This window comes from Pseudoalteromonas translucida KMM 520 (assembly GCF_001465295.1).
In the GTDB taxonomy this organism is placed as follows: Bacteria; Pseudomonadota; Gammaproteobacteria; order Enterobacterales; family Alteromonadaceae; genus Pseudoalteromonas; species Pseudoalteromonas translucida.
Genome location: NZ_CP011034.1, coordinates 1384115 through 1499457, shown reverse-complemented (window position 1 = coordinate 1499457; position 115343 = coordinate 1384115). Strand labels below are relative to the sequence as shown.

The window sequence follows — 115343 nt, the reverse complement described above, 5'->3', positions numbered from 1 at the left end:
AAACCCGGGAATAAATTTTGATATACTCAGCCCAAGTGATGTAAATCTGCAAGATATGGAAAAAGGCACCATAGATTTAGCAATTAACCGCTTTAATGGTCTACCACGTTCGTTTCACCAGGCTACGGTTTGGCGCGATAACTATTGCTGTTTAACACATCCCAACAATCAATTTTTACAGCAATCGAGCTTAGAAGATTACTTAAAAAGCGAACATATTTGGGTAAACCGTGCAGGTTGGGGGCCAGAGCCCGCAGTTACTAATAAATCTGGTAAGCAAAAGTTAGGCTGGGTAGACGAAGCACTGTGGCAATTAGAACAAACTCGAAAAATACGCGTTTTTACACGCCATTACATGATTGCCAGTTTACTGTGCCAGTCAGATAAGTTGATTGCTACACTACCACGTCGCCAAGCTAAGCTGTTAACTACACATACTAACTTGGTCATCAGCCCTGTGCCTTTTCAAATTGTACCTATTGAGGTAAAAATGATCTGGAGCCCTTTGTTGCATCATGCATCAGCGCATCAGTGGTTACGCAGAGAATTACTGGAATTTGCAAAAACAATTGCCGACAGGTAGTAATACTAGTGCAAAGGTATATAAAATTTACAACGAGTAACTTGCACTGTAAGTGTAGAAAATTACTCGTTTAATTCGCCTCAGTTTAGGCTTTAATGCATATTAATAAGGCTTATAGCGCTGTACACGTTTCAATTGCATCACCCGTGCTACCATCTTGCATATGGCTAAACAGCGTGCCTTCAGAGCCATTACCTGATGCTTTGGTCCAAAACTCATACTTGTCATTCATATAGCGTGCGCCACTGGCCGACACAGCAATCTTCATCTCGTATTCTGTACCTAAATAGTCAACTGTTGCAGTGTCTGTAGAGGAGTAAGTTACCGCTATTGTATTACCACTTTCACACTGATAGTTATGCACTATTACTGCTGTTTGTGCAGTGTTTTTCACGTCGGTATTGCTGTTGTCTTGTAGCTCATTACCACAAGCCGAAAGCATTAATGTGGTGATAATAATAGCAGGAGAAAAAATTTTCATAGCAGTCTCTTTATTGTTAGTTAGTGATTAAACCATTGCCTGAGTTACAAGGTTATTGTTACCTGTTAACTTACTAATAATAGATACTTATACCAATATGGTTAAGCCTGTGTATCTAGTTTTTAAAATTAGCAACTATGGCTACTGTAAGCTAATTAGGCTTAATGTAGCCTTGCTAAACACACTAAAATTCGTAGCAATTTAACAGTATTGATATAATCAATATCAGTTATTGAAAACAACAATTTTATTAATACTAGAGTTAGCGCTAGAGTGAAGTTAAGCCAACTAACTAAGAGTAATAATTATGCAAACTACATCAAGCTTCACCCAACAAGACGGATTGTTTATTAATAGCCATTTTCATCAATTTATTGAGCAGCAGTTATCACCACAAGCGGCGATGCCAAGCGATGATATTTACCAGGTACTTGCCACTTTAGTAGATGAATTTGGCTGTACTTGTCGTAAAACTAAACATAATGCGGATGATGTTTTAGACGTGCAAACACTGCTTAATGCTTATCAGCATAATAATCATCCTTATTGCAATGTAGACTCGCAAACAACAGAGGCCGTTCTTGATGAGCATTGCTGCCAAGTGCCAGCCATTATTGTAGTTGCGTTAATGGATACGCTTAGCGGCACTTTTAATACCGACCAAGATGCACATGCTATTTATCATCGTGCTGCGCAGTTAACTAACCGTGCATGTACGCATCGCGTAAACCTTGTTAACGTATCTGCAGCCTAATAATGGTGTTGTTTAAAAATGCTCGATGACCCTAAGTGCAAAGTCTGTACAACTTAAGGGCATCGAGTTATGAGGCTCAGATAGCAAATCAAACGTAACCTCTCCCGTCGCTAACGTGCGCTCTAGGGCATTTTCTATTAAGTTAGCCGCCTCATGCCACTGCATAAACTTAAGCATTAATACCGCACTTAAAATACTGCTGCTCGGATTCGCTTTATTTTGCCCAGCAATACGCGCAAATGTACCGTGCGTGGGCTCAAAAAATGCTACCTCATTATTTAAATTAGCCGCCGGCATTATGCCTACCCCACCTACTTGTGCACTAAGCATATCGGCTAAAAAGTCCCCATTTTGATTGGTGGTTGCAACTACATCAAATTGCTCTGGGTGCATTAAACACTGCTGTAACATGTTATCGGCTATAACTTCTTTAATTATAAGTGGCGGCTGCCCTTGTCGTGGAATATGTAACCAACGGCCGTTTTCATCGTCAATGGCTTGGAATTCACACTTAGCGAGTGCAAAGCCCCAGCGTTTAAATGCACCATCGGTAAATTTAAGCACATTACCTTTGTGTACTAACGTCAGCGATTCGCTGTTATTTTTTAGCGCATAATTAATTGCGTAACGTACTAGGCGCTCTGAGCCTTCTTTAGAAATATTTTTAATGCCAATTCCGCACTCTTGAGTAAACCTTAAACGCGTAACCCCCATTTCTTCGCATAAAAAATCGAGTACTTTTTCGCTTTCAACACTACCAGCTTGCCACTCTATACCCGAGTAAACATCCTCACTGCTATCGCGCAACACGGTGATATTAGTTAAATAAGGGTTTTTTAACGGCGATGGCAATGCACTAAAGCCCTTTATAGTGCGCATATTGACAAATAAATCCATTTCTTGTCTAAGTGCTACGTTAAGCGAGCGAAAACCGCCACCCAAAGGAGTCGTTAATGGCCCCTTAATCGCTATTTTACATTCTCTCACTGCATTTATGGTTTCTTGTGGAAACCAATCACCATCATATAGTTTGGCTGCTTGCTCACCATTGTACACTTGCATCCAATGAATTTTTCGCTTTGCTTGATAACAATGCGCTATCGCGCTATCAACCACTTTTCGCATTACCGGCATCACATCTTGGCCTACGCCATCACCATCAATGTAAGCAATAATAGGTTGCAACGGAATTTGCCATTGGCCATTTTTTGCTATTTTTATGCTTTGCCCCTGCTCGGGCACATTAATATGTTGATACTGCAAAGCTAACATCCATCAAAAGTACATTACCCTCGATTAAAGCATGTTAAATTAAGCGTGTCTGCAGTTGCTTTTTATAGCGACTATTACAGTAATGAATAGTCAGAACTTACCATTTTATAGCTGTTAATAAATGAGTTTGTGAATTGGCGCAGCTTATAATAATTAAAACTGGAAAAGTAATCTTAGTGTTTTTGCAGGCACTTATTATTTGCAGCCAAGCATTTTAATACGCTTCGCTATTCGCTGTTTTTATAACTTTATAAAAATATTGGTAACCATATTTACTAAAATTTTGTGACTGCTGATTCATAAAACCATGCAAATAAAGTGTTTTTAAACAGCACACATTATTTTTGGTCGATAAATTAGTTATTAATTCATCTACATTAAAGTGCGGTTCAATCCCAGGAAAAATAAATTCACATGGAGAAATGGCATCTATATTTAAATAATTACGTATTTGCGTAGGGTAAAAAGCAATTACTTTTTTAAGGTGCGCCGTTGTAGTGCGCGCTTGTGCCCGCCATGCAGCGCTAGCGCCGGCACTAAATGCAATACAAATAGTGGGTTTGCTTAATTTATTAAAATATTCTTCAAGCTTGGCTGCATATTCATCATGGCCACAGTGTTTAATAAATAACTTATAGTATTCATCTTCATTTTCAAGGGCTTGATTAACTCCATTATAGGGATCAACTATTTGGTTTTCGGCATTAAAGTGCTTAGCTAATTGTTGTAAACAAGGTGTTTTACCATAAATATCGCTGATAACTAGGTATTGCATGATTTCCCTTTTAAGTTATTGATAGTGGCTGTCATAAATAATAAAACAAAAGGCTTGCATATGAAATGCAACTGGGTTACCTTCCCTCTCTGGTTTAAATAAACCACCGCGGTTAACCATTTACCCTGATCCAGTAAGCCCCGCAAAACGTATATTCAAAAGCTAAGTTATTGTACGGCGAGAACCCCTTAAATAATACCGAGATGATTTTATTATCATCGCAAAAGTGTCATAAAGATCGTCAACACTGTAATGAAGCTAAACACAACATCGTTAATTTATTAACTGCATATAGCTATAAAAAATAGCGCAGAATAAATAACAAGAATAAAGTGAGTTTTATTATGTCTTATAAATATAATGGGTCTATGATCCAAATTGCACATCCAGTGCAGTCAATTTCAGTAAACAAACATCGTGTAATTTTTAGTGATACACAAGGTTTAAAAAATGCATTGTTTCAAAAAGCAAGCGATGCGCGTCAATTTGTTAAATGGCTAAAAGCTAGTTAACCTACACAGATTATAATTTGCCTACTTATTTAGCGCAATAATCAAAATTAAATGCCAGCCTTGTTGCTGGCATTTTACTTTTTATCACTTTATTAGCTACACTTAAGGTTAATAAAATAATAGTGGGTAATGTTTGTAATGCTCCGCGCATTTTTAGTCGTTTTTATACTTAGCTTATTCAGCTCGCCAAGCAATGCTAATACCATTAACTGGTTAACGCATGACTTTGCCCCCTACTACATTTTAAATGGGGAAAACAAACGCCAAGGTCGCGACGAAAGCATTATTTCTTTACTCGAAAAGCAACTTCCCCATATTACTTTTAATAGAATACTCATTCCTTCGGGCAGAGTTATTCAAGAACTCTCCAATACCTCAGCCAATACCTGTGCTTTGTCACTGTATAAAAATAGCTTTAGAGAAGAGCGCATTTACTTTACTAATGAAAGCTCCACCACAGGCCTTTCTCCATCAGTCGCTATGCATATTAAGCTCAGTAAAGCACTTAAACTACCTGCAGGTAAAGCGGTGTCGTTAGCCTCTTTAATTACGGCTGATAAGTTAACTTTAGGTATTTCTATGAGCCGCTCTTACGGCAACGAAATAGACACACTTATTAATACCACACCCGATATAAACTTAATTATTAGACCCACCCGAGATAGCTTAGCAAGCCTTACTTATATGCTTAATTTAAAACGCATTGATTTGTTACTAGGTTATCCAAGCGAGCACTACTATTTAGCTAAATCTATGAATTTTGATAAAAACCTAACACAGCGACCGCTTCTAGAGTCGCCTGAGTTAAGTTATGGCTATATAGGTTGCACTAAAAACCAGCAAGGTGCCAAACACATTGCTTTGTTAAATGAACAACTAAAAATAATTAAAAAAACCCAAGCTTATACCCAAATATTAATGCGCTGGTTACCTCAGCATTTAAAAATAAAGCTTAAAACACGCATAGCAGAAACAAAAAACGCCACATAATGTGACGTTTTTATCGACAGTGTTTACTTTAGATATTACTGACGAATACCTTCAATAGATAAACCAATATCAACATGAGTTGATGCAGGGCCTAAATTGTAGTCAATGCCATAATCGGCTAACTTAAGGCTAGTTTCGCCTTCAAAACCGACACGATGACCACCCCATGGATCTTTACCTTCGCCTACTTTATCTATTTCAAAGGTAATGGTTTTAGTAACGCCATGCAAAGTAAACTCACCCGTCACTTCACCAGAGTCGTCGTCATCAAACTTTACGCTGGTACTTTTAAACGTTGCCGTTGGGTATTTACTAACATTTAAAAAATCTTTACCTCGTAGGTGCTTATCACGCTCTGCATGGTTAGAATCTAAACTCGTGGTATCAATGTTTACCGTGATCTGTGATGCGTTTGGTGTTTTTGCATCGTAACTAAATGTACCGTCAAAGGTATTAAAGCGACCGTGTAACCAACTATAGCCTAAATGCTTTATTTTAAAGTTTACAAACGCGTGTGCACCTTGTGTATCAATCACATAGTCAGCAGCGTTTACAGCACTTGCCGATAGCAGCATAGCGCCAGATACCGCGGTACTTAATAGTAATTTTTTCATTGTAATCATCCTTTTATTGGTAAATACCCGTTAACATTAATAGCTAACCTGAGTACAGGTTGGCTATTAATTTTTAGCGTTAATAGGTTTAATCATTCGAATTAAGGTTTTATCTTTATCTATAAAATGGTGTTTTAATGCACCCAGTGCATGCAGTACGGCAAAACCAATTAAAGTGCAGGCTGCGTAATAATGCACTTCCCCAGCAATATCGGCTTGTCCGTCAAATGTAAAGTTTATTGCCGGTACATTGAATAACGTAAATACTTCGATAGCTCGCCCATCTGCGGTAGAAATTAAATAGCCTGCTACAACAATAACCGCCAAAATAACGTACATAATAATATGGGCAGTATGCGCTATTTGGTTCATCGCTTTGTTAGTACCCAGTGGCTTAGGTTGAGTCGAAAAAGTGCGCCATAAAATTCTAAACAAAAACACCGCAGCTAAGGTTAAACCTATGCTTTTATGCAAGTCTAATGAGCCTTTATACCAACTATCGTAGTAGGTAAGTTCTACCATGTACAAGCCAAGGCCAAATAAACCAAAGATAGTTAATGCCATTAGCCAATGTAAAATAATCGCAATGAGCCCATAAGATGCAGGCGAATTTTTAAACATGTCTTTATTCCTTTGTATTATTACGCCTACAATATCGCGCAAGAGCATAAATGAAAATAACATTTACAAACACTTTACGTGCATATACGCACAGAAGTATATTTATGCAGCCAATTTTATTAACTAGCAGGTAATAAATAGAGAATTATGGGACTTGCAAGCGGAGGTTTTTAATAACTACTGGTAATTGTAATCGTTATTAAAAGAGACTGTTTTTGAGTGCTTATTAATAACTATTGAGTAGTATTTTTACTGAGGCTCACATAAATAAGGCTATCAGATGTGACTTGTAGGCAGGTAATTAACCCTTCTTTTACCAGCTCAAGTATTGCAATAAAACTCACCACAGCACCGCTTCGCCCTTCATTAACCGTAAAAAGCGCACTAAATGGTAAAGCCGATTGAGTGTGTGATAACTGCTGCAATATTTGGCTCATACGTTCACGGGTAGAAAGTACTTCGGCGCTAATTAAATGATGCTCTAGAGTTTTAGCGCGTGCCATTATATCGCTCAGGGCAAAAAGTAAATCTTTAAGCTGCACTTCAGGAAACTGCTCAGTAGTATTTTCAGCTACTGGCATAGCAGCATGAGCGACAAAAATATCACGACCTACTCGCGGAATTTCATCTAAGTTTTCGGCGGCTTTTTTAAATTGCTCGTATTCTTGCAAACGTTTAATAAGCTCTGCGCGAGGATCTTCCTCTTCTTCTAGCTCTTTGTGTACGGGCAACAGTAAACGAGATTTTATTTGCGCCAATAAGGCTGCCATGACTAAATACTCGCCCGCAAGTTCGAGTTGAAACTCAGTCATCATTTCAACATAACTCATGTATTGCTCTGTAATACTAAAAATAGACAGTTCGAGTACATCAAGCTTGTGTTTTTTTATTAAATACAGCAGTAAGTCGAGCGGGCCTTCAAACGTTTCTAAAATAATTTCCAGCGCGTCTGGCGGAATATATAAATCAGAAGGTTTATCGACCATGGCTTTACCATGTAAAAAAGCCAGTGGCAGCTTTTGCTGCACTGGCTTTTCAATGGGGGTGCTTATTGGTTTGGTGTTTTCTTCGTTCACTACTTTTTACTCAAACGGACTGGTATCACCACAGCCAACACGCAAAATTTGCACTTCATCTTCAGATAAATCAACCACTGTGGTTGCTTGCTCTGCTAAATAACCACCATGGATAATTAAATCTACGTGTTTATCTAATCGCTCAATAATTTCATCTGGATCTGACTCAGTGTATTCTTCACCAGGTAAAATAAGTGAACACGACATGAGTGGCTCGCCAAGTTCTTCTAGCAATGCACACGCAATAGGATGCGCTATAACGCGTATACCTATGGTTTTTTTCTTGTCGTTTAATAAACGTTTTGGTACTTCTTTCGTGCCTTTAAAAATAAAAGTATAAGGCCCTGGCGTATTGTTTTTTATTAATCTAAAGGTCTGATTATCTACGCGTGCATAAGTAGAAAGCTCAGATAAGTCGCGACACACTAAAGTAAAATTATGGTGCTTTTCTATGCCACGAATACGCTCAATACGCTCTTTTGCTTGTTTATTACCAATATTACACCCTATGGCGTACCCCGAATCTGTAGGGTAAACAACAACGCCGCCTTGCTTAATTATATCGGCAGCTTGTTGAATTAATCTTGATTGTGGATTCTCTGGATGAATATGAAATAGTTGACTCATGTTGCTGCTCCTTCTTGCTTTTCCCAAGCTTGCCAAACGCCGCGGCAATCCTTAGGTAAGTATAGATTTTTACCAAGCTCTAAATAGCTTGTCGGAAAATGAAAATCAGACCCTTGCGAGCATAACAAATCATACTCACGGCTCAACTCGCCTAAAAATTGGCGATCACTTGGTGCTTGCTGAGGCTGAGCAACTTCCATTGCGTCTCCGCCAACATATTTAAACTCAACCAATAATTTACGTAGCCACTTATTAGACATTTGATAACTACTAGGGTGAGCTAAAACCGCCACTCCACCAGCGGCATGAATCGCCTTAATAGCCGTTTGCATATCGCACCAACTACTTGGTACATAACCGGTTTTGCCGCGCCCTAAATATTTTTTAAATACCCCGGGAAAGTTTTTTGCAACACCGCGTGCTATTAAAGCGCGAGCAAAATGCGCGCGAGTAATTTGCGCATCTTTTGCAAGCTCTTTTGCTTGCTCGTAAATATCATCAAAGCCATTTTTAGCTAGGCGTGTACCTATTTCTAATGCGCGAGTTTCGCGTTTTTGCTGTTGCTCTAGCAATAAAGCCGTTAGGTCTGAATTTTCGGTATCAATATTTAATCCCACAATATGAATTTCAAAGCTTTCCCAGCGAGTTGATATTTCAACTCCGGTGATCAGCGATAATGGTAGGTTTTCGGTATCAATAATATGCTGAGCAGGCTTTATGGCCGCCACAGTGTCGTGATCTGTAATAGCAAACACATCTATATTTTTATCAACAGCACGATGCAATAGCTCTGCAACGCTTAGCTGCCCATCGGAATGTGTTGTATGGCTATGTAAATCATATTTTATCAAAAGAAAACTACTTAAAATTAAGTGTGGAAAGTATCGGTAATTAGTATAACAAGTTTTTTAACTAAATTGTTTTTAAATAAACACTTGACATCAAAGCATATGATACGTTTTACTGTAGCCACTTAAAGACACTATAAGCATTAACAATAATGAACAATTCTACTCTAAACACTATTTGGTGGTGGCACTCGTAATTTCCGGGTGATGAATTGTCGTGTCTAACAAATATTCAAAACCCGCAACTGTGCGGGTTTTTTTATCACTAAATTTTATAATTATTTTTTACACGTATCTTTTTAACCAGTAACGACTGGAAAAAATAAAAGCATTAGAGGCTAAAAAACATGAATAACAATCTTACTCTTACACATCGTTGGTGGCGCTTAATTTAGCGGGACGGTAATGATCTGTTTGTAATTTAGATATCGTTATTTAAACCCCGCATTGCACAGCATTGCGGGGTTTTATTTTTTTGAGGGAATGAGGTTTGATTTTTAGTCACATAACTACCACACCAGGTGAAGTAACCAGCATTACGCAAGTACGCGACTATATTAGTAGCCCGCTTGCACTATATAGCGCACTTGATAAGCCAAATTCGCTACTGCTTGAGTCGGCCGAAATTGAGTCTAAAGACAGTGTTAAAAGTTTAATTTTAGTTGATTGTGCACTGCGTATTGTATGTCAGGGTAAAACTGTAACTATTACAGCGCAATCAAATAATGGGCAACAGTTACTAAGCTACTTACATGCTAATGTAAAAAGCTGTGAAGCCACGCTAAACGATACAAGATTAACGCTTGAGTACTTAAACTCAAACAATGATATTGACGAAGCGAGTAAGCTGGTTGCCGATAATGCATTCAGTGCACTGCGCACCTGTATTAATAGTATTAAAAGCACCACCAACAATCCTTTTTCGGTATTTTTAGGCGGTGTATTTGCCTACGACATGGTAGCCAATTTTGAACAGTTAAGTGATGTGCCTGACGGCGAAAACACCTGCCCCGATTACGTGTTTTATTTAGCCGAAACTTTAGTTGTTATCGATCATCAAAAACAAACCACAGAACTTATTGGTAATGTATTTAATGGCCCCGACGTACATGCAAACTGCTTTGAAGTAGGTAAAGAGCTAGAGCGCTTAAATGCCTTATGCGATAGTGCTGCACAATTTAGCGCCAAGATGCAAAGCGGTGAATGCGATGTTGCTGTTGATATAAGCGACGAAACTTACTGCGAGCAAGTAATTAAGCTGAAAAAGAATATTGTAGATGGCGATATATTTCAGGTTGTGCCTTCGCGTACCTTCTCGCTGCCTTGCCCCGACCCACTTCATGCTTATAGCAAACTTAAACAGCAAAACCCCAGCCCGTATATGTTTTATATGCGCGATGAAGACTTTGCTTTATTTGGTGCATCCCCCGAGTCAGCACTTAAATATACTGTGGCATCAAAACAGGTCGAAGTATATCCAATTGCAGGTACTCGAGCGCGTGGCAAATTTGCTAATGGTCAAATAAATCTAGACTTAGACAGCCGCATCGAGCTTGAACTCAGAAACGATCAAAAAGAGCGCGCTGAGCATTTAATGCTAGTTGATTTAGCCCGCAACGATGTTGCCCGTATTAGCGTAGCCGGTACGCGCTATGCAAAAGAGCTATTAAAAGTAGACCGCTACTCTCAAGTAATGCATTTAGTGTCGCGCGTGGTCGGCACGCTAAAGCCAGAGCTTGATGCACTGCACGCATACCAAGCATGTATGAACATGGGAACCTTAGTTGGTGCACCAAAAGTACGTGCTGCAGAACTTGTGCGCCAAACCGAAGGTAAGCGCCGTGGTAGCTACGGCGGCGCTGTAGGCTATTTAACCGGCGATGGCGCTATGGATAGCTGTATTGTTATTCGCTCTGCCTTTGTAAAAAATAATATTGCTTACGTGCAAGCCGGGGCCGGAGTGGTGTTTGACTCAGATCCGCAGTCAGAAGCAAACGAAACCCGTGCTAAAGCACAAGCGGTTATTACCGCTATTAAATCTACTTACGAGGCGGGTTAACATGAGCCAGCAACACCCAATTAAAATTTACTTTTTAGATAACTTTGACTCATTTACCTATAACTTAGTTGACGAGCTAACTATGCTTGGCTGTGAACTTGTTGTTTACAGAAACAATATTAGCGCTGAAGTTATTTTTAATAAAATGTGCCAAGAGCAAGGCCAAGTGCTATTAGTGCTTTCGCCAGGCCCTGGCACACCAAGCAATGCAGGCTGCTTAATGGATTTAATAGCGCTTACTAAAGGTCATTTCCCTATGCTGGGTATTTGTTTAGGCCAGCAAGCTTTAACCCAAAGTTATGGCGGCGTAATTGGCCATGCTGGTGAAACTGTTCATGGTAAGTCGTCAATTATTGATTTAGGTGATCACCCGGTATTTAACGGTATGGGCAGCACTATGCCCGTAGCGCGTTATCACTCTTTAATGGCCACTAAAGTGCCCGATAATATTGCAGTCATTGCCCAGTACCAAGATATTCCTATGGCTATTTATCATCATGATGACAATGCTTTAGGGTATCAGTTTCATCCTGAGTCTATTTTAACCCCAAACGGCGCGCAGCTATTACAGCAAAGCATTGCCTACTTAACCGCTAGCCAATAAAGGAGAACATTATGAGTATACAAGCCAAGCAAAACATGAATGTTCTCAGTGCTAATATGCACAATGCGAGCATTCAAACTGCAATTGAGCAACTGATAAGCAACCAATCATTAAGCTACACGCAATCTAAAGCGCTGTTTGATGAAATAATGCAAGGTAATATGAGTGATATTGAGCTCAGCGCGCTACTTATAGCGTTAAAATCAAAAGGCGAAATCAGCGATGAAATAGCTGGCGCTGCGGCGTCTATGCGAGAAAATGCGCTCGCCTTTAATACTACCAGTAACCAACTTGCTGATTGCTGCGGTACCGGTGGCGATGGCTCTAATACAATTAATATTAGCACTACCGCTGCTATCGTTGCAGCAGCGGCAGGTATTAACATGGTAAAACACGGTAATCGCAGTGTCTCGAGTAACTCAGGCTCTGCCGATTTACTCAAAGCATTGGGCATCAATATTGAAATGACGCCAGCACAAGCTGCAAATTGCTTAGAGCAAACAGGCTTTACTTTTTTGTTTGCACCTCAGTATCACCCAGGCGTACGCCACGCAATGGGAGTACGTACTACCCTTAAAACACGCACTATTTTTAATATTTTAGGGCCTTTGGTAAATCCAGCAGCGCCTGAAGTACAGTTACTCGGGGTATACGACCCCAATTTATGCCTACCTATGGCACAAACATTAAGAACCCTAGGCACCAAACGCGCAATGATAGTACATGGCTCTGGCACCGACGAAATTGCTCTGCACGGCCCAACTACTGTGGTTGAGTTAAATAATGGCAACATTAACGAGTATACGCTTAACCCAAGTGACTTTGACCTTGCAAACTATTCACTTGAACAACTAACCGGTGAAGGCCCACAATACAACGCTAATGTCTCTCTTGCTATTTTACAAGGTAAGGGCAATGAAGCGCATAATGCCGCTATTATTGTTAATGTGGCCGCACTGTTATACCTAAGTGGTAAAGCGCAATCGCTAAAAGACGGCGCACAACAAGTACACACGTTATTAAGTTCAGGGCAAGCCATGAACACACTAAATGCAATTATTGAGGTAAGTAATGGCTAATGTATTAGACAAAATTGTTGCTGATAAAAAATTAGAACTAATTGAGCGCAAAGCCGCTCGCCCACTAGATAGCTTTAAGCACCTTGCGGTGCCTACAACTCGCAGCTTTTATAAAGCACTTGCAGCCCCTGGCATTCAGTTTATTTTAGAATGTAAAAAAGCATCGCCGTCTAAAGGGCTTATAAGAGAGCCTTTTAATTTAACTGAAATAACCTCGGTTTATAAAAAGTATGCCAGCTGTATGAGCGTGCTAACCGACACCAAGTATTTTCAAGGCAGCTTTGATTACTTAGAGTTTGTACGTAGCCAAGTAGAACAGCCTCTTATTTGCAAAGACTTTTTTATAGACGAGTATCAAGTATATATGGCGCGTATTTATGGCGGCGACGCTATATTATTAATGCTCTCAGTACTTGATGATGAAAGCTATAAAGCACTGCATAGCGTTGCTGACTCGTTAAATATGTCGGTGCTAACTGAGGTAAGTAATGAAGCAGAAGTACACCGTGCGCTTGCCCTTGATGCTAAAATAATTGGCATTAACAACCGCGATTTACGCGATTTAAGTACAGATTTGGCCACTACCGAAAAACTACGTAAACTTATTCCGGCTAATAAAGTCGTTATTTCTGAGTCGGGTATTTACACCCACCAAGACGTAAAACGATTAGCACCGCTTTGCGATGGCTTTTTAATTGGCAGCTCACTTATGAGCGAACGCGATTTAGAGCAAGCCTGCAAAAGAGTTATTTTAGGCGATAACAAAGTATGTGGCTTAACACGCAGCCAAGATGCACTTGCAGCGTATGAAAATGGTGCCGTATATGGCGGGTTAATTTTTCATCCTAAATCGCCTCGTTATGTCGACTTAGACTGCGCCATAGAGCTTAGCCAAAGTGCACCGCTTAACTTTGTTGGGGTATTTGTAGATGCGCCTATAGAGCAAGTAGCCCACTACGCAAGTGTATTAAAATTGGCGGCTGTGCAATTACACGGTCAAGAAAGTGACGATTACATTACCACCTTGCGTACACAACTACCTACCGACTGCGAAATTTGGAAAGCACAAGCAATAAAAGATGCACTGCCGACTCCAGTAAACGGTGTTGATCGCATTTTGTACGACACCCACAGCAACACCCAAGCTGGCGGTACAGGTAAAACCTTTGATTGGTCGGTGCTGCGTGATGCCACCACCCCCTTTATGCTTGCTGGAGGCTTAAATCCTGAGAACATTAAAGAGGCACTTTTTCAAGGCGCCCTAGGGCTAGACCTTAATTCTGGAGTAGAACAGTCTCCGGGTAAAAAGTGCCCTAACAAATTACAAAACGCATTTACAAGTATTAGAAATTATTGAGGTTAAAATGAAAAATCCAGCTTATTTTGGCGAGTTTGGCGGTATGTTTGTACCCGAGCTACTTGTCCCTGCGCTTAAGCAGTTAGAAAACGAATTTAATAAAGCACAAAAAGATCCACAGTTTCAGGCTGAGCTTTCAAAATTACTTAACGAGTACGCGGGTCGCCCTACGCCACTTACTTTAACGCGTAATTTAATTAAAAACCCAAAGGTTAAACTGTATTTAAAGCGTGAAGATTTACTGCACGGTGGCGCGCACAAAACTAACCAAGTACTTGGCCAAGCGTTATTAACTAAACGTATGGGTAAAACAGAGGTTATTGCCGAAACAGGTGCAGGCCAACATGGTGTTGCTACAGCACTTGCCTGTGCTCTACTGGGTTTGAAATGCCGTATTTACATGGGCGCAAAAGACGTTGAACGTCAGCAACCAAACGTATTTAGAATGGAGCTAATGGGCGCGACAGTTATTCCGGTAACAGCGGGATCTGGCACATTAAAAGATGCTGTAAACGAAGCACTGCGTGACTGGTCAGCAAATTATCAAGATGCGCATTACCTACTTGGTACTGCAGCGGGCCCACACCCATTCCCTACTATTGTGCGTGAATACCAAAAAATTATTGGCGAAGAAGCAAAACAACAAGTGCTTAAAGCTGAAGGCCGCCTACCAGATGCCGTTATTGCCTGTGTTGGCGGCGGCTCAAATGCCATTGGTATGTTTAGTGATTTTATTAACGAGCCAAGTGTAAAGCTCATTGGTGTTGAACCTGCAGGTAAAGGTTTAGATACACACGAGCACGGTGCCACTATTTGTAAAGGCACTAAAGGTATATTGCACGGCACTTACACCTATATTATGCAAAATGACGACGGCCAAATAGAAGAGTCGTACTCTGTATCTGCTGGTCTTGATTACCCGGCTGTTGGGCCGCAACATGCATTTTTACACGAAACAGGTCGTGCACAATATGTAGCCATCACCGACACCGAAGCACTAGACGCTTTTCAGTCGCTTGCCAAAAATGAAGGTATTATTCCGGCGCTCGAATCTAGCCATGCCCTAGCTTATGCACTTAAATATGCAGAAACGCTAACTGATGAAAGCATTATAGTGGTTAATTTAAGTGGCCGAGGCGATAAAGACTTAGCCCACGTTCACAATGTATTGTCGCAAGGAGGTCAAATATGAGCCAAGTAAATACAGATCGCTACGGTAAAATGTTTGCCACCCTTAATGAGCAAAAACATGGGGCATTTGTACCCTTTGTAACCATTGGCGACCCCGGTAAAGAGCAAAGTATTGCTATTATTAAAAGTTTAATTGATGGCGGCGCTGATGCCCTTGAACTTGGTATTCCGTTTTCAGATCCAATTGCAGATGGACCAGTAATACAAAAAGCGAATATTCGCGCCCTTAATGTACACATTAACACCCAAGACTGCTTTGATATTATTAAGCAAATACGCCAGTACAATGCAGATATTCCAATTGGTTTATTACTGTATTCAAACTTAGTATTTAAACGCGGTATCGACACCTTTTATAAAGATGCTAAAGCCGCCGGCGTCGACTCTATTTTAGTGGCCGATGTGCCACTGCATGAGTCAAAAACATTTAGAAAGGCAGCCATGGCAAACGGTGTAGACCCTATCTTTATTGCCACCCCTAATGCTGATGACGACACGCTTCGCGCATGCGCATCGTATGGCAGAGGTTACACTTATTTACTGTCGCGTGCGGGAGTTACCGGCACTGACGAAAAAGCGCAAATGCCAGCGGGCAACATTGTAACTAAATTAAAAGAATACCATAGCGCACCTGCGCTATTAGGTTTTGGTATTTCAACGCCTGATGATGTAAAAGCTGCATTAAATGCCGGTGCTGCGGGGGCTATTTCTGGCTCGGCAGTGGTTAAAATTATCGAAGCAAACCTTGATGACTTACCTACCATGACAGCGCAATTAAAAGCCTTTGTAACTAAAATGAAAGCCGCTACAGCGCTTTAATTAGCTCCAACGGAAATTAAAAAAGGGCATTTTAAAAATGCCCTTTTTTGTTTTTATAAACAAAGTGTTTAACGGGGAATTAAATTAAAGAAGGTCTTTTAACGTTTTAGAAGCTTTAAACACCGCTTTATTAGCCCCTTCAATTTCAATACTAGCACCGGTTTGTGGATTACGCCCAGTGCGTGCAGGGTAATAGCTTAATGCAAAAGTACCAAAACCGTTTATTTGTACTTGATCCCCTTCTGCAAGCGACTTAGTAATTACTTTTTGTAAACTAGTAAGTGCTGCTTGTGCGTCTTTTTTAGTTAACTCACTTTTTTGAGCCATAGCGGTAACTAGTTGTGCTTTATTCATTGAATGCTCCTAAATACACGCAAAATGAATTAGTTAAGCGTGGGAATTTAACCATAATATAAAATAAAGTCAGGGAGGCTAAGGCTTACAAGGACGCAAGTCAACCCTGCAGCGTTAATACAATTGATATTAGCTGTACATTTATTACAGACATAAAAAAGCCGCGAAATACGCGGCTTAATTAATATTAATCAGTTTTAAAAACCAAATAATTTCAATCCAAAAAACTTAGTTGCAACTGTGTTTATAAATATAGTCGCTAAAATAATTGGAATAAACGTTGAAAGCGAAAAGTTAACATACTTTTCCATAAAGCTGCCTGCATAATTAGGCGAGCCTATGCTCAACTCTTTACTTAAATTTGCTTTTTTCCAGCGGTACATTACAAATAAACACACCATTAAACCGTTAAACGGTAAGATGGTGTCGTAAAATACATCGTAAACCACATCAAAAAAGCTCTTACTTTGACCGCCGTAACCAGTAAACGACGTTAAGCTATCTACCATACCAAACGACATAGTACATAAAACTGTAAGCACGCCTGTGGCTAAGGTTAAAATACCCAATGCTTTTTTACGGCTTATGCCTTTGCGATCGCTTAATGTTGCTGTAGGTACTTCTACAATAGAAACGAGTGATGTAATTGCAGCAAAAAATACTAATAAAAAGAATAAGAACGCCACTGCTGATGCACCAAAGTAACCAATGTCATGTTGCAGTGCTAACAATATTTTAGGAAGGTATACAAATATCATCGATACTGATGAATCAGAAAGCGCCGCAGGATCTGTATTAGGATCAAAGCTAAAAATAGCCGGTAACACCATTAAACCTGCAACAAACGCAACCAATGAGTCGGTAATCGCGACCATTTTTGCACTGCCTACAATATCGTCCTTTTTAGATATATAAGACGCATACGTCATTAAAATACCCATACCTAGCGATAATGAGAAAAATGCTTGCGCTAACGCACCATTTAACACACTGGCATTCATTTTAGAAAAATCAGGAATAATATAATACTTAACACCTGCCATCGCGTTATCTAGCGTTAATACATAACCGACTAACACAATTAACATGACAAATAATGCCGGCATTAAAAATTTAGCCGCTTTTTCTATTCCTTGCTTTACGCCACCTAACAAAATTAAGTTAACAACAAGTACCACAGCTGCCATATAAGCAAATACAGTGTAGCTATTAATAAACAGCCCAAAGTGTCCAGGGTTTGCCAACGAATCTAAATTACCAAGTGCGGTTTGCGTTAAATAGCCAAAAATCCATACGGTAATAACCATATAAAAAACCGCTATCATAAAAGGAGTAAACACAGCTAAAAAACCAGCCAACTTCCATTTTGTATCGTTGTTGCCCAATATTTTGTATGAACCTAGGGGATCTTTTTGCGCTTTACGGCCCATGGCCATTTCAGCCATCATTACGGGTAAACAAATAAATGCGACAAACAAGGCATAGACGAGCAAGAATGCGCCACCACCGTTTTTTGTTGCAGAAACAGGAAAGCCCACTAAATTACCAATGCCCACAGCAGAGCCCGCCGCTGCTAATATAAACCCTAGGCGGGAGCTAAAATGCTCTCTATTTTCACTCATGTATAAACCTTGTTATTATTTATCTTATCCATGGGACTCTAACAGTGTTATACAGCGCTTTTCAAGCAATTACACAGTAAAAAAATATTCTCACTGTAAACAAAGCTGTAAACACTTTTAATTCACCATTTTTCAACGCTATGCTAGTATACGCTTAACTAAATTTAACAAATTTTATGAGATTCTTTATGTTGTACATGATTTATTCAATCGATGTTGAAAACAGCTTAGCACTGCGTAAAGAGGCCCGACCAGCGCACCTTGCACGCTTAAGTGAACTTGATTCGCAAAACCGTTTACTGACTGCAGGCCCGCTTCCGGCTATCGATAATGAAGACCCGAGTGATGCTGGTTTTACCGGTTCACTGGTAATTGCTCAGTTTGACTCTTTAGAGGCCGCCCGAGAATGGGCAGCAGCCGACCCTTATGTTGCGGCTGGTGTATATGAAAACTCAATTGTTAAACCGTATAAAAAAGTATTCCCTGCTTAATAACACATGTACCTAATCCTGAATGATCACACTATAAAATTCAGGGTTTGTTCACTCGTTAATTATTAAACTGTTACCGTAAAATTCTTATTAAGTATTTAATTGAATTTTGGTAACTCGGTTTACTAAACTGAGTAGGTCTGTTCTAGGAGTCCCGTCATGCGCGTATTATTAATCCTCAACTTTTTCGCTTGTATTTGTTTTGCTAATACGCTGCAAGCTAATACAATAACCAAGGTTAATAGTGTTGAGATAAGCAAAAAGAAAGCGGTAGTACTTGCAAAAGAAACCACTGACGGTACGACATTAAAAATTACCGAAAAAATAAATTTTTATACTGTACGAATTTTAAAATCTGACGGCCACGTCGTAGATTTAAAAATAAATAAAAAAACTGGCGAAGTGAAAAAGGATTGATTGATGCGAATTTTAGTTATAGAAGATGATTTACACTTAGCAGATAACCTGCGTAATGCTCTAGAAAAAGAACGTTACAGTGTAGACTTATGCCACGATGGTGAAGCGGGTCTTTTTCATATCACCGAGTACCCTCTGGACATGGCTGTGGTTGACTTAGGTTTACCTAAAATAGACGGGATTGAGCTGATTAATAAAGCCCGTGCTCAAGGCATTACCATTCCTATTTTAATATTAACAGCGCGTGATCGTTGGCAAGACAAAGTAGAAGGCTTAGATGCTGGTGCAGATGACTACCTAACAAAACCGTTTCATGTTGAGGAGCTAATTGCCCGTTGTAATGCACTAATTCGCCGCAGCGCAGGTAAAGCAAACCCAGAAATGACAGCAGGACCAATTAAAATTCATACTCGCTCGCAGCAAGTCTGGGTTGACGATAAAGAGTTAAGCTTAACTGCATACGAATACAAAGTACTAGAATACCTCATGGTTAATCCGCAAAAGGTAATTTCTAAATCAGAGCTTACTGAGCATATTTACGATCAAGACTTTGACCTTGATTCGAACGTAATTGAAGTATTTGTACTGCGTTTACGTAAAAAATTAGATCCTGAAGGCGTATTAAACCCTGTAGAAACACTACGAGGACGCGGCTACAGGCTTAAAAGCCAGTGGTAGCACCGCAAATATCGTTAAAAATAAGGCAAGGATTTATCCTTGTCTTTGTTTTATTAGTCGCCCTGCCTATTTTGTTTTACTCTATAGGCACCGCTTATTATGCCTCTTTGGTTGATGCGACAGAAAAAAATCTCGAAGCTCACCTCTACTCCCTTATTTCTGAAGTCGACTTTACTGAGCGCGGCATTATTATGCCCAGCACTATTTTAACCCCCGAACTTAATAATTTAAATTCAGATACCTACGCAATGATATACCGCGATGATGTACCTATTTGGTATTCTGAGTCGGCGGTGAATGTTAATTTTACGCCAGAATATATTGAGCCCAAAGCGGGCGCTGCTGACTTTAGGCGTGTAGAGTATAATAACACCAGCTATTGGCAACTAAGCTTAACCGTTATTCTCAATAATATTGATCAGTCTGAGCAAGCACGCTTTATTTTACTCAAGCGTAACGACGCGCTAGTAAAGCTTATGGATGGCTTTAAACAAACGCTAGTTGATTGGATGTTTATAATGGGAATAGCAATTGCGGGGTTAATGGCTATTGGTTTTATTTGGAGTGCCCGCCCACTACAGCGCCTAGATAAAGAAATTAAAGCGATAGAGTCTGGCGATATACAAGAAATAAAAGGTTTATACCCTGTAGAGTTACAAACAATTAAAGCTGATTTAAACTTATTACTTGAGTCGCAACAACGCCAAAAAGAGCGCTACAGAGCGTCATTAAGCGACTTAGCCCACGCACTTAAAACACCATTGGCCGTACTAAAGTCTAGTCCATTGGCAAATGATGCCGATGCACAAGAACAACTCGATCGCATTAATGTGATGATCGAGCATCAATTAAAACGTGCTGCTACAGGTGCTTCCGACACTTGGAAAAAACAAACCGTTATTAAACCTGTTTTAGACTCTATTTTAAGCGCTATGGGTAAAGTATACCGCGATAAAGATATTATTTTCGATTGTAAAGTAGGTAAAAAAGATTACTTTTTAGGTGATAAAACCGACCTAATGGAATTACTCGGTAATTTAATTGATAACGCCTGTAAAGCATGTCGCTCACAAGTAACTATTAAAGTAGCGCAAGGTAAAACCCTGTGTATTAGTATTAGCGACGACGGCCCAGGTGTACCACAAGACAAACGCGAATCTCTACTTACCAGAGGCACACGCTTAGATACCTACGAAAGCGGCCATGGTGTAGGTATGGCAATCGTATCTGACTTAGTTAAGTCGTATCGTGGATTACTCACAATTTCTAAGTCTGAGCAATTAGGCGGAGCCAAGTTTATGCTAGAGTTTAATTACCATGAAAAAAAGTAACCCTATAATTTATTCATTAAGCTTAGTTTTATTATTTTTTAGCTCTGTAAGCTTTGCCCAGAAAACATGTAAATTACCTGCTCAAGCAACACCAGAGGTTACTAAGCGTTACATTCAGTGCCTTGATGATCAATTAAATACAGCTAAACAACTGCAAAACACTTGGATCCAAAAGCGCAAATTTGAGTTAAACAAATTAGAATTTGCAACTGGCAATACGCAAATTTTACAGCTGTTTATAAAAAGCATTGCCAGTAACGAAAATTATATTAAGCATAGTTGCCAGTGGCGCTACTCATTAAAGTTACCTAACGCTTTAAGTGCCGCAATAACCTATAAAACCTGCGAGTTATCACTAGTAGAGCAATTTACTTTAGACTTAAAGCGGCCTCTTTAATATTTAAAATAAGTGCTGCGCTATTAATATCGACATGAGTAGCGATACTAATAAATAGTCCAGCACCTTACAATGCAAACCACAAAGGTATAAAGGTTACTATGAGCAAACCCACTACAAATAAACCCGTTATTATTATTGGTGGCGGCTTAGCTGGGTTGTATAGTGCATACCTGCTACAGCAACGCAATATTCCCTACCTATTATTAGAAGCAAAACCACAGTTAGGCGGGCGAATTGAAGCAGCACATGACACTCACAATAGTGCTATTAGTTTTGATTTAGGCCCTACTTGGATTTTTGAGCATCAACCTAAAATTCAACAACTTATTTCGTTATTACGCTTACCTGTATTTGCACAATATACACAAGGCGATGTGTTATATCAGGCAGCGAAAACGCTAAAGCCGCAACAAATAGCCGGTGCAGGCGAAATGCATCTCCTAAGATTAACAGGCGGCATGTACAGCTTAATTAAAGCCTTGTATGAGCAGCTTAACCCAGCTTCAATCCTAACAGAGCATCACGTTGTTAAATTACATAAGCAACAAAATACTTGGCATATAACTGCTAACCACAATGGCGAAGTTAAGCAATTTAGCGCAAAGCAACTAATTGCAGCGCTCCCCCCGCGTATGATAATTCAACACTTAACCCCTGATCTTTGGGCTAACCAAACACTTATAAATCGCTTAACTGCAGTGCCTACATGGATGGCAGGCCAAGCTAAATTTATAGCAACTTTTGAACATGCTTTTTGGCGTGATCAAAACTTATCTGGGCAATGCTTTAGCCGTGTTGGGCCATTAGTAGAGGTTCACGATGCAAGCGCCAGTCATAATGGTCACCCCGCCCTATTTGGCTTTATTGGTGTACCTTACTCAACGCGCAGTACAGTAACCACTGAGCAATTAAAACAAGCGTGTATAGAACAACTTGCTTATTTTTATGGCGATGAAGTATACGCAGCTACAGGATATTTTATTAAGGACTGGGCAGCTGACTCCTATGTGACAAATGAAGATGATAAAACAGGGCCGTCGCAACACCCAGAGTTTAACTACTCGGGGCTAAGCTCACAGTTAGCTAACTTAAATATTCATTTTGTTGGCAGCGAGTTTGCGCAGCAAGAGGCAGGATACTTAGAAGGTGCAATTAACGCAGCAAATACGGCTATTAATGCTTTAAAAGTTTAATAGCCGTAAAGTAATATTTACAGCAAAGTAACATACTACTTTGCTATATCAGTAAGCTCTTCGCCTGTACCTAGTAAAGTTGCCACCCAGCGGCCTTCGTCACTTGCTTCAAGCCCTATTTTAACTATCATAGTTAAAGGTACCGACAGCAACATACCTACAGAGCCTAATAACCAGCCCCAAAATATCAAAGACAAAAACACCACTAAGGTAGAAAGCCCCAGCCCTTTACCTAAAAATTTAGGCTCTACTATATTACCCATCACAGTATTAATAACTAAATATCCAGCTCCCACTAAACCAGCTACTAAAGGGCCTTGCGTTATAAGTGCCAATAATACTGCAGGTACAGCGGCAATAATTGAACCTATATTGGGAATGTAATTAAACATAAAGGCTAATACGCCCCATAATACAAAATAATCGACATCTAAAAACCACAGTAAAGAAGCAGCTAATATACCCGTTCCTAAACTTACTAAGGTTTTAATGGCTAAATAAGAGTTAATTGAGTCTAAAAAACGATTAATTTGTTTCATTTTTTTGTCAGGATCGTTAAGCGCCGAATGTATTTTATAATTAAGTGACGGCCCTTCAAATAGCATAAAAACCACGGTTAAAATAATTAAAAACATATTCGCCATTACCCCACCTAAGCTGGTGAGCATATTGGTGGCAACATCAACCAGTTTACCTGGATCAAACATAGATAATATTTGATCTTTATTAATTAAAATATTGTACTGCGACGCTATATCAACAAGCCAAACAAACTCTTCTTTTAATTTAACTTTAAATTGCGGAAGTTGCTGCGAAAAATCATTAACTGACTGCCCTACCAAGCCGCCAAGGCTGACTCCTAGCCCGACAATAATAAGCACCACAAAAATAACAGCAATGCCTTTGGGAATACGATAGCGAGCAAAAAATTTAATTAGCGGGCTGCAAATAATTGCAATAAACGCCGCTAAAATAAAGGGAATAATAATAGCGCTGGCCGACTTGATCCCTGCGAGCACAATAACCAGTGCAGCAAAAATAATTAAGCTTTTATTTACCCCAGTTAAACTTGCCAATATTATGATCCTTATTATTTTTTATTAGCCTTTAGTGTAAGGCAAAAGCTAATAAAATGAAATATTTACTAAGTGATCATAAAACTGCATTACACGTATAAATTTGCAAAACCAAGCACTAGCGAGTATAAATTTTAAACACTTGCTAGCATTTAAAAAATAAGGCTGTGTTATGCATATTTTTATTACTGGAGCTACTGGCTTAATTGGCCAACACCTTTGTCCTTTTTTAACCCACCATCATAGTATTACTGTACTAAGCCGTAACCCTACAAAAGCAAACGTACTTTTAGGGCATAAAATAAATGCAGTTACCAACATAGACGCGGTTGATTTTAATAATATTGATGTAGTAATTAACCTTGCGGGTGAGCCCATTGTAAATAAGCGCTGGAGTGATAAACAAAAATCGATTATTCGCGAGAGCCGCATTGAGCTAACAAAACAAATATCTGCCGCAATCGCTGCATCCAATACCCCACCGCATACGTTTATATCAGGCAGTGCAGTTGGTTTTTATGGTCGCCAAGGCATTACCCCAATTGATGAAGAAAATAATAAACCCCACGATGAGTTTAGCCACCAGCTTTGTAAAGACTGGGAAAACGCAGCATTAGCAGCTCAATCAGCTAGTACCCGCGTGTGTTTACTGCGCACAGGCATAGTATTAGCAAAAAAAGGCGGTGCATTGAGCAAAATGCTACCGGCGTTTAAGCTCTGTTTGGGCGGCCCTATTGGCAATGGCGAGCAAGGTATGTCGTGGATCCATATTGACGATATGACACAGTTAATATTATTTATTATAAAAAATAAAAATATGACTGGGCCTATTAACGCAACGGCACCAAATCCTGTCAGCAGTAAAGTATTTAGTAAAAGTTTAGGTAAGGCGTTATCTCGACCCGCACTAATTCCTATGCCAGCGCTTGTGTTAAAGCTGTTAATGGGCGAAATGGCTGATCTGCTCATTACCGGACAATATGTTTTACCCCAAAAAGCATTAGAGCATAACTACCGATTTCATTTTTCTGATATTAATTCGGCATTAGAGAGTTTAGTATAAGCACAGTCATTCAGCATTTATAAATTCTTATTTAGTTATAAATACAATGCTTTACAACGATTTTTAAAATTTTATAACAGTATATAATACACGGACGCAGCGAATTGCTCTGCCACTTTATATTTAAGAGTACTTACAACATGCTGCACTTACCGACTATAATTAGCCTATCTTTTATTTTTAACTTACTGATAGGTATACTGTTTATTTCTTTTTACCTGCACAAAAAAACAACTAGCTTTTTGTTATTTGGCGGTGCTTGTATCTCGTTTGCCACCGCTATTTTACTTGTGAGCTTTAAAGAACAGCTAAACCACCCTTGGCTAACTCACTACCTAGCAAACTTATTTATTATACTGAGCCCACTATTACTTGTAATCGGCTTGAATAAGTTTAATAACAAAGCTGTAATAAACTTAACGCCTTTAGCTTACCTTTATGGCTTGTGCGCTTTATTACTCGTGTTTGTATACAATCATGTTTTAAGCCAAATACTAACAAGCTTTATGGTTGCCGTTTTATTTTTATACGGCGCTTTTATTTTATTAAAAACACACTGCGCTGCTAAATTACAGCAACGATTACTTATAATAGGCTTAGTAACACATAGCTTAGTAATGTTAGGACAAGCAATTTTATTGTTGCTACCCTTTATAACCTCAAATAATGATGACTTTAAGCCCCAGTTACACATACTATTAATAGCGCACCTTTTTATTACCACACTCTGTGCTTTAGTTTTGCCTTTTATTATTTTTGCAAATTCAGAGTCTAAGCTTATTAACTTGGCAAACAATGATTCGTTAACGCAATTATTAAATCGTCGCGGATTTTTCTCTACCTGTAAAAACATTAAGGCCAATACAGCCGATAAAAATCATACCCTTGCTTTAATTATGTTAGATATAGATTTTTTTAAGCGTGTAAACGATAAATATGGCCATGATGTAGGCGACCAAGCATTAAAATGGATAGCACAACATATCAGCCAATTATTTATGAATATTGGCATAACGGCGCGAATAGGGGGAGAAGAGTTTGCTGTGTTGCTTAATGGTTATACGCTTGAGCAAGCAAATACCTTGGCAGAGCAATTAAGCGTTAATATTCGTCAGCAACCATTTTATTGTAATGATCAACCCATACCTCTGTCTGTTAGTGCCGGTGTTAGTAGTACCACTATTAACCAGCTAAATTTAAAAGAGCTATTACTACACGCCGACAAACACCTATACCTTGCAAAAGAAACAGGCCGCGACAAAGTAGTTAGCCAATACGATCACACCCTCTTCTCGCAAGCCAACACTTCCGCAATATAATACTTAACCAGAATTCAGGTAAATAAAAAAGCGGCAAAAGCCGCTTTAAGTAATTTTTATAAAAATTATATTTATTTAGTTATCCAAGGTGTTACTTTTATAACATCTGCAATATCAGCTAATTCTTTAGTATCGTCTTGCCAATTATCTGCAACAGCGAAATAGCACACTGATTTTTTACACTCAATGCTTTCATCATCAAAATGCATTGGTTTTTTAAAGGTAACAACTACGCCTTTTTGTTCTGGTAATAAAAACCACATTAATTTACTAACAAAAAAGCCCGATAAATCAGCCAACAGTTCGTCAAGTTCAGTGTGTATAGTAAATAACGACTGTTTAGTAAAACTTAAGCCTTCAAGTTCATTCGCTTCTATTTGTAATTTTAACTGACAGTCATGTATCGGGTTTTGCGGTTGCACCACAATAACGGCTTTGTCTGTATCAAGTTGCTTATCAAAAGGCAGTAATAATTGCGCTTGCTCGGTGTAATTGAGCGGGTACTCGTTATTTTCGGTTAAAATTGTGCCACTTTTAATCGCACAGGCTTCGTTAGTGCCAATATCGCTAATATAAAAATTAACTCGCGCATATTGAAAATCACCTTTATTAACCACTTTTAAGCGATCGTAAAAGCCATCGTACGACATTACAAACTCTCTAGCAGAGGCACTTAATGCTGTAACACTAAGTAGTGTTAACGACAGTGCTGTCACTATATTTAATACACTTTTATTCATCAAAGTAGGCTCTATTTTGGTTAATCATAGTGTTTAGCTCTTCTATATACGCTTCACCACGCTCTGAATACGACATTAAACCCTGCGTTAATAATGTTGCTGCTATGGGTTGTTGTTCTAAACGTAAGTTTTCGCGAATAGATCGCAGCTCTTTATAAGCATTATGGGTGTTTATATTTTTAAAGTAAGAATTAACTGCAGCACGCACCGACTTAAACGCAGCCACTTCATGTGCAGCACCGGTATCGCGTCTACCAGGGACCATACCGCAGCCTTTTGAATAACACCACTGGCCAAAAAAGTTCAGGCCAATACGTGCAAATCGCGATGTTCCCCACGCAGACTCATTAGCAGCTTGCATTAGGGCTAGTTCTTTAGGGATCACGTCTACACGGCGAAGTGCTTGTTTAAGCGTGAAGCTATCTACTGTGGTGGGTAGGTCGTACGACTTTAATATTTTAACAATATCATTGCTTTGTTTTTCGTCTAACGGTAAGTCGTTTTCGAGCATCATTCGGGCAATTTCTAAATTAGCGCGTTGCTGTAAAATCTTTTTATTTTCGGCTTCTACATGCGGTTTAATAAAGTTAAAAAATGCCCGTTTTTTATCTTTTACATCCGCAAACTCAGAAAACTTTGGTAACGTTACACTGTGCAGCGGTTTTTCTTTTTTCTTTTTCTTTGTAGATTGCTCTGAACTTGTTTGCTCATCTGAATCACCCTCGTCACTTTGTAAAAAAGGAAACGCCAGTGCCCAAATAAAAAATGCGGCTAATAAAAACTTTATAATGTTTTTTAACATGTACTCTCTCAATAAAACTTTAAATTATGTATGGGTAATGCACATACATACGAAGCGTTATTATACCTAAGCCACTTTATAAAGGCGAATTTTCACTAACTGCGTAAATACCGTACAACGTGTGCACTCGCAATTTATAGTTCATGGGTATATTCTAACGTTATTAACTAATTACGAGTCAGTAGTATGGACAAACAGTGGCAAAGCCGAATTATAGAACAATATAAACATCGCCCTAATGATAATCGCTCACCGTGGCAGGTTGATCGCTCTCGTATTATTCATGCTGCTGCGTTTAGGCGTCTGCAAGCTAAAACCCAAATTATGGGTATTGGCTTAAACGACTTTTACCGAACTCGCCTTACTCACTCCTTAGAAGTGTCGCAAATTGGCACCGGCATACTGCGCCATTTAAAAGTACAACACAGCGACTTTAGCCATTTTCCGTCAACCGGATTACTAGAAACCCTATGCTTAGCCCACGATATTGGTCACCCACCGTTTGGTCATGGCGGCGAAATTGCACTTAATTATATGATGCGCGAACACGGTGGTTTTGAAGGCAACGCGCAAACGCTGCGTATTGTTGCCAAGCTTGAACCATACAGCGACGGCCATGGTATGAACCTTACGCGCCGTACCTTACTAGGCTTTATAAAATACCCTGCATTTATAAATGAGCTTTGGCACACTATTCCTAAAGCAAACCCTGAGCGCGCATTTATTAAAGCAGACGATTGGCGACCAGCTAAAGGCTTATATAACGATGATGCGGCTATATTCAATTGGATAATAGAGCCCTTGAGTCAAAACGATAAAACCTTGTTAAGCAACCACACGGTAATAGATAAGTACCGCGCTAAAACCTGCTATAAATCGCTCGATAGCGCCATAATGGAGCACGCCGACGATATAGCTTATGCGGTACACGACCTAGAAGATGCCATAGCCACCAAAGTACTCACTCTTGATGATTGGCAAACCCATGCATTACCACAACTGCAGGCGCTTAACTTTAGCTGGTTAAACGACATGCTCGAATCACTCACTTTACGACTGTTTTCAAAGCATGATTTTGAGCGCAAAGATGCCATAGGCGAACTGGTTAATACCTTTATCATTCATATTCATTTAGATGTGCAAAACGAAGCGTTCGAATGCCCTATTTTAAAATACACAGCCAAGCTAGAAACTCAGTACGAAAGTGTACTGCAAATACTTAAACACTTTGTGTTTCAGCGCTTAATTCGCAATCCTAAAATGCAACAAATTGAGTTTAAAGGGCAAAACCTACTGATTGAATTATTTACCGCTTTTGCCAGCGATCCGCTGCGGTTATTACCCGAAACTACGCAAGCTCAGTACATAGAGGCGCAAAAACAAAACCAAGATATGCGTATTATTTGCGATTACCTCAGTGGTATGAGTGATGAATACGCTTATAAAACCTATCAACGGCTGTTTTCACCCGTTCAATAATGAGTGGCTTATAAACGATTAATAAAAAAACCGAGTAAGTTAATTTACTCGGTTTTTTGTGGTTACTTCACTTTGAAAAAGTCGTAATTAAAGTGACTTAACTCCCATGTTATAAAGAGTAAAGCCATACATATCTGCGTACAAATCAATAATTTTACTCGTTGGTGTGCCTGCGCCATGTCCGGCGTTTGTTTCAATACGAATAAGCGTAGGATTTGTACCCGCTTGTTTAGTTTGTAACTCCGCAGCAAATTTAAATGAGTGCGAAGGCACTACTCTATCGTCATGATCCCCTGTTGTTATCATAGTTGCAGGGTATTCTATGCCCGCTTTTACATTATGCAGCGGTGAATAGTTTTTTATGTAAGTAAACATTTCTTTGCTTTGCTCACTGGTTCCATAGTCGTACGCCCAGCCTGCGCCTGCAGTAAATGTATGGTAACGCAGCATATCGAGTACGCCTACAGCCGGCAGCGCTACTTGAAACAAGTCAGGTCGCTGGGTCATAACTGCGCCTACCAATAAGCCACCATTTGAGCCGCCACGTAGAGCTAAACGCTGTTTAGATGTGTACTTTTTGCTTTGTAAATACTCAGCTGCGGCAATAAAATCATCAAATACATTTTGTTTTTGTAATTTAGTGCCTGCATTGTGCCACTCTTTCCCATACTCACCACCACCGCGAATATTGGCCACCGCATACACGCCGCCTTGTTCAAGCCACGCGGCAGTAGTTGGGCTAAAGCTTGGCGTTAAGCTAATATTAAACCCACCATAACCGTATAAAATTGTTGGGTTTGAACCATCTAACTTTATACCGTTTTTGTAGGTAATTATCATAGGTACTTTAGTGCCGTCTTTTGAGTTATAAAACACTTGCTCAGAGGTGTAATCGTCACTATTAAAATCAACCCCAGACTTACGATAAACACCCGACTCTCCCGTAGTTACATCAAACGTATAAGTCGTTCCTGGGGTTTTATAATTGGTAAAAGAGTAATACAGCGTTGTTTGCTCTTTTTTGCCACTAAAGCCACCCGCTGTGCCTACACCCGGTAAGGTAATATCGCGAATTAGCTCACCCTTTTTGTTGTACTGTTTCACTTTTGAAATAGCATCAACCATGTAGTTTGCAAAAAAGGTATCGCCGCCTTTAGTAAGCTTTAATACATTTTCGGTTTCGGGAATAAAGTCTTGCCAGTTTTGCGGACCAGGATCAGCTGCATCTACCGTTACTACTTTTTGATTTGGGGCATTTAAGTTAGTCACTAAAAACAGCTTACTGCCTTCGTTATCGATAACCGATGTATCTGAGTCGGTGTTTCCTACAATAGTCACAAACTCGCTATTTTTTTGAGTTAAGTCTTTAATAAATAGCTTATTACCCGAAGTAGAAGTACTAGCCGAAATAAGTAAATAACGGCCATCATGCGTTACATCTGCTCCTACATAACGATGTTTTTGCTCATCTGTTGCACCAAATACCAGTTTATCGGTTGCTTGATCAGATCCTAAGGTGTGATAGTACACTTTATGCTGATCGGTTTTAGCCGACAACTCACTGCCTTCAGGTTTATCGTAGCTAGAATAGTAAAAACCCTCGTTGCCTAACCAGTCTATACCACTAAATTTCACATCAACTAAAGCCTGTTCCACTTGCTCTTTAGTTTGCGTGTCTATAATAATAATTTTGCGCCAATCACTGCCGCCTTCCGATATTTGATACGCCAGTAATGAGCCATCTTTTGAAAACGACAGCCCCGACATAGACGTAGTGCCATCGTCGCTAAATTTGTTTGGATCTAAAAACACCTCAACGTCACCGCCCTCTTTACTGCGGTATAAAACATACTGGTTTTGCAGGCCATCGTTTTTATAAAAGTAGGTGTAATCGCCCTCGGTAAAGGGAGCGCCTATTTTTTCGTAGTTCATTAACTTTTCAAGACGCTGCTTTAACTTATCGCGATAAGGAATTTGCTCTAAATACGAAAAGGTTACCTTGTTTTGTGCTTTAACCCAATTGGCAGTCTCTGCGCTCATATCATCTTCTAACCAGCGATATGGGTCGGCCAGTGTTTCGCCAAAGTAGTTATCTACTACATCACCCTTTTTAGTTACAGGGTAGTTTACTGAATTTGCTTGGCTCATGGGTGCTTTAGCTTCTTTATTAGTTGCGGTATTAGTTGGCTCTGAGCAGCCGCTAAGTGCTACAAGAACAGCACATGCTAGGGTTTGTTTAAACATTTATCGTTCCATTATTATTGATTTTTAATAGTAGGCCTAAGTTATTAACTTTAAGCAAGTTTGTCTACCTAGATACGTTCAATACCACTTGTCGCTGTAAACAAGTGTAAATTTAGGCTTTAATAAGATTACGCAGCATAAATAAGAGCAATACATGCCCAGCCCTAAATTTAATAGCTTTAAAGCATTTTACCCCTACTACTTAACAGAGCACCGCAATATTACGTGCCGACGCTTACACTTTATTGGCAGCACTTTAGTACTTTTTGTTATTGGCGTAGCGGTACTTAAATCACAATACCGTTTATTGTGGTTGTTACCAGTAATTGGCTATGGTTTTGCCTGGGTTGGGCATTTCTTTTTTGAAAAAAACAGACCCGCTACCTTCAAGCACCCTTTTTATAGTTTGTGGGGCGACTGGGTTATGTTTAAAGATATGCTCATTGGAAAAATAAAGTGGTGAGTTATAGCTAACTTAAACTCTAGATAATAAATTCCTATTATTAATCCCTCACTTTAAAGTAAACATAATGTTTATTGAATGTTATTCAATTGACTGCCTTTGCTGCTTGGGTATATGTTAAAAGCTGTAATTTTAATTAGCTCAATTGTTACTGCAAATTTAACTGAACTAATTTACTGCGTTTTTGAATGAGGGAATCAACATGAATAATAAATTATTATTAAAACTGCAAAAATCAACGCCACTCACGGTATGCGCGCTAAGCGTATCGGCGGCATTACTGGGGTCTATGTACGCATCTGCTGCTGAGCAAGACACCCAAGCCGAAGCAAATATTGAACAAATTAGTGTTATTGGCTCACGCCGACTAGGCCGAACTGTAGAGGACAGCCCAGTTCCAATTGATATTATTGGTGCCGATTCGCTTAAAAACTCAGGTCAAACCGAAACCAACGCCCTGCTTAGTAGCTTACTGCCTAGCTTTAACTTTCCGCAAGCATCACTCACCGATGGTAGTGACCATGTACGCCCGGCTCAACTGCGTGGTTTAGCACCCGATCACACCTTAGTGCTTGTTAATGGTAAGCGCCGCCATAGTAATGCGCTACTTAATTTAAATGGCTCAACGGGTCGTGGCTCATCATCAGTTGATTTAAATGCTATTCCAGCCAATGCGATTGCCAGAATTGAAGTACTACGTGATGGCGCTGCTGCACAATATGGCTCCGACGCAATAGCCGGTGTTATTAATATTGTACTTAAAAGTGCCAGTAGTGGCGGTTCTGTGTCGGCTATCTATGGCGCAAACATGACCGAAATGGATGGCGTGCCTGAACTTAAATCGGTATCAGAAGATGCCAATGGTAATTTAGCCTTTAACGAAGGGAGCGACCGTTCATTAACCGATGGCCAAACGTTAACACTGCAAGGCAATATGGGATTTGAGCTAGGCGATAACGGTTTTTTAAATATATCTACCGAATATCGCGATCGTCATTCAACCAATCGCTCTGACTACGACCAACGTGAAAACTACGCTCGTTTAGATGATGGCTCCGTAAATGGCGCACTCGATCCGCGCGAGTTAACCTGGGATCGCTACAATCATAATTTTGGTAATGGTAATGTAGAAGACTTTTCTGTTTTTTATAACGCAGGATATGAGCTAACAAATAACGCTGAGCTATATTCTTTTGGCTCTTATAGTAAACGCGAAGGCGAAGGTGGTGGTTTTTACCGCCGCGCGCAAGATAATCGTAACGTCACAGAAATTTACCCCGACGGCTTTTTACCGGTGATCACCTCAGATATAAACGACTTTTCTCTCGCATTGGGTGTTAAAGGCTTTGTGAGTGAGTGGAATTACGATGTATCTGCCGTATACGGGCTAGATGACTTTGAATTTGGTGTAATAGATAGCTTAAATACTTCGTATGGGCCAAGTAGCCAAACACGTTTTGATGCCGGTACACTTACTTATGACCAACTTACGCTTAATGTTGATTTTAGCCGCGAGGTTGATGTCGACTTTTTAGCCAGCGGTTTGAACATTGCTGTAGGTGCTGAGTACCGCCGCGAAGGCTACGAAATTCAAGCAGGCGAAGAAGCCTCTTATGCTCAAGGCACATTTGGCCCAGGTGGTGCAGTAACCGATCCGGTGAACGGCCCATTTGGTTCAGCAGGCTCACAAGTATTCCCTGGTTTCACCCCTGAATCGGCAAGCGATAACAGCCGCCATAATGTAAGTTTATACGTAGATTTAGAAGCCTACATTACCGACAACTGGAACTTAACCGTTGCAGCACGTTACGAAGATTACTCTGACTTTGGCGATACCTTAAACGGTAAAATTGCCACACGTTATACACTAACCGAAGATTTAGCGCTGCGCGCCTCAGTATCAACCGGTTTTAGAGCGCCTTCGCTACAGCAACAACATTTTACTTCAGTTGCTACTGTATTTGTTGATGGTGAACCCACACAAACTGGTACTTTTGCGCCCAGTAGTAACGTTGCAAAAGCACTCGGATCACCGGGTCTAGATGCCGAAGAAGCCACCAACTATGGAATAGGCTTTACTTGGTCAACCGACTTTAATTTCAGCTTATCGGTAGATTACTATCAAATACTTATTGATGACCGTATTGTACTGTCGAATAACTTATCTGGCGCCGCTATTGCCGATTTACTCGAAGGTACGGGGGCTAATCAAGGGCGATTTTTCTTAAACGCTATTGATAGTAAAACTCGCGGTGTTGATGTGGTTGCTTCATATAATCTAATTACAGATAACTACGGCGATGTGGCATTTAATTTAGGCTTTAACTATGGCAAAAACCAAGTAACCGACATTATTGCCCCACCTGCAGAGCTGCAAGGCGCTGGGTTTGATCAAGACAACTTATTCTCTGGTAACGAACTACGTCGCTTTGAAGTAAGTACCCCGCGTAATAAATATAATTTAAGCGCGGTATGGACTATGGATGATTGGCGCGCCACCCTACGAAACACTCGCTACGGCGAAACCCAAGATCCATCGGATATTCCAGAGCGTAACGAAGTTTTAAAACCAAAATGGATCACCGACTTAGATGTCGCCTACGCAGTAACTGACAATGTATCGGTAAGTTTAGGTGCTAATAATATTTTTGATGTATACCCAGATCCAACTCGCGACCTAGTTGATGACGTAACTACATTCTCACGCTTATTTTCGTACTCAAGCTTTTCGCCATTTGGTTTTAATGGCCGCTACGTTTACGGCAAAATAGAAATGAGATTTTAATCCACTAAGGTGTAAAGCTATTTAACCTAAACGCTAATTAAATAGCAAAAGTACAAAAGCCACCTAATTAAAGTTAATTAGGTGGCTTTTTTAATAGGTTAAATTAAAAACTAAATTTTAGTTAACCAACCGTGTGTATCTGCAGTTTTACCCCATTGAATATCGTTCAATGCTTGGCGCAGGCGCGCTGTAGTTGGGCCAGCTTCGCCGTTACCAACTTGGTATTCTTTATCATTATGAATAAAGGTGCCCACTGGTGTTAATACTGCCGCAGTACCCGAAAGTGCTGCTTCAGTGCCCGGTTTAGCTGCGCGCTCTAAAAGTTCAGTAACGCTAAAGTTACGCTCGCTTACCGTCATACCTAAGTCTTTAGCTATGGTTAAAATACTATTACGGGTAACACCATGTAAAAACGTGCTATCGAGCGCTTTAGTAATAATTTCGTTGCCATCAATTAAAATAAAGTTAGCTGCACCGGTTTCTTGTACGTCGCCGCCTGGACAAAATAAAATTTGATCTGCCTGATGCTTAGTACGTGCTGCTGAAATTGGTCCTAGTGCACTGGCGTAGTTGCCACCACTTTTTATCATGCCCATGTGCGGCGAACAGCGCATACCATCTTCTTCAAGTAATACGCGCAGTGCCGTTGCACCGCCACTAAAGTAATCACCTACTGGCGATAACAAGGTATATAGCAATGAGCTCATAGAAGGCGCAGCGGCTTTACCAATTGCTGCCTCTGTTCCTATGTGCGTTGGGCGAATATACATAGAGCCCGGTGGTAAAGGCGTTTCATCTGCATATTGGCGCACAATATCAATAATCATGGTTTTTAGCATCTCGCCATCAACACTTGGTAAACTAAGCAATTCAGAACTCTGCTGCATGCGCGCAATGTTTGCATCCATTCTAAAAATATAGACTGAGCCATCTTCATGGCGAAAGGCTTTTAAGCCTTCAAAACATGTGCTTGAATAATGTAAAACGTGAGCGCCAGGATGCAGTTCAAGCTTATCAGAAGGGACAATTGAGCTTTCGCTCCATTTATTATCAGAAAAACGAGCTTGAATCATCTGCGGCATAAACACAGTACCAAATGCGGCCATTTTAATCTCTCTTGTGTGGTCTATTTTTCTCCATTGTATGACAACCAACTACTACTTAACCATAGCAAAACGGCCTGTTTTTAAATTAATTAGAAGAATTTTTTGCATGTAGTGATGGTTATTTAATCAAAAAAGCCATTTTCAACACTTTAATGCAATAATCAGCTAACGCCTTTACGCTAACCGATTATTTAATGCAGGCATTACCGTTACAGCTACTTTATTAATCACTATTTAAAAGAATACCGAAATATACGCTTTAACACCGAGGCATATTGACTAAAAAACCCTCCCGTATTGTAGGCAATCCCTTGCTTTTGCAATACTGCTTGTACTTGCGGTGCCACTTCTTGATAACGCGACGATGGCATATCTGGAAACAAGTGATGCTCAATTTGAAAACTCAAATGCCCGGTTAATACATGAAACCAACGCGGTCCTTTAATATTTGATGAGCCCAATACTTGGCGGTAATACCACTGCCCTTGGCTTTCGTTTACACAGTCTTGTTCTTTAAAAGTGTGGGTTTGCTCAGTAAAGTGACCACAAAATATAATGGTCGACGTCCATAAGTTACGAATTAAATTTGCTACTAAGTTACCCGCTAATACCCACAAAAATAATGGCCCAGCAAGTAGCGGAAATATCACATAATCTTTAATTAATTGGCGCGCGCCTTTACTAAAAAAGCGCTGTTTTAAGGTGCTATGCAATACGGCTCCATCGCGGTGTGGCTTCTTTTTACCTATAAACACGCGCTCGCCTGCCAGTTCGTGATACGACACCCCCCATTGAAACAGCACACTTAAATTTAAATAGGTTATAAATTGCCACGTGTTTTTTAAACGCCATTTAAAATCGTCACTTAGCCTTAATAAGCCATAACCAAAATCGCGGTCTTTACCTATAATATTGGTATAAGTATGGTGCTCAAAGTTATGCACGCGGTGCCAACTTTGTCCATCGCAGGCTATGTCCCATTCATAGTTTTGTGAATTAAGCTGCTTGTCGTTCATCCAATCGTATTGGCCATGCATTACATTGTGGCCAATTTCCATATTATCTAAAATTTTAGCAAGGGCGAGTAACAGCACACCCACAACCCACAGTAATGGCACAATAAAACCAAGCATAAGTAAAATACGCCCGCTCCATTCACATACTCGCTGTTTGCGTACAACAGCGCGAATATAATCTGCATCTTGCTGGCCTACTTTGCCAAGGGTATCCATTTTTATGGCATTTAATTCTTTTTCTAATTGCTCAAAGTTAATGGTTTTCATAATTGTAGCTCCAAATCACTTACCGCTTGGCTTACGCAAAGTTGAATTAACTGCTCGCCGCTATCACTCAATTCACCGGTTTTTAAATTGCGTACCACACCTGACTTTTTAATACATTGGCACTGATGGCAAATACCAATGCCGCAACCGCGTTTAACGGGTAGCTTTTTTTCTTCAAACTGAGTTAGCAAAACATCGTTGCCCAATACCACATGCGCGCCACTGTTAATTTTTACATTAAATTGGCTGTCGTCTTTTAAGCGCGGCAACGCTAAACCAAATGCCTCTTGGTAGTAATTTAAATCATGCTTTTTAGCAAAGTCACTCACCGTTTGCATAAAGGCTGCAGGGCCACAGCAATAAATATCGGGGTTTTCCCATGGTTTAATATTGCTGGTTATGTCGTTTGCCTGCTCGCGCGTTAATAATAAAAACGAAAAATGCGCAAACCGTGCAGCCAGTTCACCCAACTCATCAACACATTGATGCTCAGTTACTTTTGCGTAATACACTAACAACACCTTTTGCGTTGTTTGGCTTAGGTAATCATCAAGCATAGCCAGCATGGGAGTAATGCCCGACCCACCAGCAATAAAAGTGGCCGGTGTATGTGTGCTTTTAAATACAAAGTCGCCGCTTGGCGCAGAAATACTGCACCACAAACCCGCTTTTAAGGTGTTATTTAGTAAGGCTGTAAAACGCCCTTGTGCATTCGTTTTGATTAGTAAACGCACTAAGCCTGTGTTTTTAAATTGCTGAGCGCTTGAAGCCACAGTAAAAACACGCGTTAATAATCGCCCGTTAATTTCAAGGGTTAAACTTATATGCTGCCCAGCAGTATGCTTAGGCCATTGTTTACTTGGCTTAAGTTGCACACTTAAAAAACTGCCATTAAGGCTAACTGTATCAACTACTTGCGCTCTATATTGCCCTGCGCGCCATGCTGGTTTAAACACCTGCATAATTGGCTCTATATAACTGGCAAAACTTTGATGGTGTAAAAACCATTTTGAAAATTGATCTAATATTTGCGTGATCATAAACACTTAATTCTCTATTGCGATTCAAAACACCTTAGGCTTACACGTGTGCGCCCAAACTTTCAGCGCACAAGTGTACGCTCAATTTTTGTGATTTCAACCCTGTTAGAGTAATTATTCAATATTTAGCTGCAGGACTAATTTATACTTTAATAATCGATTTTCCACGCGGCATCGTATGTATACTCAATCAAGCAAATACATTAAAAGTAATTAAGAGAGTAAGCATGTTTTCGATATTTAAATCAGATCCAAGCAAAAAACTACGAAGAGAGTACGACGCAAAATTAGAGCAAGGCATGCAGGCACAGCGTAAGGGCGATATTAAAAGCTACGCTATGTTAAGCGCCGAGGCCGAAAAAATCTGGAGTGAAATAGAAACTCTTGAGGCTAAAAAAGCCAAGTAAATGCATATAGTTAAACGCGGCCCTTTGCATTAAAAACACCGGGCAGCGTTTAGTAAAATAACTCATAAATTCAAACCCTCTTATATACCGCTTTGATATTTTCTGATTACTTTCAAGTAAAAGCAGCAAATAAGTATTAATCAGCCTCCCTACCCCAAAAAAATCACTTAAAAACTTAACTACTAAATAAATCCCACTCAATAAAACCAAATAAATTATTAAGCGACAACTACCGCGCGTTTAAACCGTTTTTATATTTTTCCCTGTAACCTTATTAAAAGCTGTTTTAGGCATAACAGTAACTTACTTTATACCCCTATATAAACAATTGTTTACAAAGGTATTTTTAAGTGAAATTATTGAACAATGTAATACACTCCGTTTTGAGTTGTGATCCCCCCCTAAAAGTGGGATTTATAAGATGTTATATTCTGAGTTCGTCCTATATGTAATCGGTGATAGTAATTTTATAGATGCTAAATATAGCGTTAGTGATTATATCAACGGATATTACAACAACGTTAGGCCGCATCATTATAATGCAGGTTTAGCACCAAATGAATCTGAGATTAGATACAAAGATTCTAAAACTGTGGCCAAATTTTATTGACCACTACAAGGTCACCTTAGAAAAGGCATAATAACTCATCCATAATCTTTAACGCTTTTTAGCTGCTTGTCGTGTACTTTAGAAAGTACTAATAGCGAGCAAATAGCCCCTAATAGTGCTAATCCCATATCTGATTGGGTATCCCAAATATAACCTTGGGTGCCTAAAAACGCTTCGGCATTTTCGCCGCTCAACAATGCCACCCGCCACTCTAGTAACTCATAAAAAGCACTAAAGGCTAAGCATATTGAAATAATAAACGTAATGAGCCACCCTTTGCCATTAACTACATTTTTACGCAGTAAAATTTCGCGTGCTAGTAATGCAGGTACAAAACCCTGAAAAAAGTGCCCTACTTTGTCGTAGTTATTGCGCTCACTGCCAAATAAATTATCGAATAACGGTACTTCAGCATAGGTGTAATGGCCGCCCACCATCAACACAATACAATGCGCTAAAATAAACCAATATAAAATAGGGGTTAACTTAAAGTGTTTATAGGTGCAAAGCATAATTACCACACCAATAATGGCTGGTAGCACTTCTAAAAACCAAGTAAATTGATCTTTTGGGTTTATGCCCGACCAGATCAGCACGCTAAAAAATAATCCGAGCCATATATATTTTATTATCACTTTTTATACTCAACTATAGCTTTATTAAATTTTAGTATTATTTAAAGTTAACTTTTGCTGTTAAACGGTTAAATAAACGCGGAAAAAAGCGTTTAATGGTAGGAGCCCAACCACTTAAGCCTTGGCCAACAATCACTTCATCTTTTTTGCTATTAATAGCGTTAATCATTTTTGATGCGGCTACTTTAACATCCATGCCATTTTCTATAGCTTGCTCAGATTTATTTTGTGCAACACCTTGCGGGTTTAATGAGTTGTGCGCAATCGCGGTTTTTATAAAACCTGGGCAAATTGTTAAACAATGAATGTTATGCTCTTTTACTTCTGCGCGCAGGCAATCCATAAACCCCACCACTGCAAATTTAGTGCCTGAGTAACCGGTTCTTAGTTTAGAGCCTACCTTTCCTGCCACACTACTTATAGCCACAACCGAGCCACTTTTTCTTGCAACCATAGAGGGCAATACCGCTTTAGTTAACGCCACTAAACCAAAATAGTTAACCTCCATTAATTGGCGATACACTTTAAAGTCGTTTTCTAAAAATAAACTACGCTGCGATATGCCGCCGTTATTAATTAAAATATCGATTGCGGGCAACTCATTTATTGCCGCGGTAACTTTACTCAATACTTCTTCGGGCTTTGCTAAATCGAGTGGCAATATTAAATGCCCATCTCCTTTTAGCTCAGCCTTAAGCGCTGTCAGTTTGTCAACATTACGCGCCGATAAAATAACGCTAGCGCCCAGCTCTGCAAACTGTATTGCCAGCTCCTTACCTATGCCCGATGACGCGCCGGTGATCCACACTGTTTTATTATTATAATTCATACATTTTTACCGTATTTTAATGCTTTAGTTACAGCACGTTTGTTATTGTTTTATAGCTTAGTTGGGCCAGCAATATCGGTTACTTGCTGCTCTAGCTTTTTATAACAGCCCAACATAAATAATAGCTCTGCGGTTACATACAAAGGGCCAATAATAAGCCCCGATATATCATCTATAAACGCGGGTTTTTTACCTTCAAAATAATGGCCAGCAAACTGTAAAATCCAACCAAACACAAACAGTCCTACACTAATCGTTAACCAAGGCGTAAATGCCATAGCTGCAATAGGTTGCGCGCCAACAAGTAACATAGTTAATAGCACAGCCATAATAAGGCCCAACGACACACTTAACATTAAATAGTACACAACTGATACAAATACAATAAGTTGTCCACCATCTATAACAAGGCCTCCCAACGGGATCTGAATGCGCGCCAATAAGCACAATACGGCAAATACAATGAGCGGAATGCCTAACAGGTGGGTGAGTACATTGCGTTTTGAGCGGTGATAAAGCCCGTAGTTACCTAGTTGCTGCTGCAGGGTTTTCATTAGTAATCCTTGTTTATTTTTGTTATAAGTTTTTACCTTAGCAAAAGTAAGCACAATAACAATGTAAACTATTCAATATTATGTAAATTAAACAAGTGCAGAAATTATTTTACCCGGCTCATGCTGAGGTTTCATATCCATTCGATCGCGCCCTTGTTGGTATTCTTGCTCAAGCATTTTTTCAAGTTCGTTAATTTTATCTGCAATTACATCAAGATCAGCGCCTTGCGCTTGTAACTCTTTAGTCAGCTCCTCTATTGCCGCTTTTAACTCGTCTATTTTGTCTTTATTTACACCTAAACGCTGATAAACAAGCGCTTCTTGGGCTTTTTCTAAAAATGATTGCTCTTTAGGGGCTGAGTTTATGCCTTTAACATCACTTGTTTTTTCATCAATGGGGGGATTAATTGCCGCAACTTCGCTTGGGCTTGCCGCTTTATTTACACTAGGGGAATTATAGTTACTGTATTGATTTTTAAACGTTATTGTTGTCATTAGCTCAAACCCATTGTTGTGTTACAAGCTATGCAGCAATTTTGGTTCCAACTAAGTAAAAGAGCCCTAACAAAATCTAAACTTAAACCTTACTTAACTTTATTTAAAATAAAACCAAAATAATAAATAAGTTATTAAGGGTGTTTTATAACTATGTATTGATAGCAATATAACTATTATAAGTAGTTATATTGCAACATAACGACTGCTTATTTAATTTAAGTTTTAGGTTCTAAATGTAATGTATGGAGTTCATTACGCACCCATTTTGTATCGAGGTAATGCTCTAAATTAGCTTGGGCAAACTTTAAAAAGCTGCGCGCTGCGTGCGAAATGTGTCTGTCGGTACGCATTACAAAGTACCATTGGCTGGCTATATCGGTGTCGATAACATGCAGTTTTGTATAGCTATTATCACCTTTAGGTAAAACATGATGCGACAGCAAGCTAATTCCCATACCCGACGATACTGCAACTCGTATGGCTTCGTTACTCGCCATTTGTACGCTATCGCTAAGCATTAAACCTCGGCTTTGAAGCTCACTTTCAAATAGCATACGTGTGGCAGATCCGTTTTCACGCAGTAAAAATCGATATGGCATTAAGTCCGCCAACGTTACGTTTTTTTTATTCAATAAAGGATGATTATTAGGCACTATAAATTCTAATGGATTATGTAAAAACCGAGCAGCTTGGGCTTGCTCTAACGATGGTGGGTGGCTAAAAACGTAAATGTCGTCTTCTCCACGCTCAAAGCGGGCTAATACCTCTTCGCGATTGCCTATTTCCAGCGGTAACTCTACATGCGGATGCAAATTACTATAAGGGCCGAGTAATTTAGGCAAAATATATTGCGCCGTATTTACCATGGCAATTTTACATCGCCCTCGCTCGCCTCCACGTAATTCGGCTAAAAAATCTTGGTAATCTTCAAAATGAGCAAACACCTGCTTGCAGGTTCTAAATAGCTCAAGGCCAGCCTCGGTTACCTGTAACTTTTGCTGTTGCATAGTTATTAGTGGCTCTCCTATTTCTTCTTGTAAGCGTTTTATTTGCAGTGAAACAGTAGGTTGCGTTAAATAAAGCTGCCTTGCTGTTTCACTTAACGAACGGGTTTTTACTACACTCATAAACACTTCTAGTAATCTAAACGATATATGCCTTAAATCCATACCCACCTCATAGATAGTTATCTATATATAACCACTGTTCATTTTATTATTTACTATACAAAGTTTTCTCTACAATAGCGCCACTTAATTTTACAGCTAGGAAACACCGTGCCCGATATTGTTGTTATGTTTTTTATATTAGGTTTAATCGCCGGACTTATACACTCTGATCTTGCTATACCCAAAGCCACTTACGAAACCCTAAGCTTACTGCTAATGCTTACTATTGGTTTAAAAGGCGGTATGGTTTTACACGGTAATTTAAATTGGCAGCTACTCCCAGAAATGGGGGCTATTATGCTGCTTGGGGGGCTTATTCCTTTAATGCTGTACCCTATTTTAAAGTACGTTATTACACTTTCTCATGCTAATAGTGCCAGTATTGCGGCGCATTATGGCTCTGTTAGTGCGGGTACATTTGCTGTTGCGCTTGCCTACGCAGAGTCGTCTAGTTTGATTGTAGGCGCTGAAGTAACTTTGTATTTAGTGATGCTAGAGCTGCCGGCTATTATTGTTGGCCTGCTAATATATAGAAAATTTAATAAAGAAAGTGCGCCAACTAAAAAGCTGTCTTTAAAAGCGGTTTGGCACGAAGCACTAACCAATAAAAGCGTTATTTTACTCGTTGGCGGTGTAATTATTGGCATAATGTACGGCACGCAACAAGGTAGCCAAGTTACCAGCTTATTAACTAACGGCTTTAAGGTTGTACTGGCATTATTTTTACTTGAGATGGGTTTAACCGCCGCGCAAACTTTGCGCCCTGTGCCTTGGCATCATTGGAAGTTAGCTTTATTTGCTATTATTACCCCTTTATTTTTGGGCACGCTTGGCGTAGCAGTCGGTACACTTTTACACCTTGAAATGGGTTCAATTGTAGTTTTAGGTAGCCTAGTTGCCAGTGCCTCATACATTGCAGCGCCTGCAGCAATAAAAGCCGCCATTCCAGAAGCGAATATTGGCCTGGCTATGCTCTGCTCTTTAGGTATTACTTTTCCGTTTAATGTTTTAATAGGTATTGGTTTGTATCATCAATTAGCGCTGCTAATGCAGTAATCAAAGGTTTAACTTTAAACTCAGCTGCATAAATTAAAACCGCTCATTTACAACACATAAAAGTAATCGTTTTAAAGGCTGTTACTTTTATTTGTTGTGCCGCAACTATTTAAAACTTAAAAACGCTTACTAATGGTTTGCTCAATGGCTTAAATTTATTGCCTTTACCGCATTAAACCAAGTAAATAAAATAACAAAAACCATACAATTTTAATACGTTTAAAACACAAACACGTCGCAATTGTGCGCTTATTTTACGTAATTGTGCAGTTAAAAATTTATTTTCATTGATTAATAAAAAATCACTTTACTTCCTTTCAAAAGAGTCCTACATTCGCCGCAAAATCAACCAACAATAAATAATCGCCTTAAAACAGAGTCGGTAAACAGCGTTTATTTATGACCTTAAAATCGGATAATTCTAATGATAGAATTCGTTGCTACTAGCAAGTCAAATAACCCGTTAGCACCTGTTATCGGTTTGTCTTTTTTTGCTATAGCTTCTGGCTTTTTAATGAGCCTGATCCCGCTATCGCTATCGGCATTTAAACTCGATGTAGATCTTGCCCCATGGCTAGCGAGTGTATTTTATTTTGGCTTACTTATTGGCGCTACATGCATTGAACGCATAGTAGTAAAAATAGGCCACAGGTTTGCTTTTATTTTATTTCTTAGTTTATTAATTTTAAGTGTTCTTGCTCAGCTAGTTATGCCTAAAGCTGGGGTTTGGTTAATGGCGCGTTTTGTTGCTGGTATGGCCGTTGCAGGTGTATTTGTGGTGGTTGAGTCGTGGTTATTAATGACCAACACGCCTAAAGCTCGTGCTAAACGTTTAGGCCTTTACATGACCTCGCTTTATGGCGGCAGCGCAGTAGGCCAACTTGCTATTGCACCGCTAGGCACAGTAGGCGCTGTGCCGTACTTATTTGTAGTTGGTTTATTATTGCTAGCAATTTTAGCACCGTTATTAATTACATCAGGCCAACCAGATAGCCAAGAGCTACAAAAACTGCCATTAAAAGAAATTAAAACCCTTAGCCGCCCAGCAATATTAGGGTGCTTAGCGTCGGGGCTATTACTGGGGCCAATTTATGGATTAATGCCTGTATATATCGCAGCACAAAGCGAACAGGCTCAAGACACAGGTTTGTTAATGGCAATTATTATTCTTGGCGGCATGTTAGTACAGCCACTGGTAAGTTACTTATCTACTCGTATGGGTAAAAACTTACTCATGGCAATGTTTTGCTTTTTAGGTGCAGCAAGCGTGTTAGGTATATTGCAAACAACCAGCTTTAGCGGCTTAGTTGTTAGCTATTTAGTGTTAGGGGCAGCAAGTTTTGCACTTTACCCTATTGCCATTACGCTCGCTTGCGACTCTTTGCCTATGGCTAAAATTGTATCAGCAACCGAAATCATGCTTTTAAGCTACAGCCTAGGCTCTGTGCTAGGCCCAATGCTTGCAGCTAACTTCTCTGATGCAAGCGATGGTATTTTACTTTATTTAGGCGGCTGCTTAGCCACCACCTGTATTTACATGCTAATTAAAAGCATGAAAGACATTCCAACAGGTAGCACACCCGTTGCAGGCTAAGCTAATAACCATATAAATTAGTGATACAAAAATGCCGCTCAGTAAAATGAGCGGCATTTTTTTGTTATAAACATTCAATCTGTGTAACTAAGCCTGTTTGCTATTAAACTTCCGCATTTGATTATTGACACGATTTAAATTTATTGTCGGTATTTTTATCTATTTGTTATAACTATGTAGGTTTTAAGAGCGAATGTTGGGCGCTTTTTTTACCGATACGGTTAACCAAAACAAGAGCTCAAGCGCTATACCAAACATAATAAAAGCGAACACTCCATTTGCATTGCCAAGCACATAACACACCACTGCTGCTATTACTAAACCACTCAATATAACCCTACGTGCAAGCCTATTCATTAGTCCCTCCACAGTGCAATTAAGCTACCGACTTATTAAGCTAACATTACTCACTCAAAACTGCCAATGAGATAGTAAAGCACAAATGTGTATTTTTGCATTATGACTTACTCGCTTCTTCTTAAACGGTTATTAATTACAAAAACTTATTCGGCTCACCTGGCTGTGGCACATCGAGTTCATTAACGCCCTGCTGTTCAGTGATTTCTTTTGCCCACTGATGATGGTTTTCATCTGAGCTTAAACCTTGCTGCTCAGCGCCGCTTTGCGGTGCAAACTGCAATCGAGTAAACAACGGAAAATGATCCGACTCTATCGAAGGTAAACGCTCTATAGAATGTATTGTAAAATGTGTGCTGTGGAATAAATGATCCAGTGGCCAACGTAAAAAAGGGAAACCCACATGAAACGTGTTGAACATGCCTCGGCCTACCCTTGGATCTAATAAGCCACTCACTTTACGAAATAAACGCGTGGTCGCCGACCAAGCCACATCATTCAAGTCACCTGTTACTATAACCGGCTGCTCACTTTGCGCCACACTCCGGGCAACAATAACAAGCTCAGCATCTCGCTCAGCCGACTCTGGGTTCTCGGTTGGACTTGGTGGCGCGGGGTGAACAAAGTGCACTCTGACTTTATCGCCACTGCGTAAGCGCAATAAAATGTGAATTGAGGGGACTTCTTTTTCAACTAAATAAGACACTTCATGCTCATCAATGGTCAAGCGTGAGTAAACGTGCATACCGTATAGGTTATCAAGCGGGCATTTAACACTATGCGGCATGGCTTGCTCTAACACTTCAAGTTGTTTTTCCCACCACTTGTCCGATTCAAGTGTCACTAACACATCGGGCTGATGCTTATTAACAAGTTCAATAAGCGCATCGGCATTACGGTTTGGGGTAAGTACATTAGAGGTTAAAATACTCAATTGGTGCTGCGGATTGGCGTCTTTTGCTGTTTTAACCTCGCTTCGCCACATGCGGGTATAGGGTAATATCCACGTTAACTGCCAAATTAAACAAAATAGTGTGGCTAAAATTAACCCCCAACTAATAGGCGCAGTCACATCAAGTAAAATACTCTGAGCTATCAATAACAACAAAGCAATAATAGCAATTTGTAAACGCGGAAAGTCCATTCCCCTAACTATCCAGTGCGGATGGCGCGATAAAGGTAACAATGTTGCTATAACAGTTACTACTGTACAAATAACAAATACCGACAACATGATGAAAAACCTCTTTAATTATAAGTAATAGCCATCTAACGCCTAAGCTTACCACTTTGTTTTAACAACTAACAAAAAAGTTTAAAGGGTAAAGTTTTCAGAACGTTATTTAAAACGAACTGATATAATTTTTATACATTCATAAATTACCTCTTTCAAAAATACTCCATTACTTGAAGAACATAGGGTAAATATTAAAGTGAATTAAATATACACTAATTAGGACAGTAGCATGACTTGTGAATTTTTATGACTAATACCCGCTGCAATACTCACCGTAGCTTTAATTTATCTATTGAAACAACAGCGAAAATAAATATCAGTTAAATTTGTTATGACGAGATTATATAGTTATAAAATTGACTCAACGTGGAATTAGCTAATTACTCACCCAAAACTATAAACTCCCTCACCCATATGCCATAATCTAAATAATTCATAATTTTAGTAACTTGGCGCTATTTTTGGCGCTTTAAAGTTAACTACTCAAGGTTTTACGCATGGCATATCAAGAGCAAAATCAAGCAACAATCTATTGGCACGACTATGATAACTCCCATGTAAAACCCTGTTTTTAAAAACCTATTACTTTACCTCAAACTAATTTATACACATTTTTATACACACAACTTTCCGTTTTCTAAAATAAAAAAGGGCATTAAGCCCTTTTTCAATTCAACAACTCCTGATTTATAGACTCGCTATTATTTAAAAGCCTTTGCAGTGCTGAGTCCAATAGTTGGTGCTTCAGTTCTGTGTAATTTTCGTCTCTGATTAATAGGGTTAATACAGCCAACATTTCTGTGTTTAGTTTTGCGATTCGGTCTAGCTTTTCCATTATATTTAAAATACCTATTTTGTTACTTACATCTAAGCTAACCTGCTTTTCAGATCGCGCAATAGGGTTTTTGCGAAAAAAATTACACTTTTTTAATTTCAGTTTTGTTTTTGCTTAAGTTGCTGTTTTGTAATTCTTTTTAATAACCCTTAAAAACCCTTTTGATCTTTGGAACCTCACATAAACGAGCTAAGTTATTGTTTAGCAATTCTATTTTGTTTTATTTCTTATAAATTACAGGCGGTTAAACTGTAAAACAGTGAAATTAGTTTCGATCTTTTCAGATCCTTGATCCACTAATAACCTTATATAGGGCGCTGGCTGGCGCTTTAAATGAAGTACTTTAAAACTGTAAAAAAATAACGATAAAGAGCGCGCAGGAGGGTGAGGAAGAGTGCGGATTCAGTCACGTACATTCTGTGTGGGGCTGGTTTACGTGGCTTAAACTTACCTTGCTTGTATTGGCGTGGTTATCTTTGCTGCAGTGAGTGGCAGGCAATAAAAAACCCAGCGCGTGGCTGGGTTTGATTGTGGGGTTTGTGTGTTACTTTGTTATTGGGTCGAGCCTGCCTTTTTGGCTGTCGGCTTGTGATGCTTGGCCGCTAAAGTCTCCAGACTGTTCTGGTGCTTGGGTTTTTGCTGTTCCTGCTGTTACGCCCGGGTGTGTGTGGCTTGCGCATGTGTTTGCTAATGCGCTTACTGTTGCCATTAGTTCTGATAGTAGTTTAAGTACGTTCTCGCCTTCGCTGCCTATCCATGTTTTGGGGCTGCGGTGATCTTGTTCTTTAGTTGCTATTACTTTGCGGGTTTCGCATTGTAGGTCGGCTAATTTGCCGATGATGTCTTTTAATGATTCGTCGGTTTTGTTTTCAAAGTTGCCGTGTTCATCAATGTGCTGATATACACCTTCGCGTACTTGGGTGCGAGTTTCACCTTCTTTGATGGCGGGTAGGTCCCAACCAAAGGGTAATACGGTTCTAATAAATGGCTTATCGGCTCGGCCATAGGCAAAGCCAATTTCTACAATTGAATTAATAGCCGGTGGTTCTAATCGGCCTGCTTTGTCGCCTGCACCAGGCAATGGTAGTGGTACGGCTTGAAGTGGTTTTGATTTAGTGTCTGTTCCGTTTTCGTCAATGAGCTGAACGTTTACCGCATAGCGTGGGTAGAATGCATCGCTACCGCGCTCGCCATCATCGGTTGGCAGTTCTGGCAATGCAACTACTCTGCCCCAGCGTGGCAAATGTAATTGGCCGGTTAGTTCTGGAAACAACCGGCGCACAATTCTTAATATTGATTTTTCCATTGTTACCAACTTATCGTCATGTTTGTGCCTTTAAACTCAACAGCGGTTATACGCTCGCCGTTGGCTATTACGTTTGGCCGTATCATTGGGGCAGCGGGTATTTTTGCGGCTTTGCCTGATTGATGATCGGTCATTAGCTCGTTGGCTATGGTTACGGGTTTGTCGGACCAAAACGAATCGGCATAGCTGCCAACAAACACTTTGCCATTACCTTGTTGGTACCATACAAAATCGGCAATGCGAAATGCACGGCCGATATTGTTTAACATGGCATAGCCTGAGCTATCAGAGTAAAAACAGGGGATTGCGGTATTAGCGTAGGCTTTATCGGGTATAACAAACTCAATGCCTGTTTGTGCTGTGATTTCGTCAAGCACTTGGCGCATAGTTGGATGGCGCAGCATTACCGCTAAATTGTAAGCAAGTGATGCTGACCATTCACGGCAAAACAGTGTGTACCAGCCATTTACGGCGGGCATTACACGTTCAACATAACCGTTAAATACGCGGTCGACCATATCGCCCCAACCTAAATCAACCGCAACCGGCGCTAACTTAGCAACGCTTTGGTTAACGGTTATTTGGCAGTTGCCTGGCGTTGATGCTTGCAGCACTATCCAATGGTCTTTCATATCAACTTTGTCATCGTTGATATAAGCGCGAGCAATAAAACGAGCATTGGCGGTTGTCATTACACGGTTCTCAACGATTCAAAGTTTTTTTGTAGATGATCACCAATATTTGCATATTGCACCTTACTTTTACCGCCCTGTTGGTTGGCTTCGGCTTGTGGTGTGCGTTCTTCTACTTTTTGCGGTACTGAGCGATATTCAACAAGCGTAAAACTAATCGCCCATTGGCGGGTGGTTTGTTGCTCTACTGCTTCAATTTTGCTGCTAAAGCGCACTTGCTTAACACCCAGTGCACTGGCCGTATTGTTACTAATGCGATAAATAGCCCGCGCACCACTTTCGGTGGCTTCCGCCATGTTAAACAATCCCGCTAAATGCTCAGCTTTGTTAAATGGCAATAAACCATTAACCGACAGCGTTTTAGCCTTTATACCCGTTTCGGCTACGTCGGTACTTGAGCTTTGCCCGCTTGCATCTTCGCTGGCAAGCTCTTGGCTTGCCGTAATGCGAAGTGACTTAAGGGTTATTGATAGTGAGTTTAATGTAAGCATAACAAGCTCAATAGTTTCCTAGTTAGTCGAAAATGCGTCATAACATCCGTTGTTCGGTGCGTAAATTAACTTCACATGCATTTTCCCTCGAGTTATATCTCCAGCTTGTCTCGCGCCAGCTCTGAAAGTTTGCATGTACATTTTTTTATGCCTTGCCATATCATTAACCCACACGCCATCTCTTTTGGACGTTTTTGCCACATTAAACCCTTGCATAGACTCGGTTAAATTTGGAAATGTGACTAACATAGCTACATCGCCCGAAAGTTCATCTCTTAAAGGGTTACTTATATTGTATGGTGTCCCCCAAAATAAAACTTGATTAGCTAGATTGTTTCCTACAACCCCTTGTTCTCCATCCAAGTAATAGTTTTCACCTGATGAGAAAGAAACATTATTACACCAACCATTGAGCGCACCAGAAACTCCACCGGCAATACCCCCGCTAGCTGTCCACATTTGGGTGTAACCATTAGCACTAAAAATATCTTTCAACCATTCAATACTATATGACTGGTTATATCCTTCCGCCGTGTAGGTTTCTGTTAGCGTAATATTAGCAAAGGCGCCTTCATCATCAGGGTGGAACAACTGGCTTTTATGTTTTAACTGAATCATATATCCAGATCTAAGCCGAGAATATCCTCCATTGCCATCCATCCAGTCCTCCTGCTCCACACCATCGATAAAGAGCTGGAAGCTATCAACATTTTCATAACCGTGTACCGAACCTATAAAAGGTGTGCTAGCACCCACATTAGACGCTAAGCGAAAAGCTAAAGCATAAGTCGTGGCTGAATCACTGACCCTATAGTCCTTCGATTTACTTGCAACCAATTCCGGGTAATCTGTTGTATTACCTCTGTAAATTTTATCCGGTAAAGCTGCATTAAACCTAAGTCCAGCGTTAGCATTTATATAGCATCTAAATCCAGTTGAATTCGGATTTTTACCATTAGTAACTGTTACTCTTATTGTATGCTCACCGTAAAATAAACCATCAGCCACTTCTGTACTTTGAGAGCCAGCGTCACCATACATATTAATATCACTCACAAGGTTTGCAGGCTTTCCATCAATTGTAATAATTGCAGAGCCTGCATTCGTATTTCTAAGCCAGCTTATGCGTGCCGCAGTCCCTGTGAATTTCCACTCTATGTAATCACCACTAACATCCGAGTATTCGTAAATACCGCTTTGTATCCAATCGCCAACTTTATGAGCATCATTAATACCTAAATTAATTCTTGGCGTGATTTCTGAATGGTTAATTTGTCTCTGTAAATAAGGACGGTTAAAGAGTGGCCCATCAAATTGCTCTTCTCCTCTGTCGTATCGGTAAACAAAACGATTGGTAGGTAAGTTAGATGGTTGGTATACATAAAAGCGCGTCAAAGCATCTTCTCTTACAAAAATAAGCTTTGAGGATGTTGGACTTAATGCGTTCGCAACTTCAGTCCAGCCATGATTTTGGGGTACTCCCTTACGCCTAAACCTTTTGTTTATTAAATCTTTATTTAAGTTAAAAGCATCTAAGGAGGCGGTTATTTCTGATACTTCCTCTGGAATATAAAGACGCTGTAACTTTGAGTAATCCCCTTTGCTAAGATGTAGTTCAGTTGGCTTCTTATTTAATGCAGCTTGAATTGCGGGCGTAGGGTCTGCTAGCCCATCTAAAATAGCGCCGCATTTATTTGTTTTTAATACTTCATCATATTGCAATAATAGTGAAAAATTATCATTCAATAACTCCAGATCCACAAACCCATCAACTATTTTCTTTTCACTTACTAAGTACACTGCATTAGTGTCATCAACTTTAATTAGATCGCCTAATTTAATACTGCCTTTATCAGCATTTTGCATCATTGCAGTTGTTTTAAATTTTCTTGTATATATTTCGTTATGAGCTGCATCTTTATTATTTTTATGTAATTCAATTTGTTCTTTTAACCCATTTATATTTCTCAGGTTTTCAACTCTATCTGAAGTAGTTATTTTTGCTAATTTAAGTACATAATGATGAACACCATTCGTATCTATATAATCGTCCATTTCGGTATTAGACACAGTAAAAGCCACTTGTGGTGTCCACGTGCTAGATGCGTTGCCATCAAAATACGCATCTACATATACAAATTGTGGGTAGCTTTGTAGTGTTAAAGTGTGCTCTTGTTTTAGCTCTACGCGCAGGCCGCTTACGTAACCTACGCCGGGTGTTACGCTAAATGTATTGGCGGTTGAGCGCGGTACTACTTTAAAACCATCATCAATAAACCAGTCTTTGCCGTTCATGTCGCTTGCTAGCTGGCGGGTTAGTTCGTCCATGCCGCTTAAGCGGGCGCTAAAGTCTAACTGCCATGTTTCGGGTGATACGCTAATACCTGCTAAGTCGGCTATGCCTGAGTACTCAATACCAAAGTTACGGTTTAGTGTGTTACCGGCACTGCCTGGCGCGGTAATTGTTTTGGCAACAGTTGGTACATGGCTAATGGCTACTAATGTTTGATTTACTGACGAGTACAACCCTACCCAGTTAAATTCAAACGGGCCCGTAACGCTATCAAGTACGGTTGAATAAACAACTACGTTGTCGTTAATACGGCCTGTTTGCTGCACGTTTTGTTGGTGCACAATAGAGCTGGTTGGAATGCCTTCGTTGCGGTCAATTTCGGCGGCTGGGTCTTGCCCTGTTACGTTTGCAAAAATAAACGTATCAATATCTAGCTGCTGGTTTGCTTGTGCTTTGGTTGCAAATAACTTTTCGCCGGCAATGGTTATAACTTGTGCCATGGTTTAATACTCCTGTTTAACATTAGCGACGGTAAATTCAGCATGGCTGTCCATCGTCATAAATCGGGTTGCTGGTAATAAATTGGTGTTAATTTTGGCAACGGTGTAATCGCTGTCGCCATCAAAGTTTTTAGGGGGCGCAGCTAGTGTTTGCTTGGCAATGGTTACGTACTCGTAACGGCGTGTTGTTCGGCCATACTGCCTACACAGTGCGCTAATTAGGTTTTGGCGCTCGCCTAAGTCTGCATCGAGTAGCTGAATACTTACTACATCCCAATCGGTTGTGCTCATGCGCTCATCTATTGTTACCCATGGCATGCCGAGCTTTTCAAACATATCTAGCCAGCCGTTTTTGCTGCCTGCGCCTTTGGCAAATGGCAGCGCGTATTTAATACGGGTGCGATACATTAGCTCGGTTTCGTTGGGTATTTGCGTTATGTCGCGCTCCCATGCCAGCAAGTGCACTAGCTCTAGTTCGGCGGTCATTGGGTCGAGCTGTTTGGCTGGCCATGCGAGTATGTCGGCTACGCGTTGCCAGTAACAAATTGCTCCTTGGCGTAGTTTGTCTAGCTCGCTTTTTGGGCGGGCTAGCCAGTACGGCATTTTTGTTAGGGCTTGCCAGTTAATGTTCATTACGCATTACCATTATTTACGCTAAGGGTGGTTAAACGTGGCACGTTGTTTTGGCTGGTTATATCGCCTTGGCCCCAGCTTAATGAGTCGATTCCTTCAAACTCGCGGTGCAGCTCTTGGCCTAAACGGCTAAAGCTAAAGCGGCTTGCGGGTAACGTTCGGGTGGCTGCGTAGTTGGTGTTTTCTCTAAATGCGCTGCGTATAAAGTTTTCAACGTTTGTTAGCAATGCAGTTACTTGGGTTTCGAGCAAGTAGCTGTGCGGGTAAACCGTTAGCTCAACATTTACGTTTACGCCTGGCATGGCGGCTACTAGTAAATCGTCGCCGTGGCCATGAAAACCTTTTTCCATTACGTATTCGTTTAAATCGCTAATAAGTGCGGTCGATGGCTCGCCAGTGTCGAGCAATATAAATGCGTTGGCCGTGCCTGGGCCTCGCGGTGCATCGTGTTCAAAAAATATGTTGTCGGTATTTAAGCCCGAGCGCGCAGTTAGCATGGCGCGGTAAACTGCGTCAATGTGCCACGGGGCGGCGGCCGTAAATGCGTTGCGGGTGCGTAGCTTTAAATCTTGGTTTGTTTCGGCGTCTGCGCCTAGTACGTCTAGCCAGTCGTCGGCATTAATTGCGCTGCCAATACCGGTAACCGACTCGGGTAAAATATGGTAATACCCTGTGCCTAGGTTATAGGCCGCGCCTGCGTGCTCTGCTATTACAGGCACTAATACGCTGGTTTGGTTTTCGGGTAATATTACGTCGTTAATGGTTAGCACACGGTAAACCGTGCCGTTTATGGCATCGGTTTGTATTACGGTACCGGCGCTAATTAATAGGCTTGGCCCTGCATTGGCGGCGCGGTTAAAACGCACTTTGCCTTGGGTGCGGGTTTCGCTTTTACGGGTTAGGTCGTGCTCCCACGCTTTGGCTTCAATAAATTCGCTATCAGTGGCGGTTTGTAAAAACAGGTTAGGCAGTATGGTTTCAATTAAAACCTTGTTTACTAACCATGTGGCAGGTTTTGCCACAATGGCGCTTATTAGTCGCCAAAAAGGTGAGTACGGTGAGTCGTTGGCAATAATGCTGCCTTGGGCGTCTACTTCTTGTTTAAATAGCGTTTTCCACCCGTCTTCTGTGGTAGGTATACCCGCTTTTTCTACAATGCGCTTAAAGTTAATTGTTGGGGTTAGTTCAGCCATTATTGCGCCTCTATGATCAATGATGAAATAGCGCCAAACTCGATAGTTTTAGCATGTACCCACCACTGGCCGTGTTGGTTTTGGTTTTGTTGTACTTGCACTGTGCCTGGCATAATGCGCACGTCGTCTTCTACCAATAGTTTTATTTGGGTTTGGGTGTCTTGTGTTGTGCCAGTTCCTCGGTCGCTTACTAATAAGTTTGCAAGGCCGGTCTCTAAAATGGCGTGCACTATGTCTTGGGCTATTACGTCACGATCAGTTAAATAGGTTGGGCTGTTGCCTGCGTCTAACACCACATCGCCGTGTTTAATATGTAGGTCGCTGTAAATACTCATGACTGCATTTCCACAAAGTTCATAAAGTTAGTTTCGCCCTTAGCTGGGTACACGTTAACCGTGCCAACGCTGGTTGATTTTTGTTGGTTGGCGTTGCTAATTTGCTGCGTAATACCGCCTTTTTCGGCTTTACTTCTGATTGGCTCTATTGCGTCAATGGTTGATGTGCTGGCGTTAGAACCTGAGCTTATTAGCTCTACGTCTACGCCTGGCAACATGTTTATTTTGTCTATCCACCAATTTAGATAGCTAGTAAATAAGTTTTTAACGGTTGACCAAACAGAGGTAAACACGCCTACAATTGCTTTTATCCAACCCCATTCGCCCATAGTGGCTTTTAGGTCGTCCCAGTAGTAAATTAACGCACCAACGGCGGCTATTGCTAAAGCTATGCCCGCTACTATTAGTAAAATTGGGTTGGCGTACATAACAATGTTAAGTGCCAGCATTGCGCCTTTTAAAATCGCTATTGACGCTGTCCATGCTGCACTTATCCCTCTGCCAATCATTGTTGCTGTATTCCATGCGGTCATGGCCATAGTTGCACCGCCCATAACTACTGAAATTAGCCCGCCTGCTGCTATAAAACCTAATATGAATACGGCTGCGTAACCTATCCATTTTGTTAAATTAGGGAATGCTTCGGTAAACCACACAACGCCAGTTCCCATGTCGGCAATTAGGCCTACAAAGTCGTTAAATACCGGCAGTATTGCGCTGCCCCATGCGGCGCGTATAACATACCAACTTTGGCCAAGGCGCTCAGTTTGGTCGGTCATTGCTTGCGCCATTTCTTCGGCTTTTTCCATACCAAAAACATTACCCAGCTCGTTTATTGAATTACTTAGGCCGTTAATGTCGTTCATGAGTAGTTTTATGGTGCCAACGGCTTCGGCTGATCCAAATGCTTTTTTAAGCTCGTCGCCTTCGGCTACGTCTATGGTTTCGCCGTATTTACCTTTTATTTTGTTTAGTATGTCGATTATTGGCAACATTTTGCCTTGGCTGTCGGTAAAGCTTAGGCCTAGCGCGTCTTGGGCTTTGCCTACTCCACCTAAAAACGATTTGTATTTTGTGCCCGCTTCACTGCCCGACATGGTGGCTTGTAAAGTACCAAGCACCGCCATTTGCTCGCTCATGCTTATACCGGCGCTGGTTGCCTCTGCACCAATGGCGGTAAACGCGCTCGACATTTCAGTACCTGTGGTTTTAAACGCTTGTACTGCGGTTGCGGTCATGCCGGTTAGTTGTTCTACCCATTCGCCTTTGCCCATTTCGTTGGCTTGGTTTTTAAAAATACCGTACATGGTGCCCATGTAATTGGTAATAGTGCCTGCGTCTGATTTAGTGGCCGTAGCTAATACGTTACTCGATAGCGTAAATGCCGATAGGTCGGCATCGTTAAGCCCGGCAATGGCACTTTGTATGTCGTAACTCGATTTAACAAATTCGGTAGACGATTTGCCGTACTTAAGGGCAAATTCGTATGATGTATCGGTTAGTTGCTTTAATGCAGACTCGCGCACACCAAGCGAGCTTACTTCGCCCAGTGCGCGGTCCATTTCTATGGCTGGCATAAGTGCGTTTTGTAGCGCATAACCTGCGCCCGCAATACCCGCAACGCCCGACGCCATTTTCATGGTGCCGCGTTGGTAGTCGTTGGTTAACCCATTAAGGCTACTGCTTATTTTGGCAATAGGCTTAGTAATTTGGTCAATCATTCCAACGGTAAACATTAGCGACTGCGGTAAACTCATTTACTTGCCCCCAAAGGCTTTGCACACTGCATTGGTTATTATGTTTTCTAGGTTTTCGCGCTGGTTTTTATACAGCCAACCGGCGCGGGCTAGGTTTTGCTCGTCGTCTTGCTCATGTGGTAAAAAGTGACGACGTAAAATAAATAGTTGCTCTAGCTGATTCGAGTCGATTGAATCAATCAGCCCTTCTATTTTTTTACGGTTATTTCCAGCACTGGTGAAAACTCTGTTTTAAGCATTGATGCTATTTGCAGCTCTGAGCCTGGCGAGCTTTCAAGTACTTTTTTAAGTTCTTCTTTTTGCTCGTCGCCAATGGTACGCATAACCATGTTGTGTGATGCTGCGGTCATTGAGCCGCCACGCGCTACCGAGTCTACAAAGTCGCTGTGGTCTTGCACTGTCATGTTAAATTTAAAGTCGGTGCCTGCGATTGTTAATGTAATTGTTTGTTTCATGGTTATTCCTTAGATTTGGTTAATAGTTTTTCGAGTGTTTCAAATCCGTCTTTAATACGGCTTTCCATACGATCGGTTAATTTTTCAAAGTCGGTTTTAGTGGCGTACGTTTCGGCCACATGGGTTTTGTGGTCGCTTAGCTCTTTGGCTGTTGCTTTGTGGGCGCTAAATAGGCTCACTAACAGCGGCACTAATATGGTTAGCACTAGGCTAATAAATGCAATGGCTACCATTATCCAGTCGGCTACTTCTTTCACTTGGCTACTCCTTTAATTTTTTCTATTGTTCTTAAACTTGCTAGGCCAAGTAATGCGAGCGTTAATTCCATCATTACGTCGGTTGGTAGTTCTGGCGTTCCGGCCTCTGGCATAATCCATTGCAAAATAGGGTTAATTAAAAAGGTAAACAAAAAGCCAAAGCCACATACCCACAGCAAAAATGGGCGTGCACCTGCCACAAACATTGAGCGATGCTGCGCTGATAATGTATTTGCTAAGGCCTGCATTAACATGGGCTTTTGCTTTATTTCTAGTAGGTCGTTGCTTAGCTGCTGGCGCTCTTCGTCTGATGTGAATAACGCATCGCCCGCTTTGCCAATTGCTTCAATTGGGTTTGTACCTAATATTTTAGAAAACCAGCCCATGATCAGTGCTCCTTTACAAATTAACTACGCGGTGTAACCACCCGTAGGTGTATTTTTCTTGGCTTTCGTCATTGGCGGCTATGTCAATTAAAAAGCTAATGCGTTGCCCGCTAACTGCGCGGGTTAATACGTTTAAACCGTCGTTTTTTCGGGCTGCAGCATAGCTATTTAGCGCCTTAATGGTGCGGCTGCCAGTTATGCCATCAACTACCAAGTCGGGGTATAGCGTTTGGCACTTATTAAGTACGTTAAGCGCCTTTTGCAGTGCTTTACCTGCGTTTAACACGCCTGAGTTAACCGCAAAATCGAATAGCTGCTCTGTTAATGCTTCGCTCAATTGGCTTACACCGCTTAGCTTTAGTGGTGCCCAGTAGCGCTGTTCGTGAATTAAAAATGCTGTGTGGTACGGCAAGTCAACCATTGCAGCGCTGTAGCCATAGTTACGGGCTACCGCTTTGGTAATGCCGTACATGGTTTCGCCGCCGCGGTCGGTTGGGTCGTTTACGTAACCGCCTTCGCGCTTTATTAGCTCGCCTATTAACCTAATTTTTAATGCATTCATTTTGCTACTCGCTTAACGATTGGCACGGTACACAACGCTGTACACCTGCAATGGCACGTTGCCGCGCTTTTGGTATTGGGTCGCCGCAATCAATGCAGTCCGTTGCACTGATCACGCGGCTGTTGTTAAGTCCGTTTAGGCGCTGATCAACAAAGTGTTTTTCAGCGCGTTCCTGTGCAAGCACTAGGCGGTCTAGATCATCCATTTACTAACTGCCTTTTTATTGCACTATGTTTTCAATTTCGTCGGGGCGCAGATACGGCACACCGTTAATGTTTACAAAGTCTGGGCTGGTTACATCAAACGGAATTTTAAACAAGCTGGCGCTGCCGCCTTTTTTGTCTATGTCTAAAATGTCGCTTAGTTTAATGCGGCAACCAAAGGCTTCTACTTTCATTTCGTCTTGGCTGGTTTTTGCATAAAACATAATGTCGAATGTTTGCATGCCACGCCATGAACCGGCGCTTTTTGCCGCATTTGATATAAGCGCAAAGTTACTGGCATTTACCGATAGTTCGCCGCTGGCCTATACGTCGCCATCTACTGAGCCGTCGGGTACGCCGCCCGTTTGGCTTACTGCGCTGTTGTCGGTAATGGCCAGTGATGCCGTATCAACTTGAATCATTATGTCGCCCAAGTTCACGTTAAAATTCATTCCTGATAAACGCATGTTTATTGCTCCTGGTTGCTGCTTAAATCAAGCATGATGTTTACGGTAATTTCTTTAGGGCTGTTGTATGGGCGTAGCACCATGTAAATAACTACGCTTTTATTGCTGGTCCATACAATGGTTATATCGCCTTCAACCGGTGGTTTAATTTCGCCGGGGAACTGGGTGCCTAAAATGGTGGTGCTTTTGCTCATGTCACGCAGTGGGCGCATAAAGTACGCTTTGTTTAGCTCAATGCTATTTGGCGTTGAGTTAAGGGCGCGGTTTGCTACACGGCGAATGGCTAGCACGCGCACTTCGCGACTGGCTTTATGCACTGGGCGTAGATGCTCTAGATATTGGTAGTCGCCGCCTGCTGCGTCTAGCGTTTGGGCGTCGCTCCAATAGGTGCCTTCAAAATCGCTATACCATTGCGGTACGCTCATGCGGCTGTTGGCTAGGGTTTCTAGTGTTGCAAGTGTTAGCGGCTCGCCTGTGCTATCAACCGGTGCTGCGCCTAGGCCTAATACACTGCCTGTTGCTACGCGCATTGGGCTGTCGGCAATACTTACGCTGCGGTCGCATAATCGCCCTGCTAATACGCCTACGTTATTACCGTGTAATTGCGGTACGGGTACCACTAAATGCGCGTCAATATCGGCTTGCAATGCAATGGTTGCGGCTTCATACGTTGACCATGTTTGTGTAGCTACATCAATACCTGGTACGGCAACCAATGCCGATACAAAACGGCCTAATGTGGCTTGCAATGATGTTAGTTTGTCGTGCAGGTCGGTTAGGCTGGCGCTGGTGTTTTGCTCGTTGCACACAACAATCATTTCAAAGCTTTGCACTTCGTTGGCGCGGTCAATTGCATCAACAATGGTCTCGGCTTCGGCAAGTGGGTAAGCCGCTGCAGTCCAGTTTTGGCCGCCGTTTAATTGCGCTGCAATAAGCTGATCGCGCAGTGGGCTGTCGGCAAATGTTTTATGTAAATCGGTTTGCGCGCCAACGCTAAACAATTGGCTTTCTTCTTCTACTGAACCAGCACGGCCAACAAACAAAAAGTGTCGTTCAACACCTTGGATGTCGCCTTGCCCTAAATTCAGATTGTTAACTTGCACTTTACCTAGTGACATTGGGTTATCCTCGTTTATTGAGTTGGTTTAAAATTTGTGCCAATTGCGCTTGCACGTTTTGCGGTGTGTCGCCTAAAAACGGGCGTGCTTTTACTGCTATTGGCCAGCTTTTACGGCTTTTTTGGCCGCGTAATTTACTTAAAACTAAGGTGGCTTTACCGTGGTTTAAGTTGGCTGTTATTTCTTTAATTGTGGCGCGGCGGTAGCCTTTGCCTTTTGCTCTGCGTACTTTGTAACCTTCGGCCGATAGCGCTTTGGCTTGGCTGCGTGTACACGGTGCTTTGTAATTTGGTTTGCCATGAATACGTGCCATGCGGTTGGCGGTCATTTGCTCGGTGCCACCTTCTTGGTGCAGTGCAGCTATTCGCCCAGTAAGTGCATTTTTATGTTTTAGCTCTAGGCGTTTACCCGCTTTTACGTAGGGCTCTAATGTTTTACCCATGCGCTTAAGCATTTTGGTTTTTTTGCCACTTTCGCGTGCTGCAAACTTATTGCCCTTTACCGTGGTTTGGGTGCGTACGCGTTGGCGCGCCAGCTTACGTTCGTAGCGGCCAAGCGTTTTTAATAAGCGAATGCGCTTGTTGTTTGGCAATGCTAGTAACTGCAATTGATGCTTTGCACTTAATGCTTGTTTGCTGTTTGGGGTGATCACTAAACTCATGGTTGCCCCTTAATATCTACGTTTACGTCTTCGGCTATGCTGATTGGCGCTAGCGATACGTAATAATTTTCGCCATTAAAAAACACCGGGCCGTTGTCGGCGGGTATTAGTTCTATGTCGTCAATTAGTTGCACGTCGATTAACACGGTGGCGTTGTCCTTGCTCACTACGTCAATGTCTATTTCGGGGTCGTCTAGGCCGTATTCGTCACGCGGCCATTCGCTGTCTATTAAAAAGGCGCTTACCATGGCGAGCAAGTTGTACGGGTTTACGCGCCTATGCGGAAAATTCTCGATAGCAATTACGGCGGTGTGTTTCCATTTAGCAACTGCGTAACCGTCTTGACCACGGTCTTGGTTGTGAATTATTAGCGTGCCGCGCTCTTGCCAGGCGTCTATGTTATTGGCGTGAATTGCGCCCTTTAAGCTGCTGTGCAAAAAGTTGGTTAGCTGCTGCAATTGGGTAATTGTTTGGCTCATAGTAGGTGCACTCCGGCACGGCCAAGGCCAAGCAATAAACGTATGCTGCGGTTAGATTGCGCGAGTATGGCGTCTTGCTGATCAACGTCGTCGGCTTTGTTGTTGCCTGCGTCTTTTTGGTCAACCGATGAAAAGTAGCCCATTAAATCTGAATGCGAACGGGCATACACGGCACCACGGTAAACGCTTTGCTGTGCGGTATTAAAGTTGGGCACGGCGTTAGTTAGGGTGAAAGCAACGTCCGTGTTTTCTTTCATAATGTATTTTAGTAACTGCTGTTGTACTTCGAGCGCGCTGCGGTTGAGCGAGTCGGCTATTACTGTTTCTTCGTAAAATTCGGGTATGCGGCGATGTGCGCGAAACTCGCCGGTGCTTAATGCTGGCCAGCCGCTGGTTTCATCTATTGCAATGCTGCTTTGTGCTGTTGCTTCAAATCCAAATGACATACCGCATACCTTCTACAATTTGGGTTCAGTGCAGTTAGCGTCTTAGTGGTTTTTAACGGTCGCCCGTTAAACACTCGGCTAGTGCACTGGAGGGTTGGGAGTAATGGCTATTACTGGGCGTTTAGCTCGGCAATAGCTCTTAATCTCATGGCTATTTTGTTTCTTACTGTTTTTACTTGTGCGTGTTTATGTAGCTCTGCTGCTTTGGCTAAGTAGCCGTCGGCCTGCTGTAGCCTTTGCACGTCGCCAACCGTTGACGGGCTAATGTCGCCGTTTTTGCTGCGCAGTAACGCAAGGCCCGCAAACTTGTAGTACTTAGCCGTAACTTGCTCAGGTAATTTCCAATGGTTCGCAACATTGCTGAACACTTGGCCAAAATACGGTTCAATACTGCTTCCTTTTTCTGCTTGGGTTTGCGCCCAATCAAAAACAGTGTCGGCAATAAAACCAGGCCACTTGCGGCGTATGCTGTTAGCCATGGGCTGATTGCACTCAATGGCTGTAAAAGCAAACTCAAGGCCACGGCCAAGGTCGTTAATATCAAATAGCCAAACAGTGCAGTAAGCAAAAATCGGGTTGTCATTGGGCTTTCCTTCTTTTATGTTTGCTAAATGCTGCTCAACAATGGGTAACCACTTGGGTAATAGCACGTCGCGTTTATGGGTTATTTTGTCGACGCGGCGCGCAAAACCTTTTAACCGTTTTAAGTCGTCTTCTAATTCAATTAGCTGTAAATGTAGGCTTGGGGCGTACTGCCCTGAACCCGTTACACTTACTTTTTCGAGCTGTTTTTTTGCTTGGTTTTGCTCTTTGAATTGGAGGATTTTGGCGCCGCCGACGGCTTTTTTAGCTCTTTTACCGTTTCGGCCAAGTCGCTATTTGCGTTGTTAATGTCGTCGGCTTGGTAAGCTAGGTCGCTGGCTGCGTCGCTTGCTTGTTCTGCGGCGCTTTTAATGTCGCTGGCGGCACTGCTTGTTTGCTCGGCGCTATTGGCAATAGTTGCGGCGGCGTCGCTTGCATGTTCAATGCTTTCGTTTAGCTCGTCGGTTGCATGTTCAACGTTTGAAACATCGATGTTTTCAATATTGCCTTTATCATCAAGGGTGACGTCTGCAACGGCGGTTTTGTCTTCGCCTGGCGCTGCAGGATCAACACTCATGTTTACATTAAAAAAATGAATGTTTTGGTCAACGTATTGTTGCGCTGTTTCAATGGCTTTTGATTCGTCGCAACCCAGTAGCTGCGCTAGCAATGTAAGCGCCGTTGCAGGCTTTACTTGCTGATCACTTTGCTTGGCTTTTTCTGCTAGCTTGCGTTTTTTAAAATTAGCAATGGCGCTCATGGCTCTATCCTATTTTTAATAATATGGTTTAAATGCTAGGCGGTTAGGCCTAGCAATGCGTTTACCAGTCGCGCTTAAGCTGCTGGCGCGGCGCCAATGTTCATGTTGGCTTCGTCGATTGCGGCATACGCTTCAAACTCTTCAATTGCGTAGCCTTCGTTACGCCAGTACTTGTCTTCATACTGCTTGCGGTCTTCAACGTTTTCAGACTTACGGTGTGATGTGCCGCGCTGTGTATAAATATGCAAGTTGCTTAGCATAGTTACTGCAATGCGTTTGCCCGGGAAGAACGGCGGCGTATATGCACGCATGCCGCCAATGTTTTTATCCATTTGCTGAGCGGCCACACGTTCGCTTGGCTTGTCAGCTTGGTTCATTAGCTTTGTTTGCGCTGTGGCCGTTAAGTCGCTGCCAACCAATACAACTAGGCGCGGGTCGTTACGCAGTGATGGGTGAATAAGCGTATTTTTAAGCTCGGTAACAATGGCATCTAACGTTTTGTATTCACCATCTTTAAGCGCTTCGGTTGCGTCTGGATTAAAGTAAATAGGGTCAGTTACTATTTGTTCTGGCGCTTCTTCTTTAACGATTTGATGCCAGCCTTTGTTTACGTCTTCGCCCAATGGGTTTGCAACTGGGTCTGATGTAGCGGCGATTGATGTACCATTAAAACCAACGCGCAGCATGTCGAGTGCAAAGCGGTGCGTTGCGTTGTCGTTCATTTTTTTCATGAACTCATTTTGGTTGCCGGCATTACCCCATGCAGACAAAAGCGCCCATGGAAGTGCTGAACATGAATCGGTTTCTGTAAGCTGGTATTTAAAGCCGCCAACGCCTTGATCCGATGTAAAACGCCCACCGGCTTTGCGACCTGTCGCGATACCGTAGTTACCTACTTTTACTACTTGGCCACTTAGCTGATCGACTGGCATAGTGCTGATCATGCGCAGGAATTCGACCGACTCTAAAAGCGCGGAACGTAGTTTGGTTTCCATTGGTGCTGTTACTGCAAACTGTTTAGTTACGTCTTCAACACCGAATGTTTTGGCTAGTTGCGTTGAGTATTGTTTTAAAAACCCAGCGGCTATTTGATTTAAGTGCATGCGTTATCTCGCTCTGTTATGCATTAATAAAGGTAAACGTGGTTAAGCGTTTGTTTAAACCAGGCTTACGGTTTCGCCGCCAACTGGGTCGGGCTCTTGGCCGTTTTGCTCTTGGCTAAGGGCGTTAAATTTGGTTTCTATGCCATCTACTTTTTTGCCAAAGCCTTCCATTTTGTCCATTAGCTGGCTAAATTGCTCGGCGGTTACGCCTGTTGCTGGCTCTGGTTTAATTTCTGGCTCTGGTGTTGGCTCTGGCTTAACTTCTGGTTCTTCTGCTGGCTTGCTGAATTTAGTTTCAAGGTCAGTCACCTTGGCATCTAATCCTTCAAACTTGCCCATTAGGGCATCAAACTGTTCTTTGTTCATGGGTTCTTCCTCGGTGGATGGCTCTTGCTGATCGGCTGGCTGCTGATCGCTAGAAAATAAACTAAATAGTTGCGCCATTAAGCTTTGCGCTTTGGCTTGTTTGCTATTTGGGGCAGTTGGTTCGCTATTGGTGGTAATAAAGTCACTGTGTTGTAGCGCTTCAAGTTGGCTATATTCGTGATTTACTTCGTTATCACCAATAGAGAATTTTAAGCGGCTGGTGCCTGAACTGGCTGGCGAGTCGGTAACGGCAAGGCCTTGTAAATAACAGCGCCCTTCGCTTTTGTAGTCGGGGTTTGGCTCAATAGACATAAACAGCTTTTGGCCGTCTTTGTTGGCAGCTAGTAGGTAGTCGTTAGCGGTAATTTTTACAAACAGGCGCAATTTGCCATCTTTTTTAGCGGCTTTTACTTCGTCAACTTGGCCCCAGTTTTTGCCCTCGGTTGGGCCCCAGCTTGAGCGGAAATGTTCTGGCCAAATAAGTGCTGTGTATTCGTCAACTGAATACGATGCGGCCATGTCGTTAATCCATTCTTTTGAAATAATGCGACCGTCTACCGTTGCGCCTTCTGTTGCTGCAATTACCCAACCTGTTTGCTTTGCCATTAGTTTGCCGTGTGCGTTACTGAATATTTAAACGCAGCATAGCCATAAAAAAAGGGCTGTTCACCTAGTTAGCTTTTTGTAAATTCCTATATTGGGGTTTTAGGAAACATGAGTATTTTTAAGCGGTTATAAGCTTGTTGTAAATGAATACACTGTACGCAGTTATCATTTTTATGAGCATATTGTAATACTAAATGGCCTACTCTTCTGAAATTCGTGAAGCCGCTAAGCGGCTTTATTTACGCCACCACACGCCCGACGAAATACGGGCAGAACTGGCGTTACCTAATAACCGTGTAATTTACTATTGGGCCGATAAATACAATTGGCGCGATATGCTGCGCGAGGAAGATGTAGACGAAGCTATTGCGCGGCGCATTTTAATACTTACCGACGTTAGCGACAAAACAGGCAACCAAATAAAAGAGCTAGACATGCTGATAGAAAAGCACGTTAAGCTTAAAAAGCAGCGTGTTGATCAAGCTAAAAAAGCAGCCCAGGCTAACGAGCCACCAAGCACTAATAAAGGCGGTAACAAAAACAATAATAGCGAAGGTGGTAAAAGCAAAGGCCGTAAGCGTAAAAACGATGTTAGCCATTTAACCGAAGAGGACTTTGGTACTTGGTTTGATTCGCTGTTTGAATACCAAAAAACGATGCACGACAACTTGCATCAACGTATTCGTAATATTTTAAAAAGCCGCCAAATTGGGGCTACTTATTATTTTGCGGGTGAAGCGTTTAAAGATGCGGTTTTAACGGGCGACCCACAAATATTTTTATCGGCTAGCCGTTCACAAGCTGAGGTGTTTCGTAGCTATATAATTGCTATTGCACATGAGTTTTTTGAAATAGAGCTAACCGGCAACCCAATTACCCTACACACTAAACATGGTGATGCCGAGCTGCGGTTTTTAAGTACCAATAGCAAAACGGCGCAAAGTTACCACGGCCATGTTTATGTAGATGAGTACTTTTGGATAGGTAAGTTTAACGAGCTAAACAAATTAGCCAGCGCCATGGCCACACATAAAAAGTGGCGTAAAACGTATTTTTCGACCCCTTCTACTAAAGCGCACCCGGCTTATACATTTTGGACTGGTGATCATTGGCGACAAGGCCGCGCTGAGCGCGAAGAAATTGAGTTTCCTACGTTTGTTGAGCTGCAAGATAACGGTAGGCTGTGCCCCGATAAACAATGGCGCTATGTAGTTACCATTGAAGATGCGCTGCGCGGTGGTTGTGAGCTGTTCGACATTGACGAGCTGCGCGACGAATACAACGCCGATGATTTTAATAACCTGTTTATGTGCATATTTGTGGACGATGCCGACAGTATATTTAAATTTAGCGACCTTGAAAAATGTATGGTTGATGCTACCCGCTGGCAGGATCACAAACCCAATGCGGTACAGCCATTTGGTAACCGCGAGGTGTGGCTGGGGTATGACCCTTCGCGCACCCGCGATAATGCCGCATTAGTAGTGGTTGCCCCGCCCGAAAAAGCTGGCGAAAAATTTAGAATACTGGAAAAGCATTATTGGCGCGGTATGAACTTTTCGCACCATGTAAGCGAAATTCAAAAAATATATGCCAAATACCGCGTTACTTATATTGGTGTAGATACCACCGGCATTGGCGCGGGGGTGTTTGACTCTATAAGTACCTTATACCCGCGCGAAGCTACGGCCATACATTACAGCGTAAGCAGCAAAACCCGCTTAGTACTTAAAATGATTGACCTGATTGAAGGCGGCCGTTTGGAGTGGGACGCCCAACATAAAGATATTGCTATGAGCTGCCTTTCAATACGCCGCACCAGTACCGACTCGGGCGGTGCTATAACGTTTAAAGCGAGCCGCGATAACACCATAGGCCATGCAGACGTATTTTTTGCTATTAGCCACGCTGTTATTAACGAACCCCTTAACCATGCACATAAGAGAAAATCACGATGGATAATGCAGAATTAGACCAAACCGCTGAGCAGTTAACAGACCAGCCACACGATCAACCAGATAATAAAAATGCGCCCGTTGTGTTTGGCTTGCCTGAGCAAGTAATGCCAGATATGTGGCTAACCGATTACGACTCGCTTTTTTATAACGATATGGATAATTATTGGGAGCCGCCAGTAGACCGCCATTTATTAGCAAACTTAACACGGCGTAATGCCCAGCACGGCGGCATAGTGCAAAGCCGTGCCAATATGGCGGCTAGCCGTTTTATTAGTGGCGGTATGAGTGCACAGCAAGTACAAGCAGGCTTTTTAAACTTGGTGCAATTTGGTGATGTGGCACTACTTAAAATACGTAATGGCTTTGGGCAAATTGTAAGGTTGTTTCCGCTGCCTAGTTACCGTACTCGTGTTGGTGGTGATGGTGGCGCGGTGGTGCTTGAGCGTAATAGCCAAGTTAAAAAATATAAAAAGCGCGATATTATTTGGGTTCGCCAGTACGACCCAGTGCAGCAAGTGTATGGTTTGGCCGATTACTTAGGGGGCTTACAAGCCACGTTATTAAATGAAGACGCTACGCTATTCCGCCGTAAGTATTTTTTAAACGGTGCGCACATGGGTTTTATTATGTACGCGACTGATCCTAACTTAGACGCTGACGTTGAAGAAGAACTACAGCAAAAAATTTCAGACAGTAAAGGCGTGGGTAACTTTCGCTCGTTGTTTGTAAACATACCCAACGGTAAAGAAAAAGGCTTACAAATAATTCCTGTGGGTAACTTTGAAAGTAAAGACGAGTTTATGAATGTTAAAAACGTATCGGCGCAAGATATATTAAACGCCCACCGTTTTCCGCCGGGCTTGGCGGGTATTATTCCGGCCAACAATGCAGGCCTTGGCGACCCAACTAAATACGACGCCATGTATTTTAAAAACGAGACTAAACCGCTTATTAAATTAATGAGTGATGAAGTAGCAAGGGATCCTGAAATAGGCAGTAAGTTACAGCTAAATTTTGATTTAGAGCCCAGCGCGTAAAGCGTAGTACTGGCTATGCTGCGCATCGTGCGCTTTTATTTTTTCGACTAATTCGGCATAGGTATTTAAGGTTTTTAATGCTCGCGTTAAATTTGGCGCGGGTACGTTATTTAACAGTGCTGCATGGGTTTTGCTTATGCCTTTTACTAGATGATCGCTCGCGGCGGCTTTTATGTCGGCACTTTTAATTTTACACATAGCGAATAACCAATCTAATCGCTCTTGGCTTTGTGACCCTTTATATAAATATTGCATGCTAAAACCCTCAAATTACTTATCACTTAAGTGATAATTAATTTATTTTAGGTATATTGCGGCTATTTGTAAATGCTTATTTGTTATGCACAAATACACTGTATATAATGACAGTGTACTTTATTAACGATTGGTGAATATTATGGCGCGGGTTACTTGTCCGAATTGCGAAGCTAAAGCTACGATTACATCGCGTGAAACGCAAAGTGCGCACGTAGTAAATTTATATTGCTCTTGCACTAATACTCGCGAGTGCGGGGCAACGTTTCGCATTACCCAATCGTTTGATCACTTCTTAAACCCTCCGGTACAAAGCACACAACAATTAGCGGCAGCGCTTATTAAAAATTTACCTCGAGAACAACAGTTAGAGTTAATTGGGCTTTAAGCCATAGTATTTATAAACATCTGATATCTTAGATTCGAGTTTACAACGCATTAATAACACCTTTGAAATGTGTTCTTTATCGCTTTCTATTACATTTACAACATAACGTGAGAAAAAAGGATAAGTGCTAAAAGCCATTTTTAAACGAAGTTCTAGTTCTTCTAGTTTTTTAGGTTCTGATTTTATGTATTCAATTTGAGCTTTATACAAATGAATTATCATACATATTAATAAATTAAGTTCTTCATAGCTATCTTCATAATTACTTTTCAAACCACCTAATTTATTTAAATATCCAGTTTTAGTCTCAAGCTCTTTCCTAATTATGCTTAGTTCATCTATATTTTTTAATATTTTAGTAATGGTTTCATTGTTGATTGCCTCACCATTCCTTATTACCCTTAACGAATAAACCCCATGGTGTAAACAGGAATTCATGCTATTTACTAGTTTAGGAAGTATCTCAAACTCAATTTCTGATTGAATATCTAATAGTCTATTTTTTTTGTGCTGCACTTTACTTCTTTCATATGCAATAAAAGCAATGATCACACCAATAACAGTAAACAAGCCACCTAAGAAACTTGCTATATTATTAAACTTTTCAGCTGACCCATTTGGGTCAATAAAAATAACAATACTACCTGAAATACCAAATATCACAGCCCCCACTAAAATGTAAAACTCCCAATAAGGGGATTTTAAATTATCTAAACATTTATCTAACCACTTAAGCATTCCGTTGAATCCATTTTTAAAATTGCGTATCTATATAACATTCCGGTGTAAATAAAGTCTATGAATTTCAGGCATAAAAAAGGCCGACATCCCATGTCAGCCTTTTTTATGATTTGAAGTTTTTAACTTTAATAGTCACTTTTAAAGATAGTGTTCATAATGTCACCTGCTGTTTTGGTTGTGGTCTGTTAGTTACTGTAAATACGTTGGCGCTAGGTTCTTGCTGATAGCCGGTGCAAATTTCGGTAGCAAATACGCTGTTTTTGTTTTTTCCGCACTGGCCGTATTGGGTTTTAGGCGCGGGCTTATCGAATTTTGTAACAAACGGGCTGTGCTGATCCTCTGCAAAACCTTTTGGGCAAAATGCCTGGCAACTAATACATGCCTTTGGCATGAGTACCTTTGAAATTTGAATAGTCATATTTTCTCCTACGCCATTAAATCCAGTGCCCACCAATCGTTGTCGCTGATTGCTGATGCACTGCCTTGTTTAACCAAATTAACTAGGTCCCAATCGCCAATAGTGACTAGTCCGCGTTCGTTGGTGGTGTTATTAAGTGATTTACGTCCATCGAGCTGCGCGTATTTATAAGCAAGCTCTACAAAATCGCGTGCTTGTTGCCAATGCGCGTCGGTTATGTGCCAGCTAGCTGATTTTTGCGCGAGTGTTTGCGCTCGGTATTCAATATCGAGTTGCTTGTTTTGCTTAAGCTGGGCGTTTTCGTCTAATGTATGTAACTGCCCATCGCGAATTTGATAAATTAGCCCGTTTCTACTGATCCTTTTTCCGCTATTTAGATCACTTACCAGATCATCAAGGTCGGTTTTTGATAAACCCACGGCATCAAGTAACAACTCAGCTCTAGAGCCTGCGGCGATAGGCGTACAGTTATTACCACTAGTCCAAGATAGGTCGGCTGCGCCGACGTTGGTGCTAGCCTTAGCACTGAGTTTTTCGGCTGTGCCCTTGAGCTGTCTTGTCCATTCGATAAGGCGCGTTTTTAAGCTGGTGTCGGCAATTACGTTATGCACGTTTTCTAGCGTGCGCTTAAGCACGGCTTTGTAGTCAGTATTAGTAAGCACGCCCTTAATGCGGCGCACTACTTCGGCGTAGTCGTTGCCTTGCGGGGTTAGCTCGTACATTGATTTAAAGTTAGCAGCGCGGCCAATACACATGCCGCCCTGTAATTTTACGTAGTCTTTCCAGTTGGCAGTGTCGGCAGCGTGGCGAATAGGCTCTATGGTCTCGTCGCTTATTGCTTTGCCTTTTGGCAGGCGGCGCAATTCACGATACACGGTAACGCTTGGTGAACCTTGAAATTGAAACTGGCGAATATTCCACGTACTAGCCCAGGCTAAAACGGGGTTAGCTTGCTCTTGCAGGTTTTCGCCTGTTTCAGCATCTTCATGATCGCCCAGCATGTAGCCATCAATATTTTTACTAATGTATTTAGCAATGTAGCTGGCCGCACTGCCCTTGCTTTTATCCATTGTTATGGCGTCAAAGCGTGGGCTAAATGTACGATAAAACTTACTAGGCGCTTTGGCTTTTTTGCCTTGGCTTTTTTTAAGGCCCCACTCGCGGCGCTTTTGTTTGTAGGTTTTAAACAGCTCGCTTTTTTTAGTGCCTGCACGATAGCTCACGCACTTTTCAACGGTTTTAACGTGTACGCCATGGGTGTTTATATCTACCCATTCGGTAACTACTTTGGCGCGAGTTGCTACTGGGCCGTAGTAATCGTAAAGCTCTGTTTTGTCTTCTTGAATAAAGTACCAACGCAAAATAGCGTTTACTTCTTGCAGTTTGTTTTTTGGCATAAATAACATCATGTGCCAATGCGGGCAGCCGTCGGCATGTGGTTCTACAACACGCACGCCAAAATACTTAAGGCCACGGCGGTTTAATTTAGAGCGAGCACGCGCCCATGTTTGGGTTAAATAGTTTTGCGCGTCTTTTGGGGTTTCGCCGCTCCACTTGCTTGAGTTGGCATGAAAACGCGACGGGCACGTAATAGTGTAAAAAACACCTACGTAACCCATTTCGTCGGCTAGCTCTTCGGTTTCGCGTATACGTAGCATTAATTCGTTACGGCGGTTGGCTGGGTTTGCCATGCCGCTTTTAACCGCCTCAATTAAACTTATTACGTCGCCATCGCTGCTTTGTAATTCCATCATTTCTAAAAACTGGCGGCCGCTGGCTTGGGCAAAGTTAAACTCACGCTGCGCTTGTTTTGACGAGTACGGGCTAATGCCTTTACGTTTAAACTTTTTGCTTTTTTTGTCGTGGTATAGGTCTTTGCCCACTTGGCCGGTGGCAATTTCTAGCAATTCTAAAAACTGGCGGCGTAGGGTTTTTAATTGGCGCGCCCACCACTTGTCGCACTGCATTTTAAGTAGTGCAATTTCGTAGCATTCAGTTGGTAAGCTTTCTTCGCGCATAGCGTAAAAGGGTACGTTAGCACCCACAGCTTTAGCGTGATCAGCTATTGCATCGTAGGTTAACGATACTATTTTTTCATAAGGTAGGTGCTGGTGCTCTTCGCTTACATCAAGCGCAATTTGCAGGCATTCAATAGCCAGCGTATTTGCATGCTTTTTGGTTTTTTCAATACTGCTTAAAATATGCCATGGCAATGGCATATTTTGAGTAATACTAAACAACACGCCAAAGCGTGGCTTTAAACGACCAATAACACGGCGCAACCATGTATTAGCGCGGTATTCGCTACCCGCCTTTTTTTGGTTATAACGGTCAATATATTTGCGGGCCATTCTGCTTTGCAGCGGAACAGGCACAGCCTGCAGGCCGCGCGCTAAAAAGTTACGGTTATCAATATCGCTAATAGACGTAATTAAGCCCTCGGCTACGCTAGATAGTCTAAGGGCTTTTAGGTCAATTGGTTTCGGGTTAGCCACGGCTTACAGCTCTATTTCCAATGGTTCGCCACCAATTTGGGCGGCATTTAATGCAATGCTCATTTGGCTGTAAACGCCTTCAAAATTAACGTCGTCATCTGCAATCATTTTCACTATCGGCAACAGGTCGGTTAACGTGTCTTCGCACTGCATTAGCATGCCAATGGTGCTGCGCTTGTTTAAATTGCGAATTGCAAAATTAACTTGCTCAATAGCGTGTAAAACAATGCTAAGTAGTAATTGCTTATTTTTAGAGTGATCTTGGTCTTTGATAGTGGTCATTTTTTTAGTGTCCTTGGGGGTTAAAATGGAATGTCGTTTAAAAATTCGGTTAGGTCTGGCTCGTCAGGGCTTATCGGGTCGATGTTGTGGTATGCATCTAAAAGCCTCACATCGTTATCAAGCTGAATATCGAACTCAGCCATTGAGTAGGCGTACCAGCTGTTTGAGCTATAACGACCAAGCGCATTTATGCGCTTTGCAATTTTCGGCGCGTACTTTTTTAAGTCGCATAATGCATTTACCGCTTTTTGAAAATCACACTTTGCTATATCGCGCTCTTTTCTGTGTGCGTTGTAATAGCCAAGTGCCGCTTTTGCTTTTGGGTGTAGTTTCATTACTTCACTACTCCAAGCGCTGAGAATATGGCGCGGAACTCGTCTGTTCTATCGCCAAGGTAAGTAATAAAACAGCCTTTTGGTGCGCCCTTTTTTACGTTGCCTTGCGCATCGTTAAAGTGTGTTCTGCCATCAATAAAGCAGCTTAAACCTGCTTTTAATAACTTTTGGCACCATGCTTCTGAGCTATTAACAAAGGTGATGTTCATTGCTTCTTTAAAGTTACCTTGCGCATATTGGTCTAGGTAATAGTCAATCCAATCGCCGTTGCTTGCTATGCCTTCGGTAATGCAGTGGCCGCGATATTTACTATAACTAGGGTCGTTACACACTTTTTTAACGCACTTTGGCTTGCAGGCTATTTCACCTTTATTGAATGGGTGATTTAACCAAACCCTGTTTGCTATCCAATTTCGTGTTAATGCATCGTCTTTTTCGGTTAAGTAACACGTTGCTTTTACTGACTCGTTAGCCACCGCGCAACTTGCTGGGTCTAAATCAATAACCGGAAACATTTGGTGCACATACTGCAAAACTTTAGCGGGCGTGTAGAACTCAACATTGCCACTGTCTTGGTTTATTAGCTGGTCGGGAGTCATGATCAGCCCTTAGTAATGGTTAAATGTGAATAATTGGTATTGGCAGGCTCAACCGGTGCATGCTGCACAAACTTAGCGGGGGCCATGGCGTTAGCGTCGGTAAATGCTTTTACTAATTGCTCCATTTGCAAAATGGCCTTGTGTATTTTTAAGCGGGTTTCTGCATCAAAATTAGCAAAGCCACTTTCTAAATGGTGGCGCTTTAAACCTGCTGCAAAACATACCAATGTGCGCTCTTGTGGGCTTAATACTTTGTTGTAAACGTATTCTGGCGTGTGGCGCTCGCTGCCCATTAATGCTTTTATTTCGGCTAAGCCTTTTGGTATGTGGCGGCCAGTTACTGCTTTTAGTGGCGCTTGGCTTGGGTAGTTAATAGCTGTGTTTGCCATGTTAATTAACTCCTTGCTGACTGCGTGTTGCTGCATTTAGGTAATTAGTTGCTTGTGTTTTTAACCAGAAAACTGCTTTTTGTATTGTTTGGTACTCGTCGCCATTGCAATAAACCGGTAAGTCAAAATCACCAACACGCGCTTGAAATACTGGGTCAAAACCAAACACCGCTTTGCGGGTGGTAATTTTGCAGCTCAATAAATAGCGGCATTGCTCTGCTAATGTTTTAAAGCTGCTTAACGTTTCACGACTAAATACTTGGTATGTGCTCATTGCCCTGCTCCTAGTTATTCACGTTTTGTTGGTACTTGGTTCTAAATGCTATTAGCTCGTTTATGCGGTAGTAGTTGCTTTTGCCAAATTGCACCGGCTTTGGAAACCCAGCCATTTTATTGAGTTTCCAAAACTTGGCGTGGGCACAGCCTAAAACTTCCATGGCTTCTGCACTGTTTACTAAGCGGTCTTTTTGCTCTTCAAGCTCAGCGCGCAATTGGTTGTTTTCTTGTAGTAGTGCAAACAACATTGCTTTTGCGTCTGGGTGAATATCGAGCATAATTATTTGCTGTTCATTGCTCATGCTGCGCTCTCCTTGTCGGTTTTTACGTGGTCGGCTAGTAGCTCATCTATTGTTACTTGGCCGTTTGTTAGTTCTGAAATACGGGTAATGTATTTCGCTGGGGCTTGGCCGTACTTATTCATCCAATCCCACACAGAAGCTTGTTTTACACCTAGGGCGTTGCCTAACTTGGTTTGCCCGCCATAGATTTTTACAGCTTTAGCGATGTTATTCATAATTCAACGCCTTTATTACAGTTTGTAGCTGTATTAAATACAGTTGCAGCGTGGTTGTCAATACCTGTTTTAGCTGTAAAATAGTTATAAGCTGTAATTTGACTGTATTTATTTAACTTAATTAACTGTTTTTGATAAGAAGGGACTACTTATGAGCATTGGAAAAAGAGTAAAAGAAAGAAGAAAAGAACTAGATTTAACTCAAGTTAAGCTTTCAGAAATGATTGGGATAGCTCAGCAATCACTCCAAAGGATTGAAGATGGAACAACTAAAACTACTAAAAAAATAAATGAACTAGCAAAAGCGTTACAGTGCACTCCTGAATTTTTGCAATTTGGTGTAATTGAAAACATAAATAGTAACGTTTCGCCAGGACCAGCAATTAAGGCAACTGCCCCGCTTATAAGCTGGGTACAAGCAGGTGCATGGTCTGAAATTAGCGAAATTAAAGCCTATGATGCCGAACGCTTTATGTGCCCAGTTAATTGCAGTGATCTAACGTTTGTATTGAAAGTGCAAGGCGTGAGCATGGAGCCTAAATTTTATGAGGGCGATTTAATTTTTGTGGACCCTGAAGCCGAGTGCATACACGGTTCGTACGTAGTAGCGCGTTTAGATGACAACAACGAAGCCACCTTTAAACAGCTTATAATTGAAAGCGGCCAAAAGTTTTTAAAAGCAGCTAACCCTAACTGGCCAGAACAACTAATAGCAATAAACGGCAACTGTACGTTGGTAGGTAAAATAATATTTGCAGGTAAGTCGTTTTAGTTTGCTAAATTGCAGGCACAAAAAAGCCCGCTAAGTGCGGGCTGTTTGTTTGGTGTTTATTTATATCCATCCATTAAGAACTAGTAGCGTAACAGCTCCTTCTTTAATGGCTGGGTTAGCGCCTGTTTCTGATGGGCTGCCATCAAAAGCTTTATCTAATTCTTTTGCTAGGCCATTAGCAAATGGCTTTATGTCGTCAACGCTTTTAATTTTATTGCTGATTTTTGGCTTTAATTTACCATCTTTCCATACTGTATAAATTATATCTGCGCTTGCTGATAGCTTTTGTGAGTCGGTTGCTTTGTGCCAATCAGATGCTTTTTTTGATACTAGCTCTGTTGCGCTACTGTCATACCAGCTTGGTAATGCTACTTGTTCATTGTTGCTACTTCCATTACCCATGATAGCTGCAATTATAAGCAACACAACGCCACCGATGATACTGGATTTTGGCGTTAGCTCTTTATATTCTTTGCCTTTTTTTTCTGCGCTTTCTTTGCTGTTTTTATTTATTTTATTTAACAACGGCGGTATTAAAAAACCAATTGCTAGCACACAAACGAACCCGGCTAAAAACTCGCCTTTGTCGAAGTACATACCCACAAAGCCAATTGCTACAATACCTAATACCCAACCAATAATTTTTAACATGCCTAATCCTTTTATTTTCCATAATATTGCAAACTTATATACTAAGTTACCGTTAAGGTTAAAACAAGGTTGGGCCGTTTGGCCCGAGGTGACATTTATACCGGCACAAAAAAGCCCGCTTGGCGGGCTATATTAATTAACTAAGGTATTGGCAAACTTGTGCATCTCTAACCTTTGCTTACTAAACCATTCATCTACTTTAGAGGGCTCGTTCTTGATAGCCTTAATTAGCTCTAGACCTTGAGACATACTTAAAGATTCTGTAGAAGCATTACTTTGATTTTGATTTTGTTTTTTAACATTATTTTTTTCTTTCATAAATCTACCCATCCTTATTCTGCATCATTTTCAATCAACACATTGTGACTTAAAAATGTTTCTACTGATGATAAGTATATGGCAAGGTGCTTAGAAATAATAGTAAGAAAGCGCAAATCTCTTTCTTTTATGAATTGCTCCGGTTTAGCACTCGTTAGAACTAATACTCCTAACGGCTTCATATCATTTTCAAGCATTTCTCCATTATCATCACATCTAAGTATAGGTATTGATATAAAACTTCTATAATTAGAACCATCGCTACTCGTATAGCTTGGGTTAAGCTCACTACTCATTGTGATATCAGGACAAAACTTTGCCTCTTTGTGTAAAAATGCTAGCCCAACATGTCCATGCCCTGGTTTCCAATTTCTATTCCTTTGAGGTAAGCGGCTATCACAATCCCTCCAAACAATACCTAAATCATCATCGTCAGCATCATAAAAATATAAAGCCACATTATACTTCCCTTCAGATTTGAAGCCAAATAACGACTCTCGTTCAATAATAAGTGGTTGCAATATTGGACTTAATGAGGTTGTTACTTTATTCCAAAAATCATCTTCTGTGACATTTTTATCATCAATTTCCATTTTCTTTAAGTCACCTATTGCTATATCTGTAGCATGCGCAGATAAGTAAAGGCTTGATATTTGATTGCTATATAAATCAGTTATCCTCCTAAGACCTAATTTATTTTGTGCTAACTCACTTCTTAATTTTCCAACTTCTTGATCTTTTTGATGCTTCATGTCTACGATTTCAGCATATAAAGACTCTTTTTTACTATATTCATGGCTTATATATGATAGAAAAATATGTACTATTATAAAACCAACTATGACTATACAAATAAGTGCGATTACTAAACCGCCTAAATCATCTTTTTTATCAGAAGTGAAATAAGTAGCTGCAACACCTATTATGATAGGTGCTATTAAAGTAAACCAAACCTGAGAAAATGTGACTGTTCTCTCAACTATTTTCTCGGTAATGTTATTATTTTTTTTTGCGGCTGCAGACAGTCTATCTAATTGCTCTTCACTCGACGACACTTTAATCCCTTAATATATCAACACATTGTTAAATGTTTTAGTTATCTATTTATAATTAATAATATGGATATACCACAGTTTGCTACCTTTATTAGTGGGTCAATACAACCAGCATATTAATCAATTACATTTAGATAAAGAGTGCAAGTATTTGTTCCCAATTTTCTCGATACTTATCTGCAACCTCTGGTGTTATCTTAAATAAGGGGGCTGTGGAGTCCCAATTGACATTATCTTTGACGTACTGACTAGGAATAATGAATACCTCAGGGGCCTTGTCGAAATCCTTCCAAATATTACAAAAAACGAAGAAAAAATTATTGGAAGCACTCGGCGCGTTCTTTCCAACCATCCACTGTCTAGGCTGAGACTTTCCTTGAGAGGTTTTAACCTGAATGCTAACAACGCTTTTTCCATCGTCGGTAACAAGAATATCTACGCCTTTTGCTCCATTGTTCATAAGAGCACAAGATAACCCTCTTCGGGATAAATTATATGAGACGAAGTATTCGCCCGAGTCACCAATAAGTTTGTTGTTCAAAGTAGCTCCTAAGATTTTAATTAATTGAATAAAAATTATTTACAGACTTAAAATTATCTACCTAATATATAAGCACAATGGATCATTTAAAATCACTGTCATTTGCAAATAAATATTATAGATTTATTTTGTTAGGGTTTATTTCCATATAGCCAAATTAAAGCCTTGCATCATCTGATGATTGGAACTTATACGACTGCTAGTAATATTATGTTGGCGAATAAACTTTTCATAATTCATATCAATTCTGTCTATCACTCTTCCAAAAACGACGATCTGTTTATCTGACTTTTCGATTTTTGTAACTTCATATAGAACTGGGATATTGCGTTTCACATTAATTACAGCGGCTTTATCTCCGACTGTTATATCTTGAATTTCACTCCATCCCTGTTGACCATTTTCTAAATCAAAAATCGCTCCAATCCCAAATAAATCTTTATGAACATAACTTGGATCTATAGCTGAAAACAGGTAATTCATTACATATTCCTTTACAGTAAGTATTTAACGAGAGATATTAGAAGTTAACAACACTTTAACCTCTTTTCCGACTATATACTATTTGATATTACTACACTTTATGATTCAAAGTTAATTGCTCTTTACAAATTCATTTTCTATCGCCTTATCTATGAATTGGCAATATAGTTCGTACCCTTCAGCCTGCTCTTTTATCCAGTCGTGTTTGTTATAAATTGCCATTACTCCACGCATTGTGTGGCCTAGCATTTTTTCTGTTACGTGTGGCGCTATGCCGTTTTCGCTGAGTAATGTTGATATTGAACGGCGGGCGTCATGTGGTAAAAACTTGGGTGTTTTGTACTTAGTAAACAAGTGATCCCACATTCTGCAGCAGTAACGGTTTATGCTGTGGGTGGTTACTGGTTTGCGCGGGTTATTGCCCGGTATTAAATAGCCGCTTTTGCCGTAAACCATGGCAAGTGTATTTAATATGCTGTGCATTTTTTTAGATATTGGCCTGCGTATGGCTTGGTTTGTTTTTGAGTTTTCGGGCGGTACTGTCCAAATGTTGTTATCAAAGTCGAAATGCTCCCACTTGGCCAAGCGAACTTCTGATTGCCTAGCGCCTGTTATATAAATTAATTGCAAACATGCTTTGGTAGCTGGCGTGGCTTTTGAGCTTTCTATTTGTATCCACAGTTTTGCTATTTCATCAAAGCGCATTACGCGCTGGCCTATTGTTGCTTGTTCGCCTACGTCGTTTACGTTTAAGGTTAGTACTGGGTTAAATGGTTTTGCTTCACCGCGTTTTTCGGCCCAGCCTATTATTGATTTTATGCGCACTAATATTGTGCCGGCAGTTTTGGCGCTGCCTTGCTCTTTAACTTTATCAAAATAAATAAACCAGTCTTTTATGGTCATTAGGTCGAGTGGCATTGCTTCGTCATTTAAAAGCGGCACTATCCATTTGCCCACTTGGTTTGTGTATAAAGTTTGGGTTTTTTCTTTTAGGTCGGGTACTTTTTTATTTAACCAGTCGGTTGCCACTTTTGCCATTGTTGGCAAACCTTTGGCTTGGTTACGCATAAGCTTTAGTTCGGTTCGTGGGTCTTTATCCTGGCTTAGCCAGTTTTGAAGTAGTGGTATGTAGTCTTGCGCTTCTTTTATACTTAGCCCTGGATAACGTCCAAGCGATATTATTACTTGTTTGTTATCCACGCGACAACGATACTGCCAAGTGATTGTGCCTTTGGCTGATACTCTTACACTTAAACTGTCTCTATGCGATAATACGCACGGTGTTTGATTTTTATCTAGCAGCTTTCTTAATTTGGTGTCACTGATTGCCATTTAATATTTTATACACAGTTAGCAAAAAATTTATACACAATATTATACACACAATGCGCAGATTACAACACACGCAAAGATACAACAACAAATTAAAGTGCACTAAAAACCCGCATTACAAAAGGGCTAAGAGATAGAATGAGCGAACCAACATACCACGAAACACAACCTACAATATACTGGCACGACTACGAGACCTGGGGGGCTAGTCCGCAAAAGGATAAGCCGAGCCAGTTTGCGGGTGTTCGTACCGATCTTGATTTAAATATTATTGGTGAGCCGCTTATTGAATACTGTAAACCGCAGGCGGATTACTTACCGCACCCTGAGGCGTGTTTAATTACCGGCATTACGCCACAAGTGGCGATGAAAAAAGGCTTGGTTGAGGCTGAATTTATAGCAAAAATTCATGCACAATTTAGTATGCCAAATACCTGTGTAGCTGGTTATAACAGTATTCGGTTTGATGACGAAGTAAGCCGTTATAGCTTTTACCGTAACTTTTACGACCCGTACGAGCGTGAATATAAAAACAACAATAGCCGCTGGGACATTATTGATTTAGTACGTGCTTGTTATGCACTGCGCCCAGAGGGCATTGAATGGCCGTTAAAAGAAGACGGTAGTCCAAGCTTTAAGTTAGAGCATTTAACCGTTGCCAACGGTATTGAACACGCTGCGGCGCACGATGCACTAAGCGATGTAACCGCTACTATTGCACTGGCTAAACTAATAAAAGACAAGCAGCCAAAGCTGTATAACTTCTTTTTTAGTTTACGCGGTAAAAAAGCCTTAGCTGAGTTGGTTGATGTATTTAACATGACCCCGCTTGTGCATACCAGCTCACGCATTCCAGCAACCCAAGGCTGCACTAGCTGGGTTGCACCTATGAGCTTTCATCCGGTAAATAAAAATGCCGTAATTTGTTTTGATTTAATTCAAAGCCCACAAGTACTTATTGATTTAAGTGTTGAGCAATTACGTAAACGTTTATATACCAAGCGTATTGATTTAGCTGAAGACGAGTTACCAGTAGGATTAAAACTAGTGCATTTAAACAAGTGCCCTATTTTAGCACCTGCTAAAACGTTATTACCTGAAAATGCAGCGCGTTTAGGCATTGACCGCGAGCAATGTTTAAAAAACCTGGCGGTGTTAAAAGGCAATAGCGAGCTGCGCGATAAAGTAACTGAGGTGTTTAACGAGCAAGGCGATTACAGCGCAACAACTAACGTTGACTATTTACTTTACGATGGGTTTACTAGCCATGCTGACAAAGCTAAATTTGCGATTATTCGCGATGCAAAACCCGAAGACTTAGCCGATTTAAAACTCGATTTTGAAGATAAAAAGTTTAATACTTTATTGTTTAGATACCGCGCTCGTAACTGGCCGCAAACGCTTAACCAGCAAGAACTGGATCAATGGCGTCAGTATTGTCAAAACAAGTTAATGCACGGGGAAGATCAACCCTCAATTAACGCTCAAGACTTTATGATCACGCTTGAAAATTTAGCCCATGAGCATGACGACAGTGAAAAAAACCTAACCATTTTAAAAGCCTTATATAACTACGCACAAAGCATGTAGCTTGCTTTAAGTTTATTGGTACAAGGCATACAAAAACGCGACGCTTTATAACTAAAGCGTCGCGTTTTTTGTTTTAAGTAAATGAGAAGACATAAAACCAACAATGATCTTTTTAGATCTATCACTTTCTCTAAAAGCGCAGCGTCTCTTAACCTCTTTGTGAATAAATCACTTTACGGGCTTTGCACATCACGCAAGCTTGGCGTCTACAACGATATACTCAACGTAAACGTTATTTTTTATGCTGTGCTTCAATGCGTGCAAGTAAGCTTGATGTATCGTAGCGGCCACCGCCTAATGCTTGCACATCGGCGTAATACCCATCTACTGTGGCTGTCATTGCTAGCGTTGCACCGTTATTTTTCGCCTCATCTAGCGCTATGCCTAAGTCTTTACGCATCCAATCAACTGCAAAACCAAAGTCGTATTCCCCTGCCCACATGGTTTTGTAACGGTTTTCCATTTGCCACGAACCGGCAGCGCCTTTAGAAATAGTTTCTATTACTTTTTCACCATCAAGCCCTGCTTGCTTTGCAAAATGTAAGCCTTCGGCTAAGCCCTGTACTGCACCCGCAATACAAATTTGATTAACCATTTTACATAATTGCCCCGAGCCTACGCCACCTAACAATTGGCTGAAACGACTAAATGCCGTCATAACAGGCTGCACTTTAGCAAATACAGTTTCGCTGCCACCAGCCATTACTGTAAGCACGCCATTTTCGGCGCCAGCTTGACCACCCGATACTGGCGCGTCAATAAAGTCGACTTTTAATAACGCCGCTTTTGCTGCCACTTCGCGCGCCACTGTAGCTGAAGTAGTAGTATGATCGACCAAAATACTGCCTGCTTTAATACCGGCTAATACCCCGTTTTCGCCATATACTACCGAGCGTAAATCGTCGTCGTTACCCACACACATAAATACAATGTCGGCACCGTTTACAGCTTCGCGTGGAGTGGCTGCAAAGTTGCCGCTAAATTCGTTAGCCCACTTTTGAGCTTTAGCTTGAGTACGGTTATAAACGCACACACTGTGCCCTGCTTTTGCTAAATGCCCCGCCATTGGGTAACCCATTACGCCTAAACCTATAAATGCTACTTTCATTGACATAAAAATGACCTATTAAACTGATAACTTAAAAACCATGCCTGATTATGTCAATCGGTTGATAAAAAAGCGAATGAAGTCTTTATAAAGTTTATTTAATAGGAAATTAAGTAGGTGATCTATGGATAGTATTTATCAATTTAACGCAGAGTGTTGTAACAAGGCGCTTTTTTCTTTTAAGCAGTTAAAAGGCAAAACGCTACTTATTGTAAATATTGCCAGTGAATGTCATTTTTCGGCGCAGTTAACCGCTTTAGAAAAGCTGTATCAGCACTATAAAAACAGTGGATTTACCATTTTAGCGTTTCCGTGCAATCAATTTGGCCAAAATGAGCCGCTTGATAATTTAGCCATTAACAGCTTTTATCAAGCGCAATTTAATACCACATTTGAAATATTTGCCAAAGTAATGGTAAACGGCCCAGAAGCTCACCCCTTGTTTAATTACTTAAAGCAGCACACCAGAGGTATTTCGCAAGGGCGAGTAATAAAGTGGAACTTCACTAAATTTTTAATTAATTCGCAAGGCCAACTTGTTTCCCGTTATGCACCGCGCACCAAGCCAGAAACGTTAAAGCAGGCAATTGAAAATCAGTTATTGCTAACAGCTAAATAACAAAGCAAAACGAGAGCAAAAGCTCCCGTTTTATTTATAACTTGCAGTAACGCTTAACTACTAAACGCCACATTGGCAAATACCAAGGTCATTAATATTGGGCAAACAAAACGTATGTACTGAGCAAACCAGTAATGCGCGCCGCTAGTTGCTTGATGTAGTTTGTTACCACGCTGCCATAACCAGCCCACAGTAACAAAGTAAAATAACCCCATTAACGGTAATTGATACTGGGTAAATACCATAATAACCAAGCCAAATAACCAATCAAAATTAAGTATTATTAAACTGGCAAACACTAACACTACGCCACTAACTAGCCACGTAGCTTTAGTGCGATCAACGCCGTGGTTTTCGACTAAAAATGCCACCGGTATTTCGGTGGTTGATATAGTAGAAGTAACCGAGGCTATCGACATTAATACAAAAAACAATAACCCAACCAATAAGCCAATATCGCCCATGGTGCTAAATAACGCGGGTAAAATGGCAAAAATAAGCTGCCCTTCGCCAATTAATTTACCGTTACTAAATACTTCTACGCCGTTGTGCTGCGCCACGTAAATAGCAGGCACAATAAGTAAACCAGCTAAAAAGGCCACACTGGTATCGAGTAGTGCTACGCTGGCAGTCAGTTTTGGTAAGTTAGCACCGGGTTTTAAATACGAGCCGTAAATCATCATGCAGCCCACACCTAGCGATAAGGAGAAAAAGGCTTGCCCCATAGCTGCAATAATTAAGTTAGGGTCGAGTATTTGGCTAAAGTCAGGTATTAAATACGCTGCAAAGCCATCACTTGCACCATCAAGCGTTGCAATATAAATAATTAAACCAATTAGCAATACTAGCAGCACCGGCATTAAACGCCGTGACCAGGTTTCAATACCCGATTTAACCCCTTTTAAAATAATACTCGCGGTTAAAATAAGCATAAGCGGGGTAAACACAAAATTACGCAGCGCAGAGTCGCTGTGTAAAAATTCGCTAGCGCCGCTAAACCCTAAAAATGTAGTTACTGGTTCAATAGCATACGACAGCATCCACCCCGCCACTATTGAATAAAAGCTAAGCATTACAATAGCGCCGCCAAGGCCAATATAACCTGCAGCCGCGCCTACTTTAGGGGCTTTATTTTGCCATGCTTGCCTAAGTGCTTTTACCGGATTAGCTTGGGCGTAATACCCTAAATACAGCTCGGTATATAAAGCCGGCAAAGCAAGTAAAAATATAACAATAAAGTAAACCAGCAAAAAAGCACCACCACCATGGTTAGCAGCCTGCGTAGGAAAACCCCATATATTACCTAAACCTACCGCTGCGCCAGCGGCGGCCAATACAAAACCAAGTCGACTTTGAAAACCATCACGCACTTGTGTCATACACCTACAAATCTGTTATTATTTTAGCTGTTGTGAATTAAACCATATTTCATCGCGCCTTAGTAATAAAAATGTACCTAGCGCGCACAACAACTAACAACCGCTCACTATATGTTCAGCATATGCATACAAGCAGGTAATCGGTATTAAATTTATTATTATTTTGAGCGTTTATGAGTTCACTTTACTTTAAAAACACCCTGCAAATTAATCAGCCTTTTAGTAACAATAAAAGCCCTATTTTATTGTTTGACGCTAAAACGCTCGATATAAGCCAATTTAATTTGCCTGATTATTTAAGCCCTTTTGAGCTGCAAATAATAAACCGCCGTAAAAGCACATCGGCCAAGCAAGAGTATTTAGCCACGCGATTATTACTTAAGTATTTAGTTATAACCTCGCACCCTAATATGGCGGGCATTAAGCCATGTAATATAAGCTCAGAGTTTAACCTACAAACAAGTAAATTAGCGCTACACATTAATAACAGCCATACCGTTATTAATACCTGTATATCGCATTCTAATGGTTTTGTTGGCGCTGCACTTAACCCTACAAAAGCCCAGTTTGGTTTCGATATTGAAAAAATAAGCACAAAGCGCCCTTTTGAAAAACTCGCAAAGCATTTTTATCATACCGATGAAATTGCGCTGATCACCAAGCCCACCAATGCAGAGGATCAAGCTAAACACTTTTTTAGAATTTGGACCTTAAAAGAAGCGCTCGCTAAAGCCACTAGCCGCCCTATTGCCAAGTTACTAAGCCCTAATGTGTTTACAGAGTTAACTTGCACACAGCTTAATGCCAGTAGTTCTGTGGTAGGTGAATTTGATATAAGTGTAGTGAGCGAAAAAAGCACTGACTGGCAGTGCTCTCTTATTAATTTAGCTATATTAGGCCGCGCAATCGCTTTCAAGTAGTCGGCTATGAATAGCTTGCACTACGTTATCGGATTCGCCTTGCTCGACCAAAAAGCACAAGTTATGCTTACTTGCACCGTGGCAAATTAGCCTTATATTAAAGTCACTTAATACCTGCATTAAGTTCATTTCGTGCTGGCGCAACTGTATTTCTGAGCCAATAAGCGCCACTAAGGTTAAGTTGTTTTCTACCGATACATGACAAAACTCAGCAAGTTTATCTAAGCAACCCTGATCAAGCTCTGGACGCGATGCATTAGGCGCGTTATCAAGCGTTATTGCTACGCTAATTTCAGAAGTAGTCACTAAATCTACCGAAATATTAAACTCACTTAAAATGGTAAATACTCGGGCTAAAAAGCCACTAGCTAATAGCATTTCGGGGCTTTTAAGGGTAAGTAATATTTGATTTTTACGTTGTGTTACTGCGCGAATTCCTGGCAGTTGCGACTTTTCACGTTCAATCCAAGTACCACCGCGCTCTGGCTCACGGCTCGACCCTACAAACACATTAATATGGCTGCGACTGGCGGGTAAAATAGTTGCCGGATGCAATACTTTTGCACCAAAGGTAGCCATTTCGGCGGCTTCGTCAAAGCTGAGGCGTGCAATAGGCGTGGCTTTTACACATAAACGCGGGTCGGTACTAAAAATACCCACTACGTCAGTCCAAATATGTACACTTTTAGCATGAATAGCCTCGGCCAGTAATGCAGCACTGTAGTCTGATCCGCCGCGCCCTAAAGTGGTCGTTTGGCCGTGTTCGTCGCTGCCAATAAAGCCCTGTGTAACAATTACTTGATCGTCTAACAGCGGAATAAGTAATGCGCTTGCTGCTTGTGCAGTAGCTGCAACATTAGGAGTTGCTTTGCCAAATTGACTGTCGGTTTTAAGCACTTGGCGCACGTCAAAGCGTATTGCATTTAAACCTTTTAAACGCAGCACTTGGGTAAATAAATAAGTTGATAACCGCTCGCCAAAACTTAATAGCTCGTCATGTAGCGCTTTAGTTTGTAGTGTTTGGCTGGCTAGTTTTTCAAATGCCGCTAACGTTTGGGCAAAGCCCTGCGCTAAGTCGGTATCTAAACTCAACTCGGCTAAAATAGCCTGCTGAATCGCCAGCACGCCGTTAATATGTGCTTGGCGCTCATCTTCACTAAGGTTGTTTTTACATAGCTCAACTAAATGATTAGTGACTCCTGCGCTGGCGCTTAGTGCAACAATACGCACGCTTTTATCTGCTACTACAATTTTACTACTGTGGTCCATAGCCGCAAAGTTAGCTACGCTGGTGCCGCCAAATTTAGCAACGGTATAATTTGATTTGCTGCCTAATACTACATGTGGCACTGATTGGGTTGTCATTTTGTCTCCTTTCACGGCATCCAAACCGTAATAAAACAAGAAGAACTTGGCAGCAAATATAAGGTAAGAAAATTCACTGCCAGAAGCTCTCCACCTATATTGGTGACAGTTTTGAGGATTCAGCCCCATAAACCGAAAAACAACGACGACGACGCGTTATTTTTCTCGGCGAGTACCTCCCTCTTTAATGCTCAACGGCGTTCGTCACCTCACATTAAATACCTAAGTATCGCACCTCTTCTGAATGTTGTATTAATGGCTATTTTAGCAATCACTAATAAAACAAAACCCCAGCAATATATTGAAAAGATCAATACTTTACTGGGGCTTTGAAAGTTATCGTTTAGACATCTAGCTGTCAAGCACTTTAATAACTAATATTAAACAAAACCTGCCATTAAATACGAGCCTGTATAGCCTACGGTGTAACAAATTAATAAATAAAACGACAAACGTAAATAGCTCATAAAGGTCAGTTCTTTAACTTTGCTCATGGCAATAATACCCGCCGCTGAGCCTATAATTAACATAGAGCCCCCTACGCCTGTGGCATAAGTAAACGACAGCCAATGCTGCTGTGTCATTACTATATCTGCTTTTAATAACGCGGCAGTAAGTGGTACGTTATCAACGCCTGCCGACAATATACCCATTAAATAGTTTGCGTATTCAGGTGCCATTATTGTGTACAGGTCGCTAAAGTTGCTTAACATACCAACTTCTTTTAACGCCCCTACCAGTAATAATACACCTACAAAAAACAACAAGGTGTCGTATTCTATTTCACGAATAAAATCTATCATGTCTTTGTTTATGTCTTTTTTGCGCATTAAAAATTGCGCCACTAAAAACATCATAGACAAACCAAACAAAAAGGTAAGCAATGGCGGTACACTGTATAAAACACTCAGTGTTAAGGTAGCAATAACCGTAGATAAGAAGATAACTGCAATTGTAATATCGGTTTTTTCAATGCGTTTTTGCTTGGTTTTAGTAAAGTCGAGCTGGCCATTTAAGCCTATTGATAACAGTGCAGCTAACAGCATCACACTTACAAATGCTGGCCCAATTAACAATAACAAATTGCTAATAGTTACTTTGCCATCTAAAAATATCATTAACGTGGTTACATCACCGGTAATTAACGACACACCACCAGAGTTAACCGCAAAAATTATCAGCGTGGCGTATCTAATTAGCTTTTTGGCTTCAAGTTTTAATGATAAAACCACCGCTAAAGATATAAGCGTAGCAGTTACGTTATCGGAAATAGAAGAGAATAAAAATGCAAAAACACCAACCAAAAACATTAACTTACGTTCGCTAATTCGTTTTGGCATAATCCGGTTAACAATATTTTCGATAAACCCTTTTGAGTTTAAATAGGCAACAAAGGTCATTGCCGCCATTAAAAACAACCATAAGGAGGCAATTTCTAAAATATTATGATTAAGGAGTGATTGAATCGTATCAGGGCTTTGCCCATTAATAGGGAAGATAAAAGAGATAATCCAGCAGAGCGTACCAAAAAAAAGTGTCGTTTTAGCTTTGTTTACGTGGATTATATCCTCAATAACAATCAGCAAAAATGCAATCGCTATTAAAGTCAGGATAATAGAGGAAACCATGATAATTGAACAACCTTTGGAATAATGTAAAAATTGAACCTATGAAGAAAATAGAGCCGCATATTTCGTGTGCCTATTTTCGGTGCGGATGTTATCACTATGACCTGGTAAAAACTATTATTAAATCGTTGTAAAAACGAATACCATAGTGCTATCAGCGCTATTAAAATTATGAATAACTCGCTTATTTAGCTCGTTATTTAACAACATACTAGGATGTATAAACGCCTTATGATCCCAGCTAAAAAGCTATTAAATACCCTTAGCGAACATTGGGGGGTGCTAGAGCTATTATTTAAACGTTTTAAAATGGCCGACTTTAGTATTAAAGATTTGCAAAATGCCATTAAACACAAACAACCTACATGGCATAACGAGCGAATTTATAAAGAAACTAATCGCTTGTTAAATCAAGATATTATAATTCCTTTAGCTAAATCTTCGCAGCTTGAAATAAACCGTGCCATTGCCGACTTTGCTACATTTTTACTGCAAGAAGAGCATTTAGGTTTAGCACAAGAAATTAGCGTATTAGTAGAGGACTTAGCTCGCCTTGGCGATCGCTTAGCTAACGCGGGCGAAGTGGAAGATTTTGACGACTTACGCCGTTTTAGCCGTATTATGGATGATCGGGTACGCAAAATAATGAAACTGTACGCACACAACGAAAACGCCATTTTAAATATTGTTGAGCAAGCTAAATCTAATAACGCGGTGCAATCGCTGCAAAAGCGTTATAAAGCGGTAATAGAAGCGTTTGACGAATACATAGAGCCAATGCTAGAAATGATTGATATTCGCGGCGAATTTCATGCCTGTTTTAATCTTATAGAGCTGCAAATTAGTACGCAAATAGAGCGTATTGAGCAATCGGGTAAAGCATATACCGACAAACGCATGCTAGAGCAATTACGTACCCGTATTCTCGAAATGCATTTAGTAGGCCGCGAAAGCCTGCGTAAAAGTGCCGACATGCTAATGCCGCTGCGTGAAGAGCTACGCCGAAATAACTTAATTACCCGCCAAGCTGCAAAAGTGCTTGGGCTAGTGCGTAAAAATGGCGTAGACAACATGCTAACAGCGGTGCAACCACACTTTGTGAGCGACGCACAGCGTTACTCGCTGGGGCAACAACGTCATATAGTTGCCTATATGGCAAGTTTGGTTGAGTTTGAACACCAAGAATACCAATTGCCCGATCAGCAAGATGTACCGCCTTTTCAAACGCCAAACATTCCCGATTACAACGATGTTAAAAGCAGCTTTGCAAAACGCTTCAATACAAAACGTAAAAAGCCGCAACCATTGCTGCAATTTTTAGACGAAAGTTACCCCGATTTAGATGCCGAAGAAATGCTGTTTTTGTATCAAAAATTAGTGAGTGACGACGAGCTTGAAAAAAGCCAAAGCGATGAAAAAGCACGCTTTAAAATTGCCGGTCAGTATTTTTCTCTTTATCCCTATAATTCACAGCCGCAAAAACCTAGTAAGGCAGATGAGTAATCACCATGACACAAATAAACTTAAACGAGCTTACCCACTTACAAGCAATTAATAAAAAATTAGTGGCGGGTTATCATATTTGCGAACAAGACAACCTAATGTGGCAAGAGCTGGATCAAAACATAGACGCTTACAGCGCGCTATTTAGCGCCCTAGGTAACGAGCTAAAACACGACAGCCGTGGCTTTTATTACTTTAGCAGCGACGAAAGCACACCCAATATGGGCAAAATATCCCGTGCTATTGCCCTCACTATTTATATTTTAATTGAGCACTACGCCAACACCGGCAAAGACCCAATGCGCGCCTTGTTCGACGAAGTAAACGATTTAGAGTTAATGCAAACCTTAGTGCAAATTAACAAACACTTGTTTGATCAACTAGAGATATTTTCGGGCTCCGATCTGCGCAAAGACGTGTACCTGCGCATGGTGCGCTTAGGTTTGGCACGCGAAGTAGAAGCAGGCTTTATGCTACAAGCCCCTATTCATCGCTATATAGATGCCTTAATGGAAGTAAACGAAGAAACCTACCTAACAGAGGACGAGCAATGAAAAATTTATACGGACTAAGTAAACTCGCCCTACTCAATACTGCAGGTTACGCAAAATGTGTGATCCCGCTGGATAAAAGCAGCTCTATTTGCGCGCCTAATAATACCGGTAAAAGCTCGGTAATAAATGCTCTTCAGTTTCCGCTTATTAACGATTTACGCCTAACCGAATGGGATGGCCACGATTTAGACGAAACCCGTAAGTTTTATTTTTCGTCCGATCAATCCTACATTTTGCTTGAAGCAAACCTGCCCCATGGCTCAGTAGTAATTGGTGTAGCGGGTTTGGGGAAAATTGCCGGTTATGCGCACCAATATTTTTGCTACCAAGGTAAGCTTGATTTAGAGCAGTACACCCAAGGTAAAACCATTATTAAATACACTAAGCTGTTTAGCCATTTAAAACAGCTTGGGTACAACCCCATAGAGCTAAAAGCGCAAGAGCTAAACGCCCTACTCACCGGCGGCGCAACCCCATTTGACGACGAGATCAACTTAAAAATGATCCCGCTTAATAACGTTCAAGATTCGACTATTTATAAAGAAATATTTCGCCGTATTCTTAACTTACATAAACTCGGTGCCGCCGATGTAAAACGCTTTATGCTACGTGTATTTGAGCGCCACATGTCTAACTCTAAGGTCGACTTTTATGAAGTGTGGCGTCGCTCGTTCGACAAAGTAAACCGCAGTAAACGTGAGTTACACGCCCTTGAATCGATGCAAGAGCCCATAGCCGCGCTTGAGTCGATGCTAGAGAACCAAACTGTACTAAAAGGTAAATTAGCGGCTTATGCTCCAAAAATTGACCAAGCACTCATTGACTTTGACAACTACCAAGAATCGCAACTAGAAGAGCTGGCAATAGCGCTTGAAAACATAGAGCACGAAAAACACGAGTTTGAACAAAAGCAAAGTTTGTACGTGCAGCAGTCGCGCGATATAGAGCGCAGGCAAACGCAAATAGAGCAATGGTTTTTAGATTTTAACGCACTTAAAAACGAATTTGAACTGGTTAACAAAGCCACGCTTAAAACAAACCTAACCCAGTTAAAGCAAGACTACGAGTCGCTTTCGCACTCTATTACCAGCGCACAAGGGCAAAGCCTGCATACACTTGACTACCGTATTAGCGAAACCCAAAAACAAATTAAGAGCTTAAAGCTGCAACTTAAAAACTTGGAATTTAATTTATTTACCCGCATGCGCGAAGAGCTGTCGTTAAAAGAAGTGGAAGAAATTTCGCGCATTTTAAACCCCGACATGCTTTCGTTTGCAACCACCAGCAATGGCGATATAAGTATTGATGACGAAGATGCGTTTGGGGAATTTTTATCGCACTTAAGTGAAAACGTTAAAGGCGGCGTACTTACACTGCCTGGTGCGAGTATTAAGCTTAAAAAGCTCTCGCCTGTACAAATGCAAAGCGGCGAAAATAAAGAGCAACTAACTGCTCAGCTAAGCGCCCTTGAACAGGCTTTAAAAGAGTTTAAGCAACAGCGCGATGTAGCGGCAAATGTGGCCGACAAGCAAAAAGAAAAAGACACCTTGTACGATGAACTAATGAGCGCCGAAGCCGCTCTTAAACGTTTAGAGCAGTTTGACACTATGCTGCAATCGGCAGAAGCACAAACCATGCTAAAAGAGCAGCTGTTAGCCGAGCGCGATCAGGTTGACGATTATCTACAAGACATTCAAAAAAATAGCGGCTCAATTAGCGACCGACGCTCAATAATTAAATCAAAACAGGCGCAAATTAATCGCCAATCTGATCGTTTGCGCCAAGTTAAAAGTGAGCGAATTGACCACACCCTTGATTTATACAGCGGCAAAGTTACCCCTTACATGATAGAGGTAACAATAGACTTTGATAATTTAAGCGACCTAGTGCACCACTTTAATAAAGACTGCCAAGAGCTGCGTAACTTTGAGATAAACGTACGCAATACCTATTTACATATTTATAACGCCGGTATTACCAAGTTTGATAACGAAAACGATGAGTTTAGTAAGTATCAAAAACTCATTAGTGCGTTTCATAACATTGATAACGAACGCGATGCCGTTGAGCGCCAAGGCCGCGTGGCTCTAACTGAAGTAGCCGCAACCATTAAAGGCCTGCGCGAAGATTTAGACCGCCTGCGCCGCGAAATGAACAGCTTTAATAAAGGCATTAGCCAGCATCGCATTTCGAACCTTCAAGCATTTAAAATTAATGTAATACCGCGCAAAATGTTAGTTGATAGCATAGATACTATAATTAGTACCTCGCATCAGTTTGAGCAAGGGGACACGCTGGATTTACTCAGCCAAGAACCCTATAGCGAAAGCGCAGTAAACGAGGCGAAAGATCATTTAATTAAGCTCGCCTCCGACAAAGCTGGCCTTACCCTCACCGATTTATTTGATATTCGTTTTGAAGTAGTCAATCGCGCAGGCGATACCGAACACTTTGACAAAATAGACTCGGCGGGTTCAAACGGCACGCGCATAACTATTAAGTTATTATGTGGTATGTTGTTTATTCGCTATTTGTTAAGCTCACAAGAACAAAACTTATACCGTATACCTATATACATAGATGAAGCCGCCGACATTGACCCGCAAAATCAAAAGGCAATTATTGAAACCGCGCTTAGCTTTGGCTTCGTCCCTATATTTGCCTCAGTTAAACCGCAAACAAGCTGCGATTATATTGTGCCAATTCGCTCAGTTAAAGACGGTGCACAAAACTGGGTAGACGAAAAAGACTGGATAGAAGTTGAACATTAAGTAATTAATCAATGGTTCAGCTATAGCAGCTAAACTGTTGTTAAGCGCTTAAATATCACACTGTTTAACAATGTGTGTTATTTTATAAAAAAGATTAGGAGCAAACTGTATGAAAAATATTTTTATTGTAGCCGCACTTGCGTTTTTAACTGCTTGTACGCAAACCGCAGATTGGGATTACGACAAATCAGCAAACTTTGCTAACTATAAAACGTTTGCGTGGGTAGAAAATGCAGATTTAACAAAAGACACCAATAACTATCAAATTAATGCGTTAATGGAAAAACGTGTACGCAGCGCAATAAGCAGTGAGCTTAATCAGAAAATGGGTATGAGCTTAACCGATCCTGCTCAAGCAGACGTGCTGGTAAACTACCATGCGTCGGTAGATAAAGAGCTAGACGTAAGTTCTTTTAACATTGGCTACGGCGCTCGTTGGAGCTCGTGGGGTTTAGGGTATCAAAACGATATATCTGCTCGTGAATACGAAGTAGGCACTTTAGTTATTGATATTATTGAGCGTGAATCAAACCAGTTAGTATGGCGCGGCGCTGAAGATGGTCGATTAAAGAAAAACCAATCTCCTGAGCAACGTGAACTGTCGGTTAGAAAAACAGTTGCTAAAATTTTAAGTAACTTCCCGCCACAAAAGTAGCCGCTGGTTTTAAAGCACATATAAAAGCTCACAATGTGTGAGCTTTTTTGTGGCTGATTGTTTTTATTAAATTTTTTGCTGTAGCCGCAGAGCCTGCTGATAAGAAAAACAATCGCTCTTTGCATAATTGATATAGCAGACTTTCGCTTTATTTCGATTTATATTTATGTAATAACTCAGGTGGTATATGGCAATAGTCATCAGGGAAGTTAGTTAGCCGGTCTTGGTGCTCTGCATCGCTTGGAACATAATTGGTTAGCAGCTGAACTTGTACCACTATTTTATCTGCATCAGCGCGTTGGTTTATATAGTCGTTTGCAATTGTTAAGTGACATTGCTGTTTACTATAAATAGCACTACGGTATTTTAATCCAACATCGTTACCCTGCTTATTAACACTGTAAGGGTCAATAATCTCAAAAAAGTATTCAATCAGTTTATTGAGTGTCACGGCTGTTATATCAAAGGTTACTTTCACGCATTCGGCATAACCGTCGTATTCACCTTGTGTATTATTATTTGTGCCATTAGCTCGCCCTGCCTCAGTGGTAACAACGCCGGGTAAGTACTTAATAAACTCTTGTACCCCCCAAAGGCAGCCTCCGGCAAAGTAAATGCTTTCTAGATGCGAATTGTCGTTTGTTTGTACTGTGCTCATAAAATCAATTACCCTACTTTACGAATGATTATCAAATGCAATTTTTTAAGATTAATATACAATACCAAGCCAAATTACAATTATTTGACTACTTTATCACGCCTTAACAGGGTGTTTCGGATTTAATTGTTAGCACAATTACATATACAAAAATGAGAAAAACATGAATCGTGCCCCGCGCCTTATATTACCTATATTATTACCTACATTGCTATGCAGTGTTACTGGCTTTGCCTACGCTGAAGTACAAACTAAAAATGCCACAGCAATAGAGCAAATAACGGTTGAAGCTTCCCCTACTGCAAATAAGGAACCCGTGGGCACCTTCGACTCACCGGTTTCTAATTTAGAGTATGATCCGCGTGTTGATGTGCAATCGCGTAATATGGCCGAAGCACAAGCCGATGTAACCATTCGTGGTGGTATTTTCGAAAATACTGGTTTTAGGGTTGGCAGCGCAACGTTGTTCGATCCGCAGTCGGGACATTACTTTGCCGAAATTCCTATAGCGCCACAAATGTTACGTGGCCCAGCTATATTCACCGCAGCAGATAATGCACTTTATGGCGTTAACAGCTCCGTTGGTACAGTATCGTTTGCTTGGAAGCCAATTAGTACCGGTGGTAGCGTATCACTTGGGGTTGGCAGCAATGACTTTAATTTACAAAGCCTGCATGCGGGCGTGAATATACCATTGGATGGTATTTCCGATTGGCAGCTGGGTGTAGAAGGCGAGTTTTCTCACTCACAAAGTGATGGCTCTATTGATTATGGCGATCATGACTTTACCCGCGCCTCAAGCCGTGTTCAATTGGTGGGCCCAGACTCACAAACCGATCTGTTTTTTGGCTCTCAAGAAAAGTTTTTTGGTTGGCCAAATTTGTATACTCCATTTGGGGTTAACGAAACTGAAGATCTTAAAACTCAGCTATTTATGCTCAACCATAAACAAAACTATGGCGCCGAGAGCTCGTTTGAAGTATCTACATATTATCGTAAACACGAGGATCACTATGTGTATTCTCGTGAAAACCCAATGTCGTTCGAAGCGTTTCATCAAACCGATGTTAAATCACTAGCACTTTCGGGGCGCCATGCGCACAGCGCGTCTTTTGCACTCAATTATTCTGCGCAATTTATTAATGATTCGATTGAATCGACCACGCTTGAAAATAATTTCACCTCACGTAATTATTATAAAGTAAGTGTGCTGCCAGAGTACCAAATGGCACTTGAGAGCGATCAACACCTTACTATTCGCCTTGGTGCGGCTTTTGACGATACTAATCGCGATGATTCTGAAATTTCACTTATTGGTGATATAACTTTAAATACACAAAACAGCGACGGCACTGAGCGCACTGTTTATTTATCGTATGCACAGGCAAGCCAAGTAGCAGGCTATACCGCAATTGGCGGCAGTGACACTGGCGGTTTGTTTAGAAGTAACTACAACCTTGAGCGCGAAACCACTAAAAACCTCGAGCTGGGTTTATTATTAGAGCGACAAAGTTGGCGCTTTAACTCTGCTGTTTTTTATCGCCAAGATGATAACTTAACCGATTGGACTTATAGTTTAGATGCCACTTCTGCCCGCTTTGCCAATCCGGTAGATATTAATACCTCGGGGGTTGAGTTTCTTGCCACTAAGCATTTTGATAACGCAGAAATTATTGCCAGTTATAGCTTTTTAAAAAAATCAGAGAATTATGGCGCAGCCGATATAGATGCTAGCTTTTACGCATTAAACTACCCAGACCATAGGCTAACCCTTGCGGCTATTTGGAACCCAACAGATATTTTAGAGTTTCGTATAGATAACGAATGGCGCAAACAACATGAAAATACGCTGCGCAGTGGCGATGATGATGCGTTATTCACTCATTTAACCTTAAAAATAATGCCGCCGCAGATTAAAAACTTATTTATTACATTGGCCGCAGATAACCTGTGGAATGAATCGTTTCAAGAGATCCCGGGCACTCCTGGACGTGGCGAGCAATATACGCTAAGCGCAACCTATAGCTGGTAGACCCCTTCACAAGCAAGCTTATTATTTACCAGGTGGTTGTAGATGATAGGCTTGCTCACGTGAAAAGTACAGTTCAATTATTTAAAGTAAAACACTATTGTACAAAGAGCAGATAATGGGAGTAAATGAGTCAATATATAATCCTAAGTTCGGATAATAAGGACTTATTTCGGGTCTATCTCTTCCTCTAAAAGCGCAGCGTCTCTTAACCTCTTTGTAAGTAAATCACTTTACAGGCTTTGCCCGTCACGCAAGCAAGCTTCGCATCTACAAAAACAGCCACAAACCTGTACTTTAATCGTAAGCGTTGAGCTTGCTGCTGCGAAAAGCGCGGCTTTCAATTTTTGCATTCAAGTATTTAAAACACTTATTCATAAATAAATGTAAATATGTGTGTATTAAAAACGAGGATTAAGTCAACTCTTCAAGCTCAGTAATAAGCGCTAAAGCCTGCGCATTAGTTGTACCGCATACATCCAGTGTGGCGCTAAAATCGCTGCACACTTTTGGCCGACTAGCGTCGCCAAATAACTTACATAAATTACGCTCATCTAGCTGAATACAACGCTCTCCGGCCTTTTTACCGTTTGGCATTCCTGGAATGGGTGAGCTAATACTTGGCGCAATACAACATGCCCCACAGCCTAACCGACACGCCATAGGCTGTGTTTTCATAATAACCTCAATATAAATATATTTGTTTGCTGCTGCATTTTTTAGTCATGCCTTAAATAAACAGGTAGTGAAGCGCAATGCTTTGTTACATCTTTAAATGCTTTGTAAACATTTTATTGCGTATTATTAGCTGGTCACCACAATTATGAAGGAATGCCTCGTGGCTTCTAAAAAACAAATAATACTGCCGTTTGCGGTTTTAATTGGCGGAATTGCGTTAGCTTTCGCTTTTTCAACCATGAAAACGCCACCCGAAGAAAAACCAGAACAAGATACTCGCCCACTTATTGCCACGCAACACGTTCACCTTGATGCAATAACACTCGATGTAAAATCTTACGGTATTGTAAAACCAAAAGATAAAACAGAGTTAATTGCACAAGTAGGTGGGCAAGTTATTTCGGTTGCCGGGCAGTTTGTTGAAGGCGCATTTGTAAAACAAGGCGATATTTTAGCACGAATTGATCCAAATGATTACGAAGCCGACTTAATTGAAGCCCAGGCCGGTTTAGCCCAAGCAAGTTCTGCACTCGAAATAGAACGTGCTCAAGCCCACGTAGCAAAAGCAGAATGGGAGCGAATTAAAGCCGATGCCAGCGATGCAATTGCATCTCAGCTGTATTTACGTAAACCGCAACTCGCCGAAAAAATGGCACGTTACCGCTCAGCGCAAGCCAGTGTTAAACGCGCTAACCGCAACCTTGAACGCACTTACATAAAAGCCCCCTACAACGCGATAATTAATGAGCGCAGCATTAGCTTAGGCTCAGTGGTAAATCAAGGAAGTCGGTTGGGTGCATTAAGTGCCATAGCAGTTGCTGAAGTACGTTTACCCGTGGCCGATAACGAGCTGCAATTCTTAAGCAACGGCGGCATAAACGCAAACGTCACTTTTAGCGCCCAGTACGCAGGTAAGCAAACAACATGGCAAGCTAAAATAATACGCAGTGAAGGCGTGGTTGATCAAAAAAGTAGAATGAGTTACTTAGTCGCGCAGCTTGCTACTCCTTATGCTAATAACAGCCAACCACTGCGATTTGGCTCTTACATTAATGCCACTATTGAGGGACGCGCACTCGATAACGCTATTATTGTGCCGCATCATTTAGTAAAAAATAATAAAATTGCCATTTTAAATAATAACTTAACCCTATCGTTTAAAACCCTCAATATAATTCGTGAGCAAAACGGCATGATAATAGCCAATCAAGGTTTAAATGAGGGTGATCAGCTTATTACCTCAGCGCTTGAATACCCAACCGAGGGCATGGCCGTTAAAATTGAAGAAACCACGCCTAATAGCGATGTAACCCAGCTTGCCCTTAAAGAGGAATAACCATGAGTACTCGTGAAAAAGGCTTAATTGCCTGGTTTGCCCGAAACCCCGTAGCCGCAAACCTATTAATGATTTTTATATTAATTGGCGGTATTTTAACGGTATTTACTATTCGCAAACAGATGTTTCCACAGTTTGAAAGTAATTGGATCAGCGTACAAGCTGTTTACCCTGGGGCTGCTCCGCAAGAGGTTGAAGAAGGTATAACCATAAAAATAGAAGAAAACCTAGAAGGAATTGAAGGCATAAAACGCCTTATCACTTATTCTAACCGTGGGTTTTCGCAAGCCTGGGTTGAAATAGAAGAGCAATATAATCCCCAAGACGTACTTGACGAAATAAAAGTTCAGGTTGATTCAATCAATACTTTTCCTGCCGATATGGAGCGTCCTGTGGTGCGCCGCGATAAGTACGAGCAAGAGGTTATGATCCTCGCGCTGTATGGCGACATGAGCAACTACCAGCTAAAAGAGCTAGGTAATAACATAAAAGACGAACTCCAAGCCCTGCCTAATATTAATTTGGTTGAGTTTAATGCTGGCCTAGATTACGAAATAGGCATAGAAGTGAGCCCAGATAAACTGCGTGAGTACGGTTTAACATTTAGAGATATTGCCAGCGCCGTACAAAGCTTTTCGGCCAATATGTCGGCTGGGCAAATTCGCTCAAAAAATGGCTATATTTCTATGCGGGTAGAAAAGCAAGCCTACCGGGGTAACGAGTTTGCAAAATTGCCGCTTATTACCCTGCCCGACGGCGCACAAATTTATTTAGGCGATGTAGCTACTATTAACGATGGCTTTGCCGAGGGCCTACAATATTCAAAGTACAATGGTAAAAATTCATTGTCGTTTGAAATAAACGCCTCAAAAGATCAAGATATTACCGACGTAGCCAAAGTACTTAAAAGTTACATGGCAGCAAAAGAATCGCAGTTACCCGCAGGTGTAAAGCTAACCCCTATTCTTGATTTAACTTACTACCTTGAAGGTCGGCTTGATATGATGGTCGATAACATGATTTGGGGTGGCTTGTTAGTCATGCTAGTACTGGCTTTATTTTTACCATTACGCTTAGCGTTTTGGGTGATGATGGGCTTACCCGTGTCGTTTTTAGGCGCATTTTTATTTATGCCAATTGGCTTTTTAGACGTAACAATTAACTTAGCCTCATTATTTGCCTTTATTTTAGTGCTCGGCATAGTAGTAGACGACGCCATAGTAGTTGGCGAGTCGGCGAGCGCCGAAATAGAAAAGCACGGCCACACTCTAGATAACGTAGTACGCGGAGTTAAACGCGTTGCTATACCAGCAACCTTTGGCGTACTGACCACTATTGCCGCCTTTTTACCACAAACTTTAGCAACAGGCCCAGGTGCTGCGTTTTCAAAAGCGATTGGTGGCGTGATTATTTTATGTTTGATTTTTTCTTTGATTGAATCAAAACTAATTTTACCCGCACATATTGCTGCTATGAGTAAGCGTAAACCTAACCCTAAAAACCCACTGTATCGTATTCGTACAGTGATGGATAACGGCTTAAAAAGCTTTGTTAGCCATTATTACACGCCCTTTATTGGCCACTGTATTCATTATCGTTACACAGTAATAATAGGCTTTATGTGCTTATTAATTATTAGCGCTGGGATGTTTGCAGGAGGATTAGTTAAATTTGTTCCTAACCCTAAAATACCGCATGATTTTCCACGTATTCGAATAGAAATGAACTTGGCTTCTTCGGAGCAAGCCACCTTAGAGACGGCACAAAAAATAGAAAGTGTGCTGCTAAAAGTAGATCAACAACTACAACAGCAATATGGTAAATCGATGATCCGCGATTTATCGGTCAGTTTACGTGGCCGTACACTAGCCAATATTATGGCTATTTTAGTAGAGCCCGATTTACGCCCCATAGACACCTTTGCGCTAAGTGCATTGTGGCGCGAGCAAATGCCTCCACTGCCGGGTGTTAAAACCCTCACCATTGAAGATAGCATAATGAACGGTGGCCGTGATGATGGTGATATTAGCTTTAAACTTGAAGGTAAAAATGCTGCCGTACTTAAAGAAGTTGCCGCTAAATTAAAAGCCAAGTTACAAACTATCGAAGGCGTGGGCGATGTAAACGACTCAATGCAAAGCGCCACCGACGAAGTACAACTTGATTTAAAACCGCTTGCCTACAGTATGGGCTTAACCCTTGCCGATGTAGCGTCGCAGGTGAGCTTTAGTTATTACGGTCTAGAAGCACAGCGTATTTTACGCGAAGGTGAAGAAATTAAAGTAATGATACGCTACCCCGAAGATGAGCGTAATTCTATTAGCGATATTCAAAGTGTACGTATTATTACTCCAAGCGGCGCAGAAGTACCGCTTAGCGAAATAGCGCAAGTAAGTTTAGTTGATGGGGTAAATCGTATTCGACGCGAAGACTCAAAACGCACCGTTAATGTGTGGGCAGCGGTAAATACCGACAAAGCAGAGCCTTTTGCTATTGCCGAGGAAATTCGGGATCAGTACCTGCCCGCTTTATTAAAAAGCTATCCGGGTGTACAAAGCGACGTAGCTGGGCGTGTTCAAGAAGAAATGGACAGTGCTGATGAACAAAAACGCGATTTTGCATTATCGATGATCATTATATTTGCGCTACTGGCTATTCCGCTACGCTCTTACTCGCAGCCGCTTATTATTATGTCGGTTATTCCATTTGGCGTCATTGGCGCTATGTTTGGCCACATGATTTTAGGCATGACCATGAGTAGCTTATCAATGTTTGGCATTATTGCCGTGGCCGGCGTAGTGGTAAACGATTCGCTCGTGATGGTTGACTTTGTAAACAAAGCACGCGCTGAAGGTGTGCCTATTAAAGAGGCGGTAATGCAAGCTGGCGCTCGGCGCTTTAGAGCAATTTTACTCACCTCAGTGACTACATTTATTGGCGTTATGCCTATTATTATGGAAACCAGCTTACAAGCTAAAATAGTTATCCCTATGGCTGTATCACTGGCTTTTGGGGTGTTATTTGCCACCGTAATAACGCTAATACTTATTCCGTGTCAGTATGTGGCGCTAGAGGACACTAAGCGCTTAATTGCTAAAATGCGCGGTAAACCCCAAATGGTAGATGGCCACCCAACCACAACAAATAGTTAATTATAAACAGTCCAACCCAACCTACAAAGCTCGGTATTTAATACCGAGCTTTTTTTAATCGCAACGCCACAACTTACCTGAAATATGGATAACACAGGTTACACAACACACTTAGTGACATAGCAACGACTATGTTATTATATTGGCTAATTATCTCGTTAAAAATTTCATTATTATATTACCCATGCCAAATATTGCTTCTTGCTTTACGCTATTTTCAGCGCCTGTAAATCACATTGCGCTACCAGACAAATTTACTTTTCCTTTTTACTATGAGCCTAAAGCAATTGCTGTAGCAGCAACCGAGCAGTTGCAACAACAGCTCGAAACACAGTTAGAGTACTTGGCAAATCCAGCTAATAATGAAGAGTCGGGTAAAATGTTTGGTGTACTAGTGGTGCAAAATAATCAGCAACAGCTTGGTTATTTAGCCGCTTACTCAGGGCAACTTGAAGGCGTAAGCAGTAAAATTAACTTTGTACCTGCCGTGGCCGATATGCAGCTACACGATGCTGAGTATTTAGCACAAAGCAGCATTATTAATAATATTAACGCCCAATTTGAGCAGCTTGAAAATAGTGAGCAATTTAGCACTCTTAATAACGCATTTAACCAAGCCAATGCCACTTATCAGCAGCAGTTAGAAGCGCAGCAAGCGTTAATGCAAGTTAGCCGCCGAATGCGTAAACAACAACGTACTGATGCAAGTACTCAGTTATCTCCAACTGACTTTGAGCAGCTAAAAATTCAATTAGCTGGGCAAAGTATTGTCGAAAAAAAGCAACTACAAGCACTAAAGCAGCAATGGCAAAGTAAACTCGACACCCTGCAGCAAGCTCTAAATAATATTACTGATGAAATTGCACACTTAAAAAAGCGCCGTAAAACACTTTCTAAAAATTTACAAAAAAAGCTGTTTGCGCAATACCAGTTTTTAAATGCCGATAACGAAACCAAAGATCTAAACGCTATTTTTGCACCTTTGCCTGAACATACGCCACCAGCAGGCGCAGGAGATTGCGCCGCGCCTAAGTTATTGCAATATGCGTATCAACATAATTTAAAACCTTTATCTTTGGCAGAATTTTGGTGGGGCGCTGCGCCTAAATCAGCTATTAGGCATCATAAACATTACTACCCGTCTTGTTATAGTAAATGCCAACCTATTTTAGGGCATATGCTCAAAGGCTTACATGTAGAAGAAAACCCATTATTGATCAACCCTGCTATTGGTAAAGATTTAACTATTATTTACCAAGATCACGACATATTAGTGATCAATAAACCGGCTGAGTTTTTGTCCGTTCCTGGGGTTAATATTGAAGACTCGGTTTATTTGCGCATTAAAACACAATTTCCACACGCTACCGGCCCGCTCATTGTGCATCGCTTAGATATGTCGACGTCAGGGTTATTAATTATTGCACTCAATAAAAGAGCCCATAAGGCCCTGCAAAAACAGTTTATAGAGCGTACCATCGAAAAACGTTACGTTGCTTTAGTTGCCGGAAATGTAGTTGAAAACAGCGGCACAATTGACTTACCTTTGCGCTTAGATTTTGATGATAAACCACGTCAGTTAGTGTGTTATCAATACGGTAAAGCATCCCTTACTACTTGGCAGGTATTAGAGCGAAAAGATAATATTACCCGCTTGCACCTTTACCCTAAAACGGGGCGTACGCACCAACTAAGAGTACATTGCGCGCATAAGTTAGGCTTAAATATGCCCATAGTTGGCGATGATCACTACGGTGAAAAAGCCAATAGATTACATTTACATGCCGAGTACTTATCGTTTTGCCACCCGATTAATCATCAGCCGTTAGAGTTTACAGTTGCGCCCGACTTTTAATAATAAGCGAGCCTAGGGCTGTTGACTTTTTATTGTTAAAATTTGCTCTCAAGGTGTTTTGTTTAAACGCCTTGGGAGAATACCTGCAGCGTAATTTCTTTCACCACAGGTGCTACCGATAAAACCAGTAACGCCGACATAGTATAATTAAAGTAGCGTCTATAACGTTCAGACTTTAATACTTGCTTTAATAATGTACCAAAAAATAACCACACTCCCGCACACGGAAAAGCAACCAACAAAAACGTCAGTGCTAATGTAAAACTTTGCCCGTAATAACCTGCGCCAACGGTTGTAAACGCCGCAATAGCGCCGGTGGCTACAACCCATGCTTTACCATTTACCCACTGAAATAATGCTCCTTTTATAAAAGTAAGCGGTTTGGTTTGGCTATTTGTTGAGTTAACACTGCCAGATTTAGCAATAAGCCATGCTAAATACAGCAAGTACAGTGTTCCTAAGCACTTAATAATTAAATGCAAATTAGGGAATAACGCAAATAATTGCCCAAAGCCTAAGCCAATGAGTAGTATCATTAAGGCAAAACCAATACAGATCCCCGTAAGTAAAGGTAGGCTTTTTCGCACGCCAAAGTTTACCCCTGAGGTCATAAGCATGATGTTATTTGGCCCAGGAGTGACCGAAGCTGACACAGCAAAAAATACGGTTGCAACTAAATAATCCATAAGCACACCTTATTAAAAGTCCTTTATTTAAATTTAACTGCCCGACTTAATATTTACCACCTTAAGCTAAAGCCTTATATTTATACCCTACACTTAAAATTATCAAGCGTAAATAAGTGGCTAGTCCAATACACTTTTATCTATAATACCTTTGGCAATTAACTGTTTTAAAATTGTGCGGCATTTTTCGCGGCACACATCGCGCAGTAAACGCACTGCTGGAGTAATCGATTGCCTGCTTGGGCAAATAAGCCATAACTCACCGCTAACATGTTGATAGTTTGGCATCAGCGTAACCACCCTATCGGCCAGTAAATCGTCTGCTATATCGAGCGCTGACTTAACCGCCAGCCCTTTACCTGCAACGCACCAGCGCCTAACTAAATCGCCATCGTTAGAGGCACGCCTACCTTGCATTTTAACTTTAAACTTACTTTGCCCGTCGGTAAATTCCCAGTTGTTATTTATAATGTCTTGTAGTTGATAAAACATACCTTGATGACGATTCAATTCGTCTGGGTGATTGGGGCTGCCATGTGCTATTAAGTATTCTTTAGTGGCGCAAAGGAGCCGTGGAACGTTACAAATTTTAAAACCATACATATTAGTATCGCTAGGAGATCCATAACGCAGCGCTATATCGACCGAATCACGATAAAAATCGACGTTACTGTCGCTTATATGTGTTCTTAAACTGAGTTTTGGGTAATTATCCATGAGCTCATCAATCCAGGGGATCACTAAATTACGCCCAAAATCTGATGAAAGTGCAACGCGCAACTCTCCCTCAATTTCATCGTGTTCGCCTTTGAGGTTTTGTTTTGCTTGCTCTAGCACCGCAATTGCTTGCTCGCACTGAGGAATGTAGCGCTCACCCGCTGCCGAAAGGCGTAAGTGGCGTGTTGTTCTTATAAACAGCTCACTGCCAAGGGCTAACTCTACACGCTTAATGGCGGCACTCGCGGTTGCAGTGCGCATATCGCATTTTGCTGCTGCTAAAGTAATACTTCTAAACTCTGCAACTTTTAAAATAAGCTTAAGATCGTCTATCTGCATATTATCTATTTTTATTTGATAATGTTTCAATTATTATGCTGTTTATTTTTCACAAAGCAAAGCGTATATTAGCTGCCATTCGCACTAAGCACTTATTACGCTAACCAATCGTTAATTTTTATCTGTTAAGTATGATTGTTTTAAAATTAAATTTACCCGGAGAAAACCATGACTCACCCTATTATTAGCGATTTAGAAAAACGCCACACGGCCAAACATTATGATGCAGCTAAACGTATTAGCGATCACGACATTAACGTAATTTATGAAGCTATGCGTTTATCGCCTTCATCAATTAACTCACAACCGTGGAAGTTTATTGTTATTGAGTCTGATCAGGCTAAACAACGTTTTCATGACAGCTTTGCTAATATGTTTCAGTTTAATCAAAAACACGCTAAAACAGCATCGCATATTGTGCTTTTTGCTCACAAAACTAACTATACCCGTGATGATTACGCACGCGTTATAGACACAGATATTAAAAATGGGCGCACGCAAAGCGAAAACCGTGAACACGCTTTTGGCGCATTTGCGTTTGTAGATATGAATACCGATGAGCAAGGCAATAATGCAACTTGGACTAAAGCGCAAACTTACATTGCACTTGGTAATACCATGCACGCAGCTGCTCGTTTAGGCATTGACTCAACCCCAATGGAAGGCGTAGATGCGCAGTTACTTGGCGAAATTTTTGCTAAAGAATTAGATGGTTACGTATGTGATGTTGCATTAGCACTGGGCTATCACGATAGCGCTGAGGACTATAATGCTAAATTACCTAAATCGCGTTTAGACGCTGAGCAAGTAATTCAGGTTTTATAATCGCGCTTATCGCACGTTTATAATAATTAAAACCCCTGTTTAATTAAATTAAACAGGGGTCTTTTATTGCTGTTAACTTACTTTTTGTTGTGCAATTTGAATGTACTGCACTAAATCTTCAATCGATACCACTGGCATATTATGCTTATTTGCATAACCGCTCACCTCAGGTAAACGCGCCATTGAGCCATCGGGGTTAGTTAGCTCGCAAATAACACCAAACGGCTTTAAACCGGCAAGTTGCATTAAATCAACAGATGCTTCGGTATGGCCACGGCGTACCAGTACTCCACCCGTTTTAGCTTTTAAGCCAAATACATGCCCTGGGCGTGATAAATCCGCAGGTTTAGCATTGTCGGCTGTGGCGGCTTTAATAGTTGTAACTCTATCGGCTGCAGAAACGCCGGTAGTTACGCCCTCTTTGGCCTCAATGGTTATGGTGTAAGCGGTGTTATTTTGACTGGTGTTATGAGTAACCATTTGCGGTAGGTCGAGCTGCTTTATGCGCTCCTCCCCCATGCATAAACACACAATGCCGCTGCCTTCGCGGATCATCTCAGCCATTTGTGCGGTGGTTAAATGCTCGGCTGAAAATACAAAGTCACCTTCGTTTTCACGGTTTTCGTCATCAACAACCAATACACCTTGGCCTTGCTGTAGTGCGGTAATGGCATTTTCGACGCGCGTTAACGGCTCGCCAAATTGAGTAAGTAGAGACTGAATCATCATTATATTCCTGATTAAAAATAAATAGATTCAGGACACTGAAAGGATCGATAAAATAAACTCTAAAAGCATTAAAGTATAAGTACCAACAATAACTTAAATTAAAAAACGCAAATAGCACACAGCCAAAAGCCGTGCACTATTAACGCTATATTTAAGCCATATTCTCTTTCATCCGGACTGTAACCGTCGGCTCTGGCATCTCACCAGATCTGCTGACCTTTGGTATTATATAAAACAACAAAGCGCTCGCGGGCTTATTTAAACACTACAAATGTAATTAAAAATAGTGAGTTAAACATACCGCCGGTGGGGAATTTCGCCCCGCCCTGAGAATGTACTTAAATAACGTATTATAAAAGCCAACTTATTATACCCCTGTACCGACACGTTATTCAAAGCCAATTAAGAGAGCGACGTATTTAATGACGCTTTTATTACTCTGCCTTCGTTTATATCGGCAATTAATGTGCAAGTAGCACCATTAATTAAATTTAAGTTAGGTGCAATATGGCCTATATCGGCATCTATAATAACCGGAAAAATGCAGCCTCCAAGCGCTACATTTAATGCGTGGCGATAGTCAAAATCAGGGTTTTTACCTTGGGTAATTTCACTGCGGCCGATAATTATGCCGTTAATGTCGTCAAATATACCAGCTAGTTTTAACGCCAGTAAAAATCGCGCTACGGTAGTGGGGGTTAATTCTGAGTTTTCTAAGTATAAAATTAGCCCTTCGGGCGCGCTGTGTTTTTTAAATTCATGCAGATCTAAAAATGGTGAATCAAGTAATAAACCCACGGTATCTAGGCAGCCACCAAATAAACGCCCCGACATTTCGATAGTACGCTGATCAAAGTAATTTAAGCATTGCCATTGAGTCGCCTCGGTATAATTAAATAAGGCTTCTGGATGCTGTGCATAATCGGGGGCTGCTTTTTGATAATGTGTAGATGGTGCCTGGGTAAACTCACTATTTGCTGCATAACTTAGGGTTTCAAATATTTGTAAGCAATATGGGCTTTTTTCATTTGGGTGCAATTGCATTAAATTGGCACAATGCAGTGTTGCCCATTGGCATTTAGCAGTGAGTGCACAGGCCACCGTGCTCACATCAGAAAATCCCACAAGCCATTTGGGTTTAGCCTGTTTAATGGCATTAAAATCAAGTTGCGGCAGTATTTCCATCGCAAGCTCGCCACCAAAGGGAGGCATAATTGCATCAATACTATCGTCAACTAAAAAGCCCATTAACTGCTCTGCATGGGCTTTGGTAGCTAATTCTGCTGTTGCTTCGCTGCGCCGTAAAAACGCCCCCTCAATTACTTCATAGCCACGCTGTTTTAAACCATTTATTACACTCTCTAAACGAGCATGATATTTAGCCGCGATCCCTTCTGAAAGCGAACACACCGCAATTTTAGAGCCTACTTTTAAAGGTGCCGGATAAAGTATATTAGCCATTATTTTCCTTATTTGAGAGGACGTTAAACCGTATTGCTCCATATCAGCATAGATCAAATTGATGGCAGATGAATAACCTAGAGGAATTTTTAGTTAAAGTAATTGTTTGAGGAGGGAAATGCGCAAGAATATATTCAAACTAGGTTTTGCGCTAATTACTGAGTGTTAAGTGATTAGCGCAAAACATATAAACCTAAAACTTTTGGTTTAACCTATTTCTAAAAAATAGTTAACTACGGTAAAGTAAATCCACATCCCTGATATATCAACAATTGATGCCAATACAGGGCTCACTAATACCGCGGGATCTAACTTAAGTGCCCGCGCTAAAATAGGTAATAACCCCCCTAACGTAGTAGAAATAGTTACCTGAATAAACAATGCCACTGCAATGGCCATCGCAATTATATTTAAATCGAACCCACCTGCAGATTTAACATCGCTAAAAAATAAAATTCGAATAACCATTACGCCCGCCACCGCTAACGCAAGACACACTGCAATTTGGCTTTCTTTAAGAAGCACAGCAAACCATTGCCTTTTTTTCAGCTCGCCTGTCGCTAACGCCCGTATTACCAAAGTTGCCGCTTGTGAACCTGTGTTACCGCCCGCAGCCGCAATAACCGGCATGTACACTGCCAACAATACTAACTGGCTTAATGTGTCTTCGTATTGAGTAATAATTAACCCAGATACTATACCTAATAACGCTAACACGACGATCCAGCCAATACGCTGTTGTACATGCCCCAGTGCCGAGGTATTTAAATAACTTTGCGCTGTTTCAACTTCTGAATGAATAAAACCCAACTGATGCGCATAATGTCGAGCGAGTTTGTCGTATCCGTCTTTTTCTAAACGACTTATTAAGTCTTGTACATAAGTAATTGAACAGTGTTGTAAAATAGCAACCGCTTCTTCAACATCCATTATTGTTAATAAGTGCACTTGTTTATTATAGCTGTGCGCTAAAAACACTTTTCTAGCCGCCCCTATTTCTGCTTGAGAAAAATGTGGGTTGTTTTCTACATAGTTTTTGCTCATTACCGTCATGGCGAATCTCCCGATTGGCTAATGTCAGGCTAATTGTGTTTTATTTAAATTAATAACAGGGCGCTCAAACAGTTAAAACTACTGTTTAACTAATAGTCATTAACTAGGAGTAAAACACATTAGCGTAAGGTAACGACCATCAAATAATGAAACTATATGACTGGTTAAAATACCTGCGCATTAGTAACCATAATCAGCACGTAATAAGGCTAATTTCATTATTTATATCTAGGTGTCTGAGAGAAGAAAAATAGGAAAGAATAAAATTACTCTACCGCTTAGGTAGATTTATAGAAGATAAATACCAATACGGGTTATTTTTCTGCCCTCAATCTAGAGGGATGGTCGGTATCGTTCATAAATATCTCCGAGTAAACTGCTTAATTTGCAGCCTGTATATGGTAACAAAGTAAAATTTTTAAGGCTAATTTATAAGGGCTGTTTTAACACTTTTAAACACTTTAAAACAAAAAAGCCAGTGTACTAATACACTGGCTTTTATTTACGCGTAAAGTGAGTTATTAAATATACTCAACCTCGATGATCTCGTATTCAACGGTGCCTTTAGGGGTTTCAATGTTCACAGCATCATCTGCTTGCTTACCAATTAAACCTCGTGCGATCGGTGAATTAACCGAAATACGATTATTTTTAATACTCGCTTCGTCATCACCAACAATCTGGTATTTAACTTCAACATCAGTTTCAACGTTGACAATAGTAACTGTTGTACCAAAAATAACTTTGCCGGTATTAGGCATTTTAGTTACATCAATTATTTGTACATTTGAAAGCTTAGCTTCAATTTCTTGAATTCGGCCTTCACAAAAACCCTGTTGCTCACGCGCAGCGTGATACTCAGCATTTTCTTTTAAGTCACCATGTTCTCGTGCAACTGCAATATCGCTGACGATTTTAGGACGGGTAACTGTTTTTAATTCGGTAAGTTCTTTGCGCAGTAAATCTGCACCACGAACTGTCATCGGAATTGTTTGCATACTTTTTCTCACTTAATCCCAAGGCCGCAATTTAACGGCCTTGGCACATTTCCTTAGTTCAATCGCAGGTGTAGTTCTTGAACTGACGTCACCTTCCCACGGTCATCTGCTTGGTTTGCTGTACAGTTTGCAAACGCCGCATTTAAGGTCGTAGTATAGTTGGTTTTGTGCTGTAAAGCACCACGACGTAACACCTTCGAATCTTCAATCGCTTGGCGACCTTCTGTGGTATTAACAATATAGCTATACTCGCCACTTTTGATTCTATCAAGAATGTGCGGGCGCCCTTCAAATACTTTATTTACACGGCGAACCGCAATGTCAGCATTTTCAAGTGCAGCAGCTGTGCCACCTGTTGCGTCTATTTCAAAACCAAGGTCTGTCATGATTCTGGCTAGTTCAACAATACGTGGCTTATCGCTATCACGCACGGATAATAGCGCGCGACCACCGCGTGGTAAAGTATTGCTTGCACCTAATTGTGCTTTTGCGAACGCTTCGGCGAAAGTATCACCAACACCCATCACTTCACCGGTTGAACGCATCTCAGGGCCACGGATTGGATCCACACCTTGAAACTTAGCAAATGGTAAAACAACTTCTTTTACGCTGTAATATGGAGGAATAACTTCTTTAGTTATACCTTGGCTTGCCAAAGACTGACCCGCCATACAACGTGCAGCTACTTTTGCAAGCGCAACACCGGTTGCTTTTGATACAAACGGTACAGTACGTGCAGCACGTGGGTTAACTTCAATTAAATACACTAAGCCATCTTTAACAGCAAACTGAGTATTCATTAAACCAACCACACCAAGCTCAAGTGCCATATCAGTAACTTGCTTGCGCATTACATCTTGTACTTCTTGCGATAGCGTATGAGCAGGTAATGAACACGCTGAGTCACCTGAGTGAACACCCGCTTGCTCTATGTGCTCCATGATGCCGCCAATAATTACTTGCTCGCCGTCGCAAATTGCGTCAACGTCAACTTCAATCGCGTTATCTAAAAAGCGGTCTAGTAATACTGGTGCTTCGTTTGAGGCTTGTACTGCTTCGGTCATGTAGCGACGTAAGTCTTGCTCGTCGTATACAATTTCCATAGCGCGACCACCAAGTACATACGATGGACGTACTACTAATGGAAAGCCAATTTCAACTGATTTTAAAATTGCTTCTTCAGTTGACGTTACCGTAGCGTTTTCTGGTTGCAGTAGATTTAAACGCTCAACTAATTGTTGAAAACGTTCGCGGTCTTCTGCACGGTCGATTGCATCTGGCGATGTACCAATCACTGGCACGCCATTCGCTTCAAGTTCACGCGCTAATTTAAGCGGTGTTTGACCACCGTACTGCACAATGACACCCACTGGCTTTTCAACACGTACAATTTCTAGCACGTCTTCAAGGGTAATTGGTTCAAAGTATAAACGATCTGAGGTGTCGTAATCGGTAGATACCGTTTCAGGGTTACAGTTAACCATAATGGTTTCATAACCGTCTTCACGCAGTGCAAGCGAAGCGTGTACACAACAGTAATCAAACTCAATGCCTTGACCAATACGGTTAGGGCCGCCACCAATCACCATGATTTTGTCACGGGTTGTTGGGTTAGCTTCACACTCTTCATCGTAAGTTGAGTACATGTAGGCTGTGTCTGAGCTAAACTCTGCAGCACAGGTATCAACACGCTTATATACAGGTAATATGTTTAGCAAATGACGCTTTTTACGAATTTCAGCTTCTGATACGCCAGCAATTTCTGCAATACGTGGGTCAGCAAAGCCTTTACGCTTTAACTTACGTAGGAAGTCGGCATTTAAACCTGCCATGCCTACGTCGCTAATTTTTGCTTCGTCTTTTAAAATGTCTTCTATTTGTACTAAGAACCAGCGGTTAACTTTTGTCAGCTCGTAAACATCATCAACGCTCATACCATGGCGCATTGCATCGGCAATATACCAAATACGCTCTGCACCTGGCTCGCGTAGTTCACGAATGATAATTTCTTTTGCTTTAGGGTCGTCAAGCGCCACAATTGGGTTAAACCCAGTTGCGCCCACTTCAAGGCCACGTAATGCTTTTTGTAATGACTCTTGTTGGTTACGACCAATCGCCATTACTTCGCCTACTGATTTCATTTGCGTGGTTAAACGGTCGTTCGCACCAGCAAATTTTTCAAAGTTAAAGCGAGGTATTTTTGTAACTACATAGTCAATTGCCGGCTCAAACGACGCTGGTGTTTTACCGCCAGTAATATCATTTTGTAGCTCGTCAAGTGTGTAGCCTACTGCTAATTTTGCTGCAATTTTAGCAATTGGGAAACCCGTTGCTTTTGACGCTAATGCTGATGAGCGTGATACGCGTGGGTTCATCTCAATGATAACCATACGGCCATCTTCAGGATTAATACCAAACTGTACGTTAGAGCCACCGGTTTCAACACCAATTTCACGTAATACCGCCATAGAGGCGTTACGCATAATTTGGTATTCTTTGTCGGTTAATGTTTGCGCTGGTGCAACTGTGATCGAATCACCCGTGTGCACACCCATAGGGTCAAAGTTTTCAATGGTACAAACAATAATACAGTTGTCGTTTTTATCACGTACAACTTCTGTTTCGTATTCTTTCCAACCAATCAGTGATTCATCAATGAGCAATTCGTTCGTTGGCGATAAGTCTAAGCCGCGCTCACAAATTTCTTCAAACTCTTCTAGGTTATACGCTACACCACCACCGGTGCCGCCCATAGTAAAAGAAGGCCTGATAATACACGGTAAGCCAATGCGTGTAATGATGTCTCTTGCTTCATCCATTGAATGAGCAATTTCAGCACGTGGGCATTCTAAACCAATGTTTTTCATTGCTGTATCGAAACGTTCGCGGTTTTCTGCTTTGTCGATTGCATCTGCTGTTGCGCCAATTAGCTCAACGCCGTGCTTAGCCAATACACCGTGCTTGTCTAATTCAAGCGCACAGTTTAATGCTGTTTGCCCACCCATAGTCGGTAGGATTGCATCTGGCTTTTCTTTTTCGATAATTTTTTCTACAACTTCCCAGTGAATTGGTTCGATGTACGTCGCATCGGCCATATCAGGGTCGGTCATAATTGTTGCTGGGTTTGAGTTAACTAATATAACTCGATAGCCTTCTTCTCTTAGTGCTTTACACGCTTGTGCACCAGAGTAGTCAAATTCACAAGCCTGACCAATAACAATTGGGCCTGCGCCTAAGATAAGAATGCTTTTTATGTCGGTACGTTTTGGCATTATTACTCCGGTTAAATTAGTGTTTACGCGCTTGCATCAAATCGATGAAGTGATCAAATAGTGGGGCGGCATCGTGCGGGCCTGGGCTTGCTTCAGGGTGACCTTGGAAGCTAAACGCTGGCTTATCTGTACGATGAATACCTTGCAAAGTACCGTCAAATAACGATGTGTGCGTAGCACGCAGGTTATCAGGTAGCGTAGTTTCATCGGCAGCAAAACCATGGTTTTGTGCGGTGATCATCACTACATCACGTTCTAAATCTTTAACTGGGTGGTTGGCACCATGATGGCCAAACTTCATTTTGACTGTTTTAGCACCTGAGGCAAGCGCTAATAATTGATGGCCTAAACAAATACCAAAAATAGGAATTTCGGTTTCTAAAAGCGTTTTAATTGCATCAATGGCATAAGTACACGGTGCTGGATCGCCCGGGCCATTAGATAAAAAGATACCATCTGGGTTTAATGCTAGTACGTCAGCGGCAGAAGTTTGCGCTGGTACTACAGTCAATTTACAACCACGATCTACAAGCATACGTAAAATATTACGCTTAACACCGAAGTCGTAGGCAACAACATGAAACTTTTCATCAGCCGCGTTTAAGGTTTTAAAACCTGCGCCTAATGTCCAGCTTGATTCGCGCCACTCAAACATTTCCTTGGTTGAGACTACTTTTGCTAAATCCATACCTTTTAAGCCTGGGAAGGCTTGCGCGGCTTGAAGCGCTTTGTTTTCGTCTAATTCGTCACCGGCTATAATACACCCGTTTTGAGCGCCTTTATCACGCAAAATACGCGTTAGCTTTCTGGTGTCGATGTCCGCAATACCTAAAATATTACGTTGTTTTAAGTAATCATCTAACGATTGCTCGCTACGAAAATTACTTGCTAGCAGTGGCAAATCACGGATCACTAGGCCTTTGGCCCATATTTGATTCGCTTCTTCGTCTTCGCTATTAGTACCCGTATTACCTATATGTGGGTACGTCAAAGTTACGATTTGTTCCGCGTATGATGGGTCAGTCAAAATTTCTTGATAAC

The 115343-nt window shown here is 41.1% G+C and carries 117 protein-coding genes, 2 pseudogenes and 2 riboswitches (2 of these 121 running past the window's edge); of the genes and pseudogenes, 41 read left to right on the top strand and 78 right to left on the bottom strand.

Annotation, left to right across the window (positions count from 1 at the left end):
• Window positions 1-583: the 3' portion of a LysR family transcriptional regulator gene (locus PTRA_RS07140; protein ID WP_058373239.1), read on the top strand. It extends 365 nt beyond the left edge of the window; only the last 583 of its 948 coding nucleotides appear in the window; its start codon lies off the left edge, out of view; its stop codon occupies window positions 581-583.
• Window positions 584-695: 112 nt separating this feature from the next.
• On the opposite strand, the gene PTRA_RS07135 is transcribed toward PTRA_RS07140, so the two are convergent.
• Window positions 696-1064, bottom strand: a complete 369-nt coding sequence (locus PTRA_RS07135; protein WP_058373238.1) for an MliC family protein — start codon at window positions 1062-1064, stop codon at window positions 696-698.
• A gap of 307 nt (window positions 1065-1371) precedes the next feature.
• Here PTRA_RS07135 and PTRA_RS07130 point away from each other — a divergent pair, with 307 nt between their 5' ends.
• Entirely contained in the window at window positions 1372-1818 is a 447-nt protein-coding gene (locus PTRA_RS07130) for a hypothetical protein (RefSeq protein WP_058373237.1), read from the top strand.
• A 12-nt stretch (window positions 1819-1830) separates the two neighbouring features.
• Here PTRA_RS07130 and icd read toward each other — a convergent pair whose 3' ends face one another.
• Window positions 1831-3081 (bottom strand): NADP-dependent isocitrate dehydrogenase, encoded by a 1251-nt coding sequence (gene icd, locus PTRA_RS07125; RefSeq protein WP_058374548.1) that lies wholly within the window; start codon window positions 3079-3081, stop codon window positions 1831-1833.
• A 223-nt stretch (window positions 3082-3304) separates the two neighbouring features.
• On the bottom strand, window positions 3305-3865 hold the full coding sequence (locus PTRA_RS07120) for a hypothetical protein (RefSeq protein ID WP_058373236.1): 561 nt from the start codon (window positions 3863-3865) through the stop codon (window positions 3305-3307).
• A gap of 344 nt (window positions 3866-4209) precedes the next feature.
• Between PTRA_RS07120 and PTRA_RS19130 the strand changes: the two genes are divergently transcribed.
• On the top strand, window positions 4210-4377 hold the full coding sequence (locus PTRA_RS19130; RefSeq protein WP_007375427.1) for a hypothetical protein: 168 nt from the start codon (window positions 4210-4212) through the stop codon (window positions 4375-4377).
• 138 nt (window positions 4378-4515) lie between these two features.
• The gene (locus PTRA_RS07115; protein WP_058374547.1) at window positions 4516-5367 is read left to right on the top strand and encodes a transporter substrate-binding domain-containing protein; all 852 of its coding nucleotides are present in this window, start codon (window positions 4516-4518) and stop codon (window positions 5365-5367) included.
• A gap of 35 nt (window positions 5368-5402) precedes the next feature.
• On the opposite strand, the gene PTRA_RS07110 is transcribed toward PTRA_RS07115, so the two are convergent.
• The 5 genes from PTRA_RS07110 to rnm all read right to left on the bottom strand — a co-directional run bounded on the left by PTRA_RS07110 (window position 5403) and on the right by rnm (window position 9156).
• Window positions 5403-5981: a YceI family protein gene (locus tag PTRA_RS07110; protein ID WP_011327980.1), complete on the bottom strand. Its 579-nt coding sequence runs from the start codon at window positions 5979-5981 to the stop codon at window positions 5403-5405.
• A 66-nt stretch (window positions 5982-6047) separates the two neighbouring features.
• Window positions 6048-6602 (bottom strand): cytochrome b, encoded by a 555-nt coding sequence (locus PTRA_RS07105; protein ID WP_058374546.1) that lies wholly within the window; start codon window positions 6600-6602, stop codon window positions 6048-6050.
• A gap of 233 nt (window positions 6603-6835) precedes the next feature.
• Window positions 6836-7588 (bottom strand): segregation and condensation protein A, encoded by a 753-nt coding sequence (locus PTRA_RS07100; protein WP_237113492.1) that lies wholly within the window; start codon window positions 7586-7588, stop codon window positions 6836-6838.
• Window positions 7589-7684: 96 nt separating this feature from the next.
• Window positions 7685-8305: an L-threonylcarbamoyladenylate synthase gene (locus PTRA_RS07095; protein ID WP_011327977.1), complete on the bottom strand. Its 621-nt coding sequence runs from the start codon at window positions 8303-8305 to the stop codon at window positions 7685-7687.
• Window positions 8302-9156, bottom strand: coding sequence for an RNase RNM (gene rnm, locus PTRA_RS07090; protein ID WP_058373235.1), 855 nt, complete (start codon window positions 9154-9156; stop codon window positions 8302-8304). The genes PTRA_RS07095 and rnm overlap by 4 nt, the downstream gene beginning before the upstream one ends.
• A 487-nt stretch (window positions 9157-9643) precedes the next feature.
• Here rnm and PTRA_RS07085 point away from each other — a divergent pair, with 487 nt between their 5' ends.
• Genes PTRA_RS07085 through trpA form a run of 6 tightly spaced genes read left to right on the top strand, consistent with a single transcriptional unit; the run spans window position 9644 to window position 16262 of the window.
• Window positions 9644-11212, top strand: coding sequence for an anthranilate synthase component 1 (locus PTRA_RS07085; protein ID WP_058373234.1), 1569 nt, complete (start codon window positions 9644-9646; stop codon window positions 11210-11212).
• 1 nt (window position 11213) lies between these two features.
• Window positions 11214-11816, top strand: a complete 603-nt coding sequence (locus PTRA_RS07080; protein ID WP_058373233.1) for an aminodeoxychorismate/anthranilate synthase component II — start codon at window positions 11214-11216, stop codon at window positions 11814-11816.
• Between the two features lie 56 nt (window positions 11817-11872).
• Window positions 11873-12895: an anthranilate phosphoribosyltransferase gene (trpD, locus tag PTRA_RS07075; RefSeq protein WP_418055007.1), complete on the top strand. Its 1023-nt coding sequence runs from the start codon at window positions 11873-11875 to the stop codon at window positions 12893-12895.
• Window positions 12888-14252, top strand: coding sequence for a bifunctional indole-3-glycerol-phosphate synthase TrpC/phosphoribosylanthranilate isomerase TrpF (gene trpCF / locus PTRA_RS07070; protein ID WP_058373232.1), 1365 nt, complete (start codon window positions 12888-12890; stop codon window positions 14250-14252). The genes trpD and trpCF overlap by 8 nt, the downstream gene beginning before the upstream one ends.
• A gap of 7 nt (window positions 14253-14259) precedes the next feature.
• Window positions 14260-15444, top strand: coding sequence for a tryptophan synthase subunit beta (trpB, locus tag PTRA_RS07065; RefSeq protein ID WP_058373231.1), 1185 nt, complete (start codon window positions 14260-14262; stop codon window positions 15442-15444).
• Entirely contained in the window at window positions 15441-16262 is an 822-nt protein-coding gene (trpA, locus tag PTRA_RS07060; RefSeq protein ID WP_058373230.1) for a tryptophan synthase subunit alpha, read from the top strand. Before trpB ends, trpA begins: the two co-directional genes overlap by 4 nt.
• A gap of 84 nt (window positions 16263-16346) precedes the next feature.
• Here trpA and PTRA_RS07055 read toward each other — a convergent pair whose 3' ends face one another.
• Window positions 16347-16616 carry an HU family DNA-binding protein gene (locus tag PTRA_RS07055; protein WP_058373229.1) on the bottom strand — a complete coding sequence of 90 codons (270 nt, stop codon included), beginning with the start codon at window positions 16614-16616 and terminating at the stop codon, window positions 16347-16349.
• A 197-nt stretch (window positions 16617-16813) separates the two neighbouring features.
• Window positions 16814-18238 (bottom strand): sodium-dependent transporter, encoded by a 1425-nt coding sequence (locus PTRA_RS07050; protein ID WP_058373228.1) that lies wholly within the window; start codon window positions 18236-18238, stop codon window positions 16814-16816.
• 188 nt (window positions 18239-18426) lie between these two features.
• Here PTRA_RS07050 and PTRA_RS07045 point away from each other — a divergent pair, with 188 nt between their 5' ends.
• The 6 genes from PTRA_RS07045 (at window position 18427) to PTRA_RS07020 (ending at window position 22748) form a co-directional block, all read left to right on the top strand.
• Entirely contained in the window at window positions 18427-18729 is a 303-nt protein-coding gene (locus PTRA_RS07045; protein ID WP_058373227.1) for a YciI family protein, read from the top strand.
• 159 nt (window positions 18730-18888) lie between these two features.
• On the top strand, window positions 18889-19146 hold the full coding sequence (locus tag PTRA_RS07040) for a PepSY domain-containing protein (protein ID WP_011327966.1): 258 nt from the start codon (window positions 18889-18891) through the stop codon (window positions 19144-19146).
• A 3-nt stretch (window positions 19147-19149) separates the two neighbouring features.
• Window positions 19150-19824, top strand: coding sequence for a response regulator transcription factor (locus tag PTRA_RS07035; protein WP_007375447.1), 675 nt, complete (start codon window positions 19150-19152; stop codon window positions 19822-19824).
• Entirely contained in the window at window positions 19818-21155 is a 1338-nt protein-coding gene (locus tag PTRA_RS07030; RefSeq protein WP_011327965.1) for an ATP-binding protein, read from the top strand. The genes PTRA_RS07035 and PTRA_RS07030 overlap by 7 nt, the downstream gene beginning before the upstream one ends.
• Entirely contained in the window at window positions 21142-21552 is a 411-nt protein-coding gene (locus PTRA_RS07025; RefSeq protein ID WP_058373226.1) for a hypothetical protein, read from the top strand. Before PTRA_RS07030 ends, PTRA_RS07025 begins: the two co-directional genes overlap by 14 nt.
• Before the next feature lie 101 nt (window positions 21553-21653).
• Window positions 21654-22748: a flavin monoamine oxidase family protein gene (locus tag PTRA_RS07020; protein ID WP_058373225.1), complete on the top strand. Its 1095-nt coding sequence runs from the start codon at window positions 21654-21656 to the stop codon at window positions 22746-22748.
• A 35-nt stretch (window positions 22749-22783) separates the two neighbouring features.
• Here PTRA_RS07020 and PTRA_RS07015 read toward each other — a convergent pair whose 3' ends face one another.
• Window positions 22784-23824, bottom strand: a complete 1041-nt coding sequence (locus tag PTRA_RS07015; RefSeq protein ID WP_058373224.1) for an AI-2E family transporter — start codon at window positions 23822-23824, stop codon at window positions 22784-22786.
• 172 nt (window positions 23825-23996) lie between these two features.
• Here PTRA_RS07015 and PTRA_RS07010 point away from each other — a divergent pair, with 172 nt between their 5' ends.
• Both PTRA_RS07010 and PTRA_RS07005 read left to right on the top strand, forming a co-directional pair.
• Entirely contained in the window at window positions 23997-24887 is an 891-nt protein-coding gene (locus tag PTRA_RS07010) for a TIGR01777 family oxidoreductase (RefSeq protein ID WP_058373223.1), read from the top strand.
• 140 nt (window positions 24888-25027) lie between these two features.
• Window positions 25028-26206, top strand: a complete 1179-nt coding sequence (locus PTRA_RS07005) for a GGDEF domain-containing protein (RefSeq protein WP_058373222.1) — start codon at window positions 25028-25030, stop codon at window positions 26204-26206.
• Between the two features lie 71 nt (window positions 26207-26277).
• Here PTRA_RS07005 and PTRA_RS07000 read toward each other — a convergent pair whose 3' ends face one another.
• Together PTRA_RS07000 and PTRA_RS06995 are read right to left on the bottom strand one after the other, a co-directional pair.
• On the bottom strand, window positions 26278-26946 hold the full coding sequence (locus PTRA_RS07000) for a DUF2987 domain-containing protein (protein WP_058373221.1): 669 nt from the start codon (window positions 26944-26946) through the stop codon (window positions 26278-26280).
• Window positions 26939-27748: a glucosaminidase domain-containing protein gene (locus PTRA_RS06995; RefSeq protein ID WP_058373220.1), complete on the bottom strand. Its 810-nt coding sequence runs from the start codon at window positions 27746-27748 to the stop codon at window positions 26939-26941. The genes PTRA_RS07000 and PTRA_RS06995 overlap by 8 nt, the downstream gene beginning before the upstream one ends.
• A gap of 186 nt (window positions 27749-27934) precedes the next feature.
• On the opposite strand from PTRA_RS06995, the gene PTRA_RS06990 reads away from it, so the two are divergent.
• On the top strand, window positions 27935-29227 hold the full coding sequence (locus PTRA_RS06990) for an anti-phage deoxyguanosine triphosphatase (protein WP_058373219.1): 1293 nt from the start codon (window positions 27935-27937) through the stop codon (window positions 29225-29227).
• Between the two features lie 87 nt (window positions 29228-29314).
• Here the strand turns inward: PTRA_RS06990 and PTRA_RS06985 are convergent, their stop codons facing one another.
• Window positions 29315-31471: a prolyl oligopeptidase family serine peptidase gene (locus tag PTRA_RS06985; protein WP_058373218.1), complete on the bottom strand. Its 2157-nt coding sequence runs from the start codon at window positions 31469-31471 to the stop codon at window positions 29315-29317.
• A gap of 154 nt (window positions 31472-31625) precedes the next feature.
• Between PTRA_RS06985 and PTRA_RS06980 the strand changes: the two genes are divergently transcribed.
• Entirely contained in the window at window positions 31626-31934 is a 309-nt protein-coding gene (locus PTRA_RS06980) for an Mpo1-like protein (protein WP_058373217.1), read from the top strand.
• A 202-nt stretch (window positions 31935-32136) separates the two neighbouring features.
• Entirely contained in the window at window positions 32137-34719 is a 2583-nt protein-coding gene (locus PTRA_RS06975) for a TonB-dependent receptor plug domain-containing protein (RefSeq protein WP_058373216.1), read from the top strand.
• A 110-nt stretch (window positions 34720-34829) separates the two neighbouring features.
• Here PTRA_RS06975 and PTRA_RS06970 read toward each other — a convergent pair whose 3' ends face one another.
• The 3 genes from PTRA_RS06970 to PTRA_RS06960 all read right to left on the bottom strand — a co-directional run bounded on the left by PTRA_RS06970 (window position 34830) and on the right by PTRA_RS06960 (window position 38148).
• The gene (locus tag PTRA_RS06970; protein ID WP_257720830.1) at window positions 34830-35831 is read right to left on the bottom strand and encodes a branched-chain amino acid aminotransferase; all 1002 of its coding nucleotides are present in this window, start codon (window positions 35829-35831) and stop codon (window positions 34830-34832) included.
• A gap of 224 nt (window positions 35832-36055) precedes the next feature.
• On the bottom strand, window positions 36056-37108 hold the full coding sequence (locus PTRA_RS06965; RefSeq protein WP_058373214.1) for a fatty acid desaturase family protein: 1053 nt from the start codon (window positions 37106-37108) through the stop codon (window positions 36056-36058).
• Complete coding sequence (locus PTRA_RS06960; protein ID WP_058373213.1) at window positions 37105-38148, bottom strand: flavin reductase family protein; 1044 nt, start codon at window positions 38146-38148, stop codon at window positions 37105-37107. The genes PTRA_RS06965 and PTRA_RS06960 overlap by 4 nt, the downstream gene beginning before the upstream one ends.
• Window positions 38149-38375: 227 nt before the next feature.
• On the opposite strand from PTRA_RS06960, the gene PTRA_RS06955 reads away from it, so the two are divergent.
• On the top strand, window positions 38376-38555 hold the full coding sequence (locus tag PTRA_RS06955) for a DUF6435 family protein (protein ID WP_058373212.1): 180 nt from the start codon (window positions 38376-38378) through the stop codon (window positions 38553-38555).
• Between the two features lie 466 nt (window positions 38556-39021).
• A pseudogene (locus PTRA_RS19380) lies at window positions 39022-39165 on the top strand (IS3 family transposase); the annotation flags it as partial.
• Window positions 39166-39200: 35 nt separating this feature from the next.
• On the opposite strand, the gene PTRA_RS06950 reads toward PTRA_RS19380, so the two are convergent.
• From PTRA_RS06950 to PTRA_RS06930, 5 genes are all read right to left on the bottom strand, one after another.
• Window positions 39201-39794, bottom strand: coding sequence for a DUF2238 domain-containing protein (locus PTRA_RS06950; protein WP_058374543.1), 594 nt, complete (start codon window positions 39792-39794; stop codon window positions 39201-39203).
• A 43-nt stretch (window positions 39795-39837) separates the two neighbouring features.
• Entirely contained in the window at window positions 39838-40629 is a 792-nt protein-coding gene (locus PTRA_RS06945) for an SDR family oxidoreductase (RefSeq protein WP_058373211.1), read from the bottom strand.
• A 50-nt stretch (window positions 40630-40679) separates the two neighbouring features.
• A complete protein-coding gene (locus PTRA_RS06940; protein ID WP_058373210.1) occupies window positions 40680-41183 on the bottom strand; it encodes an Mpo1 family 2-hydroxy fatty acid dioxygenase in 504 nt (167 codons plus the stop codon).
• 87 nt (window positions 41184-41270) lie between these two features.
• A complete protein-coding gene (locus tag PTRA_RS06935) occupies window positions 41271-41678 on the bottom strand; it encodes a hypothetical protein (RefSeq protein WP_058373209.1) in 408 nt (135 codons plus the stop codon).
• A 218-nt stretch (window positions 41679-41896) separates the two neighbouring features.
• Complete coding sequence (locus tag PTRA_RS06930; RefSeq protein WP_058373208.1) at window positions 41897-42850, bottom strand: LysR substrate-binding domain-containing protein; 954 nt, start codon at window positions 42848-42850, stop codon at window positions 41897-41899.
• Between the two features lie 108 nt (window positions 42851-42958).
• On the opposite strand from PTRA_RS06930, the gene PTRA_RS06925 reads away from it, so the two are divergent.
• Window positions 42959-43906 carry a sodium-dependent bicarbonate transport family permease gene (locus PTRA_RS06925; protein WP_058373207.1) on the top strand — a complete coding sequence of 316 codons (948 nt, stop codon included), beginning with the start codon at window positions 42959-42961 and terminating at the stop codon, window positions 43904-43906.
• Window positions 43907-44330: 424 nt separating this feature from the next.
• The gene (locus tag PTRA_RS06920) at window positions 44331-45500 is read left to right on the top strand and encodes an MFS transporter (protein WP_058373206.1); all 1170 of its coding nucleotides are present in this window, start codon (window positions 44331-44333) and stop codon (window positions 45498-45500) included.
• 183 nt (window positions 45501-45683) lie between these two features.
• Here PTRA_RS06920 and PTRA_RS19075 read toward each other — a convergent pair whose 3' ends face one another.
• The 25 genes and pseudogenes from PTRA_RS19075 to PTRA_RS06805 all read right to left on the bottom strand — a co-directional run bounded on the left by PTRA_RS19075 (window position 45684) and on the right by PTRA_RS06805 (window position 65580).
• Window positions 45684-45857 carry a hypothetical protein gene (locus PTRA_RS19075; RefSeq protein WP_157756044.1) on the bottom strand — a complete coding sequence of 58 codons (174 nt, stop codon included), beginning with the start codon at window positions 45855-45857 and terminating at the stop codon, window positions 45684-45686.
• A 136-nt stretch (window positions 45858-45993) separates the two neighbouring features.
• A complete protein-coding gene (locus PTRA_RS06915; protein ID WP_058373205.1) occupies window positions 45994-47091 on the bottom strand; it encodes an endonuclease/exonuclease/phosphatase family protein in 1098 nt (365 codons plus the stop codon).
• Window positions 47092-48473: 1382 nt separating this feature from the next.
• A complete protein-coding gene (locus PTRA_RS06910; RefSeq protein WP_058373204.1) occupies window positions 48474-49235 on the bottom strand; it encodes a hypothetical protein in 762 nt (253 codons plus the stop codon).
• 2 nt (window positions 49236-49237) lie between these two features.
• Window positions 49238-49927, bottom strand: a complete 690-nt coding sequence (locus tag PTRA_RS06905) for a hypothetical protein (protein ID WP_058373203.1) — start codon at window positions 49925-49927, stop codon at window positions 49238-49240.
• The gene (locus PTRA_RS06900; protein ID WP_058373202.1) at window positions 49927-50418 is read right to left on the bottom strand and encodes a baseplate complex protein; all 492 of its coding nucleotides are present in this window, start codon (window positions 50416-50418) and stop codon (window positions 49927-49929) included. The genes PTRA_RS06905 and PTRA_RS06900 overlap by 1 nt, the downstream gene beginning before the upstream one ends.
• Window positions 50419-50436: 18 nt before the next feature.
• Complete coding sequence (locus tag PTRA_RS18885; protein WP_083497505.1) at window positions 50437-53211, bottom strand: phage tail-collar fiber domain-containing protein; 2775 nt, start codon at window positions 53209-53211, stop codon at window positions 50437-50439.
• A gap of 3 nt (window positions 53212-53214) precedes the next feature.
• Complete coding sequence (locus PTRA_RS06890) at window positions 53215-53844, bottom strand: hypothetical protein (protein ID WP_058373201.1); 630 nt, start codon at window positions 53842-53844, stop codon at window positions 53215-53217.
• A complete protein-coding gene (locus PTRA_RS06885) occupies window positions 53844-55037 on the bottom strand; it encodes a baseplate J/gp47 family protein (protein WP_058373200.1) in 1194 nt (397 codons plus the stop codon). Before PTRA_RS06885 ends, PTRA_RS06890 begins: the two co-directional genes overlap by 1 nt.
• The gene (locus PTRA_RS06880; protein ID WP_058373199.1) at window positions 55037-55372 is read right to left on the bottom strand and encodes a DUF2590 family protein; all 336 of its coding nucleotides are present in this window, start codon (window positions 55370-55372) and stop codon (window positions 55037-55039) included. The genes PTRA_RS06885 and PTRA_RS06880 overlap by 1 nt, the downstream gene beginning before the upstream one ends.
• On the bottom strand, window positions 55369-57129 hold the full coding sequence (locus PTRA_RS06875) for a phage tail tape measure protein (protein ID WP_058373198.1): 1761 nt from the start codon (window positions 57127-57129) through the stop codon (window positions 55369-55371). Before PTRA_RS06875 ends, PTRA_RS06880 begins: the two co-directional genes overlap by 4 nt.
• Window positions 57130-57270, bottom strand: a complete 141-nt coding sequence (locus PTRA_RS19375; protein WP_372761082.1) for a DUF6890 family protein — start codon at window positions 57268-57270, stop codon at window positions 57130-57132.
• Window positions 57271-57317: 47 nt separating this feature from the next.
• Window positions 57318-57584, bottom strand: a complete 267-nt coding sequence (locus tag PTRA_RS06870; RefSeq protein WP_058373197.1) for a putative phage tail assembly chaperone — start codon at window positions 57582-57584, stop codon at window positions 57318-57320.
• Window positions 57585-57586: 2 nt separating this feature from the next.
• Window positions 57587-57841, bottom strand: a complete 255-nt coding sequence (locus tag PTRA_RS06865; RefSeq protein ID WP_058373196.1) for a hypothetical protein — start codon at window positions 57839-57841, stop codon at window positions 57587-57589.
• On the bottom strand, window positions 57838-58227 hold the full coding sequence (locus PTRA_RS06860) for a 3TM-type holin (RefSeq protein WP_058373195.1): 390 nt from the start codon (window positions 58225-58227) through the stop codon (window positions 57838-57840). Before PTRA_RS06860 ends, PTRA_RS06865 begins: the two co-directional genes overlap by 4 nt.
• A 13-nt stretch (window positions 58228-58240) precedes the next feature.
• The gene (locus PTRA_RS06855) at window positions 58241-58789 is read right to left on the bottom strand and encodes a glycoside hydrolase family 108 protein (protein WP_058373194.1); all 549 of its coding nucleotides are present in this window, start codon (window positions 58787-58789) and stop codon (window positions 58241-58243) included.
• A gap of 4 nt (window positions 58790-58793) precedes the next feature.
• Window positions 58794-58994: a TraR/DksA C4-type zinc finger protein gene (locus PTRA_RS06850; RefSeq protein WP_058373193.1), complete on the bottom strand. Its 201-nt coding sequence runs from the start codon at window positions 58992-58994 to the stop codon at window positions 58794-58796.
• Between the two features lie 15 nt (window positions 58995-59009).
• Window positions 59010-59444: pseudogene (locus tag PTRA_RS06845) on the bottom strand (phage protein).
• Between the two features lie 17 nt (window positions 59445-59461).
• On the bottom strand, window positions 59462-60577 hold the full coding sequence (locus tag PTRA_RS06840) for a DUF2586 domain-containing protein (protein WP_058373192.1): 1116 nt from the start codon (window positions 60575-60577) through the stop codon (window positions 59462-59464).
• Between the two features lie 4 nt (window positions 60578-60581).
• The gene (locus PTRA_RS06835; RefSeq protein WP_058373191.1) at window positions 60582-61238 is read right to left on the bottom strand and encodes a hypothetical protein; all 657 of its coding nucleotides are present in this window, start codon (window positions 61236-61238) and stop codon (window positions 60582-60584) included.
• Window positions 61235-61717 carry a phage tail protein gene (locus tag PTRA_RS06830; protein WP_058373190.1) on the bottom strand — a complete coding sequence of 161 codons (483 nt, stop codon included), beginning with the start codon at window positions 61715-61717 and terminating at the stop codon, window positions 61235-61237. The genes PTRA_RS06835 and PTRA_RS06830 overlap by 4 nt, the downstream gene beginning before the upstream one ends.
• The gene (locus tag PTRA_RS06825; protein ID WP_058373189.1) at window positions 61714-62163 is read right to left on the bottom strand and encodes a head completion/stabilization protein; all 450 of its coding nucleotides are present in this window, start codon (window positions 62161-62163) and stop codon (window positions 61714-61716) included. Before PTRA_RS06825 ends, PTRA_RS06830 begins: the two co-directional genes overlap by 4 nt.
• A 110-nt stretch (window positions 62164-62273) precedes the next feature.
• The gene (gpM, locus tag PTRA_RS18880) at window positions 62274-62888 is read right to left on the bottom strand and encodes a phage terminase small subunit (RefSeq protein ID WP_083497504.1); all 615 of its coding nucleotides are present in this window, start codon (window positions 62886-62888) and stop codon (window positions 62274-62276) included.
• Window positions 62889-62935: 47 nt separating this feature from the next.
• A complete protein-coding gene (locus tag PTRA_RS06815) occupies window positions 62936-63505 on the bottom strand; it encodes a hypothetical protein (protein ID WP_058373188.1) in 570 nt (189 codons plus the stop codon).
• Between the two features lie 74 nt (window positions 63506-63579).
• The gene (locus tag PTRA_RS06810; RefSeq protein ID WP_058373187.1) at window positions 63580-64608 is read right to left on the bottom strand and encodes a phage major capsid protein, P2 family; all 1029 of its coding nucleotides are present in this window, start codon (window positions 64606-64608) and stop codon (window positions 63580-63582) included.
• A gap of 54 nt (window positions 64609-64662) precedes the next feature.
• Window positions 64663-65580 carry a GPO family capsid scaffolding protein gene (locus tag PTRA_RS06805; protein WP_058373186.1) on the bottom strand — a complete coding sequence of 306 codons (918 nt, stop codon included), beginning with the start codon at window positions 65578-65580 and terminating at the stop codon, window positions 64663-64665.
• A gap of 194 nt (window positions 65581-65774) precedes the next feature.
• On the opposite strand from PTRA_RS06805, the gene PTRA_RS06800 reads away from it, so the two are divergent.
• A complete protein-coding gene (locus PTRA_RS06800) occupies window positions 65775-67553 on the top strand; it encodes a terminase large subunit domain-containing protein (protein WP_058373185.1) in 1779 nt (592 codons plus the stop codon).
• Entirely contained in the window at window positions 67535-68575 is a 1041-nt protein-coding gene (locus PTRA_RS06795) for a phage portal protein (protein ID WP_058373184.1), read from the top strand. Before PTRA_RS06800 ends, PTRA_RS06795 begins: the two co-directional genes overlap by 19 nt.
• On the opposite strand, the gene PTRA_RS06790 is transcribed toward PTRA_RS06795, so the two are convergent.
• Window positions 68558-68830 (bottom strand): hypothetical protein, encoded by a 273-nt coding sequence (locus PTRA_RS06790; protein WP_058373183.1) that lies wholly within the window; start codon window positions 68828-68830, stop codon window positions 68558-68560. The two genes, PTRA_RS06795 and PTRA_RS06790, sit on opposite strands and share 18 nt — an antisense overlap.
• Window positions 68831-68972: 142 nt before the next feature.
• On the opposite strand from PTRA_RS06790, the gene PTRA_RS06785 reads away from it, so the two are divergent.
• The gene (locus PTRA_RS06785) at window positions 68973-69218 is read left to right on the top strand and encodes an ogr/Delta-like zinc finger family protein (RefSeq protein WP_058373182.1); all 246 of its coding nucleotides are present in this window, start codon (window positions 68973-68975) and stop codon (window positions 69216-69218) included.
• Here the strand turns inward: PTRA_RS06785 and PTRA_RS06780 are convergent.
• From PTRA_RS06780 to PTRA_RS06735, 10 genes are all read right to left on the bottom strand, one after another.
• Window positions 69204-69956 (bottom strand): hypothetical protein, encoded by a 753-nt coding sequence (locus tag PTRA_RS06780; RefSeq protein ID WP_058373181.1) that lies wholly within the window; start codon window positions 69954-69956, stop codon window positions 69204-69206. The two genes, PTRA_RS06785 and PTRA_RS06780, sit on opposite strands and share 15 nt — an antisense overlap.
• 154 nt (window positions 69957-70110) lie before the next feature.
• Window positions 70111-70377, bottom strand: a complete 267-nt coding sequence (locus tag PTRA_RS06775; protein ID WP_058373180.1) for a hypothetical protein — start codon at window positions 70375-70377, stop codon at window positions 70111-70113.
• 8 nt (window positions 70378-70385) lie between these two features.
• A complete protein-coding gene (locus tag PTRA_RS06770) occupies window positions 70386-72872 on the bottom strand; it encodes a replication endonuclease (protein WP_058373179.1) in 2487 nt (828 codons plus the stop codon).
• A gap of 3 nt (window positions 72873-72875) precedes the next feature.
• Entirely contained in the window at window positions 72876-73154 is a 279-nt protein-coding gene (locus PTRA_RS06765; RefSeq protein ID WP_058373178.1) for a hypothetical protein, read from the bottom strand.
• A 20-nt stretch (window positions 73155-73174) separates the two neighbouring features.
• On the bottom strand, window positions 73175-73489 hold the full coding sequence (locus PTRA_RS06760; protein WP_058373177.1) for a hypothetical protein: 315 nt from the start codon (window positions 73487-73489) through the stop codon (window positions 73175-73177).
• Window positions 73489-74088 (bottom strand): DNA N-6-adenine-methyltransferase, encoded by a 600-nt coding sequence (locus PTRA_RS06755; protein WP_058373176.1) that lies wholly within the window; start codon window positions 74086-74088, stop codon window positions 73489-73491. The genes PTRA_RS06760 and PTRA_RS06755 overlap by 1 nt, the downstream gene beginning before the upstream one ends.
• A 2-nt stretch (window positions 74089-74090) precedes the next feature.
• The gene (locus tag PTRA_RS06750) at window positions 74091-74477 is read right to left on the bottom strand and encodes a hypothetical protein (protein ID WP_058373175.1); all 387 of its coding nucleotides are present in this window, start codon (window positions 74475-74477) and stop codon (window positions 74091-74093) included.
• Window position 74478: 1 nt separating this feature from the next.
• The gene (locus tag PTRA_RS06745; RefSeq protein ID WP_058373174.1) at window positions 74479-74751 is read right to left on the bottom strand and encodes a hypothetical protein; all 273 of its coding nucleotides are present in this window, start codon (window positions 74749-74751) and stop codon (window positions 74479-74481) included.
• Window positions 74752-74761: 10 nt separating this feature from the next.
• Window positions 74762-75055: a helix-turn-helix transcriptional regulator gene (locus tag PTRA_RS06740; RefSeq protein WP_058373173.1), complete on the bottom strand. Its 294-nt coding sequence runs from the start codon at window positions 75053-75055 to the stop codon at window positions 74762-74764.
• Entirely contained in the window at window positions 75052-75270 is a 219-nt protein-coding gene (locus PTRA_RS06735) for a YdaS family helix-turn-helix protein (RefSeq protein ID WP_058373172.1), read from the bottom strand. The genes PTRA_RS06740 and PTRA_RS06735 overlap by 4 nt, the downstream gene beginning before the upstream one ends.
• Before the next feature lie 151 nt (window positions 75271-75421).
• Between PTRA_RS06735 and PTRA_RS06730 the strand changes: the two genes are divergently transcribed.
• Window positions 75422-76042: a LexA family protein gene (locus PTRA_RS06730; protein ID WP_083497503.1), complete on the top strand. Its 621-nt coding sequence runs from the start codon at window positions 75422-75424 to the stop codon at window positions 76040-76042.
• Between the two features lie 60 nt (window positions 76043-76102).
• Here the strand turns inward: PTRA_RS06730 and PTRA_RS06725 are convergent, their stop codons facing one another.
• From PTRA_RS06725 to PTRA_RS06700, 6 genes are all read right to left on the bottom strand, one after another.
• A complete protein-coding gene (locus tag PTRA_RS06725) occupies window positions 76103-76693 on the bottom strand; it encodes a hypothetical protein (protein WP_058373171.1) in 591 nt (196 codons plus the stop codon).
• Between the two features lie 132 nt (window positions 76694-76825).
• Window positions 76826-77011: a hypothetical protein gene (locus PTRA_RS06720; RefSeq protein WP_058373170.1), complete on the bottom strand. Its 186-nt coding sequence runs from the start codon at window positions 77009-77011 to the stop codon at window positions 76826-76828.
• Window positions 77012-77025: 14 nt separating this feature from the next.
• Window positions 77026-78066 carry a GAF domain-containing protein gene (locus tag PTRA_RS06715; protein WP_058373169.1) on the bottom strand — a complete coding sequence of 347 codons (1041 nt, stop codon included), beginning with the start codon at window positions 78064-78066 and terminating at the stop codon, window positions 77026-77028.
• 130 nt (window positions 78067-78196) lie between these two features.
• Entirely contained in the window at window positions 78197-78607 is a 411-nt protein-coding gene (locus PTRA_RS06710) for a hypothetical protein (RefSeq protein ID WP_208855524.1), read from the bottom strand.
• 138 nt (window positions 78608-78745) lie between these two features.
• Window positions 78746-79090, bottom strand: a complete 345-nt coding sequence (locus PTRA_RS06705) for a hypothetical protein (RefSeq protein WP_058373167.1) — start codon at window positions 79088-79090, stop codon at window positions 78746-78748.
• A gap of 111 nt (window positions 79091-79201) precedes the next feature.
• Window positions 79202-80422: a tyrosine-type recombinase/integrase gene (locus PTRA_RS06700; protein WP_058373166.1), complete on the bottom strand. Its 1221-nt coding sequence runs from the start codon at window positions 80420-80422 to the stop codon at window positions 79202-79204.
• 138 nt (window positions 80423-80560) lie between these two features.
• On the opposite strand from PTRA_RS06700, the gene sbcB reads away from it, so the two are divergent.
• Entirely contained in the window at window positions 80561-82012 is a 1452-nt protein-coding gene (gene sbcB / locus PTRA_RS06695; protein WP_058373165.1) for an exodeoxyribonuclease I, read from the top strand.
• Window positions 82013-82244: 232 nt separating this feature from the next.
• Here the strand turns inward: sbcB and PTRA_RS06690 are convergent, their stop codons facing one another.
• Entirely contained in the window at window positions 82245-83126 is an 882-nt protein-coding gene (locus tag PTRA_RS06690) for an NAD(P)-dependent oxidoreductase (protein ID WP_058373164.1), read from the bottom strand.
• A gap of 118 nt (window positions 83127-83244) precedes the next feature.
• On the opposite strand from PTRA_RS06690, the gene PTRA_RS06685 reads away from it, so the two are divergent.
• Entirely contained in the window at window positions 83245-83739 is a 495-nt protein-coding gene (locus PTRA_RS06685) for a glutathione peroxidase (RefSeq protein ID WP_058373163.1), read from the top strand.
• 53 nt (window positions 83740-83792) lie between these two features.
• Here the strand turns inward: PTRA_RS06685 and PTRA_RS06680 are convergent, their stop codons facing one another.
• Window positions 83793-85118: a sodium-dependent transporter gene (locus PTRA_RS06680; protein ID WP_011327935.1), complete on the bottom strand. Its 1326-nt coding sequence runs from the start codon at window positions 85116-85118 to the stop codon at window positions 83793-83795.
• 173 nt (window positions 85119-85291) lie between these two features.
• Here PTRA_RS06680 and PTRA_RS06675 point away from each other — a divergent pair, with 173 nt between their 5' ends.
• A complete protein-coding gene (locus PTRA_RS06675) occupies window positions 85292-86038 on the top strand; it encodes a 4'-phosphopantetheinyl transferase family protein (RefSeq protein WP_058373162.1) in 747 nt (248 codons plus the stop codon).
• On the opposite strand, the gene lysC is transcribed toward PTRA_RS06675, so the two are convergent.
• Together lysC and nhaD are read right to left on the bottom strand one after the other, a co-directional pair.
• Window positions 86012-87403 (bottom strand): lysine-sensitive aspartokinase 3, encoded by a 1392-nt coding sequence (gene lysC / locus PTRA_RS06670; RefSeq protein WP_208855523.1) that lies wholly within the window; start codon window positions 87401-87403, stop codon window positions 86012-86014. The two genes, PTRA_RS06675 and lysC, sit on opposite strands and share 27 nt — an antisense overlap.
• A gap of 75 nt (window positions 87404-87478) precedes the next feature.
• Window positions 87479-87651, bottom strand: a riboswitch (Lysine riboswitch).
• Between the two features lie 132 nt (window positions 87652-87783).
• The gene (gene nhaD / locus PTRA_RS06665) at window positions 87784-89031 is read right to left on the bottom strand and encodes a sodium:proton antiporter NhaD (protein ID WP_058373160.1); all 1248 of its coding nucleotides are present in this window, start codon (window positions 89029-89031) and stop codon (window positions 87784-87786) included.
• A gap of 231 nt (window positions 89032-89262) precedes the next feature.
• Here nhaD and PTRA_RS06660 point away from each other — a divergent pair, with 231 nt between their 5' ends.
• The 4 genes from PTRA_RS06660 to PTRA_RS06645 all read left to right on the top strand — a co-directional run bounded on the left by PTRA_RS06660 (window position 89263) and on the right by PTRA_RS06645 (window position 94514).
• Window positions 89263-90534, top strand: coding sequence for a hypothetical protein (locus tag PTRA_RS06660; RefSeq protein WP_058374540.1), 1272 nt, complete (start codon window positions 89263-89265; stop codon window positions 90532-90534).
• Between the two features lie 5 nt (window positions 90535-90539).
• Entirely contained in the window at window positions 90540-91088 is a 549-nt protein-coding gene (locus PTRA_RS06655; RefSeq protein ID WP_058373159.1) for a condensin complex protein MksE, read from the top strand.
• A complete protein-coding gene (locus PTRA_RS06650; protein ID WP_058373158.1) occupies window positions 91085-93859 on the top strand; it encodes a coiled-coil domain-containing protein in 2775 nt (924 codons plus the stop codon). Before PTRA_RS06655 ends, PTRA_RS06650 begins: the two co-directional genes overlap by 4 nt.
• A 109-nt stretch (window positions 93860-93968) precedes the next feature.
• Window positions 93969-94514, top strand: coding sequence for a DUF4136 domain-containing protein (locus PTRA_RS06645; RefSeq protein WP_058373157.1), 546 nt, complete (start codon window positions 93969-93971; stop codon window positions 94512-94514).
• A gap of 148 nt (window positions 94515-94662) precedes the next feature.
• Here the strand turns inward: PTRA_RS06645 and PTRA_RS06640 are convergent, their stop codons facing one another.
• Window positions 94663-95172 (bottom strand): peptide-methionine (S)-S-oxide reductase, encoded by a 510-nt coding sequence (locus PTRA_RS06640; protein WP_058373156.1) that lies wholly within the window; start codon window positions 95170-95172, stop codon window positions 94663-94665.
• 163 nt (window positions 95173-95335) lie between these two features.
• Between PTRA_RS06640 and PTRA_RS06635 the strand changes: the two genes are divergently transcribed.
• Window positions 95336-97204, top strand: a complete 1869-nt coding sequence (locus PTRA_RS06635; protein WP_058373155.1) for a TonB-dependent receptor plug domain-containing protein — start codon at window positions 95336-95338, stop codon at window positions 97202-97204.
• A gap of 411 nt (window positions 97205-97615) precedes the next feature.
• Here the strand turns inward: PTRA_RS06635 and PTRA_RS06630 are convergent, their stop codons facing one another.
• Window positions 97616-97879 carry a YkgJ family cysteine cluster protein gene (locus PTRA_RS06630; protein WP_011327924.1) on the bottom strand — a complete coding sequence of 88 codons (264 nt, stop codon included), beginning with the start codon at window positions 97877-97879 and terminating at the stop codon, window positions 97616-97618.
• Between the two features lie 160 nt (window positions 97880-98039).
• Here PTRA_RS06630 and PTRA_RS06625 point away from each other — a divergent pair, with 160 nt between their 5' ends.
• The 3 genes from PTRA_RS06625 (at window position 98040) to PTRA_RS06615 (ending at window position 104222) form a co-directional block, all read left to right on the top strand.
• Window positions 98040-99215, top strand: a complete 1176-nt coding sequence (locus PTRA_RS06625) for an efflux RND transporter periplasmic adaptor subunit (RefSeq protein WP_011327923.1) — start codon at window positions 98040-98042, stop codon at window positions 99213-99215.
• A 2-nt stretch (window positions 99216-99217) separates the two neighbouring features.
• Window positions 99218-102367, top strand: coding sequence for an efflux RND transporter permease subunit (locus PTRA_RS06620; RefSeq protein ID WP_058373154.1), 3150 nt, complete (start codon window positions 99218-99220; stop codon window positions 102365-102367).
• A 184-nt stretch (window positions 102368-102551) separates the two neighbouring features.
• Complete coding sequence (locus PTRA_RS06615) at window positions 102552-104222, top strand: RluA family pseudouridine synthase (protein WP_058374539.1); 1671 nt, start codon at window positions 102552-102554, stop codon at window positions 104220-104222.
• Between the two features lie 62 nt (window positions 104223-104284).
• Here the strand turns inward: PTRA_RS06615 and PTRA_RS06610 are convergent, their stop codons facing one another.
• Window positions 104285-104908 carry a LysE family translocator gene (locus PTRA_RS06610; protein ID WP_011327920.1) on the bottom strand — a complete coding sequence of 208 codons (624 nt, stop codon included), beginning with the start codon at window positions 104906-104908 and terminating at the stop codon, window positions 104285-104287.
• Between the two features lie 120 nt (window positions 104909-105028).
• Window positions 105029-105964, bottom strand: coding sequence for a LysR family transcriptional regulator (locus tag PTRA_RS06605; RefSeq protein ID WP_058374538.1), 936 nt, complete (start codon window positions 105962-105964; stop codon window positions 105029-105031).
• Between the two features lie 168 nt (window positions 105965-106132).
• On the opposite strand from PTRA_RS06605, the gene PTRA_RS06600 reads away from it, so the two are divergent.
• Complete coding sequence (locus PTRA_RS06600) at window positions 106133-106789, top strand: nitroreductase family protein (protein ID WP_058373153.1); 657 nt, start codon at window positions 106133-106135, stop codon at window positions 106787-106789.
• 72 nt (window positions 106790-106861) lie between these two features.
• On the opposite strand, the gene ribB is transcribed toward PTRA_RS06600, so the two are convergent.
• The 6 genes from ribB to carA form a co-directional block, all read right to left on the bottom strand.
• The gene (ribB, locus tag PTRA_RS06595) at window positions 106862-107515 is read right to left on the bottom strand and encodes a 3,4-dihydroxy-2-butanone-4-phosphate synthase (RefSeq protein ID WP_058373152.1); all 654 of its coding nucleotides are present in this window, start codon (window positions 107513-107515) and stop codon (window positions 106862-106864) included.
• Between the two features lie 159 nt (window positions 107516-107674).
• Window positions 107675-107856, bottom strand: a riboswitch (FMN riboswitch).
• A gap of 64 nt (window positions 107857-107920) precedes the next feature.
• Window positions 107921-108979: a S66 family peptidase gene (locus PTRA_RS06590; RefSeq protein ID WP_058373151.1), complete on the bottom strand. Its 1059-nt coding sequence runs from the start codon at window positions 108977-108979 to the stop codon at window positions 107921-107923.
• A 207-nt stretch (window positions 108980-109186) separates the two neighbouring features.
• Window positions 109187-110032 (bottom strand): magnesium transporter, encoded by an 846-nt coding sequence (locus tag PTRA_RS06585; RefSeq protein ID WP_058373150.1) that lies wholly within the window; start codon window positions 110030-110032, stop codon window positions 109187-109189.
• Window positions 110033-110553: 521 nt separating this feature from the next.
• Window positions 110554-111030, bottom strand: a complete 477-nt coding sequence (gene greA / locus PTRA_RS06580) for a transcription elongation factor GreA (RefSeq protein WP_058373149.1) — start codon at window positions 111028-111030, stop codon at window positions 110554-110556.
• Window positions 111031-111083: 53 nt separating this feature from the next.
• Window positions 111084-114302, bottom strand: coding sequence for a carbamoyl-phosphate synthase large subunit (gene carB / locus PTRA_RS06575; RefSeq protein ID WP_058373148.1), 3219 nt, complete (start codon window positions 114300-114302; stop codon window positions 111084-111086).
• A gap of 16 nt (window positions 114303-114318) precedes the next feature.
• Window positions 114319-115343, bottom strand: partial view of a glutamine-hydrolyzing carbamoyl-phosphate synthase small subunit gene (carA, locus tag PTRA_RS06570; protein ID WP_058373147.1) — the 3' portion only. 112 nt of this gene lie beyond the right edge of the window; only the last 1025 of its 1137 coding nucleotides appear in the window; its start codon lies off the right edge, out of view; it ends in the stop codon at window positions 114319-114321.

Coding starts and splice junctions, on each gene's coding strand:
- PTRA_RS07135 (WP_058373238.1), bottom strand. CDS start 1,064: ATGAAAATTTTTTCTCCTGCTATTATTATCACCACATTAATGCTTTCG.
- PTRA_RS07130 (WP_058373237.1), top strand. CDS start 1,372: ATGCAAACTACATCAAGCTTCACCCAACAAGACGGATTGTTTATTAAT.
- PTRA_RS07120 (WP_058373236.1), bottom strand. CDS start 3,865: ATGCAATACCTAGTTATCAGCGATATTTATGGTAAAACACCTTGTTTA.
- PTRA_RS19130 (WP_007375427.1), top strand. CDS start 4,210: ATGTCTTATAAATATAATGGGTCTATGATCCAAATTGCACATCCAGTG.
- PTRA_RS07115 (WP_058374547.1), top strand. CDS start 4,516: ATGCTCCGCGCATTTTTAGTCGTTTTTATACTTAGCTTATTCAGCTCG.
- PTRA_RS07110 (WP_011327980.1), bottom strand. CDS start 5,981: ATGAAAAAATTACTATTAAGTACCGCGGTATCTGGCGCTATGCTGCTA.
- PTRA_RS07105 (WP_058374546.1), bottom strand. CDS start 6,602: ATGTTTAAAAATTCGCCTGCATCTTATGGGCTCATTGCGATTATTTTA.
- PTRA_RS07100 (WP_237113492.1), bottom strand. CDS start 7,588: ATGGTCGATAAACCTTCTGATTTATATATTCCGCCAGACGCGCTGGAA.
- PTRA_RS07095 (WP_011327977.1), bottom strand. CDS start 8,305: ATGAGTCAACTATTTCATATTCATCCAGAGAATCCACAATCAAGATTA.
- PTRA_RS07080 (WP_058373233.1), top strand. CDS start 11,214: ATGAGCCAGCAACACCCAATTAAAATTTACTTTTTAGATAACTTTGAC.
- trpD (WP_418055007.1), top strand. CDS start 11,873: ATGCACAATGCGAGCATTCAAACTGCAATTGAGCAACTGATAAGCAAC.
- trpCF (WP_058373232.1), top strand. CDS start 12,888: ATGGCTAATGTATTAGACAAAATTGTTGCTGATAAAAAATTAGAACTA.
- trpB (WP_058373231.1), top strand. CDS start 14,260: ATGAAAAATCCAGCTTATTTTGGCGAGTTTGGCGGTATGTTTGTACCC.
- trpA (WP_058373230.1), top strand. CDS start 15,441: ATGAGCCAAGTAAATACAGATCGCTACGGTAAAATGTTTGCCACCCTT.
- PTRA_RS07055 (WP_058373229.1), bottom strand. CDS start 16,616: ATGAATAAAGCACAACTAGTTACCGCTATGGCTCAAAAAAGTGAGTTA.
- PTRA_RS07050 (WP_058373228.1), bottom strand. CDS start 18,238: ATGAGTGAAAATAGAGAGCATTTTAGCTCCCGCCTAGGGTTTATATTA.
- PTRA_RS07045 (WP_058373227.1), top strand. CDS start 18,427: ATGTTGTACATGATTTATTCAATCGATGTTGAAAACAGCTTAGCACTG.
- PTRA_RS07040 (WP_011327966.1), top strand. CDS start 18,889: ATGCGCGTATTATTAATCCTCAACTTTTTCGCTTGTATTTGTTTTGCT.
- PTRA_RS07035 (WP_007375447.1), top strand. CDS start 19,150: ATGCGAATTTTAGTTATAGAAGATGATTTACACTTAGCAGATAACCTG.
- PTRA_RS07025 (WP_058373226.1), top strand. CDS start 21,142: ATGAAAAAAAGTAACCCTATAATTTATTCATTAAGCTTAGTTTTATTA.
- PTRA_RS07020 (WP_058373225.1), top strand. CDS start 21,654: ATGAGCAAACCCACTACAAATAAACCCGTTATTATTATTGGTGGCGGC.
- PTRA_RS07010 (WP_058373223.1), top strand. CDS start 23,997: ATGCATATTTTTATTACTGGAGCTACTGGCTTAATTGGCCAACACCTT.
- PTRA_RS07005 (WP_058373222.1), top strand. CDS start 25,028: ATGCTGCACTTACCGACTATAATTAGCCTATCTTTTATTTTTAACTTA.
- PTRA_RS07000 (WP_058373221.1), bottom strand. CDS start 26,946: ATGAATAAAAGTGTATTAAATATAGTGACAGCACTGTCGTTAACACTA.
- PTRA_RS06995 (WP_058373220.1), bottom strand. CDS start 27,748: ATGTTAAAAAACATTATAAAGTTTTTATTAGCCGCATTTTTTATTTGG.
- PTRA_RS06990 (WP_058373219.1), top strand. CDS start 27,935: ATGGACAAACAGTGGCAAAGCCGAATTATAGAACAATATAAACATCGC.
- PTRA_RS06985 (WP_058373218.1), bottom strand. CDS start 31,471: ATGTTTAAACAAACCCTAGCATGTGCTGTTCTTGTAGCACTTAGCGGC.
- PTRA_RS06980 (WP_058373217.1), top strand. CDS start 31,626: ATGCCCAGCCCTAAATTTAATAGCTTTAAAGCATTTTACCCCTACTAC.
- PTRA_RS06975 (WP_058373216.1), top strand. CDS start 32,137: ATGAATAATAAATTATTATTAAAACTGCAAAAATCAACGCCACTCACG.
- PTRA_RS06965 (WP_058373214.1), bottom strand. CDS start 37,108: ATGAAAACCATTAACTTTGAGCAATTAGAAAAAGAATTAAATGCCATA.
- PTRA_RS06960 (WP_058373213.1), bottom strand. CDS start 38,148: ATGATCACGCAAATATTAGATCAATTTTCAAAATGGTTTTTACACCAT.
- PTRA_RS06955 (WP_058373212.1), top strand. CDS start 38,376: ATGTTTTCGATATTTAAATCAGATCCAAGCAAAAAACTACGAAGAGAG.
- PTRA_RS06945 (WP_058373211.1), bottom strand. CDS start 40,629: ATGAATTATAATAATAAAACAGTGTGGATCACCGGCGCGTCATCGGGC.
- PTRA_RS06940 (WP_058373210.1), bottom strand. CDS start 41,183: ATGAAAACCCTGCAGCAGCAACTAGGTAACTACGGGCTTTATCACCGC.
- PTRA_RS06935 (WP_058373209.1), bottom strand. CDS start 41,678: ATGACAACAATAACGTTTAAAAATCAATACAGTAACTATAATTCCCCT.
- PTRA_RS06930 (WP_058373208.1), bottom strand. CDS start 42,850: ATGGATTTAAGGCATATATCGTTTAGATTACTAGAAGTGTTTATGAGT.
- PTRA_RS06920 (WP_058373206.1), top strand. CDS start 44,331: ATGATAGAATTCGTTGCTACTAGCAAGTCAAATAACCCGTTAGCACCT.
- PTRA_RS19075 (WP_157756044.1), bottom strand. CDS start 45,857: ATGAATAGGCTTGCACGTAGGGTTATATTGAGTGGTTTAGTAATAGCA.
- PTRA_RS06915 (WP_058373205.1), bottom strand. CDS start 47,091: ATGTTGTCGGTATTTGTTATTTGTACAGTAGTAACTGTTATAGCAACA.
- PTRA_RS06910 (WP_058373204.1), bottom strand. CDS start 49,235: ATGGAAAAATCAATATTAAGAATTGTGCGCCGGTTGTTTCCAGAACTA.
- PTRA_RS06905 (WP_058373203.1), bottom strand. CDS start 49,927: ATGACAACCGCCAATGCTCGTTTTATTGCTCGCGCTTATATCAACGAT.
- PTRA_RS06900 (WP_058373202.1), bottom strand. CDS start 50,418: ATGCTTACATTAAACTCACTATCAATAACCCTTAAGTCACTTCGCATT.
- PTRA_RS18885 (WP_083497505.1), bottom strand. CDS start 53,211: ATGGCACAAGTTATAACCATTGCCGGCGAAAAGTTATTTGCAACCAAA.
- PTRA_RS06890 (WP_058373201.1), bottom strand. CDS start 53,844: ATGAACATTAACTGGCAAGCCCTAACAAAAATGCCGTACTGGCTAGCC.
- PTRA_RS06885 (WP_058373200.1), bottom strand. CDS start 55,037: ATGGCTGAACTAACCCCAACAATTAACTTTAAGCGCATTGTAGAAAAA.
- PTRA_RS06880 (WP_058373199.1), bottom strand. CDS start 55,372: ATGAGTATTTACAGCGACCTACATATTAAACACGGCGATGTGGTGTTA.
- PTRA_RS06875 (WP_058373198.1), bottom strand. CDS start 57,129: ATGAGTTTACCGCAGTCGCTAATGTTTACCGTTGGAATGATTGACCAA.
- PTRA_RS06870 (WP_058373197.1), bottom strand. CDS start 57,584: ATGAAACAAACAATTACATTAACAATCGCAGGCACCGACTTTAAATTT.
- PTRA_RS06860 (WP_058373195.1), bottom strand. CDS start 58,227: ATGGGCTGGTTTTCTAAAATATTAGGTACAAACCCAATTGAAGCAATT.
- PTRA_RS06855 (WP_058373194.1), bottom strand. CDS start 58,789: ATGAATGCATTAAAAATTAGGTTAATAGGCGAGCTAATAAAGCGCGAA.
- PTRA_RS06850 (WP_058373193.1), bottom strand. CDS start 58,994: ATGGATGATCTAGACCGCCTAGTGCTTGCACAGGAACGCGCTGAAAAA.
- PTRA_RS06840 (WP_058373192.1), bottom strand. CDS start 60,577: ATGTCACTAGGTAAAGTGCAAGTTAACAATCTGAATTTAGGGCAAGGC.
- PTRA_RS06835 (WP_058373191.1), bottom strand. CDS start 61,238: ATGAGTTTAGTGATCACCCCAAACAGCAAACAAGCATTAAGTGCAAAG.
- PTRA_RS06830 (WP_058373190.1), bottom strand. CDS start 61,717: ATGAGCCAAACAATTACCCAATTGCAGCAGCTAACCAACTTTTTGCAC.
- PTRA_RS06825 (WP_058373189.1), bottom strand. CDS start 62,163: ATGTCATTTGGATTTGAAGCAACAGCACAAAGCAGCATTGCAATAGAT.
- PTRA_RS06815 (WP_058373188.1), bottom strand. CDS start 63,505: ATGAGCGCCATTGCTAATTTTAAAAAACGCAAGCTAGCAGAAAAAGCC.
- PTRA_RS06810 (WP_058373187.1), bottom strand. CDS start 64,608: ATGCACTTAAATCAAATAGCCGCTGGGTTTTTAAAACAATACTCAACG.
- PTRA_RS06805 (WP_058373186.1), bottom strand. CDS start 65,580: ATGGCAAAGCAAACAGGTTGGGTAATTGCAGCAACAGAAGGCGCAACG.
- PTRA_RS06800 (WP_058373185.1), top strand. CDS start 65,775: ATGGCCTACTCTTCTGAAATTCGTGAAGCCGCTAAGCGGCTTTATTTA.
- PTRA_RS06795 (WP_058373184.1), top strand. CDS start 67,535: ATGGATAATGCAGAATTAGACCAAACCGCTGAGCAGTTAACAGACCAG.
- PTRA_RS06790 (WP_058373183.1), bottom strand. CDS start 68,830: ATGCAATATTTATATAAAGGGTCACAAAGCCAAGAGCGATTAGATTGG.
- PTRA_RS06785 (WP_058373182.1), top strand. CDS start 68,973: ATGGCGCGGGTTACTTGTCCGAATTGCGAAGCTAAAGCTACGATTACA.
- PTRA_RS06780 (WP_058373181.1), bottom strand. CDS start 69,956: ATGCTTAAGTGGTTAGATAAATGTTTAGATAATTTAAAATCCCCTTAT.
- PTRA_RS06775 (WP_058373180.1), bottom strand. CDS start 70,377: ATGACTATTCAAATTTCAAAGGTACTCATGCCAAAGGCATGTATTAGT.
- PTRA_RS06765 (WP_058373178.1), bottom strand. CDS start 73,154: ATGACCACTATCAAAGACCAAGATCACTCTAAAAATAAGCAATTACTA.
- PTRA_RS06760 (WP_058373177.1), bottom strand. CDS start 73,489: ATGAAACTACACCCAAAAGCAAAAGCGGCACTTGGCTATTACAACGCA.
- PTRA_RS06755 (WP_058373176.1), bottom strand. CDS start 74,088: ATGACTCCCGACCAGCTAATAAACCAAGACAGTGGCAATGTTGAGTTC.
- PTRA_RS06750 (WP_058373175.1), bottom strand. CDS start 74,477: ATGGCAAACACAGCTATTAACTACCCAAGCCAAGCGCCACTAAAAGCA.
- PTRA_RS06745 (WP_058373174.1), bottom strand. CDS start 74,751: ATGAGCACATACCAAGTATTTAGTCGTGAAACGTTAAGCAGCTTTAAA.
- PTRA_RS06740 (WP_058373173.1), bottom strand. CDS start 75,055: ATGAGCAATGAACAGCAAATAATTATGCTCGATATTCACCCAGACGCA.
- PTRA_RS06735 (WP_058373172.1), bottom strand. CDS start 75,270: ATGAATAACATCGCTAAAGCTGTAAAAATCTATGGCGGGCAAACCAAG.
- PTRA_RS06730 (WP_083497503.1), top strand. CDS start 75,422: ATGAGCATTGGAAAAAGAGTAAAAGAAAGAAGAAAAGAACTAGATTTA.
- PTRA_RS06725 (WP_058373171.1), bottom strand. CDS start 76,693: ATGTTAAAAATTATTGGTTGGGTATTAGGTATTGTAGCAATTGGCTTT.
- PTRA_RS06720 (WP_058373170.1), bottom strand. CDS start 77,011: ATGAAAGAAAAAAATAATGTTAAAAAACAAAATCAAAATCAAAGTAAT.
- PTRA_RS06705 (WP_058373167.1), bottom strand. CDS start 79,090: ATGAATTACCTGTTTTCAGCTATAGATCCAAGTTATGTTCATAAAGAT.
- PTRA_RS06700 (WP_058373166.1), bottom strand. CDS start 80,422: ATGGCAATCAGTGACACCAAATTAAGAAAGCTGCTAGATAAAAATCAA.
- sbcB (WP_058373165.1), top strand. CDS start 80,561: ATGAGCGAACCAACATACCACGAAACACAACCTACAATATACTGGCAC.
- PTRA_RS06690 (WP_058373164.1), bottom strand. CDS start 83,126: ATGTCAATGAAAGTAGCATTTATAGGTTTAGGCGTAATGGGTTACCCA.
- PTRA_RS06685 (WP_058373163.1), top strand. CDS start 83,245: ATGGATAGTATTTATCAATTTAACGCAGAGTGTTGTAACAAGGCGCTT.
- PTRA_RS06680 (WP_011327935.1), bottom strand. CDS start 85,118: ATGACACAAGTGCGTGATGGTTTTCAAAGTCGACTTGGTTTTGTATTG.
- PTRA_RS06675 (WP_058373162.1), top strand. CDS start 85,292: ATGAGTTCACTTTACTTTAAAAACACCCTGCAAATTAATCAGCCTTTT.
- lysC (WP_208855523.1), bottom strand. CDS start 87,403: ATGACAACCCAATCAGTGCCACATGTAGTATTAGGCAGCAAATCAAAT.
- nhaD (WP_058373160.1), bottom strand. CDS start 89,031: ATGGTTTCCTCTATTATCCTGACTTTAATAGCGATTGCATTTTTGCTG.
- PTRA_RS06660 (WP_058374540.1), top strand. CDS start 89,263: ATGATCCCAGCTAAAAAGCTATTAAATACCCTTAGCGAACATTGGGGG.
- PTRA_RS06655 (WP_058373159.1), top strand. CDS start 90,540: ATGACACAAATAAACTTAAACGAGCTTACCCACTTACAAGCAATTAAT.
- PTRA_RS06650 (WP_058373158.1), top strand. CDS start 91,085: ATGAAAAATTTATACGGACTAAGTAAACTCGCCCTACTCAATACTGCA.
- PTRA_RS06645 (WP_058373157.1), top strand. CDS start 93,969: ATGAAAAATATTTTTATTGTAGCCGCACTTGCGTTTTTAACTGCTTGT.
- PTRA_RS06640 (WP_058373156.1), bottom strand. CDS start 95,172: ATGAGCACAGTACAAACAAACGACAATTCGCATCTAGAAAGCATTTAC.
- PTRA_RS06635 (WP_058373155.1), top strand. CDS start 95,336: ATGAATCGTGCCCCGCGCCTTATATTACCTATATTATTACCTACATTG.
- PTRA_RS06630 (WP_011327924.1), bottom strand. CDS start 97,879: ATGAAAACACAGCCTATGGCGTGTCGGTTAGGCTGTGGGGCATGTTGT.
- PTRA_RS06620 (WP_058373154.1), top strand. CDS start 99,218: ATGAGTACTCGTGAAAAAGGCTTAATTGCCTGGTTTGCCCGAAACCCC.
- PTRA_RS06615 (WP_058374539.1), top strand. CDS start 102,552: ATGCCAAATATTGCTTCTTGCTTTACGCTATTTTCAGCGCCTGTAAAT.
- PTRA_RS06610 (WP_011327920.1), bottom strand. CDS start 104,908: ATGGATTATTTAGTTGCAACCGTATTTTTTGCTGTGTCAGCTTCGGTC.
- PTRA_RS06605 (WP_058374538.1), bottom strand. CDS start 105,964: ATGCAGATAGACGATCTTAAGCTTATTTTAAAAGTTGCAGAGTTTAGA.
- PTRA_RS06600 (WP_058373153.1), top strand. CDS start 106,133: ATGACTCACCCTATTATTAGCGATTTAGAAAAACGCCACACGGCCAAA.
- ribB (WP_058373152.1), bottom strand. CDS start 107,515: ATGATTCAGTCTCTACTTACTCAATTTGGCGAGCCGTTAACGCGCGTC.
- PTRA_RS06590 (WP_058373151.1), bottom strand. CDS start 108,979: ATGGCTAATATACTTTATCCGGCACCTTTAAAAGTAGGCTCTAAAATT.
- PTRA_RS06585 (WP_058373150.1), bottom strand. CDS start 110,032: ATGACGGTAATGAGCAAAAACTATGTAGAAAACAACCCACATTTTTCT.
- greA (WP_058373149.1), bottom strand. CDS start 111,030: ATGCAAACAATTCCGATGACAGTTCGTGGTGCAGATTTACTGCGCAAA.
- carB (WP_058373148.1), bottom strand. CDS start 114,302: ATGCCAAAACGTACCGACATAAAAAGCATTCTTATCTTAGGCGCAGGC.